87 protein-coding genes (2 of these 87 cut by a window edge) are annotated in these 115,343 nt (G+C 48.4%); 41 read left to right on the top strand and 46 right to left on the bottom strand.

All coding sequences use genetic code 11. From position 1 onward, the window contains the following. Positions 1 to 942 carry the 3' portion of an aspartate aminotransferase family protein gene (locus tag QL234_RS05105; protein ID WP_281556753.1) on the top strand. Its footprint begins 381 nt before the window's first position, so 942 of the gene's 1,323 nt are visible here — the last part of the coding sequence; the start codon falls outside the window, past its left edge; the stop codon is at positions 940 to 942. A 248-nt stretch (positions 943 to 1,190) separates the two neighbouring features. Here the strand turns inward: QL234_RS05105 and QL234_RS05110 are convergent, their stop codons facing one another. Beyond that, positions 1,191 to 2,054: a PEP-CTERM sorting domain-containing protein gene (locus QL234_RS05110; RefSeq protein WP_281556754.1), complete on the bottom strand. Its 864-nt coding sequence runs from the start codon at positions 2,052 to 2,054 to the stop codon at positions 1,191 to 1,193. 361 nt (positions 2,055 to 2,415) lie between these two features. Here QL234_RS05110 and prsT point away from each other — a divergent pair, with 361 nt between their 5' ends. The 3 genes from prsT (at position 2,416) to QL234_RS05125 (ending at position 8,274) form a co-directional block, all read left to right on the top strand. Further along, entirely contained in the window at positions 2,416 to 5,262 is a 2,847-nt protein-coding gene (prsT, locus tag QL234_RS05115) for an XrtA/PEP-CTERM system TPR-repeat protein PrsT (RefSeq protein ID WP_281556755.1), read from the top strand. Positions 5,263 to 5,451: 189 nt separating this feature from the next. After that, positions 5,452 to 5,616 carry a hypothetical protein gene (locus QL234_RS05120; RefSeq protein ID WP_160298215.1) on the top strand — a complete coding sequence of 55 codons (165 nt, stop codon included), beginning with the start codon at positions 5,452 to 5,454 and terminating at the stop codon, positions 5,614 to 5,616. Between the two features lie 219 nt (positions 5,617 to 5,835). Beyond that, positions 5,836 to 8,274, top strand: a complete 2,439-nt coding sequence (locus tag QL234_RS05125; protein ID WP_281556756.1) for a DUF748 domain-containing protein — start codon at positions 5,836 to 5,838, stop codon at positions 8,272 to 8,274. A gap of 67 nt (positions 8,275 to 8,341) precedes the next feature. Here QL234_RS05125 and QL234_RS05130 read toward each other — a convergent pair whose 3' ends face one another. Continuing rightward, a complete protein-coding gene (locus QL234_RS05130; RefSeq protein WP_281556757.1) occupies positions 8,342 to 8,965 on the bottom strand; it encodes a LysE/ArgO family amino acid transporter in 624 nt (207 codons plus the stop codon). A 194-nt stretch (positions 8,966 to 9,159) separates the two neighbouring features. Between QL234_RS05130 and QL234_RS05135 the strand changes: the two genes are divergently transcribed. The 7 genes from QL234_RS05135 to QL234_RS05165 all read left to right on the top strand — a co-directional run bounded on the left by QL234_RS05135 (position 9,160) and on the right by QL234_RS05165 (position 18,383). After that, positions 9,160 to 10,071 carry a LysR family transcriptional regulator ArgP gene (locus QL234_RS05135; RefSeq protein ID WP_281556758.1) on the top strand — a complete coding sequence of 304 codons (912 nt, stop codon included), beginning with the start codon at positions 9,160 to 9,162 and terminating at the stop codon, positions 10,069 to 10,071. 236 nt (positions 10,072 to 10,307) lie between these two features. Then, a complete protein-coding gene (betI, locus tag QL234_RS05140; RefSeq protein WP_281556956.1) occupies positions 10,308 to 10,889 on the top strand; it encodes a transcriptional regulator BetI in 582 nt (193 codons plus the stop codon). After that, entirely contained in the window at positions 10,889 to 12,352 is a 1,464-nt protein-coding gene (gene betB, locus QL234_RS05145) for a betaine-aldehyde dehydrogenase (RefSeq protein ID WP_281556759.1), read from the top strand. The genes betI and betB overlap by 1 nt, the downstream gene beginning before the upstream one ends. A 7-nt stretch (positions 12,353 to 12,359) precedes the next feature. Beyond that, the gene (betA, locus tag QL234_RS05150) at positions 12,360 to 14,057 is read left to right on the top strand and encodes a choline dehydrogenase (RefSeq protein ID WP_281556957.1); all 1,698 of its coding nucleotides are present in this window, start codon (positions 12,360 to 12,362) and stop codon (positions 14,055 to 14,057) included. Between the two features lie 268 nt (positions 14,058 to 14,325). Further along, a complete protein-coding gene (locus tag QL234_RS05155) occupies positions 14,326 to 15,543 on the top strand; it encodes a BCCT family transporter (protein WP_281556760.1) in 1,218 nt (405 codons plus the stop codon). 100 nt (positions 15,544 to 15,643) lie between these two features. Further along, positions 15,644 to 16,342, top strand: a complete 699-nt coding sequence (locus QL234_RS05160; RefSeq protein ID WP_281556761.1) for a TorF family putative porin — start codon at positions 15,644 to 15,646, stop codon at positions 16,340 to 16,342. Between the two features lie 385 nt (positions 16,343 to 16,727). Then, positions 16,728 to 18,383, top strand: coding sequence for a M28 family metallopeptidase (locus tag QL234_RS05165; protein WP_281556762.1), 1,656 nt, complete (start codon positions 16,728 to 16,730; stop codon positions 18,381 to 18,383). Positions 18,384 to 18,470: 87 nt separating this feature from the next. Here the strand turns inward: QL234_RS05165 and QL234_RS05170 are convergent, their stop codons facing one another. The 6 genes from QL234_RS05170 to QL234_RS05195 form a co-directional block, all read right to left on the bottom strand. Then, positions 18,471 to 21,011: a penicillin acylase family protein gene (locus QL234_RS05170; RefSeq protein ID WP_281556763.1), complete on the bottom strand. Its 2,541-nt coding sequence runs from the start codon at positions 21,009 to 21,011 to the stop codon at positions 18,471 to 18,473. Positions 21,012 to 21,188: 177 nt separating this feature from the next. Continuing rightward, positions 21,189 to 21,578: a DUF2750 domain-containing protein gene (locus QL234_RS05175; RefSeq protein WP_281556764.1), complete on the bottom strand. Its 390-nt coding sequence runs from the start codon at positions 21,576 to 21,578 to the stop codon at positions 21,189 to 21,191. A 180-nt stretch (positions 21,579 to 21,758) separates the two neighbouring features. Further along, on the bottom strand, positions 21,759 to 24,197 hold the full coding sequence (locus tag QL234_RS05180; RefSeq protein ID WP_281556765.1) for an ABC transporter permease: 2,439 nt from the start codon (positions 24,195 to 24,197) through the stop codon (positions 21,759 to 21,761). A gap of 101 nt (positions 24,198 to 24,298) precedes the next feature. Further along, positions 24,299 to 26,734, bottom strand: a complete 2,436-nt coding sequence (locus QL234_RS05185) for an ABC transporter permease (protein ID WP_281556766.1) — start codon at positions 26,732 to 26,734, stop codon at positions 24,299 to 24,301. 110 nt (positions 26,735 to 26,844) lie between these two features. Beyond that, positions 26,845 to 27,582, bottom strand: coding sequence for an ABC transporter ATP-binding protein (locus QL234_RS05190; RefSeq protein WP_281556767.1), 738 nt, complete (start codon positions 27,580 to 27,582; stop codon positions 26,845 to 26,847). Positions 27,583 to 27,663: 81 nt separating this feature from the next. Continuing rightward, positions 27,664 to 28,923: an HlyD family efflux transporter periplasmic adaptor subunit gene (locus tag QL234_RS05195; RefSeq protein WP_281556768.1), complete on the bottom strand. Its 1,260-nt coding sequence runs from the start codon at positions 28,921 to 28,923 to the stop codon at positions 27,664 to 27,666. A gap of 334 nt (positions 28,924 to 29,257) precedes the next feature. On the opposite strand from QL234_RS05195, the gene QL234_RS05200 reads away from it, so the two are divergent. After that, positions 29,258 to 30,121 carry a DMT family transporter gene (locus tag QL234_RS05200; protein ID WP_281556769.1) on the top strand — a complete coding sequence of 288 codons (864 nt, stop codon included), beginning with the start codon at positions 29,258 to 29,260 and terminating at the stop codon, positions 30,119 to 30,121. Positions 30,122 to 30,188: 67 nt separating this feature from the next. Here QL234_RS05200 and QL234_RS05205 read toward each other — a convergent pair whose 3' ends face one another. After that, positions 30,189 to 31,802 carry a diguanylate cyclase gene (locus tag QL234_RS05205; RefSeq protein ID WP_281556770.1) on the bottom strand — a complete coding sequence of 538 codons (1,614 nt, stop codon included), beginning with the start codon at positions 31,800 to 31,802 and terminating at the stop codon, positions 30,189 to 30,191. Positions 31,803 to 32,106: 304 nt separating this feature from the next. On the opposite strand from QL234_RS05205, the gene QL234_RS05210 reads away from it, so the two are divergent. Next, positions 32,107 to 34,776, top strand: a complete 2,670-nt coding sequence (locus tag QL234_RS05210) for an ATP-binding protein (protein WP_281556771.1) — start codon at positions 32,107 to 32,109, stop codon at positions 34,774 to 34,776. Here the strand turns inward: QL234_RS05210 and QL234_RS05215 are convergent. Both QL234_RS05215 and QL234_RS05220 read right to left on the bottom strand, forming a co-directional pair. Beyond that, positions 34,773 to 36,044 (bottom strand): HAMP domain-containing sensor histidine kinase, encoded by a 1,272-nt coding sequence (locus QL234_RS05215; RefSeq protein ID WP_281556772.1) that lies wholly within the window; start codon positions 36,042 to 36,044, stop codon positions 34,773 to 34,775. The two genes, QL234_RS05210 and QL234_RS05215, sit on opposite strands and share 4 nt — an antisense overlap. A gap of 56 nt (positions 36,045 to 36,100) precedes the next feature. Beyond that, positions 36,101 to 37,453, bottom strand: a complete 1,353-nt coding sequence (locus tag QL234_RS05220; RefSeq protein ID WP_281556773.1) for a sigma-54 dependent transcriptional regulator — start codon at positions 37,451 to 37,453, stop codon at positions 36,101 to 36,103. 535 nt (positions 37,454 to 37,988) lie between these two features. Between QL234_RS05220 and QL234_RS05225 the strand changes: the two genes are divergently transcribed. After that, a complete protein-coding gene (locus QL234_RS05225) occupies positions 37,989 to 38,273 on the top strand; it encodes a SymE family type I addiction module toxin (RefSeq protein ID WP_281556774.1) in 285 nt (94 codons plus the stop codon). A gap of 84 nt (positions 38,274 to 38,357) precedes the next feature. Here the strand turns inward: QL234_RS05225 and QL234_RS05230 are convergent, their stop codons facing one another. The 8 genes from QL234_RS05230 to QL234_RS05265 form a co-directional block, all read right to left on the bottom strand. Next, entirely contained in the window at positions 38,358 to 39,491 is a 1,134-nt protein-coding gene (locus QL234_RS05230; RefSeq protein WP_281556775.1) for a hypothetical protein, read from the bottom strand. Positions 39,492 to 39,618: 127 nt separating this feature from the next. Beyond that, entirely contained in the window at positions 39,619 to 41,133 is a 1,515-nt protein-coding gene (locus QL234_RS05235; protein WP_281556776.1) for a hypothetical protein, read from the bottom strand. 12 nt (positions 41,134 to 41,145) lie between these two features. Next, positions 41,146 to 41,985: a GEVED domain-containing protein gene (locus QL234_RS05240; RefSeq protein WP_281556777.1), complete on the bottom strand. Its 840-nt coding sequence runs from the start codon at positions 41,983 to 41,985 to the stop codon at positions 41,146 to 41,148. A gap of 12 nt (positions 41,986 to 41,997) precedes the next feature. Beyond that, positions 41,998 to 43,260: a hypothetical protein gene (locus tag QL234_RS05245; protein ID WP_044830856.1), complete on the bottom strand. Its 1,263-nt coding sequence runs from the start codon at positions 43,258 to 43,260 to the stop codon at positions 41,998 to 42,000. Positions 43,261 to 43,364: 104 nt separating this feature from the next. Further along, the gene (locus QL234_RS05250; RefSeq protein ID WP_281556778.1) at positions 43,365 to 45,311 is read right to left on the bottom strand and encodes a Hint domain-containing protein; all 1,947 of its coding nucleotides are present in this window, start codon (positions 45,309 to 45,311) and stop codon (positions 43,365 to 43,367) included. 35 nt (positions 45,312 to 45,346) lie between these two features. Further along, positions 45,347 to 49,084: a PKD domain-containing protein gene (locus tag QL234_RS05255; RefSeq protein ID WP_281556779.1), complete on the bottom strand. Its 3,738-nt coding sequence runs from the start codon at positions 49,082 to 49,084 to the stop codon at positions 45,347 to 45,349. Between the two features lie 853 nt (positions 49,085 to 49,937). Then, positions 49,938 to 50,867: an alpha/beta hydrolase gene (locus QL234_RS05260; protein WP_281556780.1), complete on the bottom strand. Its 930-nt coding sequence runs from the start codon at positions 50,865 to 50,867 to the stop codon at positions 49,938 to 49,940. A gap of 33 nt (positions 50,868 to 50,900) precedes the next feature. Next, positions 50,901 to 52,082: an MFS transporter gene (locus QL234_RS05265; RefSeq protein WP_281556781.1), complete on the bottom strand. Its 1,182-nt coding sequence runs from the start codon at positions 52,080 to 52,082 to the stop codon at positions 50,901 to 50,903. Between the two features lie 185 nt (positions 52,083 to 52,267). On the opposite strand from QL234_RS05265, the gene QL234_RS05270 reads away from it, so the two are divergent. Continuing rightward, positions 52,268 to 55,837, top strand: a complete 3,570-nt coding sequence (locus QL234_RS05270) for a PAS domain-containing hybrid sensor histidine kinase/response regulator (RefSeq protein WP_281556782.1) — start codon at positions 52,268 to 52,270, stop codon at positions 55,835 to 55,837. A 21-nt stretch (positions 55,838 to 55,858) separates the two neighbouring features. Here the strand turns inward: QL234_RS05270 and QL234_RS05275 are convergent, their stop codons facing one another. After that, entirely contained in the window at positions 55,859 to 56,557 is a 699-nt protein-coding gene (locus tag QL234_RS05275) for a response regulator transcription factor (RefSeq protein WP_281556958.1), read from the bottom strand. A 133-nt stretch (positions 56,558 to 56,690) separates the two neighbouring features. After that, positions 56,691 to 58,982, bottom strand: a complete 2,292-nt coding sequence (locus QL234_RS05280; RefSeq protein WP_281556783.1) for a TonB-dependent receptor — start codon at positions 58,980 to 58,982, stop codon at positions 56,691 to 56,693. Between the two features lie 442 nt (positions 58,983 to 59,424). On the opposite strand from QL234_RS05280, the gene QL234_RS05285 reads away from it, so the two are divergent. After that, positions 59,425 to 60,183, top strand: a complete 759-nt coding sequence (locus QL234_RS05285) for a 3-hydroxybutyrate dehydrogenase (protein WP_281556784.1) — start codon at positions 59,425 to 59,427, stop codon at positions 60,181 to 60,183. 314 nt (positions 60,184 to 60,497) lie between these two features. On the opposite strand, the gene QL234_RS05290 is transcribed toward QL234_RS05285, so the two are convergent. The 4 genes from QL234_RS05290 to QL234_RS05305 form a co-directional block, all read right to left on the bottom strand. After that, a complete protein-coding gene (locus QL234_RS05290) occupies positions 60,498 to 61,085 on the bottom strand; it encodes a PEP-CTERM sorting domain-containing protein (protein WP_281556785.1) in 588 nt (195 codons plus the stop codon). A gap of 443 nt (positions 61,086 to 61,528) precedes the next feature. Beyond that, entirely contained in the window at positions 61,529 to 62,137 is a 609-nt protein-coding gene (locus QL234_RS05295; RefSeq protein WP_281556786.1) for a PEP-CTERM sorting domain-containing protein, read from the bottom strand. A gap of 421 nt (positions 62,138 to 62,558) precedes the next feature. Continuing rightward, a complete protein-coding gene (locus QL234_RS05300; RefSeq protein WP_281556787.1) occupies positions 62,559 to 63,161 on the bottom strand; it encodes a PEP-CTERM sorting domain-containing protein in 603 nt (200 codons plus the stop codon). A 264-nt stretch (positions 63,162 to 63,425) separates the two neighbouring features. Continuing rightward, positions 63,426 to 64,403, bottom strand: a complete 978-nt coding sequence (locus QL234_RS05305) for a PHB depolymerase family esterase (RefSeq protein ID WP_281556788.1) — start codon at positions 64,401 to 64,403, stop codon at positions 63,426 to 63,428. A gap of 218 nt (positions 64,404 to 64,621) precedes the next feature. Here QL234_RS05305 and QL234_RS05310 point away from each other — a divergent pair, with 218 nt between their 5' ends. The 8 genes from QL234_RS05310 (at position 64,622) to QL234_RS05345 (ending at position 71,676) form a co-directional block, all read left to right on the top strand. Beyond that, positions 64,622 to 65,305 (top strand): alpha/beta fold hydrolase, encoded by a 684-nt coding sequence (locus QL234_RS05310; RefSeq protein WP_281556789.1) that lies wholly within the window; start codon positions 64,622 to 64,624, stop codon positions 65,303 to 65,305. A gap of 132 nt (positions 65,306 to 65,437) precedes the next feature. Further along, on the top strand, positions 65,438 to 66,052 hold the full coding sequence (locus tag QL234_RS05315; protein WP_281556790.1) for a 3'-5' exonuclease: 615 nt from the start codon (positions 65,438 to 65,440) through the stop codon (positions 66,050 to 66,052). A gap of 110 nt (positions 66,053 to 66,162) precedes the next feature. Then, a complete protein-coding gene (locus tag QL234_RS05320) occupies positions 66,163 to 66,822 on the top strand; it encodes a DUF480 domain-containing protein (protein ID WP_281556791.1) in 660 nt (219 codons plus the stop codon). A 182-nt stretch (positions 66,823 to 67,004) separates the two neighbouring features. After that, positions 67,005 to 68,534, top strand: a complete 1,530-nt coding sequence (locus tag QL234_RS05325) for an EAL domain-containing protein (protein ID WP_281556792.1) — start codon at positions 67,005 to 67,007, stop codon at positions 68,532 to 68,534. 255 nt (positions 68,535 to 68,789) lie between these two features. Further along, positions 68,790 to 69,413: a cytochrome c oxidase subunit 3 family protein gene (locus QL234_RS05330; protein WP_281556793.1), complete on the top strand. Its 624-nt coding sequence runs from the start codon at positions 68,790 to 68,792 to the stop codon at positions 69,411 to 69,413. A gap of 10 nt (positions 69,414 to 69,423) precedes the next feature. Next, entirely contained in the window at positions 69,424 to 69,771 is a 348-nt protein-coding gene (locus QL234_RS05335) for a cytochrome C oxidase subunit IV family protein (protein WP_281556794.1), read from the top strand. Positions 69,772 to 69,908: 137 nt separating this feature from the next. Continuing rightward, the gene (locus tag QL234_RS05340) at positions 69,909 to 70,526 is read left to right on the top strand and encodes a hypothetical protein (protein ID WP_281556795.1); all 618 of its coding nucleotides are present in this window, start codon (positions 69,909 to 69,911) and stop codon (positions 70,524 to 70,526) included. Between the two features lie 196 nt (positions 70,527 to 70,722). Further along, positions 70,723 to 71,676: a hypothetical protein gene (locus QL234_RS05345; RefSeq protein WP_281556796.1), complete on the top strand. Its 954-nt coding sequence runs from the start codon at positions 70,723 to 70,725 to the stop codon at positions 71,674 to 71,676. A gap of 100 nt (positions 71,677 to 71,776) precedes the next feature. Here the strand turns inward: QL234_RS05345 and QL234_RS05350 are convergent, their stop codons facing one another. The 7 genes from QL234_RS05350 to QL234_RS05380 all read right to left on the bottom strand — a co-directional run bounded on the left by QL234_RS05350 (position 71,777) and on the right by QL234_RS05380 (position 75,303). Continuing rightward, positions 71,777 to 72,226: a DUF3106 domain-containing protein gene (locus tag QL234_RS05350; protein WP_281556797.1), complete on the bottom strand. Its 450-nt coding sequence runs from the start codon at positions 72,224 to 72,226 to the stop codon at positions 71,777 to 71,779. Next, positions 72,219 to 72,476: a hypothetical protein gene (locus QL234_RS05355; protein ID WP_281556798.1), complete on the bottom strand. Its 258-nt coding sequence runs from the start codon at positions 72,474 to 72,476 to the stop codon at positions 72,219 to 72,221. Before QL234_RS05355 ends, QL234_RS05350 begins: the two co-directional genes overlap by 8 nt. Before the next feature lies 1 nt (position 72,477). Then, positions 72,478 to 72,897 (bottom strand): hypothetical protein, encoded by a 420-nt coding sequence (locus QL234_RS05360; RefSeq protein WP_281556799.1) that lies wholly within the window; start codon positions 72,895 to 72,897, stop codon positions 72,478 to 72,480. Further along, positions 72,881 to 73,480, bottom strand: coding sequence for an RNA polymerase sigma factor (locus QL234_RS05365; RefSeq protein ID WP_348650703.1), 600 nt, complete (start codon positions 73,478 to 73,480; stop codon positions 72,881 to 72,883). Before QL234_RS05365 ends, QL234_RS05360 begins: the two co-directional genes overlap by 17 nt. Positions 73,481 to 73,735: 255 nt before the next feature. Further along, entirely contained in the window at positions 73,736 to 74,461 is a 726-nt protein-coding gene (locus QL234_RS05370; RefSeq protein WP_281556800.1) for a hypothetical protein, read from the bottom strand. Positions 74,462 to 74,735: 274 nt separating this feature from the next. Then, positions 74,736 to 74,954, bottom strand: a complete 219-nt coding sequence (locus QL234_RS05375; protein ID WP_281556801.1) for a hypothetical protein — start codon at positions 74,952 to 74,954, stop codon at positions 74,736 to 74,738. Between the two features lie 223 nt (positions 74,955 to 75,177). Then, positions 75,178 to 75,303, bottom strand: a complete 126-nt coding sequence (locus QL234_RS05380) for a hypothetical protein (RefSeq protein WP_281556802.1) — start codon at positions 75,301 to 75,303, stop codon at positions 75,178 to 75,180. Between the two features lie 408 nt (positions 75,304 to 75,711). Here QL234_RS05380 and QL234_RS05385 point away from each other — a divergent pair, with 408 nt between their 5' ends. Both QL234_RS05385 and QL234_RS05390 read left to right on the top strand, forming a co-directional pair. Further along, positions 75,712 to 77,367, top strand: coding sequence for an ATP-binding cassette domain-containing protein (locus QL234_RS05385; protein ID WP_281556803.1), 1,656 nt, complete (start codon positions 75,712 to 75,714; stop codon positions 77,365 to 77,367). A 98-nt stretch (positions 77,368 to 77,465) separates the two neighbouring features. Next, positions 77,466 to 78,299: a transporter substrate-binding domain-containing protein gene (locus QL234_RS05390; protein ID WP_281556804.1), complete on the top strand. Its 834-nt coding sequence runs from the start codon at positions 77,466 to 77,468 to the stop codon at positions 78,297 to 78,299. Positions 78,300 to 78,368: 69 nt separating this feature from the next. Here the strand turns inward: QL234_RS05390 and QL234_RS05395 are convergent, their stop codons facing one another. The 3 genes from QL234_RS05395 to QL234_RS05405 form a co-directional block, all read right to left on the bottom strand. Beyond that, on the bottom strand, positions 78,369 to 80,123 hold the full coding sequence (locus tag QL234_RS05395) for a DUF885 domain-containing protein (RefSeq protein WP_281556805.1): 1,755 nt from the start codon (positions 80,121 to 80,123) through the stop codon (positions 78,369 to 78,371). Positions 80,124 to 80,227: 104 nt separating this feature from the next. Continuing rightward, positions 80,228 to 80,989, bottom strand: a complete 762-nt coding sequence (locus QL234_RS05400; RefSeq protein ID WP_281556806.1) for a transporter substrate-binding domain-containing protein — start codon at positions 80,987 to 80,989, stop codon at positions 80,228 to 80,230. A gap of 83 nt (positions 80,990 to 81,072) precedes the next feature. Further along, positions 81,073 to 82,770, bottom strand: coding sequence for an ABC transporter substrate-binding protein (locus QL234_RS05405; RefSeq protein ID WP_281556960.1), 1,698 nt, complete (start codon positions 82,768 to 82,770; stop codon positions 81,073 to 81,075). A gap of 176 nt (positions 82,771 to 82,946) precedes the next feature. Between QL234_RS05405 and QL234_RS05410 the strand changes: the two genes are divergently transcribed. The 5 genes from QL234_RS05410 to QL234_RS05430 all read left to right on the top strand — a co-directional run bounded on the left by QL234_RS05410 (position 82,947) and on the right by QL234_RS05430 (position 88,345). After that, positions 82,947 to 84,284, top strand: a complete 1,338-nt coding sequence (locus tag QL234_RS05410; RefSeq protein ID WP_281556807.1) for a sphingomyelin phosphodiesterase — start codon at positions 82,947 to 82,949, stop codon at positions 84,282 to 84,284. Continuing rightward, a complete protein-coding gene (locus QL234_RS05415) occupies positions 84,284 to 85,285 on the top strand; it encodes a chromosome segregation ATPase (RefSeq protein ID WP_281556808.1) in 1,002 nt (333 codons plus the stop codon). The genes QL234_RS05410 and QL234_RS05415 overlap by 1 nt, the downstream gene beginning before the upstream one ends. A gap of 98 nt (positions 85,286 to 85,383) precedes the next feature. Beyond that, complete coding sequence (locus QL234_RS05420) at positions 85,384 to 86,325, top strand: sensor domain-containing diguanylate cyclase (RefSeq protein WP_281556809.1); 942 nt, start codon at positions 85,384 to 85,386, stop codon at positions 86,323 to 86,325. Between the two features lie 222 nt (positions 86,326 to 86,547). Further along, entirely contained in the window at positions 86,548 to 87,432 is an 885-nt protein-coding gene (locus QL234_RS05425) for a trypsin-like serine protease (RefSeq protein WP_281556810.1), read from the top strand. A gap of 532 nt (positions 87,433 to 87,964) precedes the next feature. After that, complete coding sequence (locus QL234_RS05430; RefSeq protein ID WP_281556811.1) at positions 87,965 to 88,345, top strand: DUF3718 domain-containing protein; 381 nt, start codon at positions 87,965 to 87,967, stop codon at positions 88,343 to 88,345. 82 nt (positions 88,346 to 88,427) lie between these two features. On the opposite strand, the gene QL234_RS05435 is transcribed toward QL234_RS05430, so the two are convergent. The 6 genes from QL234_RS05435 to QL234_RS05460 form a co-directional block, all read right to left on the bottom strand. Next, entirely contained in the window at positions 88,428 to 90,182 is a 1,755-nt protein-coding gene (locus QL234_RS05435) for a hydrogenase maturation protein (RefSeq protein WP_281556812.1), read from the bottom strand. Positions 90,183 to 90,498: 316 nt separating this feature from the next. Beyond that, the gene (locus tag QL234_RS05440; protein WP_281556813.1) at positions 90,499 to 92,037 is read right to left on the bottom strand and encodes an alkaline phosphatase family protein; all 1,539 of its coding nucleotides are present in this window, start codon (positions 92,035 to 92,037) and stop codon (positions 90,499 to 90,501) included. Between the two features lie 23 nt (positions 92,038 to 92,060). Next, complete coding sequence (locus QL234_RS05445; RefSeq protein WP_281556814.1) at positions 92,061 to 94,154, bottom strand: alkaline phosphatase family protein; 2,094 nt, start codon at positions 94,152 to 94,154, stop codon at positions 92,061 to 92,063. An 84-nt stretch (positions 94,155 to 94,238) separates the two neighbouring features. Beyond that, positions 94,239 to 95,318, bottom strand: coding sequence for a ferritin-like protein (locus QL234_RS05450; RefSeq protein WP_281556815.1), 1,080 nt, complete (start codon positions 95,316 to 95,318; stop codon positions 94,239 to 94,241). A gap of 15 nt (positions 95,319 to 95,333) precedes the next feature. Beyond that, a complete protein-coding gene (locus tag QL234_RS05455) occupies positions 95,334 to 97,193 on the bottom strand; it encodes a GMC family oxidoreductase (protein ID WP_281556816.1) in 1,860 nt (619 codons plus the stop codon). Then, positions 97,190 to 97,726, bottom strand: coding sequence for a hypothetical protein (locus QL234_RS05460; protein WP_281556817.1), 537 nt, complete (start codon positions 97,724 to 97,726; stop codon positions 97,190 to 97,192). Before QL234_RS05460 ends, QL234_RS05455 begins: the two co-directional genes overlap by 4 nt. Before the next feature lie 710 nt (positions 97,727 to 98,436). Between QL234_RS05460 and QL234_RS05465 the strand changes: the two genes are divergently transcribed. Next, positions 98,437 to 99,369 carry a sensor domain-containing diguanylate cyclase gene (locus tag QL234_RS05465; RefSeq protein WP_281556818.1) on the top strand — a complete coding sequence of 311 codons (933 nt, stop codon included), beginning with the start codon at positions 98,437 to 98,439 and terminating at the stop codon, positions 99,367 to 99,369. Positions 99,370 to 99,687: 318 nt separating this feature from the next. After that, positions 99,688 to 101,469 carry a class I SAM-dependent methyltransferase gene (locus QL234_RS05470; protein ID WP_281556819.1) on the top strand — a complete coding sequence of 594 codons (1,782 nt, stop codon included), beginning with the start codon at positions 99,688 to 99,690 and terminating at the stop codon, positions 101,467 to 101,469. A 351-nt stretch (positions 101,470 to 101,820) separates the two neighbouring features. Here QL234_RS05470 and QL234_RS05475 read toward each other — a convergent pair whose 3' ends face one another. After that, a complete protein-coding gene (locus tag QL234_RS05475) occupies positions 101,821 to 105,027 on the bottom strand; it encodes a DEAD/DEAH box helicase (protein ID WP_281556820.1) in 3,207 nt (1,068 codons plus the stop codon). Between the two features lie 231 nt (positions 105,028 to 105,258). Here QL234_RS05475 and QL234_RS05480 point away from each other — a divergent pair, with 231 nt between their 5' ends. The 6 genes from QL234_RS05480 to QL234_RS05505 all read left to right on the top strand — a co-directional run bounded on the left by QL234_RS05480 (position 105,259) and on the right by QL234_RS05505 (position 108,449). Continuing rightward, positions 105,259 to 106,341: a hypothetical protein gene (locus tag QL234_RS05480; protein WP_281556821.1), complete on the top strand. Its 1,083-nt coding sequence runs from the start codon at positions 105,259 to 105,261 to the stop codon at positions 106,339 to 106,341. A 14-nt stretch (positions 106,342 to 106,355) separates the two neighbouring features. Then, positions 106,356 to 106,712, top strand: coding sequence for a hypothetical protein (locus QL234_RS05485; RefSeq protein WP_281556822.1), 357 nt, complete (start codon positions 106,356 to 106,358; stop codon positions 106,710 to 106,712). A 109-nt stretch (positions 106,713 to 106,821) separates the two neighbouring features. Continuing rightward, positions 106,822 to 107,169 (top strand): hypothetical protein, encoded by a 348-nt coding sequence (locus tag QL234_RS05490; RefSeq protein WP_281556823.1) that lies wholly within the window; start codon positions 106,822 to 106,824, stop codon positions 107,167 to 107,169. A 38-nt stretch (positions 107,170 to 107,207) separates the two neighbouring features. Further along, entirely contained in the window at positions 107,208 to 107,555 is a 348-nt protein-coding gene (locus tag QL234_RS05495) for a hypothetical protein (RefSeq protein ID WP_281556824.1), read from the top strand. Positions 107,556 to 107,666: 111 nt separating this feature from the next. Then, on the top strand, positions 107,667 to 108,044 hold the full coding sequence (locus QL234_RS05500) for a hypothetical protein (protein WP_281556825.1): 378 nt from the start codon (positions 107,667 to 107,669) through the stop codon (positions 108,042 to 108,044). 60 nt (positions 108,045 to 108,104) lie between these two features. After that, positions 108,105 to 108,449, top strand: coding sequence for a hypothetical protein (locus QL234_RS05505; RefSeq protein ID WP_281556826.1), 345 nt, complete (start codon positions 108,105 to 108,107; stop codon positions 108,447 to 108,449). Positions 108,450 to 108,527: 78 nt separating this feature from the next. Here the strand turns inward: QL234_RS05505 and QL234_RS05510 are convergent, their stop codons facing one another. Then, complete coding sequence (locus QL234_RS05510) at positions 108,528 to 108,812, bottom strand: SymE family type I addiction module toxin (RefSeq protein WP_281556827.1); 285 nt, start codon at positions 108,810 to 108,812, stop codon at positions 108,528 to 108,530. A 461-nt stretch (positions 108,813 to 109,273) separates the two neighbouring features. Here QL234_RS05510 and QL234_RS05515 point away from each other — a divergent pair, with 461 nt between their 5' ends. Both QL234_RS05515 and QL234_RS05520 read left to right on the top strand, forming a co-directional pair. Then, a complete protein-coding gene (locus QL234_RS05515) occupies positions 109,274 to 111,355 on the top strand; it encodes a TonB-dependent receptor (RefSeq protein ID WP_281556828.1) in 2,082 nt (693 codons plus the stop codon). A 10-nt stretch (positions 111,356 to 111,365) separates the two neighbouring features. Beyond that, entirely contained in the window at positions 111,366 to 111,821 is a 456-nt protein-coding gene (locus QL234_RS05520; RefSeq protein ID WP_281556829.1) for a hypothetical protein, read from the top strand. A gap of 164 nt (positions 111,822 to 111,985) precedes the next feature. Here QL234_RS05520 and QL234_RS05525 read toward each other — a convergent pair whose 3' ends face one another. From QL234_RS05525 to QL234_RS05535, 3 genes are all read right to left on the bottom strand, one after another. After that, on the bottom strand, positions 111,986 to 112,420 hold the full coding sequence (locus QL234_RS05525) for a hypothetical protein (protein ID WP_281556830.1): 435 nt from the start codon (positions 112,418 to 112,420) through the stop codon (positions 111,986 to 111,988). Between the two features lie 211 nt (positions 112,421 to 112,631). Continuing rightward, positions 112,632 to 113,480, bottom strand: coding sequence for a zinc-dependent peptidase (locus tag QL234_RS05530; RefSeq protein WP_281556831.1), 849 nt, complete (start codon positions 113,478 to 113,480; stop codon positions 112,632 to 112,634). A gap of 742 nt (positions 113,481 to 114,222) precedes the next feature. Next, on the bottom strand, positions 114,223 to 115,343 hold the end of the coding sequence (locus tag QL234_RS05535; protein ID WP_281556832.1) for an insulinase family protein. Its footprint extends 1,768 nt past the window's final position; the window shows 1,121 of its 2,889 coding nt (coding positions 1,769-2,889); the start codon falls outside the window, past its right edge — the gene reads right to left on this strand; the stop codon is at positions 114,223 to 114,225.

Here is a 115,343-nt window from a genome sequence, read left to right on the forward strand (position 1 = left end):
CGTACCGCCCGTGGTTTTACCGGCCGCAATAAAGTAGTAGTGGTTGAAGGTGGTTTCCACGGTTTATATGATGAAATGATGTGGAAATCCGATGTTGATAACTGGGACAGTGCCATTGAGGACAAGCCGGAGATCATTCCTTTTGGCGCCGGTATTCCCGAAAGTACCCGTGAGCACCAGGAAAGTGTGCCGCTAAACGACTTTGCTGCCATCGATGATGTGTTTGCCCGTCTTGGCGATGATATTGCCGCGATTGTTATTGAGCCTATCATGGGGAATTGCGGCAGCATCGCCGCGACCCAGGAATATATGCAAAAGCTGCGTGATATTTGTGACCAACACGGCGCCATGCTGATCATGGATGAAGTGAAAACCGGTTTCCGCGTTGCCAAAGGCGGGGTACAGGAGCTTTACGGCATCAAGGCCGACTTGACTACCTATGCCAAGGCCATGGGTAACGGTTACCCGGTAGCGGCTTTTGGCGGACGTAGCGATGTGATGGACAAGATCAGCTTTGATAAAGACGGCGTAACTCACGGCGGTACCTACACCGCCAATATGATCGCTTTAAGCGCCGCCAAGGCAACCTTAACGGTATTAAGTGAAACCGATGCCCTGGAAACCATCAATAAAGTCGGCGCCGATATCCAGCAGGTATTGTCCCGCGTATTTGACAAGTTTGGCATTGAACACAGGTTTGCCGGGCCGGATTCTATGTTTGGCGTACATTTTGGCAATGAAGTGCCGCAAAATTACCGTGACTGGAAAAAAACCGACAGTGAGCTTTACACCAAGTTTGCCTTTAACCTGATTGCCAACGGTGTGATGTTAGAGCCTGACTCACGTGAACCCTGGTTTATTTGTGAAGCCCACAAAGACATGGATTTAAACTGGTTGGAAGACGTGGCGAATAAGGCCATGGAAAAAGCCCTGAACGACTAATCCCCGTTAATTCACATCCGACGGTACGCAGTCTGCGTGCCGTCTTTTTTTCTGCGGTTATTGCCATTTTTTACCGGCTTGTTATTAGCCTTTTATTGTTCATGCTTAACAGCAAAGTTGCTGTGAGCAGGTTTGTGCTGCGGGCAGGTCTGAGTATTTATTGGTGCGGATAAAATTCAGGGAGATATCGTTAGATATCTCCCTGAAATAAAAGAAGGGCAGGTATTGGTCAGCTGTTTATCGGACGTTTATAAAGCAGCCGGCTGCAATTTTTTCGTTGTGACTTTGCGGCGGGCAAGAATACCGCCCAGGCCTAATAGCAGCAGTAACAGAGTTTCCGGCTCAGGTACATCAACCGGGGTATCGCCGTTGATGGATACTAAACCTTCAATAATATCGTTGGCGCATGACATGGCCCAGCGGAAGGCGATTTGATTGGCGGTGGCCAGTGCGGTGCCGGCAACATCAAATTCGAAACTGATCAGGTTATAGCTGATGCCGTTCATGCTGTAGACATTTTCTGTGGTATTCCAATAACTCCAGCCACTATGGATGTTATCGTAAGCATTACCGCCGGATCTGGTGGCGCTATTGAGGGAGACGGTTTGATCGTGTCTGGCACTGTTATGTTTTTCGCTGGAGGTGGTCAGATCATTTTGATCAAAACCTGATACTAACCGGCCATAACCTTGGGTCTCATCACGGTCTGTCCAGTGCTTATTCCTGTTCTTTTTGTAATCATAAATGGTATAGGCATAATTCCAGTCGGTGCCGGTATTGCTGGTGTTGCTGTCGGAGTACCTGTCGTTTGGCGCCGGGTTCCAGGGATTGGCATTGGGATCTGAAGGGTCTGCCGACATAAAAAGATCGCCCATCTGATAATTATCGTTGCCTGAAAAGGCGGTATAAATACCAACACTCATGGTGGTGCCGGTACGGCTGACGACCATTTGGTCAATATCAAACTGGGATTCTTCCCCATAGACGTCATTGCCGTAACCGGCGCCGACATAATTATCCATGATGCTGGTTGCCGGAATATCGGCGGCAACCGCGACAACACTGCTAAATGTAATGGATAATGCCGTTATCCACTTGGTTATTTTTTTCATTGTCCACCCCTACTAAACTGCTACGCCCTTCATTGACGTACTTATGGTCATCAATGCATGAAAATTTGCGCTTGAACTTGGGTTAAAATGAGCCGTTGTCAAAAAAGCATGCACTTAGGCTGAATTATACAAAAAATAGACCAAAATTGGAAACTTAAATCTTTACCGGGTTTTAGCCGGATTTTTGTATAAACTAAGTAAAAAGTATCATTGATTTGTAAAAGAAATAGACAGGTAAATAACGGTAAGATCACAAATTGGTTTCAACAGCCAGGTGTCAACCGGGATAAGTTATTTCACTTAACCGGTAAAATATTTTACCATAGTGCTAACTTGTCGCTTTTTCATGTTGTCTTTATTGATGCAAGAACTTTCACCTATGGCTAAACGCCAGTTAAAAAGAATTCATCCTATATTTCTAACACTTATCCTCGGCTGCTTTGCCAGTAGCAAAGTGTTGGCGTTTACTTTTCAGGAAGCGAATCAGGCCTATGAAGATGCCTTGCGCAGTTTTGCCCAATCGGACTTAAAGGCGGCAGTCCTTTTTTTAAAAAACTCGTTAAAAAACAATCCCACTCATCTGCCGTCGAAGATACTGATGGCAGAGGTATTAATTGCCCAGGGGGACGGTGCGGGGGCCGAAATCGAATTAACCTATGCCCTTAAAAATGGCGCTGATGAAAAGCGCATTTTACCTTTGCTGCTTGAAGCCCAGCTGCTGCAAAAAAAATATGAGCAGGTGGTGGCCAGCAATTTCCCCCCCGGCAGTAATGCCCGGTTAAAAAGCCAAATTACCATGCTTAAGGGGCGGGCGTTTGTTGCACAAAAAAAATATGTCAGGGCAGAGCAGATTTTCCGCCAGTCATTGACTTATAACGCGAATAATGTGCTGGCAATCTTAGGGCGGGCGCAGGTTGCCTTGTTACGTGAAAACCTTAAGCAGGCGCGCACTTATACCGAGCAGGCATTGGCAAAAGATCCCACCAATAGCAATGGCCTGCTAATGTTGGCGAATATTGAACAAATGCAGGGCAACAAAGAAGCTGCTCTGATAAAAGTGAATGAAATTATTGCCCTTAACCGGGAGAATTTTCCTGCGTTATTGATGCGTGCCGGTTTGTTTATTGATAAAGGCCAGTATCAGGCGGCGTTGCTTGATGTGACTGTGATACTCAACCAGATCCCTAACGAACCCCGGGCGAACTACCTTAAAGCCATCACCAATATTGCCTTAGGCAATGAGGCCGAATCCGAAGCCACCATCAAGCACCTTAAGACGGTATTAACCGGGGTGCCGGATGAAGTGATGCAGGAAAATCCGGTTTATTATTATCTGGCCGGGGTGATAAGCTTCGGGCAGGGGGAGTATTTGCAGGCCCAGGATGCCCTGCGTAAATATTTTGATATCAATAAAGAAGACACCCGGGCGTTAAAGCTGTTAGCCAAAACCGAGTTCAGGTTAAATGAACCTTTTGCCGCCAAAAGTTACCTGGTTAAGGCACGGTTAATTAACCCGGATGATATCGAAACCTGGAGTTTGCTTGGCCGCGCCTATATGGCAACTGAGGCACCGGAAAAAGCGGAGAAGTATTTTCTTGATGTTATTCGGGCCTTGCCTCGGGAAAGCGGTGTACGGCTAGATATCGCCAGATTATATCTGAGCACGGGACAGACAGATAAGGCGATTGCGTCTCTGCAACAGGCGGAAGAACTGGCAAACGAGCAAACCGACAAGGGCGATTTATATTTGTTATTCACCCGGGCCTACCAGGATAATAACCAGATAGACATGGCGCTCACCTCGGTGGAAAAGGTCATAGCCCTGCGCGGACAAGACAGCTTTTTATATCAGTTAAAAGGCAGCTTGCTCGGCCTCGGCGGCGAGCATGAAAAGGCCCGCTTAGCCTTTGAACAGGCGTTAACCTTTGACGCCGGTAATTACCAGGCGGTGCTGCACCTTGCCCGTATGGAGATGCTCTCGGGCAATATTAAGCAGTCAAATAAACGGCTTCAGCAGTACATAGAGCAAAATGCTCCCAACACCTCGCTAATGCTGGAGCTGGGGCAAAATTATTTACGCCTTAACGAGCCGGCAAATGCCTTAACCTGGTTTGAAAAGGCTTATGCCCAGGACAGGGGTAACAACAAAGCCTTGATCCAGTTGGTTAACTACCACAGCAAGCTTAATGATATCCCACAGGCCCTGACACTGGTGGAAGACTACCTGGACCGGTTCAATAAAGATGGCGAAATCCTGTTAATCGCCGCAGATCTTTATTTAAAAGACAAGCAAAACGATAAGGCACTGCAGGCCCACCAACTGGCGGTGAAACACAGTGAAGAAAAAGCCGGTGCCTTACTGGCCCTGGCGAAAACCCAACTGTTGTTTGGCGAGGATGATAATGCCATCACTTCATTGGAAAAAGCCCTTGTCAGGGACGAGCGCTTCAGCCAAGCCTATTTGCAACTGATTGATATCTATAATACCCGCCAAGACTTCGATAATGCCATGCGCACTATTGTCCAGTTGGAAAAAGTGCTGCCGGGACGCCAGTTGACCACAGTATTAAAAGGAGATACTTATCGTCTCAATAATCAATATGCCCGGGCGGTTTCAGCCTATCAGGCTGCATTGAAAATAAAACCGTCACAACAGGCGACCCTGGGATTGTACCGGGTATACCAGGCAAAAGAGCAGCACCAGCAAGCGGTCAATTTATTAGAAGCAAGGATCAACAGCTATCCGGACGACCTGCTCAGCGCTGTTGCCCTGGCGGACAGTTATAAGGCCCTGGGGGAGCTGGAAAAAGCCGCAGACTTTTATGAATCTTTGATCAAACGCTTCCCGAATGCACCGGTACTCTTTAATAATGCCGCCGCCATTTATTTGGTATTGGAGCGTTTTGATAAAGCAGCTGAATATGCCGAGGCTGCCTATGCCCGCTTGCCGGATAATGTTGCCATTATTGACACCAAGGCCTGGGTTGAAACCTTGCGGGGCAATTATCAACAGGCGCTGCCATTGTATCGCCAGGCGCTGGCGCTTGATGTTGATAATATGGAAGTGCTGTACCACCTGGCCTATACCTTGAGTAAAATGGGGCGCAGCGATGAAGCGGTCAAATATCTGCAAGATGTGCTTGCCAATGGACAAGCCTATGCCGGTAAAAAAGAGGCGGAAGCACTTTTGAAAAGCTTGCAGCCTTAATATTAACAGGTCACGGGGATAGTCCTGCGTGGCCTTTTCTTAGCAAAGAAGTTCCCGCCACTTGCTAAAATGAGGGGTTTTCTTGCGCCAGATCAACTTTTTCCCGGGCGATTTTCGCTATGATGCACTCAAGCGGTTATGATTTCATCGGTTATCGAATGAAATCTTCTTGATAAATAAGGCAGCACCATGAATACTGAGCAGCAGTTAACCCGTCAAAGTGAAAAAAACTTCACCGTACAATCCATGCCGTTACTTGATAGTGCTGATGACGGTAAGTTGCTGAACATCATGAAAAAAATTGTAGTAAAAGACTCTCTTCGCCAGGGTGAAACCCTGATCTATACTTCATAACCTTTTATCCTGCAGGTTTTATTGTTAATTTCCTCCGGCTCTTTTTCGGGAGCCTCCCGGGTAAAGCTTTTTATCCTCCCTGTGAATTAGAAATGCCGTTGATTTTCTAATTAATGTTAAATATTCCTTGAACACCGGTTAATTTTTGTATTTTTCTTAGTACAATATTCGGTTCATGCCGACTTTATTTATTTAGAAAAACGGATCAGGGTTTTCATCATGCGTGTGCTGGCAATAAAAATAACAAAAATTATTCTTTTACTCTTCTTGACGGTATATTGCCTGATTTGGTTGTTATCGCCGATGATCAGCCGGTATGTTATTGCCGATATACTGGCACCGCACAAGCTGGTGTTATCGGAGAAAAGCAGCATACGCTACAATCCGTTTCTGTCTAAGCTGAGCATTAATGCATTAAGCCTGTATCAGGAGGCTAACCGGGAGAAAGCGCTATTTCGCCTGGACAGTTTAGTGGTTCGCATTCGCCTGTATCAGCTCTTGTTTGACCGCATTCATATCAATGAATTTAACCTCGACGGCTTGTTTATCGATATCAAGCAAAGTGAAAATAAGCTTGAAGTAGCCGGATTTACCTTACCCCAGGCAAGTGAAAAGCCGGCCGAAAATGTTGAACAAGGGCAGGAACCAACACAGGATTTCCCTTATACCCTTGTACTGCCTGCACTTAAGCTTAATAACTCCTCCCTGGTATTTAATTTGCCCCAGGGACAGCATGAGTTTGCCATAGACAGTTTGGTTATCTCTGATGTTGAAGCCACAGCCAGTCGGCAGGACTTTTCTGCCTCCCTTACCAGTACGCTGGATCAGGCACCTTTTGCCCTGGCAGTGGATGCAAGCATTGCTAAGCAATCGGATGCCACCCGTGCAGAGACTCTTGCCAAAATAAGCGCAGATATCGGACTTGAAGGTTTTGATTTAACCCGGCTGGCGGCATTTATACCTGAGGAGTTTTCCCTGCATTCGGGCTTGTTGAGTTACCGCACAAAACTGCAATTGCTCAGCAATAAAGAAAACCGGCTGCAACTTGATTTTAAAGACATGGCCCTGGATATTGCCGAGCTGCATCTTGAGCAGGCACAAACCCATGCCACCTTGCTGGAAAAAACGCTGGAAACGAAAGCGCTGAGCCTGCAATTGGCTTTAGACGATAGTGAGAACCCGCTAACCTTGCTTAACGGCGATGCCGGGGTGATATTCACGGATGCCAAGCTTTATCACCAGCAAGAGCAGGCGCAGCTGATGGCCTTTGAAAGTCTGAAGCTGGCTAATATTTTACTCTCTATCACAGACAACAAGCCAGAAGTGAAACTTGATGAAGTCTTGTTGACCGGGGCAAGTTTTTCGGATGTTACCGACAATGAGCTGCCACCGATTGCCAGGATCAGTTCTTTTGCGGTGCAGGACATCAAGGCTTCAGCTCTTGGCGTCAGCATCAACAAGGTGAGTTTGGGCAATTTTGATTTGGATGTTTCCCTTGATAAAGACAAGCAAGTGGAAAACCTGGTGCAGCTTGGCAGCGAGCAGGCAAATCAGGATATCCCGGTGCAGGGCGGGCAAGTACAGGAAAATACTGAAACAAGCAAAGACACTACGGCGCCGGAACAACAGTTTTCCCTGGTGCTCAATGAATTTGCCCTGCAAGAAGACAGCCATATCCGTTTTAGCGACCACAGCGTCACCCCGGTATATAAACGGGATTTTATCATCAGTACCTTAAGTGCCGGCCCGGTGAATAATCAGCAGCCAGAAACAAAAACGGCCTTTGCCTTAAAGGGTAAAAGTAATGAATATGCCAAGTTTGATTTATCCGGTTATGCCAAGCCCTTTTTAGCCGAGCCGGTTTATGCCGTCAGCGGCGGTTTTAAAGAAATCAGCCTGCCGGGAATTTCTGCATATATTAAAGATGCCCTGCAGCATGAATTACAAAGCGGCCAACTGGACTTGGCGCTGGAGCTGAACTTAACCGGTGAGGAAATCGACGGCCATACCGATATCCTGCTACGCGGGGTAGAGCTGACCTCGGCCGACGATCACCAGGTAGACAGTTTAAAAGACCGAACCGCCATCCCATTTAATGTCGCTCTGGGTATGCTTAAAGACAGCGACGGCAATGTTGAGCTGGATATCCCCTTATCCGGCAATATCAGCGACCCATCTTTTGGTTTTTCCGGCTTTTTAACCCTATTGACCAAACAGGCGGTGATGTCGGCGACCAAAGAGTACCTGATGACCACTTTTGTGCCTTATGCCAATGTGGTGTCCATTACCCTGTCTGCCGGGGAGTATCTGTTAAAAGTCCGCTTTAACGACTTGCTGTTATCTCCCGGCGTCAGTGAGTTTGCCCAGGACAATATCGCCTTTTTAAATGAGTTTTCCGCCCTGATGAAGGACAAGCCTGATACCCAGGTCACATTGTGCGCCGTCGCCACCGCACAGGACATCGGCTTGCCCGTGGGCACACAAGAGCTGACCGAGGTTGAGATTAAATCGTTAAATGACCTGTCATTAAAACGCCTAAATCACTTTAAAAGTTATATGGTGGAGCAGGAGCAAATAGACTCCAGCCGCTTATTGTTGTGCAATCCGCAAGTGGATTTATCGGCAGAAGCACAGCCGAGGATCACCTTCGCCACCTGATTTCGGGACAGGGCTTTCACTGATGCTGGCTACCGGCAGTGAAAGCCTTAACGGGATAGCTCTCGCACTAGGCTGAGGCCAGCCAGTTGTTAAACAGTGACCAGGCAATCAGCCACATAATAATAGCAATGGCGATATCTATGCCTTGTTTGACTTTTTTCCTGCCCAATATCGGGGAAAACCTGGCGGCAAACACAGATAAGCCATAAAACCAGAAGATAGAGGCCAACATCAGCCCCAATAAATACCAGGGTTTCTCAGCCGCGGTGAACTGGCTGCCGACACTGCCCAGGATCACTACAGTATCAAGATACACATGGGGGTTGAGCAGGGTCACCGCCAGCGTGGTCAGGATCACTCCTTTAAACGACTGAATATCTGAGCCTGCCTGGTTTGTCGTGCTGCTGGCCTGGATTGCGGCTTTTAACGATAAAGCTCCGTAGCCGAGTAAAAACAAGATGCCGCCCCAGCTGATCAGGGTAAATAAAGTATCATTGGCGCCTATCAGCTCTGAGCCGCCAAAGACACCGAGCATAAACAAGCTGATATCGCAGATAATGCAGATGGTGGCGGCGACCAGGTGATGGTTACGTTTAATCCCCTGGTTGATAATAAAAGAATTTTGCGCGCCAATGGGAATTATCATGCTGGCACCCAGGCCAAGCCCCTGGATAAAAGGTAATATCGTCATCTTGATGTGTCCTGTTTATATGCTGGTGTTTTTCTTTGGGGATTAATCTCCCTTTTTATTTCCCCATCCTCCCTGTTTTTCAGTAGCGAGTGTAATAAACATTAAGGCATAAATAAAATTAATGATTTTAATGTATCATTAGTAAAACTTATGATGAGTTTGGTTAAGTTACCTGAAGTTATTAAGGGGAAAGTGTGGCGAGGTTTGATTATAAATTGCTTTATGCCCTGCATACCGTGATGCAGGAGCAAAGTTTTGAAGGGGCGGCACTCAAGCTGCATATTTCACAATCTGCGGTATCACAACGTATTAAAGCATTGGAAGAATATGTGGCCCAGCCGGTGATTATCCGCGGGCAACCTATTATTGCTACCGCCACCGGGCAGAAGCTATTGCGTCATTATCGCCAGGTACAGCAGTTGGAAAGCGTGCTTAATGATGACTTGCTGCTGGATGAAAGCGAGCAGCTGGTGAATATTTCGGTGGCGGTAAATGCCGACAGCCTGGCGACCTGGTTCATCAGTGCAATTGCTTCCTTGTTGCAATCGCGCTCGATTGCCCTGAACTTACTGATCCTGGATGAAACTCGGACCACGGAAAAACTGCAGTCGGGAGAGGCCTGTGCGGCTATCAGTTCGAATGCCCGGATATTACCCGGTTATCAGGCATTTGAATTGGGCAAGGTGAAATATCTGCTGGTGGCAAGTCCGGCATTTAAGCAAAGGTACTTTGCTGACGGTATCAATGCCGCTAGTTTGCAATTTGCCCCCGGGGTCTCATTTGATGCCAAAGACAATATGCATACCCGGTTTATTGAACAACACTTTGAGCTGAGTGCCAACAGCTATCCCCGCCATACCGTACCCTCTTCGGAGGCCTTTGTCGAACTGGCCCGCCAGGGCGCTGCTTATTGCCTGATCCCCGAATTGCAAATTAAACAGGAGTTGGCCAGTGGCGACCTGGTTAACCTGCTGCCGGATAAGGCTCATATTGAAACCCTTTACTGGCATACCTGGGGTTTGGCCGGCGGCATATACCGGCAACTGGCGGATGTGATCCAAACACGGGGTAGAGAAATGCTCAATGAAAAATCTGTTGAAGTCTAAATGATTAACACCGGACAGGGGCGAACTTAGTTTGTCTTGTAATTAATTTATTTTTCCTTTACCCGCTGAAAAAAACGGAAATAGCCGAGAGTTTGCCGCTTTATCTGGCATATTCTGCGGCTTTTTTTATCCCGGCTAAAAAAGGAGCCATTTTACGATGACTTGATAATTCGAACTCAAATGGTTATTATGGCGTTAATTGAACGTTCAATTAATAACTAAGGCCTGATATCGAAATTCAATCACAACGCAGACTCGAGCTGATAAATGCTACTTTAGAGTCCGTTGCCCTTCATGGTTTGCAAAACAGCACTATCATCACCATCAGTAAGTTAGCAGGTATGTCTTCCGGCATTATCAGCCACTATTTTGGCGGTAAGCAGGGCCTGATTGAAGCCACCATTAAACATTTGCTTGAGCAGTTAAAGCAGGCCCTGCTCGAAGGCACGCGCAATAAAAACTTAACCGCCACCGAGCGTTTATTTAAAATTGTTGAAGCCAACTTTACCCAACTGCAACGCACCGCATCTGTTTATCAAACCTGGCTTTGTTTTTGGGCCCGGGCGATGCACGATCCGGCATTGGCCCGGCTGCAGCACATCAACAGCGCCCGCTTGTACAGCAATCTACGTTATTCCTTTGCCCAGCTGCTGCCAAAAGAGCAAGCCACCATAGCCGCAAAACAGACGGCGGCGATGATCGATGGTTTTTGGTTGCGCAGCGCTTTGAGTCCAGAGCCGACCGAAGCATTCTCCCAGTCGGAGCATTTATGCAAATGTTTCATTGAAAACCTATTACAGCAGCACGGAGACAATTAATGTCGCTACCGACGTATCAAAATTTTATTCATGGCCAATATCAGGCCAATTCCAGCGGTGAAACCTTTGCTGTGACCAACCCCGCCACCGGGGAAGCGATTTATCATGTTGAAGTTGCCGATGAAAAAATACAGCAGGCGGCAATTAACAGTGCCCGCGAAGGTTTTGCGGTGTGGTCGGCGAAAACGCCGATGGAGCGCAGCCGGATTTTATTAAAAGCGGTGGCATTATTACGTGAGTCTAATGACGAACTGGCGGCGATTGAAGTAGGTGATACCGGTAAGCCCTGGCAGGAAGCAAGTGTTGTTGATGTACTCTCAGGTGCAGATTCGATTGAATTTTTTGCCGGGTTAGTGCCCGGGCTGGAAGGCAACCAGCAGCAGGTAGGCGATGATTTTTATTATACCCGTAAAGAGCCGTTAGGCATTTGTGCCGGTATCGGTGCCTGGAACTATCCGCTGCAAATCGCCTGCTGGAAATCGGCACCGGCACTTGCCTGCGGTAATGTGATGATTTTCAAACCTTCGGAAGAAACGCCGTTAGGGGCGCTGAAACTGGCGGAGATCTTTGCCGAGGCGGGTTTGCCCGACGGTGTGTTTAATGTTGTGCTTGGCGATGGCAAGGTAGGTGCATGGTTGTCCCATCACGAAGACATCGCCAAAGTTTCTTTCACCGGTGAAGTCGGTACCGGTAAAAAAGTGATGGCCGCTGCCGCCGGTAATTTAAAAGAAGTCACCATGGAATTAGGCGGTAAATCCCCTTTGGTGATTTTTGACGATGCCGATGTCGATAATGCCGTATCCGCGGCCATGCTGGGTAACTTTTATACCCAGGGGGAAATCTGCACCAACGGCACCCGGGTGTTTGTGCAAAAAGCCATATACCCGGCCTTTATGGAAAAATTACTCAAACGTACCCGGGAAAATATCATTGCCGGTGACCCTATGATGGCGGAAACCAACTTCGGCGCCTTGATCAATAAAGGGCATCAGCAAAAGGTACTCGATTATATCAATATCGGTATTAAGGAAGGGGCAACCTTAGCTTGTGGCGGTAAGGCGCTTAGCCCTGAAAATAGCCCGAACGGTTATTTTGTCGCCCCGACCATTTTTACCGATTGTCATGATGACATGACCATTTGCCGTGAAGAAATTTTCGGTCCTGTGATGTCGGTGCTGTGCTTTGACGATGAAGATGAAGTCATTAAGCGCGCCAATAACACCCAATTAGGCTTAGCAGCAGGTGTCTTTACCCGGGACATCAGCCGCGCGCACAGGGTGATCCATCAATTGCAGGCGGGGATCTGCTGGATCAACAACTATGGCGCATCACCTGCAGAAATGCCGGTGGGTGGTTACAAACAGTCGGGTTTAGGCCGGGAAAACGGCCTGGCAACCCTTGACCAATATACCCAGCTTAAAGCGGTATATGTCGGTTTAACGCCTTTAGAGAGTCCTTTTTAACGTGAATATCAGTAAGCAAGAAGATTTCGATTACATTATTGTCGGCGCAGGCTCGGCAGGTTGTGTGCTGGCAAACCGTCTCAGTGAAGACAGCAACAACAAGGTATTGTTGCTGGAAACCGGTGGCAGCGATAAAAGTATTTTTATCCAGATGCCAACGGCGTTATCGATTCCCATGAATACCAAAAAGTACGCCTGGCAGTTTGAAACCCAGCCTGAGCCTTATTTAAATAACCGTCGTATGCATTGCCCGCGCGGCAAGGTGTTGGGCGGCTCGTCTTCCATTAACGGCATGGTGTATGTGCGCGGCCACGCCCGTGATTTTGACGAGTGGCAACAGGCAGGCGCCACCGGCTGGGATTACCAGCATTGCCTGCCATATTTCAAAAAAGCAGAAAGCTGGGCCTTCGGCGGCGATGATTATCGCGGCGACAGCGGGCCGTTAGGGGTGAATAACGGCAATGAAATGGCCAACCCCCTGTACAAAGCCTTTATCAATGCCGGTGTTGATGCCGGTTATATGGATACCAAAGATTTTAACGGCGCCCAGCAGGAAGGTTTCGGCCCCATGCACATGACCATCAAAGATGGTGTGCGTCATTCCACCGCCAATGCTTACCTGCGCCCGGCCATGTCTCGCAGTAACTTAACCGTGGTCACCCATGCCTTGGTACATAAGGTCTTGCTTGAAGGCAAAACCGCAACCGGCATACGCTATGAGCGCAAAGGTCAGTTGATTGAAGTTAACGCCAGGAAAGAGGTGGTATTATCCGCCGGTCCTATCGGCTCACCCCATATCCTTCAGCTTTCCGGGATAGGGTCAAAAGAAGTGCTGGAAAAAGCTGGTATCGAAACCTTGCATGACCTGCCCGGTGTCGGTGAAAACCTGCAGGATCATTTAGAGTTCTATTTCCAGTTTAAGTGCAAGCAGCCGATTTCATTAAACGGTGAGCTCGACTGGTGGAGCAAACTTAAAATCGGCGTGCGCTGGATCTTGACCAAAAAAGGCCTGGGGGCGACCAACCATTTCGAGTCTTGCGGTTTTATCCGCTCCAAGGCGGGTGTCGAATGGCCGGATTTGCAATATCACTTCCTGCCGGCGGCGATGCGTTATGACGGCAAAGAAGCATTTGCCGGCCATGGTTTCCAGGTGCATATCGGTCATAACAAGCCGAAAAGCCGCGGCGCGGTTAAGGTGGTCTCCAGCGATGCTAAGGCGCATCCGGATATTCGTTTTAATTACCTGCAGCATGAAGATGACCGCGAAGGCTTCCGCGATTGCGTGAAACTGACCCGGGAGATCATCAACCAGCCGGCGCTGGATGCGTTCCGCGGTGAAGAAATCCAGCCGGGTGTGGCAGTGCAAAGCGACGAAGAAATCGATGAATTTGTGCGTAATTTCGTCGAAAGTGCCTATCATCCGTCGTGTTCGTGTAAAATGGGCACGGATGCGCTTGCCGTGGTGGACCCACAAACTAGGGTACATGGCATTAAGGGCTTAAGAGTAGTGGACTCGTCTATTTTCCCGACGATCCCTAACGGCAATTTAAATGCCCCGACCATTATGGTGGCAGAGCGCGCCGCCGATATGATTTTACAGCGTGATTTGCTGCCAGCGGCCAATGCCCAGGTGGTGATGGACACTAACTGGCAACAACAGCAGAGACAGGGTAAAGCGGCCAGAGTAATCAAAACGCAAGAGTAAAAAATTCACTTTGCCCCGGTGATGGTTTGACAAGATCGCCATCGGGGTATTTGATATAACCGGAGCTGTTTTCAGGGTTTACATATAGCATGAAGGGGAAACCCAAAGGTGAGTTTTATCATGCGATATATAAGGTCTGACATCGTTGAGGCGGGTAAACGCGTATTAACGGGCGTAAGAATAGTTCTACCAGTGATTTAATTTAATACGGAGTAGACATGAGTAACAAAGTTTTTATCTCAAGAGTAAGTAAACCGGGGAGTGGAAAATGACAGCCTGGTTATCCGCGGGGATATTATTTACCTTTGCCGCTATTGCAGTGATCTTAATGCGTTGGGGCAATTTACGCTGTATCGGCGTAACGCCTGTACGTACTTTTACCTTTATCGCCATTTTATTTACCTCAGGCTTGGATGTCGGGTTGATCATGTTCCCGCTCACCGAATTTGCCGGTTATGCCGATTTGGCTACCAGCCCTGAATACGGTTTTACCAACCCGCTGGCGATTGAATTCGGCTTCTGGGCCTTCCTGATCTGGGGTTTTTATTTCCTGACCTGTTTCTATTTTTGTGTCATTGAACCCCGGGTAAAATTCTTTGAGATTCCTGTGGTGAAGTTCATCAACAATATCGTCATTATCGGCACCTGTGCCTTTACCGCTTACCTGCTGCTGAGCAACTTACCCTGGTATATGCCGGAAGTCGGCGACGGTGAAACCATAGTCGGTACTTTCTACCTGATAGTGTTCCTGGCCATTGCCTTTGCGGTTTATTCCAGCACCAGCTTACGTTATGTCCGTATTCTCAGCCTGGCGACCACCTGGTTATTCCTGGGCCTGATTGCCCTGATGTGGGGCGGTGCGTTTTTATCGGAAACCTCTTCCGTCGGCGAGTTTGCCAATACCGTCGCCTTGTTGGGGGATTACTTTGGCAATATCCATCAGTTTGTCTTACCGCTGAACGACTACCATGAATTCTACCTTTACTGGTGGTTTGCATGGAGTATCATGATCGGCCAGTTTACCTCGCGTTTTGTTGGCGGCCTGCGTACCTACCAGGTACTGGTGGCTATGTTGGTATTTCCGTCTATTCCGATTGCCATCTGGTTTAGCGTGCTTTATTACTACAGTGCCAACGGTTTGGAAACCGCAGGTTTCTACAACCTGGCGATGGTGATTGTGGGGATCACTTTTGTGATCAACTCGCTTGATTCCCTGATCCGCCTGTATACCGATAACCTCAACCTGACAGTTGCCCGTTTCGGCAAAGTGAAATACTTTATCGGCAACTTTGCCGCCTTATGTGTGCTGACCCTGCTGTTTAAACTGGACTTCCTGCAAATCCAGTGGGTGGGCGCCGTGGTTATCGGCTTATTCTTTGCCTGTTTCGGTTATATCCTGTGGAAGAAGTTTTCCGTGGTCAGTGGTATCGCCGCTTCACCAAAAGAAAACAAGATAGACTTCAACAAGATCGAACTGGCAAATTAAGCCGGTCTTGGGCTAAACCTGATGACATCAGGTTTCGCCAATCAGAATAATAATAAAATTCACCAATAAAAATTAATCACTAAGAAATAACGAGAACACGATGAAAAAAAGTTTGTTAGCACTAACAACTGCCGGCTTGATGGCCGTATCCGGCGCAGCCAATGCTGATTGGTCTGCTACGGTAAACCTTGCTTCTGACTACACCTTTAACGGTGTTAGCCAGACAGACAATGATCCGGCATTACAAGCGAGTCTGGACTACAGCCGCGAAAATGGTTTTTATGCCGGTACCTGGGCGTCAAATGTTGATTTTGGTGAGGATACCGATACCGAATGGGATTTTTATGTCGGTAAATACTACCAGTTAGATGAAAAATTCTCTCTTGATGCTGGTATTGCCTATTACACTTACCACGGTGCTTCTCACTCGGATGACTACAACTATCCTGAAGCCTATGCCAAGTTCGGCTATGCCTCTGACTTAGGTCAAACAGAAATGAACTTCTGGTACAGCTGGGATTACTTCGGACTGGATGTAGATCACTATATCGCTATGGTTGGTCACACTTTCACTGTAGCCGAAGGTCATGATATCCGCATCAGCTTCGATCGCTCTTTATCTGATGATGACAACAAATGGTCCTGGGACGGCAAAAACGGCTACAACCACTACCGTCTGGAATACCTGACCAGCTATAAAGGTTTTGACTTTAACCTGGCGCTGGAAGACACCAATATGGATATCGACACAGCCGATAGCCGGGTAGTGTTTTCTGTATCACGTACCTTTGGTTTATAAATAGGTTTATAAATAGTTTTATAAATAACGCGATTAAGCGATAACGGGCCAAAGCGTAAAACAGCCCGTTATAAGATAAAAATCCAGCGATTATTCGCTGGATTTTTATTTACAGGATGTAATGTATGTCATGGCTTCATGGATGAAGAGGAATGACAATTTACAGGATGTAATGTATGTCATGGCTTCATGGACGAAGAGGAATGACAATTTACAGGATGTAATGTATGTCATGGCTTCACGGACGAAGAGGAATGACAATTTACCCTGATGATGAGCTCCTTCCATGTTACACCTGCCATTGTTTTTAGTTGATTAGTTACTGCATTTGCGTGCTTTTCTTGTAAGATAAGCCGGAAACTTTAATAAAAACAATGAATCCTTTATGAAGAAATATGCTTACCTGTTCACGGCATTTTCCGCATGCGCTCTGGCATTAGCGGGCTGCGGTGATAATTCTCGTACCGATACACCGGCTGCCACGGCCGCTGACACGGAAAATCCCTATCAAAGCGGTGATGCTGCCTTTAACCTGGGCAATGTCCACCGGGACATAAAAATATTGGCGTCTGATGAATTTGGCGGTCGCGGCCCGCTATCTGAGGGGGAAACCTTAACCACCAGTTATCTGGCAAAGGCTTATCAGCAGGCTGGCCTGGCACCGGGGGCAGGGGAGAGTTATTTGCAACAGGTGCCGATGGCAAAACTGACGCCGAGCCAGGATATGGTCTTGCAGCTGGGGGATTTGCAATTTTCCGCAGGTAAAGACTTTACTGCCCGCACCAAGCAGATCAAACCCCGGATAAATTTAAAGGACTCGGAGCTGGTGTTTGTCGGTTACGGCATCAATGCCCCCGAATACCAGTGGAATGACTATGCCGGTGTTGATGTCAAAGGCAAAACTGTGGTGATGTTGGTCAATGATCCCGGTTTTGCCACTCAGGATGACAGCCTCTTTACCGGCAATGCCATGACCTATTACGGCCGCTGGACCTATAAATATGAAGAAGCCGCCCGTCAGGGGGCCAGTGCCGTGTTTATCGTTCATGAAACCGATGCCGCCGGCTACCCCTGGGGGGTCGTGGAAAACTCGAATACAGGCAGTAAATTTACCCTGGTGGATGATAATAATAACAGCGAAATGTTACCTGTCATGGGCTGGCTGCAACTGGCGGCGACCGAGCAGTTATTTGCCGGGGCCGGCATGGATTACCGGGCCTTAAAAGCCAAAGCAAAAGTGCGCGGTTTCAAACCTGTCCCCTTAGCGCTAAAGGCCAATTTAACCTTAAACAGTAAAATCGAGCAGGCGGCCTCGGATAATGTCGTGGCGCTTTTACCCGGCACTGAGCTGGCGGATGAATATATAGTGATCAGCGCTCACTGGGATCACCTGGGTATCAAGCAAACACCAAATGGCCCTAAAATTCATAACGGTGCAGTGGATAATGCCTCCGGCACCGCGGCCACTTTGGAACTGGCGCGTACCTTAATGGCGCGTTCAAAAGTCTCTCCGTTTAAACGCTCCTTGCTGTTTGTTAATTTTACCGCCGAAGAAACCGGTTTGATCGGCTCTGAGTTATTTGCCGCAGGCGGCCTCTACCCGAGTGAACAACTGGTCGCTGTGCTCAATATTGATGGCATGAACCCGTCAGACAGTGTTGATTATATCCTGCAATACGGGCAAGGCATGTCTGAGATGGAGCACTATCTGAGCGAGGCGGCCAAGGCGCAGGGGCGCAAGGTGAAAATGGATCCCAGACCACAAAACGGTTTGTTTTTCCGCTCGGATCATTTCTCCCTGGCCAAAGAAGGAGTACCTGGTTTGCTCTTTATGAGTTTGGGGGATACCGACCCGGATTACATCAGTCATAAATACCATAAAGAAGCCGATGATTATTCACCTGATTGGTCCTTGGGCGGAGTGGAGCAGGATATGGCATTATTGCAAGCCATCGCCTTAAAACTGGCCAATAGCGATCACTGGCCGAAGTGGCTGGCGGACTCTGATTTTAAGAAGCGCCGGGCGCTTGATGGCCGTTAGTGCTTTGAGCCGTTGAAATAAAGTCTGGCTGCACCCGGTACGGATCTTTTCAGTATATGAATAACAGACGTACCGGGTTTTTTATAGCTAGTTTGAAGTTAACTCCCGTCTTTCTATGGTGTTATTGAGTACCTCCTGGCGGGTAAAGAGCAGCGGCCGCAGCGCGGTAAAGTCGGAATAATAACGGGTTTGATCGTCCATATGGAGCGACTCGCTGTCGGAGGATTGTGACAAGGTCAACAGGCCGCGGGCAGTAGGGCCCGAGTCGGTAAAACTGACCACAAACATCCAGCTGGAGCCGTAGTTGATATGATAGCCCTGTTCGCTTAATCCTGACTCCGCCGTTTGCCCGGTTTCTACATCCAGTACCCGGGGATATTGATGAACCGGGTAGAGGGTGTCATTACCCTCGAGCGGAGAAAATACATTAAAGCCCCCTTCAGAATGGGTACTGCCGGCCCAGGGGAAACGCAGGCCGCTGGCGTGAGCCCCTTCACTGTCAATGATGGTTTTTTCACTAAACTGTATACTGCCCAGGGTGGCATTATAGTCCAGGCCGGATTGGTTTATATTGGCCACTGCTGCGGCAAAAGCCTGTAATACACTGGGATCGCTTGCCAGGGTATTAGGGGTGTTTAAAGGGTCGCTGACATCAAATGGCTGGCTAAAATGCTGCTCCTGGTCAAATTTAAAGGCAAACTCTTTAAAAATATGACCGGACTGGCTGTCCTGCGCCATCACGCCACTGAAGTTCGATAAGGCATTACAGGCCGCTTCGATATTAACTTCCAGGCCATTGTCCAGGGTGACAGGTTCGCTGCCTTGGGCCTGACACTGGTTTCTTAAATCACTTAATACCTGCTCTGCCAAATAGCCCCGGTTGCTGAGCAGGGCGCTTTCGACTTCGTCGGCGCTAAACAAACCGTCTTCTCCGGCGCTGTCGCTTAATAAGGTTAAGCCCATGCGGGTTCTTAACGACAGCGGTACAAGATCATCGCCGTAAAGAATGGAATATCCGGACATGGGCTCGTTTAAGTTGCTGGCCCAGTAACTGTCGTTGGAGTTTTGCACATAATCGGCGCGTAATAATTTCGGCGCCTGTTGGTAGCTGTTTAACCCCTCGGGTTCAAACAGGCTGGTATTGCCGGGTAAAATATCAAAATCGAGGGCATCCCGGGTGGCGACCAGTTGCGGATCGGTGCGCATCAGGGCCAGGGCGTCATCGCCTAAATTCAATACCCGGGTTTTGTCGATATAAAAGGCGTTGCCGGTATCGTCGGCGTACATGGTATTGACCCAGGGAATACCGTCATAGTCTTGGTAGGCCTGTTGAAACTGGGCTAAATTGCCGGCTAAATTGATGGCCAGCCAGTGATCGATTAAATCGGTATTTTCTTCGGCGGCATCTCTTAAGGTGAAGGCGCTGGACTCGGACCAGGGCAATAAATTCATTTCCGGCGGGGTCTCGACCATTAAACCGTGGTGACTATAGTAATAGTCCTTGGCCAGGGTGATGGTCTCTTCGCCGCTTTTTACTTCTATCTGGAAAGTTTGTTTGCTGATCTCCCGGTTTTCTTCATCAAACTGGTATTGCAGCGGGTTGTCCCCGCTCAGGCTTAACTGGTACAGGACAAATCGCCTCGATTTAGAGACGGTGTGAGTCCAGGCGATATGCTGGTTAAAGCCGATATTGATGACCCCCGGCAGCCCCTGCAGACTAGCGCCCATCACATCCAGTACCCCGGGGATGGTGAGATGCGATTGCCAGAACCTTAAATGACCGGTATAGGGAAAATGCGGATTAGCCAGTACTAAGCCCCGGCCGTTTTCGGTGTAATCTTTGCCCAGGCCCCAGCCGTTGGAGCCGAGATTGTTATGCTGCTGGTTTGGCGGGGTAAAGTTGTTGGCCTGATGACGGATGTTTTGCCGCAAAGCAGTAATGAAGCTGGTGCTATTTTTAGTCCTGTGCTGTGCTTTGGCGAGGTTTTTATTATCAGCGATATAGGGCTGGAAACTATCGCCGTCATTTGGACTGGCAAAAAAAGCCAGCTCCATAAATTCCTCGCCGCTGGCCAGTTGTGAAGTAGCAAAAATATAGGCGGTTAATTCTTGTGGGGTAATAGGCTTAACCCAGCTTTGCCGGGCGCAGGCGGGATCCAGGTTATCTACGCCGGTTTCTTCCAGGTAGCGGTTATAACCTGAGGTATAACCTTCAAGCAGGGCCCGGGAATTTTCACTTAAAGCGGGGTAATGTTCGTTTGCCGAGGCCATTACTTTCAGTGCCAGGTAGCTAAAGTCTGAAATCAGGTGGGCGGAGTCGCCGGAATTTTCAACCTCGTCCGGACCAAAGTATTTGGCCCTTTCGCTGCGTACTTTGATGATCTGATCGGCTAAAATGCAGATATTGTCCCGGGCATAGGCAAACCCCGAGCCATAGCCCAAGCTTTGCAGGTTATCGGCACTAATATGGGGCACACCATAATCTGTCCAGCGGATTTCGGCGCTGAGTTCTCCGTCAGGGGCAAAGGCGATTAAGGGTTTTTCTGAATCGGTATTATCATCACCGCCACAGCCGCCGAGCAGCAGGGCAAATGACATTGCCAATAGGGCTTTATTGGTAGTATCCACAACATATCCTTGTTTTTTATTTTAAAAGAAAAAGTTAACTTTATAGACTAGGACTATACCTTCACTTTGAAAGTGATGTAATAGAAAACTGTGTAGGAGAAGGTAAGACAAGGTTAAAAAATGTTTAACCTTGTCAGATACTGTTTATTAAGGTGAGACAAGGGAGAGCCGGGGGAGTTACTTTTTCTTGAGCCTGTGTTTTAATTCCGATTCCAGTTCATAGGGATAAATCACCAGGCCTTCTTCTGCTTGGTTGGGAAACACCACTATCGCCAGTTCATCTTCTTCCAGTCCCGGACTCCAGTGGCTGAGCCATTTGTCCAGGGTGATGGCTTGTGCCTGACAATCTTGCCATTCATTGGTAGCCCAGCTTTGGGCAAATTCCTGATTGGGCCAGACGGGAACACAGTCTTCCTCTTCAGAGTTTAACATTACACAGCCATGTTCATCGGTGAGGATCCAAAGTTCCCGGTTGGCGATTGCCTGCTTGAGTAAATAGTTAAAGCGCTGCTGCTCATCATATTGCTCTATGGCGTTCATTTCTTGCTCGGTTAAGGGGGTAGACATGGTGATTCTCCGAAATAGGGATGGCTTGGCATAAAGCAAAGGGGCATTTTAGCCTTAAGCCGTTACTTTGTCATGGTTTTGTCATGTCCGGATTTACCCCGGATGTTTGTACTGTGAGTTTGCAGCTGTCCCCGGCCTTTAAGCAATGCTAAAAGGCCGGTTATTTTATTTGCTCAAGGTTTACGGGCTTGTTTTTAAAGACAGAGCCACGGCCTGGTTGAGATAGCGGCGCAAGGGTAAATAACAGGCGCAGCAGGAAATCACAGTAATTAACCCGAAAGTTGCTACCAATAATGGTAATAACTGCCAATTGATATAAGGGGTTAAAGACTCGCTAAAAGCGAGCACTAAGAGCAATAAGCCGATGAGACCGGTTAGTATCCCCAATATGACTGAAACAGCATTGTCTTTGAAGATCAGCCAAATAATATTTCTTCGTTTAGCACCTACGGCTAAGCGGGTGCCGATTTCAAGGCGGCGCATTTGTGTGCCGAAACTGATAATGCCATAGAGTCCTATAGCGGCTAACAGCAAGGTGAGCAGGGATAATGCCCCCGAGGTGACGGCCGTGGTGTATTGGCTAAAGAGCCGGGACTGGCGCCGTTCATTTAAGGTGCTCAGGCTAAAGAGTTTAAATCGGCTATTGACCTGGCCGAGTACCGACACCAGTTGTTCCCGTGTTAACGCCTGGCCCGGCAGGTGTTTTATCAGCATCATATTTCTCCCTTGCGACGTTGGATAATAAAAGCGCGGCGGGATGTTGTTTTTCCCCGGTAGTCTGATGCCCTTGACGACCCCGATGATGGCGTTGCCGTTTAAGGTTAATCCCAGGGCACTGGCTCCCGGGGCTAATTGTCTGGCGAAGACATCATTAACTATGATGACGTCATTGTCGTCTTTAATGTCGGCGGGGCTGAAATCATTGCCTTCGATCAAGGGCTGATTGATCAGGCTAAAGTATTTATGGTCTATGTCTTTTGCCTTGACGGAATAGCGTTCATTGCTGATGTTGGCGGTTAATGCCCGGGTGGTAAAGGCCATGGGGGCAAGGGCCTGGCTGACGGCCTCGACCTGGGGTAAGGCCAGGAGCTGGCGGCGTACTGCCTGTAGTTGGTTTGCCCGCTCTGCTTCTTTATCGGTGGAGGGCAGTGCCAGTACCATAAAGGTGATATTGTCGGTGTCAAAGCCGCCGTCCTGGTTAATGGTATCCAGAGATTTTTTAAATAATACCAGGCATGCCAGCACTAGGCTGGTCACTATAGTGATCTGGATAATAATCAAGGCGTTGCGTATTTTTCCGGGTACCTGTACGCCGTTGCCTTTGCCGCTGGTGTGCAAACAGGTATTTAATTGCCGGTAATTGAGCATGTGCGCACTGACCCGGGCAAAGAACAAGGCCAGGCCGATACTCAGCAGCAGGGCCGAGCCCAGGGTGAAGGCATTGATTGCCAGTTCATCTACCCGGGGGAAAACGTGATTAAGCGTCTGCTGTAAAAGGGCGAAGCCGAATGTCGCGACCACAAGGGCGAGCACCATGGCCATCAGCATTAACAGACCGGTTTGTATCAATAAAACGGCAAATAGCTGGCTTTTTGAAGCGCCGATGGCGGCGTGAATGGCCAGGTTATGCTGCTGCTCGGCGGTGCGGGAAATGAATAAATTGGTGATGTTAGTGATGGCGATAAGGACCAGCGCGATAAGCCCCGCCAGCAATAAATAAATGCTTTGCTCGCTGCCGCCCAGGATCACAGTTTTCAGTGAGTGCAGTTTGATCTTGATGCCCCAGCCGTTAAAAAAGGCATATCCGGCGACATTTTCCTGCCAGTTATTATTAATCAGGCCGGTCAGGGCCTGACCTACCTGTTCGGGATTTTTGCCGGCGGGTAATTTCGCCAGCACGTTTAGCAGGTCGTCGTCATTGCCCCATTTCTTTCGTTCGGCTTCACTGATGGAATTAAAATCCCAGGGAAGAAAGACCTGGCTTTTCATGCCGGTATCTAGCAATTCCGGCTCCTGAAAATCTTGGCTTAATACCCCGATAATGCGGTAGCTGGTGCCGGAAAAAGTCACTTTTTGCTCGAGAATATCGGGAGATAGAGAAAACTCCTTTTGCCAGGTGTCATAGCTCAGCACGGCTACCGGGTGGTATTGATTCACGGCTTCTGTTTGTTCAAAGCCCCGGCCAAGTGCCATCCTGGCATCGAGCAAGTTGAACCATTCGGGTGTGACATAGGCTTGTGACAGGGTCGGGTGCTTTGGGCTGGAGATCAGCACATCGGCATCATAATAAATAAGCGCCGCCAGGCTAAAGGCCTGCTGCGTGCGGTAAAAATGCATCAGGTTAGGGTAGGTAAAGGCCCGGCCGTCAACCTTACCGTCTTTATCGATAAGCTGATGCTCCAGGGTATAGAGCTGTTCCTGCTGCGGGTAGGGCAGGGGTTTGAGGAGCATGACATAAGCCAGGGTTAAGACCGTTAACAGTGCGCCTAAGGTGAGCCCTAAGGTAGTGATAATACCCGATACAAAGGCGGGCTTGCTTTGTAAACTGCCCCAGGCCTGTTTTACCAGGTAGGGAAATTGATGTATCAGTAGCTGGCTTGCCTGACGGAAGTTATTCAATAGCTTTTCCTCTGAAAGACTTGTTTGCTTTATTTTTTGCTGTTTTTGATAGTAAATCCGGCAGCAGCCCCCGGATATTAGGGGGCTGCTATTTGCCGGTATTAATCACTGCCCCTGAGGGAATGTATTGCCGGACGGTTGATAAGCTGACGCAGCGGCCAATAGCAGGCAAACCAGCTAATGGTGGCGATTAAACTTAAGGTCAGGGCAAAAACCGGGATTAACTGTACCTGGAGGTAAGTTTCGAGTTCCTCGGGAAAGCCAAGGTATAAAAGCACTAATAAAATCATGCCTGTGATAATGCCGGTGACTAACGCCAGGGAGTTGTCCTTGATTATCATGGCGATCAGGGTTTTACGTTTGGCGCCTATGGCTAAGCGGGTGCCTATTTCAAAGCGGCGCATTTGCGTGCCGTAACTTAAAATGCCGTACAGTCCGATGGCTGCCAGGAAAAAGGTCAGCAGGGCCAATATGGCACTGGTGATTGCTGTGGTGTACTGGGTGAACAGCAAATTATCCCGGCGATCATCAAGGGAGGAAAGCTCAAACAGGCTATATTGGCTGGTGACCCCGGCGATGATTTCCGCTGCCTGCTGGCGTGAAAGCGTCTGCCCCGGTTTAAGTTTCAGCATTAAGCGCGTACCACCTAGGTGTGCGGCGGGGTAGGCACGCATTGGCATTTCGCTTCTGCCGGGTATAGTCATGCCTTTTACGACCCCGATAATAGTCGCTGCCGGATCGTCAGGACTGCCAAACGTGATTTGCATACCTATCGGGCTTTCATCTCCGGCCAGGTGTCTGGCATAGACATCATTGACCAGCATCACATCAACTTCATCGCTAATTTCTGTGTCGGTAAAAATACGCCCTTCAATCAGGGGCTGGTTAATAAGGTTGAAGTAGTTGTCGTCTACCGGCTTTGTTTCTACCACCAGGCGTTCATTGGTTGAGACTACTATCTGGGCCCAAATGCCAAAGCCACTGAGGGGAGAACCTGACTGGCTGATGGCTTCAACCTGCGGCAGTTGTGATAATTTTGTTTTCAGCTCCTGCATGATCACCTTGCGCTCTTCCCTTGACGGCGGTGTGGTTGTCGCCCCTGCCAGCACTAAGGTGGTGATGTTATTTGTCTCAAAACCTATCGGTTTTTCTATGGTATCAACGGCATCTTTAAACAGGCTGATATTGACAAAAACCAATGCGGTGACAATCGCCACCTGGCTGATAATCAGTAACTGGCGGACCTTGTGTGATACCTGGATACCGCTGCCTTTACCGCTTGATTGCAAGGTGGAATTTAGTGCCCGGTAATTGATCATATTGGCGCTTAATTTGGCAAAGAACAATGCCAGGACCAAAGTGATGGCAAGGGCGCAAAGCAGGGTAAAGCCGTTGAGGCTGAGTTCGTCAACTCTTGGCAGGCGTTGTGCCAGGAAATGTTGCATGATCTCAAAGCCGCCAAGGGCAATGACCAGGGCGATGATGATCGACAGTGCCATCAATAAACCCGACTCGGCAAATAAACCCTTAAATAACTGCTTTTTGCTTGCCCCTATCGCGGCATGAATCGCCAGTTGTCTTTGTTGCTCGGCGGTGCGGGACATGAATAAATTGGCAATATTGGCACAGGCGATAAGTACTAAACCGATAACCCCTGCCAATAACATATACACGGTATCCCGGTTATCCCCCAGGATCACCGACTGTAAGCTGGTGACTTTGCTGGTCAGGCTCCAGCCCTTGAAAAAATCCATGCCGGCGACATTTTCCTGCCAGACATCATTCATTAACGGCGTGAGTATCTGTTCTGCCTGGCTCAAGCTATGTTTGTCATTGAGTTTGCCGATAAACAACTGGGTATCGTTGATATTACTCCAGGATTTGCGCAGGTTTTCCGGAGCTTCGTTGAAATCCCAGGGCATAAATACCTGGCTGTTGAGGCCGGTAGTAAAGATTTGCGGTTCGATAAAGTCTTCGCTTAAGACTCCGATAATGCTGAAGCTGGTGCCGGAAAAACTGACTTTTTGCGATAAAATATCGGCATCGCCGGCAAATTCCTCTTGCCAGGTGCGGTAGCTCAGTATGGCCACCGGGTTGTTGGTGTTCAGGGCTTCGCTGTCTTCAAACTTGCGTCCAAGTGCCATATCAACCCCGAGCAGGTTAAACCACTCCGGGGTGATAAAGGCGGTTTTCATGGTCGGTTGTGCAGGGGAGCTGGTGAGGACATCTTCACCAAAATAGAGCAGGGCGCTTTCATCAAAGATGGCTTGCTTTTGATATAAATGCATTAAACTCGGGTAGGTAAACGCCTTGCCGACGCCTTCTTTATTGGCATCGATAAACTCTGAATCGACCCGGTATAAGCGCTCCTGATCCGGGTAGGGCAGGGGTTTGGCTATCAGCACATAAGCCAGGGTTAAGACACATAACAGCGCCCCCAGGGTGATGCCCATGGTGGTGATAACCGTGCCGACAAAGCCGGGCTTTTTGCGCAAACTGGCCCAGGCCTGTTTTTGCCGATAATACAATAAACTCATGCAGTCTCCTTATTGTTAAGCGCAGGCACTGGCCGTGATTAACATACAGCTGTCGGGTGATTTCCGTTGAGTGTCAATGGATGCCATCATATTGGCGTATAAGGCTAGTCTCATACCGCCTCCTTGATGTTAGCTCCCGGTGCAGGCGTGGTTAAAATACTGCCGTCGAGTAACTTCAGTTGAATGTTGGCCATGTTGGCGTAACGGGGATCATGGGTCACCATGCAGATGGTGGTACCGCTTTTATTTAACTGCTCCAAGGTATCCATGACCTGGTCGCCGCTTTTAGAGTCCAGGTTACCTGTGGGTTCATCCACCAGTAAAATTGCCGGTTTGGCCACTAATGCTCTGGCGATGGCGATACGTTGTTGCTGTCCCCCGGATAACTGGTTGGGTTTATGGCCGGTTCTGTGGGTCATATCTACCGCTTGCAGACATTCAGTTACCCGCTCAGTGATCGCCTGTTCAGACATTTTTTCACTGCTGTATCTTAGCGGCAGGGCGACATTATCAAAAACAGACAATTCATCAATTAAGTTAAACGACTGGAAAATAAAGCCTATTTTGGCATTTCTTATTTCTGCCGCCTGATCCAGGGACAAATCGGTCACATTAACACCTTCTATGGTATATTCGCCGCCGCTTGGCATGTCCAGCAAACCCAGGATGGAGAGCAGGGTTGACTTGCCGCAACCGGACGGACCGGAAATCGAGACATAGTCACCGGCGTAAATGGTCAGGTCGATGTTTTTCAGGGCATGGGTTTCCAGCTCTTCGGTTTCAAAAACCTTGGCTATGCCGCGCATTTGTATCTTTATCTCTTTATTGTTTTCTAAAGTACTGGTCATCACAAATGTCTTCCTCTGCTCATTCTGCTTGTTATTATGCCGGCAAAAATGCCGGCGTTATCTTGTTAGGGTATGTAAGGGTTACGATTTAATGCTTAAGGCATCGGTGCTCTTGGATAAGTTGGATAAATCCGAGACGATAAACTGTTCACCGGCTTTGGCACCTGAAAGAATCTGAATAAAACGTCCTGCCTGGTGGCCAAAGGTTACCGCCTGTAACTGGGCATTTTCCTGCTGCTGGTCTAAGCGGTATAACTTGCCGATATTGTTGGCTTTAACATTGGCCGGTCTTTTAATATAGGTGGCGTTTTTCAGGGTATCGGCAACGATTACGCCGTCAACTTTCAGTTGCGGGCGGGCACTGGCAGGCAGGTCTGCCGGCAGGGCAATTTCGATATTCACGGTATTGTTTTCCACTATCGGGTCGATGCGGGCGACTGTGCCGGTGATCTTGTCTCTACGGGTATCTATGATGGCGCTCTGGCCGACAACAATTTGCTGTGCCTGGCTTTGCGGCACCCGGATTAAGGCTATTAAGTCTGTTACTGAACCGATCAGGGCGATTTCCTGGCCTGCATCCAGGCTTTGTCCCAACTCTACCGATAAACGTTGTAATACCCCGTCAAAACCGGCTTTAACTTCAAGACGTGCCAGGCGGTCGCGGGCGATGTTAAGTTGTCCCTGTTGCTGTTTAACTCGCTCCTGCTCGATGTTGATGGCTTCCTGGTGTACCAGGCGTAATTGTTCGTTACGCTCGGTGGCAATGGCCATACGTTTTTTTAACTGCTGCTCGTTCAGTTGTGATTCCTGGAAGGTCAGTTGCGAAACTATCCCTTGTTTTACCAGTTTTTCTTCTGCCTGACGCTTTAAGGTCGCGGCTTCATAAAGGGCGGTGATCTCTGCCAGCGAGGCTGCTTCATTCAGGCGTTCACGCTGATTGGTCAGTTTGAGCTGTCTCAGGTTGGCCTGGATTTGGTTCAGCTCCTGTTCGGCATTTTCAACTTCCTGGATCAATTCCGGATTTTCCAGGCGTACGATGACGCTGTCGGCGGAAACGCGGGCACCGGGTTTTAATACGATTTCTTTTACCGTCGCCCGGGTTAAGGTGGTGATCAATTGCTGCTTATCCGAGGTTAAGTTACCATATCCTTCGATCAGTACTTCCAGATCTCCTTGCTGAACCTGCTCAACCAAAATGTCGTTGCGCAGTACCGAGACCGAACTTCTTGCTTGTTTGGCCCAAACAGCCAACAGTACCAGCAGTCCAAAAAGGGCGGCGGCCAAGATGTATTTGTTTTTATAAAAAGGAGTTGTCTTTTTCTTTATTTTTATAGTGTCCATAGTAACGTATGCTTATCCTGTTTTTGATAACCATAGATTAGCTAATTCCGTGCCAAGTTTTATTTCTCTTTAATATCAGTGTCTTGTGTGTTTTGCTTCACTTTGAGGCCGGAGTTTAGTCCGATATCGGACCGCTGCGGGTCCGGTATCGAAAATGAAGGCGACAAAGCAAAAACTTGGCGCAGAGGCAAGCGTCCTGTCAGCCGCCAACACGGTGGCAGAAGAATATCTCCGGTTAATTCTCCTTTAAGAGAATAAGTGGTGGTAACTTACTTAAAAATAATGTTATTAATAGCGGCCTTTTTGTTTTCTGCTTAGGTGAAATGTAGTTGCTATGAAGTCATCGATAACAGGTAAGCTGGTGCTGTTGGCGTTTATTGCCGTTTCTTTGATGGGTATGGTGCCGGTATTGGTTAAATTGACGGCGGCCAACGAGGTGGTGATCGGCATTATGCGCCTGTTTATTGCCGGTAGCGGTATTTTATTTTTGATGCTGCTCAATAGAAGTGCCGGTCATTTGAAGCGGCTAACCCGCCAGGATTTGTTGTACCTAGTGTTGCTCGGCCTGGTATTTGCCCTGCACTGGTATAGTTATTTTTATGCCATCAAAAGCGCCAGTCCAAGCTTGGCCGCCATAGGGGTTTCTACCTTTGGAATTCAATTATTATTTTTAAATGCATTGATATTTAAAGAGAAGATAAAAAAATTAGATCTTATTGCCATCTTTATCGCCTTTACCGGTGTACTGCTGGCAACAAGCGGGATCGCCAGCCAGGGCAGCATGGGGTTAGGCTTTATCGCCAGTATTTTCAGCGGGCTGCTTTATGCCCTGCTTGCGGTGATCAACCGAAAGTCCAATCATTTATCTACCCAGCAAAAAGCCCTGGGACAGTTTGGTTTTGCCCTGTTATGTTTTAGTTTTTTTATTCCTCAGGGCAATTTTCAGCTGGAAACTGGTGACTGGGGAATTTTGCTGGTATTAGGCATTGTTTGTACGCTGGCTGCCCATACCTTATGGATCAAGGCTTCCGCCGAGCTGCCGGGCAATTTAACCGCGATTATTTATTATTTCTATTTGCCGGTGGCGATTGGTTTGAGTGCCGTATTTACCCATGATGTCCTGAGCTGGCAAAAGCTGACCGGCGCAGGATTGATTATTTTCGCCAACATTATGGTGTTGTTGGTGCATAAAAAATAACATCCCCGACTGCGGCTGTGAGCGGATGACTATGCATAGGCTCACAGCCGGGAGCAATCTTCCGGGTTTATGTCATTTTTTGTTTATTGCTGTGCCTGGTTTGTTCAAGGACAGCAGAGGTAAGTGTCAGTGCAGAGCAGAAAATTACCCTGCCTCTGCCCGCTGATTTTGCCTCATATAAGGCCTGGTCTGCCTGTTTGAGCAAGTAGCGATAATCCAGAGCTAAGGGCAGCTGAGAGAAGTCTTCCCATAGGGCAGCCCCGATACTGACGCTGACAATTTTTCCTGTGTTCATTGGGTGGGGAATTGCCAGTTTGGCTACAGCGGCCAGCATTTTTTTACAGATATGCTCAGCACCAGATCTGTTGGTATGGCTGAGCACGATAACAAATTCTTCTCCGCCATAGCGGGCAACCATATCATGGCTGCGGTGAATGCAGCTGTCAATTGCCAGGGCGATGCGGGTTAAGGCCAGATCTCCCTCCTGATGTCCTGACAAGTCATTATATTGTTTAAAGTGGTCAATATCACACATGATCAATGCCAGCGGCGAGCGGGTGCGCTGCATTTGCTGCCATTGCTTTTGAACATGATCTTCAAAGGCTCTTCTGTTGGCGATGCCGGTCAGCGAGTCTACCAGGGACAATTCGATCAGTAATTGCTGCTGGTTATTGGCCAGTTCAACCAGGCGGTTAAATTGCTCGGTGGCGGTATTAAACTCGTCAATATTAAAATGGCTCAGTATCGGGGACAGCTCATTGCGCCGGGCCATTTTCTTCATATGTTTGATGGTATTTTCCAGGTGACGGACAAAATAGCGGTTGATGATGAAAAATCCGGATAAGGCAAAAGTTATCAATAACGCCAAGACAAAGAAAAATTGCCTGTCTATCAGGGGCATTTGGCTGCTGCTTTCATGGGTAATGGTCAGCAGGGCCACCGGATGGTTATGGTCGTCGCTTAAGATGCGCTGGTGGCGGTTACTGTGGCCGTAGCCGTTAATGTCTTGTGCCAGATCGCTAATGCCGGTGGCGGGATGATCATAGGGTAGTATTTGGGTTTCAACCTGCAGGTTTATAAATTTAGCAATATCATCAAAATGCTGTTTCCGCAATTTGTGGATGATAAGCATAATGCCTATGTTTTCCCCGCTGAGATCTGAATTGCGCAACTGGGTGGATGAAAATGCGATAGGACCGTGTTTGCTGGCTAGCAGGCCGCTGAGGTGGGGAACCCCGTGGTATTGCTCTTTCGGGTAAATATATTTGTTTTTCGGCCATTTTTTTAAATTAAAAATATCTAATTTAAAGGGCTGTCCGCTGATATGATCTAAGGTTTTTTCATAGATAATGTTGAACTGGTTATCAAGATAAAAAATACCGTCATATTTAAGGGTGGTAAAGGAAATATCTTGGTAATTTTCCTCTAAAAAGGCTGCATTGGGGGAGCGCATAAAGTGATAATTGCTGTCCCAGACGGCATAATCAAAATTGAGCAGGTTAAAATATGATATCTCCCTTTGTATCGCCTGGCGTAAGGTTTCCAGCTCCCGCTGATGCAGCAGGGATGTGGCATGATGAAAGCGCGGTATTTCAACGAAGTAGCGATAGGCAAGTAAGGCTAAGGTCAGTACAGTAATTAATATTATCAGGTAAGAAGATAATATTGTTTTTAGTTTCATTGACGGTGGCCACCTCGATAAAGGGTTATCTTAAGTTGTTCCATCAATTAAGCCGTTATCAGGCAAAGATACTTGCCATGATCTTGTTGCTAAACTCTCGTTGCTAAAGAATAGCGCATAATAACCGGACGGGAGTTCCTTACCGTTACTTTTCTGATGAGTCAACGGCCTTTTGCTTGCGCCGGTCCAGCCAAACGTTACCGGGTAAGTACCATAGCCGGGGATGCAAGCTTAGCCTACAATTTAACAGGGCGGGTATTTGCCTTAATTGTTTCTACCTGCCGATAAATGCCCTGCAACAGTATTGGCGTATATTAATTATGACCATGGCCTGAACCAGATGTTAGCTAAGCTAAGTCAGAACCCTAAAATTAAACGCGCGAGAAAGCGTTTAATTTATTATGCCTGGACCGGATTTATCGCGAACCTTATCGGCGGCATTTTAATTTATCTGAGCACTTTTTTTGGTTTGGTGGCGCAGTCGATACACCTGATTAATGCCCTGACGCTTTATGCCATTTTTTTCTATACCTGGGTGATTTTAACCATAGCCACCAGGGAGACGATAACCCGGCGGTTTTCACAAAAAATATTAATGGTGCAAATTGCCAACAGCGGTGTGCTGTTGTTTGTTGTCCTGGTTTTTTATCCGGAAATAAAAACCACGATTTTAGTGCTGTGGATCATGGCATTTGCCTTCACCTTTTCTTTTGGCACCCTGAAGCAGTCGGTGATGTTGAGTGTTTTAATTTTTGTTTTTTATGTTATCTCCTTAGCGGTTTCCGGTTTTTTTAATAAAAATGCCCAGGAAGTCATATCGGAGCTGATTTTTTTATGTGCCTTTATTCCCACCTGTGCCTTTATTTCTTATGTCGGGGCCAAACTAAAGAAACAGCGGGACAATACCCAAAAAGCCAAGTTGCAACTTGAAGAGGCCTTAAAGGTTGCGGCGGCAGCCAATGAATCAAAAAGTGCCTTTTTGGCCAATATGAGCCATGAAATTCGCACCCCGATGAATGCCATTATCAATTTGTCCTATTTATGCCTGCAAAGTGACCTCGGCGCCCGGCAGCGTAACTATGTTGAGAAGGTAAATAAGTCGGCCAAGTCCTTATTGCAGATCATCAATGACATCCTGGACTTTTCCAAGGTTGAAGCGGGTAAATTACACATAGAACAAGCGGACTTTTCCCTTGATGAAATGCTGGCGCATCTGGCGGTGATTGAAGTGCCGAAAAACAAAAGAAAAAGACTGCAGCTGATTTTTGATGTCCAGCCGGGTACACCGATTTTGCTCAGCGGTGACTTGGTGCGTATTAATCAGGTGTTGTTTAATCTGCTCAGTAATGCCATCAAGTTTACTAAAAGCGGCCGAATCGTATTGTCTATCCGGGTACTTCAATGGCAGAAAGAGCAGGTGGTGATTAAGTTTATGGTCCAGGATTCGGGCATAGGCATGGCTCAGGAGGTGGCGGATAAGATGTTTGAACCCTTTAGCCAGGCAGATACTTCCACCACCCGGGTTTTTGGCGGCACAGGTTTGGGTTTAGTGATCTGCAAGCAATTGACCGAACTGATGGGAGGGCGGTTTGAACTGTTAAGTGAGCCGGGCAGGGGCACGCGGGCCAGTGCCACTTTGCCGGTAGGCTTGGCTGCCAGGCCGATGCCGCAGCAATCAACGCCGGCCACCAATAAGCAGGTATTAGTGTCGGCCGAGGATGATATCGCCTTAAGTGCGATTGAACATACCTTAGCCGCTTTTGCCGTCTCTGTGACCGGGCGTTCATCGCTGGACTTTGACCTTGATATGATGGCCGAGGTGAATGTGATCATGATAGATGAGTCATGTCCGCAAACAGCAATTGCGGTATTTTTTAACCGCTGGGTGCAATTACATCAAAAAAGCATGACAGTTATTTATGTTTCCGATCAGGAGGGATTACCGCCTGAGCTGTTGAAATATCCGCTGCGCCATCTGCAAAAACCTGTCTACTTTAGCAATTTTTGTGATGTGTTATCCGGGGCGGATAAAGCCAGGGGAGGACAGGGTAATGAACATCAGCAGCAGTTTATCTTGTCGGCGAACCTATATCAGCAAGTGGGTAAACAACGTATTTTACTGGCGGAAGATAATGAGTTGAATCAGGAGATCATTAGCGATTTATTGGCGGACAGCGGTTGTGAGCTGCATATGGTTGAAAATGGCCGGCAGGTGCTTGATTTGCTTGAGCACCAGGAAATAGATGTGATCCTCATGGATATCCAGATGCCGGTACTGGATGGCATCGAAGCCACCCGGCTTATCCGGGCAGCGCCAAAATGGCGGCATATTCCTATTATCGCCCTCACCGCCAGCGCTATTAAAAATGACATGGAGCAGGGCCTGGCCATAGGTATGAATGAGTATTTAACCAAACCTGTTATTCCGAAAAAACTGTTTGCGGCTTTAATGCGTTGTTGTACCCCAAAGACAGAAACTCATGACCTGGAGCATTTTGATTTTTTTCCTAAAGGTGCAGGAGACAGGCAAAGCACGATATCTATGGCGCAAGGGGATGAAGCGGAGGTAAGGGCAATGCCCGGGGGCAATGACGAACAAGTAGTGGCAGAAAATAGCTCCCGGACCGTTGACTTTCCAGGCCTGAATATCAAGGCGGCACTGAGAACCTGTAACGGCAAAGAAGCGTTATTTAAAAAACTGATTGCCGGCTTTGCAGATAAATTTTCCGGTATTGATGATGATATCAAACAGGCGCTGGCGCAGGGAGACAGCGAGCAGGCCAAACATTTAGTCCATAATCTCAGCGGCATATCCGCCAATATCGGTGCTCTGGCCCTTGCTAAAGTTGCCGCCGGCATAGAAAAAGACCTGGCGCTCACAGGGGGCGTTAGCGGGCCCTTTCCTGAAAGCCTTAGCGGAGAATTACAGCAGGTACTGCACTCAATAAGGCGCTATTTAGATAACGGGGTTTAGTGAGCGCTTTGTGTTTGAGGCAGCTCGATAGTCACCTTGACCCCCCGGTCGCTATTGTTTTCCAGTTTAATACTGCCCTGATGCTGCTCGATAATGTTGCGGCAAAAGGTTAAGCCAATTCCCTGGCCATTTTGCTTGGTGGTAAATAAAGGCACAAACAGGTTATCCAGGTTGGCAAAACCGTGACCGTTATCGATAAGCTGTATCTGGTTTTTGCCGTTGATGGCTTTAAAACTTAACTTGATGCTGTCGCTGCCGGCTTCAATGGAGTTTTTGATCAGGTTAATTAATACCTGCTCCAAAAAGGCCTGATCTGCCGCCAGCCATTGCAGCTTGCTGTCAAACTCCAGGCCATTCCCGGCATACAAGCCGCTGAGGCGTTCGGTTAACTCAAGGACACTGATTTGCCTGATATCCAGGTTCATTTTCTGCGACAGGGAGGAATAACGGCTGATAAAGTCCTGTAAGTGATGACAACGCTCCGAGATCAGGGCAAGGGCTTTTTGATCCCGCTCGGATGTGGTCCGCCCCGCCAGGCTTTCTGCCAGTGAAGATACCGGGGTTAATGAATTGCGGATTTCATGCCCCATGACCCGGATAATTTGCTGCCACGCCGTTAACTGGCTGGCCCGCAGCGCCGAGGTGATGTTGGTAAAGACCAGCAACTGGTGGGCTTCGCCGGCATCGATAAACTCACTGTGGCTGATTTGCCACTGCTGGTTTTCCCCTTCAAGTTGCCAGCCCTGGTCGTTTTTGCTCAGTCCCAACATCTTGGCGGATGCCAGGCGGTACATCTGCCAGGGCTGATCATAGAGCAGGGTGAAGGCGCCGTTGGCATAGGTAAGCTTGTTTCTTTCATTAAACACCAGGATAGGGGTGTCGAGCTGGTCGATAAGCTGATAAATCAAAAAAGCATGCTGGTCGTAACGTAGTTTTTTCGTCGACAGGTATTCGCTTAATGCGGTCAATTCCCGGTGAAAGGCGCCGACGTTGCCGGCAGGAAAGTCGCACTTGGCGTACTGGTTATAGTCTTCCATACGCACCGCTTCGATATGCAGCAGTGCCCGGTCAAAGGTGGCCATTAAACGCTTGCGAAAATGTAAAATCGCCAGCATCAGGCCAAAAGCCGCTAACCCCGTGGTGAGGCTAAGATGCCAGGTAGACCAGTCGAACTGAGCCAGTAACAGGTACAACAGCAGGATAAACAAACCGGCAAAAATGCTGAGTCTGCGCAAGATATAGGCTTCCAGGGTTTTGCTTTTGAACATTCTTTTACTGGCTCTTTGTGCTCTTTCTTTGTTATTGGGACCGGCGTGCCTTGCCCTTAGCTTTGCAGATCGGGATATTTCTCCAGCCTACGGTACATGGACGACTTGGTTAATCCCAATAAGGCCGCGGCCTTGGCGATATGGTTGTCGTTTGCTGCCAGCGCCTGTTTGATCAGCTTTCGCTCTGCCTGCTCTAAGGTCATCATCGGCAAGGCTCCGGCGGCGGTTTGCGTGTTTAAATGCAAATCGCTGAGTTGGAGTTCATCGTGCCGGGTTAATAATACCGCCCGCTCCATTAAATGACTCAATTCCCGGATATTGCCGGGCCAGTGATATTCTAGCAATGCCTGCTGGGCATCTGTACTGATATTAATAGCAGGTTTTTGATATTTGCCCGCCGCAGTTTTAACAAAGTGCTGTGCCAGCGGAATAATGTCCTGCTCACGTTCGCGCAGCGACGGCACGCGAAATTCCAGGGTATTGAGGCGGTAAAACAAATCTTCCCTGAATTCTTCGTTGGCGATAAGTTTACTAAAATCGCCGTTGGATGCGCTCACCAGGCGGATATTGGTTTGCTGGGTCTGACTGGAACCTAATACTTCATATTCGCCGGATTCCAGTACCCGCAGTAATTTCGCCTGCTGGGAAAGGGGGATATTGGCGATTTCATCAAGGAACAAAGTACCGTCTTTGGCCAGCTCAAAGCGGCCGATACGGTTTGACTTGGCATCGGTAAAAGCGCCTTTGGTATGGCCGAACATCTCACTTTCAAACAGATTTTCGGAAATCGCCCCCATGTTGACGCTGATAAAAGGGCCCGACTGCACATTGGATAGTTGGTGGATATATTTGGCCAGCTGGCTCTTACCGGTGCCGTTATCGCCGGTGAGTAAAATAGTGACATCGGTTTGAGCAACGCTTTCTATCTGGCGCATCAGTTCCTGCATGCAGGGGGAGCGCCAGACGTAGTCGTCGCTTTTTTCCGGTTCCAGTCTTTGCTGTAATTTCTGGTTTTGTACTTTGAGCCCGGTCAGGGTCAGCTGGTGTTCGATAACCTGCAATAAGCGCTGGTTTTTCCAGGGTTTCTCAAGGAAGTCACCGGCGCCGAGCTGCATTGCTTTTACCGCCAGTTCAACATTGGACCAGGCGGTCATGGCCACCGCCGGAATATTGCCCGCTGCTTTGGCCAGCCAGGATAAGAAGTCCAGGCCTTCATCTCCCGAGGTGGTATCGAGGGAATAGTTCATATCCAGCAGGATCAAATCCACTTTGGAGTCTTGAATGATTTCTTTCGCTTGATAAGGGCTTTCCGCTTCCAGCACCTGATAACCATTGTCTTCGAGTACGAAACTGGCGCTTAACCGGATATCGGGCCTGTCGTCTACCACTAAAATACAAGCTTTGCTCATTTTTACTCCGTTAATATTAAATTTACGCAAATACCGCGGCGATAGTAAGGGGTACAGTCAAGGAAAACAAGTGAAAACTAAGTCTGTTGGGCTCAAGTCGTTTTATTGCCAATGCTCGTTATTAACGCAATTTAGTGGGCCAGTATCCTTTCCCGAGAAAGTGCTTAGCTATTTGGAAGTTTAACGGTATGAGCGCTGAAAAGATTACGTTTCCGTGTTAGGGGGGGAGTGAATTTAATAACAGTTATGTACTGATATTTAAGAGGTTTTTAGTGACGAAATAACTCCTGAAATTCATCTTGATATAATGACGTTTTGCTGTTGATTTAACCAGTGAAATAGTCTTTTATTAATAGTGTTACCCACCCAAAAAAGGAGCTCACATTTCACTGTCTTTGATTGAATAGGTGTTGCCGCAACAGCCGTCACTACTGCTGTTAGCGCGCAGCAATAAAAGCCGTAACTAAGTCGCAACCCCTGAGTGCAACGAACACTCAGAGGTCGCTAACCACAACGAACTTCACAGGAGTACGCCATGGCTGAATATCATCATACGCCAGAGCCAGTCTCGGCAAAAGTAAAATATCCCATTTATCGGCAACTTACCGTACAGGAAACGGTTTGCAACACAGCGTCGAAAACCCGTGGCATAGGCATTAATTATGTACCCGTCAAGCTTGAACCCTGCATGGTGCTCAGGGGCAAGTGGCTGCGGCGGGCGGGTTTTGCTGTCGGGCAAAAGGTCAGTATTGAGGTAAATCAGGGAGAAATTCACATCATACCTAAACAAACTGGTACCGTTCTCAATAAAACCAGTTAACTGAGGAGTAAACCCCAGGCTTTTTTAGCCATAAGACGTTAAGCTGCTGCGCTTAAAACAGGCGCAGCAGTGATACAGGCAAGGCTAATTTACCGTGGCAATTGCTGCTTCGATGCGTTGCTCGCATAAAGTCGTGCCGGGCAGGGTATAACAGTAATCCCCTGCATCGCTTAAGCTGGTCTTTTGCTGCTGTCGCTCCGCCAATCGGGCGATCAGCGGATCTTTTTGCGCATCTGTCTCCGCCACCGCCAAAAAGGCATTGATATTTTCAATTTCGTCATCGACAAAATCCTGATACACCCTTAGCCGTTCGGACAACTCCCGGTAGCGCTGGCTGAAAGTTGGCACGCCGGCGTAAGCGAGATCGTAATGGCCGGATTTTTCATAACTGGCGGTATCAAACTTGATGGGATTTAAATAATCATCGGTGAGGTCGTTGGCATAGTCGCCGCCGTCGAGCAGGTAGTTGAAAATACTTTCGGCGTAGTCAATGCAGGCGTCCATATTGTCTGTTTTACAATATTTGGTGCTGCCTCCCTGGGTCAGTTGTGCCAGTTTCGGGGTCATGCCGCCGTCGGTGTTGACCTGTATGCTGTAGACGGCGTTTTTTGTCGCCTCATAAAACTCTTTGGTTTTGGTGAAGGTTTTGCTGAAAAACAGGAACTTGACCTTGATTTTGGTTTGGTACCATTCGTATTCGCTGCGGCTGTTAAAGTGTATTTTGGCGGTAACATACAAATTGGAGCCGAGCTGGACATTATGAATAAAGCTGTCGCCGCATTTGTTCCTGACCGCTACCGGATCGCTTGCCAGCTGGTTCGTGATGTCGTCTTTGGTACGGCGGTTTTCAAAGTTATAACTGCCTTTGTTGTAGTTTAATTCGATCACCGAGGCGGCGCTGGTACTGTTTTTGGTGACTTTACGGCGCATGGAAAACTTTGCCGAACCGCCGAAAATCACCAGGTTGATGCCGCCTTTGACGCTGCCGGCGATGGTATTGATCATAGTATCTGACTGATAACCCCCCTGATAGCTGAGCTGGCCCTGGGTGCCGCCCTGGTAAACCCAGTCGCCGTCGAGGCAGCTGTCCAGGGGCATAGTCAGGGATTCTTCAAAGCCTGCGCCGAGCACTTCCTTGTCTGTGCCCAGGGAGTAGTAGGTATTGGCATAGCTGTGAAATGAAAATAGTAAGAAGATGAAAATCAGTGATTTTTTCATTTTATCTGTCCTTTTTAAGCATTTTTCTGCGCCGCGCTTTTAAAGTCAAAAGCAGAATTTTGCGCTAGAAATAAAAAAGGGCGCCAGGCGCCCTAAAAATATTGCATTAACTTCAACAAGTTAACTTTTACTCGGCAAAAGCAGTGCCGTAGCTTGACAGTACCTGGCCGCAAGGCAGCCAGGCCATCACGCCGGTAACCGGATCTTCGGCATCAACAAAGGCCGGGGCCCAGCCGAGGTTGCGGTAGCCTAAAGACACGGTATTGTCTTCGACGCCGAAGTTGGCGGTGGCTTCCCGGGCGCCTTCACACTGGAAGTACTTGGTGAGGTTGCCGGCTTCGACATTGAGGTCGCTTAAGCTGTAGTCCTGGATACAGGAGACGCCGCTGGCACCGCAGGTATTGAGATAATTATCCCAGTTGTCGGCACAGGCGGTACCGTAAGGGTTATCCCGACACATCAGGGCATATTCGTTATAAACCCAGGCGTTATCATAGGCCGCCTGTTTCACCGCTTCTGCCTTGGCTTTTTGTTCGTCCGTCATCCAGCTGGAGTACTTGGCCAGCACAGAGCGGGCCCTGTGCTCGTTGCTGACAGATTTCTTGAACTGATCTTCAAGCCAGATGGTGCGGTAGGTGGTTTCAAAGCGGATTTCCTGATCTTCCGAGTCGAGTTTGCGCACGTCAATCGAGCTTACCCCGTAAGGCACGGCTTTATAACGCACGACATTGTAGTCGGACAGGGCATTGAACTGGTTGCCAAAATCGTCTTTGGCATAATTGACCGCCTGCTCGAACATGGTAAAACAGGGCTCATAGTTATCCAGAGAACAGGAAATGATGTTGTTGGGGATCACGCTCAGCAGCTGCTTGGGATCGCCGCCTTTTTGCAATGCCCGTACCGTGATACGCACGCTTTTTTTCAGGTCTTCGTCGATATAGTTCAGCTTGCCGTCGACACTGATACCGATATTGCCGGCACCGTAACTTACCCCGAGATAGCCGCCGATATCACTTTTATGCTGCTCGCTCAGGTATTCGATTTTCATGTTTACCAGCAGCTGGGCACCGTATTCGATTTCGGTAATAAAGGAATCACCGGCAAGGTTCATCAACTGTCCCTGGTACTGGTTGGCTAACGTATCGCCCACCGGAGTCAGGGTAAAACCGACATTTTCATCTAAAGGTTTTAATACCCGCTTTTTCGGCGTTAACGCTGCCTGGAAAGTATAGGTATTGGAAAACTCGGTGGATGACATTTCTTTGGCGATATGTCCGCCGGCATTGACCCGTACTACAGGGAAGGACACGCCAACATCGACATTACCGTTGAGCTGGCGCAACACTTCGTCATAGGAAGCGTTGTTGATCAGCTCAAACTGCACCTGGGTATTACCTAAGGTTTCCACCACCTGGCCTGCGACTGGCTGGACATTTAAAATTTCCATCTTGTCGCTGTTATAGGCGGTGCCGAGAATAACGTGGTCATTCATCAAACCGGTAATTTCACTTTGAAAGGCGGCACTGGCGGCAACGGTTTGCGCCTTGGCCATCACTTTCAGATCAGATTTTTCTGCTGCCTGTCCGGAAAAGCAAATGCCGGCGGCCATTAATGCACTTATGGGTAATAAATTTGATTTCATGGTTGCACCTGCTTATTTAATGTAGATTAGGTAATCTTCAACTTCACCGGAATCTATCTCTTTACACGCGTCAGAGTTTCCGCCCAAATAATCCATGGTCACCCGCATCTTGGTCAGACCGGAAACCGTGCCCGCAGGCGGCGTCACAGTTAGCGTCTTCGCCTGGTTGGATACCCCGGGGTTATAGGTTTCGCTGGCATCAAGGAAGTCGCCGTCCTGGTTCCAGTCGATAAATACATGCCAGGTTTCCGGGTAGGTGTCTGCGCCGGTAAAGCCCGGGGTCAGGGTCAGCTGGTAATCGCGGTCTTTGTAGATGCGCGCTGCCTGGCCGACAAAGTTACTGTAAAAGTCCGCTCCTGAACTGTTGGTTAAGTCGGAGAAGCTGACTTCTTTAATAAACTCATAGTCCTTGGTTCTGGCCTGGGTGGTGCAGTATTGGTTGATGGACGGCGTAACCAGCAAAGCGCTGACGGAGTAATCCGACGGGATCTGGTTACAGCTGTCGTTTAAACTGGTGCCAGCGTACCAGCGTTTCGGGTTGGCGCTATCTTCATCGCCAAAGGTCAGGTATTTGGCATCGGACCTTAATGCGCCGTCCTTATAGAGAAAGACGTTTTTTAAATCCGCGAGTTTTTGCTCGTTGGAAACCGGCGTGGTCGGGTCGAAAATATTGTCCGCGACTTCCAGCAACAAGCCGGAATAACATTTTTCCAGCCACTGGTAGCGGCCAAGCGCTTCGGCGGGGGTTAATACGTCTTTAGACTCAAAAACCGTCGATTCGGCCATCGCCGCCGGGGTGTAAAGCCCGGAGAGTACTGCCAGGGCAGCACCGGTAAATAGTGTTTTAATCATTGTCTTATATCCTTATAATTCAAGCCATTTACGATCATAAACTGTGACTCTTCCCTGGGTTTCCAGCTCGCGGTCGCGGCAGTAATCGCCGATAGGATTGCGGTTACAGTAAGATACCGAATCTGCCAGGATGAAGGAGTTGAACAGGGCGTTTTGACGGATTTCTTCCAGCGTGGTTTTATGGGCACTGGAAAGTTCAGTGGCATAATAATTGAGCAGGTTGTCCGCACGGCGGTGGTCCATGATGGCAGTTACCCAGTCTTCACCCATGTTTTTCGTCGCCAGCTTGGTGAGAATGGTTTTTGACGGGTACAAATCGTCCGGTACCAAAGTATTCAGGCCCGGGCCGGATTTGCGGTAGCCCTGGGTGAAAATCTTGGAGACATTGTATTTATCCAAAGTGTCGAACTGGTTGACATAGTCGGTTTTGATATAGTTGATGGCGTTTTCGAAAATATCAAAACACGGCGTCGGATTTTCCATGGTACAGCTGACCAGCTGATCCGGAATAACCGTCAGCAGGCGGTTGGGATCGCCACCCATTTGCGTGGCGGATACCGTCACCTTGATGTTGCGTTTCACGTCATTGTCGACTTTTTCCAGCTGACCGCTGACACTGACTTTGCCGACCCAGTCAACATCAAGCTGGCCGCCCCATTTGACTTTGTCCTCGTCGTTTTTATATTCGAACTTGAGGTTGATCATTACCTGCGAGCCGTATTCGATGGCGGACACAAACTCATTGCCCACTCCTTCAAACTTATCGCCGGGATTGGCGGTAGTAATGTCGACCGCGGCCTGGGTTGGCTGGTAGCCGGTATCGTCATCGGGGATCAGCATTTTTTTCTTGGGCTTGACCGATAAAAACAGGGTATAGGTACCTGTGTAGTTATCGGCGGCATTTTGCTTGGCATAGCTGGCGCCGACGCCAACTTTGACCGCAGGTACGTCCAGCTGGGCGCCAAGGTTGCCGTCAAGCATATTGGCCAGCTGGTTGTAGCTCATGTCAACGCCGACGACAAAGTCGAGCTCGGTATTGCCATAGGTTTCATCAACGGTGCCGGTGACACTTTGCAGGGCATAAAAGCCGTTTTTTTCACTGTGATAGGCGGTGCCTAAGGTGATGGTGTCGTTTTCCGGTCCGGGGATTTCAGAAAAGGGTGAGATGGCCTGGCTTTCCTTGGTCGTCTCTTGTGCGGCTAATGCCTGGCTTGAAAGTACCGATAAGCCTATTGCACAAAATGCTTTAGCCAGGGGCTTCATTTTTAATATCATAATAGGATCCTTTTTTATGATGACGCATCAATTTCAGGGTGAAAAAAGGTAGCGCTGCAAGCAACGCTACTCTTTGACAAGTCTGTAATTATGCGGGTGGGCTGTTATTTCAGGCTGTTGATGTAGTCAGTTTTCCATTTCTCATCAAGACGCTCGAGGATCTCTTCAGAGCTTTCACGGATATACTGATCTTTGTAGTTGTGCTCGTCCTGAGTGCTCAGGTCGCCCAGTAAGGTATGGCCGGCGAACATGCCCAGGTAGCTGCCTTCGGCAATATTGGCGCCTTCCATTGGCTCAAGTTTAAGGTTGTAAACCTTATCGTTATACTTCTCTCTTTCTACCATAGTGATCAACGCCGAGCCGGTTTCGGTCAACACGCGGTCGCCTTCTTCAAGCTCTTTCGCCCAGACGATACCTTTGTTGGAGGTAGATACCGGGTGAGTTTCCGTGACCAGCAGCTCCTGGCCGTTGGCCTGGGTGATGCGGATCATTTGCAGCGCTTCGATACCGATAGAAACATCAACCACTTTCATTGGCTGGGCCGTGGCCGGGTTGTTCGCTACCGCACCTTTAACCATGTCGCCGGCTAAAATCTTCTCGATAGGACGTTGCTTGCCGTCGGCCATAGTGATCATAGTGCCTTTGGCCAAACAGCTGTAACCTAACTTGATTTTAGGCAGTACCGGGCTGTAGTAGTTGCCGAAACGGGTCGCCGCTTCCGAGGTGATGGACACCTGGAACGGCTGGGCGGCACCGCCGCGGCCATGGTTGAAATAAGGCCAGCCGCTGGCAGCAAAGGTGATGTACCAGTTGGCTTCGGCGATGTTGGAGAATAACTTGGCATTACCGAAACGGCCTTCGTCACGTGGAATGTTCCAGCGTAAGATGGTTTCTTTAGAGCCGTCCGGGTTGGTGACCACTTCCGGGGCCGAAATATAGTCCGAGAAGTTTTTGATGCTATTGTCCAGGCCCAGGTAGCTTTGCTTGGTCGCGCCGCCGTAGTTACCTTCCTGCAGGTAGATGTTGGTGAGTTCATCTACGCCGTTGGGGCGGTTTTCCGGTGCCAGATCCGTCGGGTAAATTTCGGCAATTTCATGCGGAATACGGATTTCGCCGTCAAACGGAATGTTAACATCTGTGATCTCGTTGGGATCTAAGTATTGATCCGCGGCATAGTCACAATCGGCATGGTTACGGTTCAGACAGACCTTGATCACGCCGTCGGTGTTAACATCCACCGGGGCTTTTGGCGTATAGGTAGGCTTGCCGTCGCTTAACACTGTGACCGAAGACAGGGTTTTACCGCCGTCCTTAGCTGAAGCTGCCTGGGGATAAAGGCTGTCGATATGATCCCAGGAGAAAGGATATTCGGTATATTTAAGCGCCGAAGTGATGGTGCCGTCGGCGGCTTCCGTTTCCACATAAGAGCTGGCATAGATGGTTTCCAGGTTAGGGAACTGCTGTTTCAGCGTGCTCAAACGCACCTGGGAAGTGGCCAGGGTATTTTTACCGTCTAAGACGTTAAAGGTAGAGCCCATAGGCGCCAGGGTGTTGCCGTTGCCGTCTTCAAGCAATAAGTCAATATAGGTTTGCTTGGTGCCGCCGTATACCGAGCTTTTTGCCCGGATCAGCAGGTAAGGTTCATTATTGTCTTCAGAAACACCGACATTGTATTCCAGGAATAAATGGGCATTTTTGATCAGGTCCAGTTGTGTTTCATCAATGGCGGTATTGATCTCGTAGGTTTTGCCGCTAAGGGCTTTTTGTTTCAACTGCTGCGTTTTCTGGACATCCAGGGTTTTGTGCAGCTGTGGAAACAGGGCTGAGTCTTTACCCGCCTGCGCCAGTCTTTGCTTGACCAGCTTATAGTGGCTCGGGTTGGTCATGTCCAGGCGGCGCACACCGTCTTCATTACGCTCGACCTGGATTTTCTGTGCCGGGTCGGCGATGGTGATCGGCGACAAGGTCGCCCCCGTGCTTGCTTGCAGGTTGTGACTGACCGCCAAAGCCAGCGCCATAGGCATTAACACTTTCAAATACGTTTTTTTCATCTCTTTTTCCTTCCTTGATTGCTATTAATTGCGAGTTAGTTTTTTATTATTTCGACTAGGTAGTCTTCAATTTCCCCGCTACCACTGGTAACTGAGCTGGTGTAATCCGAGCAGGGGTTGATTGAACCTGTTCTGCTCGAAGCGTAATATTGCAATATCCGCATACGGGTATGGGTAGTACCGGTTCGGATTTTTTCTCCGGGCAGACGGAAAGTGCCGCTGACCGAGCCGTTGCCGTTAAGTCCCGAGGTTTGATCAAATTCCTCAATCAGCAATTCACTCTTGTCATTGACCCAGTCGCCATCGCCGAATTGGCCGTCGCCGTTCAGATCTATCCAGACATGGTAGTTTTCGGCATATTTGTCTGCGGTCGGGTAACCGGCTTCTATGGTAAAGGCGATATCCTGGCCCACCGTCAAACTGATGGCCTGATCCGGGTTGTGTACCTCAGCACTCTGGCTGCTGCCGGTGGTAAAGCTGGTACCGCCGAAGGTTACCTTGTTGATGTACTCATAGTCGGTGACACCGGTTGCCTGGCAATATTCCACCGGGGCGCTGGGTTGTAATTTCACCGATACCGAAGTTTCAACCGTTTTTAATACCCAGTCGTTCTCTTCCCGGTAGGTGATTTTTAGCGTTGCGGTATAGGTACCTGCGCTGGCATAGGTATGGCTGGTGTCTGTACCATAAGGGACCCAATTTTGCCTTTTCGTTGCGCCGTCGCCGAACACCCAGGCCAGATCTGCTTTACTCCAGTAGGCATCATCCGGGCGTGTGCTGGTATTGTTGAAACTGACGTCATAGCTGCCGTCGGCATTTTCCGTGACGCTGTAATCAAAGCTTGGACGGTATTCGTTGCTGCCGATCACCACATCCTGCTCGACGGATTTGCCGCCGGGGTTGTCATCGTTGGTGATGGTCAGACGTACCTTATAGGTGCCGTCAGCCGCATAGGTATGGGTCCAGTCTTTTAATGCCGTGGTGGTGGAATCGCCAAACTCCCACAATACCGTGGAGCCTTCGGGCATCAAGCTCTGGTCGGTTGTGACCGTGACTTGTTTGCCGTTGATGATCGGCGTAAACAGCGGCGTGGTAGTGGTGGTAAAGTTGATGGTTTGCGCCCAGCTGGCGATTTGCTGGTTATTGCTGTCATAAGCCTTGAGGCTGACATCATAACTGCCGGATTTCTCATACTTGTGTACCGGAGACTTGTCGTGGCCGGTTAACGAGCCGTCGCCGAAATCCCAGTCCCAGCTGTGGATGCGGGCATCATTGGTGCTGTTGCTAAACGTCACCTGGTTGGCGATGTTTTGCTGCGGCTGTACGGTAATGCTCGGCGGGTTGGGGTTGTCGGAAATAACCAGGTCGTAGTCTTCCGCTTCTCCCAAGGAGAACTGGCCGCAGGCGGTTTTTAAGATATCAAAGGACACCGCGACCCGGGCCCTGAAGACATCGCCGACATTGCCCGAGACCGAAATGCTGCGGGTGACACTGTTGGTGTCGGTGGCATTGATCACCAGTTCGTCGGTTTTGTGGAACAGGCCGTCGTTGTTTTTATCCACCCACATTTTAAAGTCTTTGGAGACATTATTGGTGGACTCGACATTACCGGCATTGATGGTGACATTAAAGCTGCTGCCGTCCTGGATGCTGACCGGGTTGGCGGTGTAGTCGCTGTAGCCGCTGGCGCCGCTGGCCTGGGTTACGCCGTTGATGGTGACTGAGCCGACATAATAGCGGTCGAAACTGCCGCCGGAAGCCGAGCAATAATCATCGGCCACCGTGATTGGCAAGGTAAAGGTGTCTTTCTCCCCCGAGGATAACCGGGTAGCGGTTAAGCTGACATCATAGGTGCCGGCCGCGGGAAAGCTGTGGCTCGGGGTTTTCTGGGTTGAGGTTTGGTTGTTATGGCCAAAATTCCATAACCAGGAATAACCCGAGTTGTTGCTGACGTTGTTGCCGTTAAAGCGTGAGCTGTTGGTGAAGTTATAATCGAGAAACTTCATGCTGTGGCCAAAATCACTTTCCAGGCCGCTGTTAACCTTTAAGGTGATACCGACCAGGGCAAAAGCTTTACGGATATGGTTTTTCAGCTCAGTTGTGCTCCAGTAGGTTTTATCCGCCTTGGTGATGTCCTCATTGCTCATCAAATTGGCCAGGGTGGATGCCTGCTGCATGACACAGTCGGCGGCATGCTCATAGCTGGAGTTGGCCAACCAGCATTTTTTATTGGCGTTGGCAAAGGCGATAAAGGCAAACTTGGTATTCCAGGGACTGGTTTCTCCCTGCTCGGCATCAAACTGCATGGTTGCCAGGCGGTGGAAAGCCTTGTTGAAAACCCCGGCGCCGTAATGGGCTTCGGTGGAGGTTTCATAATCATAGACATGGGCGATGGACTTGCCGTCTTGTGTCGGCTCGTCCATATAGCGTAATGCCTGGCCGTCCGGCTGATAGGACTCGAAATTGCTGAGCCAGTCGTTTTGCCCGTACAAATAAAACTCTGCCGCGGCGCCGGACATATCGGAAAAGGCTTCGTTAATGGCACGGGCCTGGCCGGTGATCATCTGCTTTTCTGAGCCTGTGCCGTATTCGGCGGTGAAGCCGTGGGCGATTTCATGGGCGACCACATCCAGGGCCACCATAGGGTAAAACAGGTAGTCGCCGTCGCCGTAATAGATTTCACCGTTTTCATAAAAGGCTTGATCCATATTCTGGCCATAGTGGACATTTTGGATCACCGGCTGATTGATAAAAGGTTTTTGTTCCAGGTAGGCCTGGTACATCAAGCTGGTGATCTGGCCGTGGTGATGGGCATCATTAAGCGGCGATTTCGCGGTGTTGATGGTTTTATGATCATTACGGTTGGAATTGGTGCAGTCATAACTGAAGGGGTTATTGACGGCATTCACCGCCCCCTGGTAATCCCGGGTTTCAACATTGTACAGATCCTGGCTGTCGGCATTGCTGGTGACAAAGTAACAGGTATCTGAGTTGCCGTTATTTTCCTTGCGGACAACAAAAGTGCTTGGCGGATAGCTGGCGTAGCCGGACTCGCGATAATCGTCTTTAACATTTTTTAAATTACCGGAAGGGCCGCTGCCGCCCTCTATGGTTGCCCGGTGCAGGACATCAAATTTATCCAGCAAGTCACCTTTGGCGACATCGACAAATGCCAGCACTTTTTCCGGGCGGCTGTCGTTATTGACGACATCGGTGAAGAAGCTGAATTTATAGGCCAGTTTGGCGGTATTGTTTTTATCCAGGTAAATCACGACTTCGGCGGACTGGTTCCTGAATACCCGGGCTTCATCGCTATAGTGTTTGGCGATAAACTGCTCCAGCTGTATTTGGTTGTTTTCCTGTGACACGGCGGGCAGCTTAGGCAGATCTTTTTCGATGCCCTTAAGCAGGCTGCCATAGCTTTGGCTGACTTTACCCTGTTCATCGAGCAGCATCACCACTTGCTGGTTCCAGACTTCAAACCCCAGGTAGCTTTGCTGGTAGGTTAAAAACTGTTGCTGTTCATCGGCTGTTTCAGCGATTAAAGTCAGCTTGCTTTGGCCGCTGGTGTCCAGGATATTATTAAGGCGTGTGGTTAATGCCTTGGCCTGTTGCTGCGGCGTTGCTTTTTGCAACAGGTTTTTGTCGGATGATTTGTTAATCCCGGCGAGAGCCGCGGGGTTGTTGAAATAGGATACAGGTTCAGCGGCCATCGATAAGCTACTGGTTAAACCGAGAGATACAGCGAGCATGACTTTACTGTAACTGTTCATAATACCTCCAATGTTTGACTTGAGCATGATTTAATCCGGTGTGACCTGCTTGCCCTCAAAAAAGCCTTACGGCACTTTGATGGTGTACATACCCGCCGGGTAAATATCCTCAAAATATAATTAACATGCACAGAAGATTAAGGCGGGTATAACGAGTCCCTTGCCTTCACATTCAACCAAGAATGTTCCGGCTCTTCCTGCACGACTTCCTGTCGATTAGCGTCAGATACAATAAATGTGCTTAGTTACAAAGCGTTTACAATACTATGACGTGTCGGACTATACGATTCGATCAAAAAAAATACAATACGCGAAAATCAACATGGCTTGAATTTGACCTTTTAGTCAGGTTTTATTTGTGACAGTTAGCCCAGTAGTGGGACGGGATGGGCTCAAGACCAATATAATTAGGCGTTTTCACTCGATTGGCTGAAAAAGTGTGACTGATACGGCTAGATGTTATCGTTAAAAATTAGCCTGCATAGCTAATATTAAGCCAGTTATTTGTCCAGAGCTCTCATGTAACAAAATATTTCCACTGAAACATTTTTTTGACGGAGAAATTGCTAATATTTTGATAGGAAAAAGGACTCTTACCTGGAGGAGTTTGGCTATAGCGGGCAAGATCGCACTTTGCTTTATCTTGATAGTAAAGCGCCGGTGCCATCAGGGGGAGCTTCCGCAAGGTGTTCTACGCTGAGGAATAACCCGGTTTTAGAGTTTCAAGCTGAGATCTTGAGACAGCAGATATCAGCCTGAGATAAAGGCAGGGGGAAAACTATCAAGGTGATGACAGATCTTGGCTCTGCTGACTGGCGGCTAGCAGAGCCAAGATCTGTAAGATGAGTTTGTTTTATCTGCGGATAAACTCACCGGCTTTTTCGTACAGTAACTGACACTCTTCCGGCACCAGGTCTTCGATGTTGATAAAAGCATGTATCATGTCTTCAAAATGGTGATGAGAGATGTCAGCCCCTGCCTGCTCTAGCGCCTCGGCATAGGCCTGGCCTTCGTCCCGTAAAGGATCGAATTCAGCGGTAAATATCAGGGTTTTAGGCAAATCAGCGGTGATTAAACCGTGTAAGGGGGAATAATGTTTCCGGTTTTCTCCCTGCTGAAAATAATGATCAAAATACCAGGCGATTTTTTCTCTTTCCAGCAGGTAACCCCGGCCATTGCTGGTGATGGAAGGCATGGCCATGGTGTAATCCACGCAGGGATAGATCAGGATTTGTTTATCGATCCTGACCCTTTTTTCAACCTGGTTTTGCATTGCCAGTACCGTGCAGATACTGCCGCCGGCGCTGTCCCCGGCAATGATCAGCTCAGAAGTATAAGCAACCTCGGTTAATACCTCCCGAAAATGGCTTAATACCGACCAGCAGGCATAAATGCCTTCGGGAAAGGGATGCTCTGGCGCCAACGGATATTCTACCGAAATGACAATGCTATGGCCGGCTAGCGCCAGCTTACGGCACATGGCATCGTAGAGTTCGACACTGCCGCACATATGACCGCCGCCGTGAAAGTAGATCACCACAGGTAAGCTTTCATCCGGTGCCGGGCTGTAAACCCTGACAGCTGTTTCTCCCTGCTCTGATCGGATTATTTTGTCCCGGCTATAACCTATGTCGGGAATACGGGTATTAAATTGTGCCAGGTTATTTAAGTTGGTACGCACCAGCTCCGGGGTGGGGATAATATTATCGGCTTTGGCCTGGGCGATCAGGCGGTTAACTTCCGTTAAAAAAGGCTGGAGTTTTTGTGATACCTGTTTATCCATCTTGCTCTATCCTTGTTTGATCTTTGCTCTATGCTAACTAGTGTGTTGTTTTGCTTTGGCGGGCTCCGGCAGGAAAAAGCTGCCGATAAAAAAGCTTGAGCTTACCAGGGTGATTAAAATAAAGGCCTGGGAAAAATCCCCCTGGTTGACATCCACCAGCTTGCCGAATAACCATAATACCAAGGTAGTCATCAGATAGCTGATTGACCAGAATAAACTGAACACTATGGTAATTTTTTCACTGGTCATTTGCGGCAACTCCTGGGGCAGGGATACCAGGGCGGTAATAGGGAAAAAAATCACAAAGCCAAGCACCATAGCGCAAATGGTTTTCACTGTGATGGAAGGGCTGAAGGTCAAGCCGATGATGGTGACGATCATTACCAGTCCCGACCAGCGTATCACCGGCAGGCGGCGGGGAAATTTTAAACTGTAGATGATGCCTGCCAGGGTGCCTAAAATGCCGAAGGTGATCACCAGCGCGCTCTGGCTGATCCCGGCCCTGGGATAAAAAGTGAACAGGCAAATATAAAAGGAGAGGAGTCCGGCATAAGTAAGGGAGTAGACCCAGTTGAATTTGTCTTTTAAGGCGTGGCGGTAGCTGTAATCGGCTTGTGGACTTGTCTGGCTATGATTGTCGGGGGTACTTTGCTCCTGCTCGAATTTCACCAGCATCCATATTACGCCAAGCAGCAGGCTGGCCAGGGAAAACAGCATTAAACTGCTGCGCCAGCCGCCGGTGAAGGCATTGATATCTGCCATCAAATATAAAATGATGGCGGTACCTATATTAAAGGCCACGGCATTTAAGCCGTTCACCACAGGACGTTCTTTGGCGCTAAAGCAGCGCATCACCACAGGGTTGAAATACACTATCATCAGTGCGCCCCCCAGCCCCATAATAAAACGGCTCAGCAACAACAAATAATAATTCGGCGATAACGGCGTCAGCACGCCGACGGCAATCAGTACCATGGACAGCAACAGGGCGTTTTTCAGGCCGAGTTTCAGCGCCAGCAAGGCGGCAATAAAAGTGCCGAGGATTTTCGCTAAGGTGACCGCACCGCTGATAAAGCTGGCATCGGCCAGGGAGTCCACCGACATCGCCGACATGATATTGCCCATGCTGGCAGTACCGCCGACCCAGGCCATAGCGAATAAGATATAGCTAACAAAAACAATACCTTCTATTAAATATTTGTTGCTGATATGCATATATGTTACCTTCAAACAGATGCAGCGATTGTGATTTCAGCTTACCTTAGTCGGGTGAAAAAAAATCTACTACCTTAGTGCTATAGGGGATAGGGAAACCACTTGCTAAACTGCTGATTTCAAGGGCAAACTCATGGAGGAGATATTATGGTCCGCTCTGGTTGGTCAGGTTTAAGGAGTCAGCTATGCAGGCCTGGCTAGCTATGGATACCTGGCTGGTTTCCCTGCTTTCCCTCGGTTATCTGGCCTTGTTGTTTGTAGTCGCCTATCTCGGGGAAAAACAACCGGTTTCACAGTGGCGCAGCCGGCCTTTCATTTATAGCTTGTCCCTCGGGGTGAGTTGTACCAGCTGGGCGTTTTACGGCACCGTCGGGCAGGCGGCAACAACGGGTTATGCGATTGCCCCTGTTTATATCGGCACTATTTTTACTTTGGTGCTGGCCTGGCCGCTGCTGTTGAAAATCCTGAAAATAAGCAAGCAACAGAATATTACCTCCATCGCCGATTTTATTGCCTGTCGCTATGGCCGCTCGGCCCGGATCGCCCGTCTGGTAACCCTGGTGGCTTTAGTGGGCACTATTCCCTATATTGCCCAGCAGCTGCGGGCGGTGAGTGCGAGTTTTAATTTACTTACCGGCACCCATCAAAGCGGCAGCCAGACGATAGTAGCGGTCACTTTAGTGCTTACGGTTTTCAGTATCCTGTTCGGCACCCGGCAGCTGGCGGCGAGCAAGCAAAACCAGGGGTTGGTGCTGGCCATTGCCTTCAGCTCCGTGGTTAAGTTGCTGGCGTTTCTTTGTGTCGGGATTTTTGTCACCTATGTGATGTTTGACGGTTTTTTCAGTTTATCTGCTTTGGCCCCGGAAAACTTGCCTGATACCGGCGCCGGTGGCGGTGAATATGGTTTGTATCCGGCCCTTTCCCAGGCGGTATTGGGGGCGATCACTATATTAGTGCTGCCGCGGCAGTTTCATATGATGATGATTGAAAACCATCACAGCGATGAACTTAAATCTGCCCGCTACTATTTCCCCCTGTACCTGCTATTGATCAACCTGTTTGTGCTGCCCATTGCCATTGCCGGGCAGTTAACCTTTAGCCAGGGAGAAGTCAGTGCCGACAGTTATGTGCTCACCCTGCCGTTGATTGCCGGGCAGGCCTGGCTGGGCGTGGTGGCCTATCTAGGCGGCTTGGCGGCAGCGGCCAGTATGGTGATAGTGGCGACCATAGTGCTCAGTACTATGGTCGCCAATGAAATTGTGAATCCCCTATTGCTTAAGTTAGAAGGAGTTAACTCAGCGTTTTCCCGGTTAGATCACTTGATGGTGCGGATAAAGCCGCATTCCGGCGGCTCTCTGCTTTTTATTCGCCGCTTGGCGATTGTGGCCATTTTGTGCCTGGGCTTATTTTTTGAACGCCTGATCAGCCAGCAGGATACCCTGGCGAGTCTGGGCTTATTGTCTTTTGTGCTGATGGCCCAGTTGGCCCCCTTGATCCTCGGCGCCCTGTACTGGCGAAAAGCCACTAAAAATGCAGCGTTGACGGCACTTGCCGTCGGCAGCCTGCTGTGGGGTTATACCTTATTGTTACCGGGCCTGTTTGGCGACAGTCCGTTTATGGCTCACTGGCTCGAACACGGCCCCTGGGGGATAAATTGGTTGGCCCCCCAGTCATTATTTTCTCTGGAACTTGATGCCATCAGCCATGGCTTATTGGTCAGCTTGCTTGCCAACGGCGTTATTTTTATTTTGATGTCTCTTTATGGACGGCGCAGTGTCGGTGAAAAACTGCAGGCGGACATTTTTTTGGATAAATCGCCTGCGATGCCGCAAATGAAGCTGACCATAGCGGATCTGGCGAATCTGTTGCGGCGCTTTGTCGGCAAGGGGGCCAGCGATGACTTTCTCTCGTCAATCGATAAAAAGCACGCAATGGCCAAACCTGCGTCCGACTTTTTAGTGGCCCGGGTCAGGGTACAGCTGGCGGGGGTGTTAGGCTCGGCCTCCACCCGTCTGGTGATGAAAGCCGCGGTGCAAAGCCAGGAGATGCCGCTGGAAGCGGTGGCCGATATCGTCGATGAAGCCAATGAAGCCTTGCGCTTTAACCGCGAGCTGTTGCAGGCGGGGATTGAAAGCATCAACCAGGGGATCAGTGTGATTGATGCCGATATGCGCCTGGTGGCCTGGAACCAACGTTATCTGGAGTTGATGGACTATCCGCCGGGATTACTTTGTGTCGGTAAACCCGTGGCTGAGCTGTTGCGTTTTAATGCCGAGCGCGGGGTGATCCCAACCGGGGATATCGACGGCATGATAGCGCGGCGTCTGGATTATATGCGCCGGGGCTGCCGCCATTATCACCAGCGTATCTGGTCCAAGGGCATTGTCTTGGAAATCCAGGGGCAGGCGATGCCGGGCAAGGGATTTGTCACCACTTTTTCTGATATTACCGAGCATGTTAATGCCAAAAAGGCATTAAAAGAAAGCAATGAGTTGCTGGAAAAGCGGGTGGAAAAAAGAACCGAACAACTGGCGCTGGCCAAGCTTGAAGCGGAAAGGGCCAACCAGAGTAAAACCCGTTTCCTGGCTGCCGCCAGCCATGATTTGATGCAGCCGTTTAATGCCCTGAGTTTATATACTTCTATGCTCAAGCAAAAGGCCCGGGGCTCGGATTTTGCTGCCATTGCCGAGAATATCAGCGACTCCCTGGTCTCGGCAGAAATGCTGCTCTCGGATTTGGTGGAAATCTCGAAACTCGATGGCGGGGCGTACAAAACCCGGTATTCGGTGTTTCCCCTGGACGAGGTGCTGGCGCCGCTGGCAAAAGAATTTATCCTGTTGTCACAGGACAGGGGAGTGCGCTTTCATTACCAGCCGTCTAGCTGTTATGTTTACAGCGATAAAAAACTGCTCAGGCGTATTGTGCAGAACTTCCTGACCAATGCCGTGAATTATTGTTGCCAGGGGCGGGTAGTGCTTGGGGTTCGCCGTCAGGGGCAATTTATTTCCCTGCAGGTATGGGATAACGGCCCGGGCATAGCAAGTGACAAGCAAGAGGTGATTTTTAAAGAGTTCGAACGCATCAATGACAGCCAGGATACCCCCGGGTTGGGACTGGGCCTGGCCATTTGCGACCGTATCGCCCGGTTATTGGCTTTGCCGATAGGTTTGCATTCACTGGTTGGTCGCGGCACCGGCTTCACCTTGCGCCTGCCCAAAGGAAATGCGCCTGAGTTGGCTGCGGCCGTACGGGCAGAAGAAAAAGTTGCTCACTTAACCCGGGCACTGCCGGCGACCCGGAGCCAAAACCGGGAGGATAATATCGTACCTTTACACGGCGGACAAAAGGCGGAGCAGATCCTGATCATCGACAATGATCTCCGGGTATTGCAGGCGATGCAGTCGCTGCTGGAAAGCTGGGATTATCAGGTGATTGCCGTTGAAGATAAGCATCAGCTGGAAGCGGTATTAGCAAATGTCCCGGGCAGCACGCTTGCACCTATCTTGGTGATTGCCGATTATCATTTAAGCGAAGGGTGTAACGGGGTGGATGTAACCCGGGAATTGCTGGCGACCCGGCAATGGCCCATCTCCTGTATCATTAATTCTGCCGACCCCGGGGAAGCGGTGCGGGCGCATGTCATCGAGGCGGGGTACCGCTTTATCCGCAAACCGATCAAAGCCATGGCACTGAAAAGGTTGATCAGGGAATTAAAGGGCACACCGGACGAAACCAAGAGCCGGGCAATGGATTAAGGTGTCCGGGCTTCCCGCTACTTAATGGTGGTGGGCGGCATTCAGCTGCTGAAAGGCAATGCCCGCCTGGGTGCGGTTATTGATCTCAAACTTGGCTAAAATCGCCGAAACATGTTTTTTAACTGTGGTTTCACGAATATTTAGCCGATAGGCAATTTGTTTATTGAGCTGGCCGTCGGCAATCAGCTCCAATACCGTATATTGCTGCGGGGTTAACTGTGCCAGTTTTTCCGCCAGTTTTTTATCCGGACTTTGCTCTGATCGGGGATCTAGCTGCCCGCTTTGCTCCGCCAATAAGTTCTCCGGCAGCCAGGTATTGCCTTCGGTGACGGTATTGACGGCCCGGGCAATCGTGGTGAAATCGGCGGATTTAGGGATAAAAGCACAGGCGCCAAGGTCTATGGCTTTACGCATAATATCCGGGTTGTCTTCGGATGAGATCATCACCACCGCCACGTCAGGGTAATGGTTGAGCAGCCGGGTGAGTCCGCTAAATCCTGTGCTGCCCGGCATATGCAAATCAAGGAAAACCAGCTCTATGGCAGACTGCGCTTCTATTAGCGTGATCAAACCGTCGAAATTATCGGTTTCCAGGATGGCTTCATCTTGCGCAGAGCCGTTTTCTATGCTCTCGCCTGCGATACACTGGGAAAGGGCCTGTTTCAGCGCCGCCCTGAACAAGGGGTGATCATCGGCAATTATGACTTGGCTTAGGCTCATGGTAAACATTATCATCCGTAATAAAGGGGTTAGTGATACGTTATAGTAATTTGATTGATATGACTATTATTATTCCGGGGGACTTGCCCGCAACTTGGTTAGTTTTGCGGGCAAGCGGTTGGGAAATTCAGGATTAAAAGCTGTAACTGAGTGACAAGGCGACGGTTTCCGGGTCGCCGTAATAACCAATCAAGGTAGTGTCTCCCCCGAGTCCCGGGAGATAGCCGCCGTCATCATTCGGGGTGACAAAGGCATAGTTGCCCACCAGGTATTCTTTGTCTGTGATATTCTTCCATTGTAAACTGGCCTGCCAGTGATCGTTATTGCTGTACCAGGTCAGTCCCAGGTTGGCTAAGCCGTAACCTTCCTGGGTTAACAGGTTGTCGGTGACGGTCAAGTCATAACTGCTGCGGTAATAATAATTGCCGTTGAAGACAAAGCTGCCGTACTGGCTGTCAAAATCATAGCTAAAGCCGAGGTTCATGGTGGTATTGGGGGTATTGCTGACGGTGAAGCTGTCGCTGATATCAATTTTATTGCCCTCTTCGTCATAGGACTTTACCTTGTCAAAGGAAGAGTCTATGGTGCCGATAGTGGCGAACAGGCTCAGGCTGTCGGTGGCGGCATACTGGAGTTCTATTTCCGCGCCGCTGGCATCGGATGTGCCGATATTGCCCAGGCGCTGGTTTAAGTCGGCAGCACTTTCTCCCGGCAGCACAGTGACAAATTGTCTGTCTTTGTGGTCCAGATAGAAGAGGGTAGCGTTGACCCGCAGGCTGTTAAACCACTCGCTTTTGATGCCGATTTCAAAGGAGTCTACCAGTTCCGGATCTGCGGCAGGCTCGGCCATTTCAGCCCTGGGGTTGAAGGTGCCCGATTTAAAGCCCTGGGCATAACTGGCAAAAAGCATCATATCCCTGTGGTATTGGTACTCAAGGCCAAGTCGTGGGGTAAATCTGGACCAGGTTTCGGAGTCATCCAGTACGGTAGGTATAAAAGCATTGATGGTTGCCTCGTTGCGAATATATCCCGGCACCCAGCCGGAGTCCGGGTAGATGGTTTGGGTAATAACGCCATTTTTGACCAGGGCGTCTTTTTCTTCGCGGGTATACCTTGCCCCTAAGGTCATGGATAACTTATCGGTTAAATCATAACTGCCCTGGGCATAAATAGCGTAACTTTCGCTGTTATTACAGCCGCTTACTTCCCGGGTAAGTCCTTGCTCGCCGATAGCATTGCCCAGTACTTCCAATATGGCGTCAAAGGTGCCGCAGGACTCGCCGTCATAATAATAAAGACCGGATACCAGAGTGAGTTTGTCCGAGTTATAGTTAAGCTGGAATTCCTGGCTAAACTGTTCGTCGTCATAAATCGCCGGTACATCAAAGATACGCAAACTGGTATTGTCAAAGTCTATATTGGTGCGGGAGTCGCTTTCCCTGCGGGCAGTGGTGGACTTAAACGACCAGCTATCATTAATGTCATAAGTGACGGTCAGGCTCAGGCCCTCGGTTTCCACTTCGTTCCAGGTAGGTAAACTGGTATAAGAGTCGTAAACACTGTCGGGCACGGGGGCTTGAGTTAACAGGCTGGGTATCAGGCGGTAACCCCCTTTGGCATTGGAGTCGTCGTCGGTTTTATCATAGTTGAGGCGGATAAAAAGCGCATCGCTTGGGCTGTATTCCAGTGTTAGCCTGCCGGCAAAGACATCTTTGTTGTAATTTTCCCTGTCCTGATTATCGAGATCTGAGGTGATAAACTCGCCAAAACCGTCGCGGGTGAGGCGGGCACCGGCAAACCCCAGGTAAAGCTCGTCATCTATTAAGGGCACTTGTCCGGAAATTTGCACGTCCCGGCGGGAGTAGTCTCCCACCGTAGTATTGATGCTAAACTCGCTCTCGCCGGTCATGGCCCGGGTTACATATTTAATGGCGCCCCCTATGGTATTTTTACCGTATAAAGAGCCCTGGGGACCGCGCAGGATTTCTACCCGCTCGACATCCAAAATATCCAGCACCGCTCCCTGGGGACGGGCGATATAAACATCATCGATATAGATACCGACTCCGGGCTCATAACCCCAGAGGGGATCTTCCTGGCCAACCCCGCGGATAAAGGCGGTTAAGGTGGAATTGGTGCCCCGGCTGCGCTGTAAAGTGGTATTTGGGGTGAATTGCTGGACCTCGGTCAGGATGCTGATCCCGTTTTGTGCCAACTGCTCGGCCCCGACAGAGGTGATGGAAACGGGCACTTGCTGCAGGTTTTCTACGGTTCTGCGTGCGGTAACTTCAATATGCTCCAGCGAGCCTGTGGTGTCGTTATCGGCTGCACCGGATGCGGTTGGGGCGGCGGTTGCGAGGTTGCCGTTTAATGCGCCGGCAATTGCCAGGGCAAGATAACACCGGGTTGATTTTAGCTGCTTCATTGCGATCCCTTTCCTTAGTGTTGGTGCCGATTTTTTCTATCGAAAAAAGCACCGGGTTATCAACATATTCCAGCATGTTTTTTGTAAAACTCTTATGACCACTTTTCCCAGATGTTTAATGGCTGCAGATATGTCTTTGTTAACTAACGACTCTAACGTAAAAAAGCGTAAAAACAATGTGTACTATAGTAGTATTTGGTCTCTCAGCCCTTTGCTTTACCATTTTTCCTGAATCAATACTGTTAATTAACTAAATACGGCTCTGTTTGCTTCGATATTGCCTTTCCTGCAAAAAATAGCATTAAATATCAGATTTTACTTGAAATTATATCAATGTCCGCTTAACTGATTTTTGATCCGTTAAGGAAAAGAGCTGAGAAAACGGGATAAATAGCAGGGAGTGTCACCTGGTGACATCATTAATTAACACAGGAGTGTGGATATGAACAATAAAATAGCTGTTGTCACCGGCGGCGCCAGTGGTATTGGTTTTGCCGCCGCCAAAGCCTTATCAGAAGCCAACCATACCGTCGTGATTGCAGATTTATCCAAAGAGCTGGGGTTAGCTGCCGCGGAAGAGCTCGATTGTGATTTCGTTCAGGCAGACTTATCTTCAGCCAAGGATAATTTCAGGTTAATTGAATCTACGGCGGAATCGCATGGCAGTGTCGATGTGCTGGTCAATAATGCCGGTTTTCAGCATGTCTGTCAGCTGGCTAACTTTCCCGAAGATACCTGGGAAAAGATGCTGGCTGTGATGCTCACTTCCCCCTTCCTGCTGACTAAGTATGCCTGGCCTTATATGAAGAAAAAGGGCTGGGGCCGGGTGATTAATATTGCCTCGGTACACGGCATGATAGCCTCCCCCTATAAATCAGCCTATATCAGCGCCAAACATGGCTTGTTGGGACTCACGAAAACCGCGGCGCTGGAGGGAGGAGAGCATGGCATTACCGTCAATGCCATTTGTCCTGCTTACGTAAAAACCCCTCTCGTGGATAAGCAGATATTGGCACAGGCACTGAACAATAATATGTCACCGGATGATGTGATTTCTGAGGTGATGCTGAAAAATGCCGCCATCAAGAAATTAATCGAACCGGAGGAGGTCGGGGCATTTGTCGCCTATCTTGCCAGCGATATTGCCCGCTCATTTACCGGAGCAAGCCTGGCACTGGATTTAGGCTGGACTGCCCAATAGCATTTGTCGGTTATCTCTAAGCCAGGCAAGCAACATTGCCCGTTCATTTACCGGGGCAAGCCTGGCACTGGATTTAGGCTGGACTGCCCAATAGCATTTGTCGGTTATCTTTGAGCCAGGCAAGCAACATCGCCTGTTTGTTTATCGGGACAAATCTGGCATTGGATTTGGGCCGGATTGCCCAATAGCTTTAGCGGCGCTAACGGTTTATTAGACAGCAAGAAAGTAAAAAGCCCGCGAGGCGGGCTATTTTACGTGTGTTATTAGTTTTATTATTTACTTGGAGTTATTAGCGTCTTTGAGGATAACAGCATTTAAGATTGAATTTTCCTGCGTCGGAAAATACCTAAGCCGGTCAGGGCTAAAGCAAAAATTGCCAGAGTTTCCGGCTCAGGCACATCGCCGTGGCGGGTGATCAGATCAATGTGTAAATGCATATCATTGGTGACTTGGGTTTCCGGTAAGGAGAAGTGTACGCTGTGTGCCCCCCAATCCGTGAGCACTCCGCTCATATTGGTGATGACATCAATACCGACAATCTCCCCGTCCATCAAACTGCCATCTGCATGACGCCAGTCGAGGTCGGTTAACCAAAAGTCCAGGTAACCCTGGCCGTCACAAGTGAACCAGCCGCAATAGGGACCATTATCGAAGGTCACCCAAATAGACTCGGCACTTATGTCTATGCTGATGGAATTTTGGAAATTAAAGTAATCGGGATATTCTACATCGGCGCCGACTATGGCAGGCATCTCGCCATTGCCTTCACATGCCGGCTCAGGAGAGCCGCCGCTTTGCATACAGGATAAGAGAACTTCGTCACCCATTAACGATGCTGAGGCGGTTGCTCCCCAGCATAAAACCGTTGCGGTGAATAGATAAGCTAATAGTTTTTTCATCATTATTTCCTCGATATAAATCTTCAGTAAATAAGACAGCTCTGTACGAGCAAACAGGTAGCAGCAGGTATTAAGCCAAGATAATATTTATCAGCTAAATCTGTATCTTATAGACGGCAAATTTAAGGTGTTTAGAAAATCGACAGTGAAGTGTATAAAAAATGGACAGTTTGAGACATTTCTTCGATATAAATCTTCAGTAAATAAGATAGCTCTGTACGAGCACACAGGTAATAGCAGGTATTCAGTCAAGATAATGTTTATCAGTTAAACCTGTATATTATAGACGGCAAATTTAAGGTGTTTAGAAAATTGACATTGAGCTGTGTGAAAAATATACAGTTTAGGGCGGGAGTTGAGGGAAATTCGACCTTTTGTCGAGGGGGGTTTTTAAGAGAAAAGCCCGCAATGGCGGGCTGTATATTTTCTGTAGTCTTCTTTGACTATTAAAGTAAGGAATGAACTTTTCTGCGGCGGTAATAAAGTAAACCAGCCAGCGCTAAAGTTAATAAAACCAAGCTGCCCGGCTCAGGAACGCCGGTGTCGTCATTTCTTCTTAATTGCCCGGTATCATTACTGGTGACTAAACCTATATGGAGGAACATATCGCTGGTGACTCTTGTTTCCGGCAGGGCAATATGGACACTGTGATCGGTGAATCCCGTTTTTACTCCTGTCATATTGGTGGTGATATCTAAACTTACCAGTTTGTTATCTATGATATCCAGCCAGTCGAGATCGTATAACCAAAACTCTAAAAAGTCACCGTCATCGCAAGTAAACCAGCCACAATACGGACCACCATCAAAAGCCAACCAGATTGAATCAGCGTTTATATCAATACTGAGGGAGTTTTTGAAATTAAAGTAATCGGGATACTCAATATCTTCACCCACTATGGCCGGAATGTCGCTGTTGCCTTCACACAATGGATGGTCACTGCCGCCAGCTTGCATACAGGATAAAAATATTTCATCTCCTATTAAAGAGGCTGAGGTATGAGCCCCAAAAAAATATAGACCCAGGGTTAAAACAAGAGATATTAACTTCTTCATAATAACTTCCTCTTAACTTGCTGTTGTAATGATATGGGGCAAAGCTAGAACAACCTGCAGAAATTAAGCCAAAAAAGATTGTCGGGAAAAACAGGCAAGGCTATTGTTATTTAATGTCATTCGGGCTAATGAAAATTATCACTTTCAGCCTTGTTATATATGGCTTTTAAGAAAAACTATTCACAATAGGTGATTTGAAATAACAGTCTTTCTACCTGCTTTGTTAAAGTGAATATTTTTATAGTGCAGCAGGTTACTGGTTATTGGTTTGCACATTAAAAAAAAGTTTTTGCTCGTTTAAGGTGCAACTTCTTGATGAAAGCTTATCGTAACACGGGAGTCAGTTAATTGGAGTCAGGTGTGTAGATATAAAAAAGCTCGCCAGGGCGAGCTTAGTTGTCAGGTGGTTGTCTGGACTTTATTACTTGGTTACGACAGATTTTTTTCGTCTGTTATAAGCTAATCCTGACAGAGTTAAAGCAAATAAAACCAAGGTGCCTGGCTCAGGAACGTCGACATCAGGGTCGGCTATCAGGTTATCATGGTCGGTTATCAGGTTAATATGGAGAAACATACTGCTGTCTACGTCGGTTTCCGGTAAGGCAAAGTGTACGCTGTGATCGCCGTATCCGGTTTGTACGCCTGTCATATTGGTGATGACGTCTATACCGGTAATAATAGCATCGGGCATATCAACCCAGTGAAGATCTGTTAACCAGAATTCTAATAAGCCCTGGCCGTCGCAGGTGAACCAGCCGCAGAAAGGACCGTTATCAAAGGTTACCCAGATAGAATTAGCGTTGACGTCGATACTGAGGGAATTTTCGAAATTAAAATAGTCGGGGTATTCGACATCGGCACCGACTGTGGCCGGCAGGGCACCGTTACCTTCACAGAGTTCATGATCTGAACCACTTGATTGCATACAAGTTAAAAAGACTTCATCGCCCATTAAAGATGCAGAAGCGCTTGCTCCCCAAAGTAAAACAGTGACGGTTAAAACAAGAGATATTAACTTCTTCATAATAACTTCCTCAGGTATAACTTTAGTAAATGAGTGCCGGTTGGCGTATAGGGAGGAAATTGCAGATATTAAGCCAACAATGATTTTTACATAAAAATCTATGACTTATGAGTGATGTGTAAAGTTTGATGATTATGGTTGTATAAAAAACAGACAGGGAAATGTCGTCTGATCTGGGAGCCGGTGAATGTTTTTACAAGAGTCCAGCCCATAAAAACTGGCTATGGGCTGATGTGTTACTTGTTCTTGCCGGAAAAATCAGGATTATAATTGCCAAAATTTTGCAATTTCGGTGACGGCTGATAAAGGGGCCGCCAACATGTAGTCTGCCGGGGGAGTCTGTTTAGGGGTTACCGGTAATCCGTGTTTAAGGTTGAGCATTTCAACCTGTTTTACCAATATTTCATTTTTGTTATTACGCCATTCTCTGATCAGGTATTCATCATGTTCTATGGTGTTATTGGCCTGTGTTATACCGTTTAATCCTGCCCATTGTTGTGCCAGTACCGTGGCGTTTTTCGGATTTACTACGGTATCTTTTGTCCCGGACCAGATGGTGAGCCTGGGCCACTTGCTTCGCTTGGGATGCTGCTGTAATACGATATCGATAAATTCCTGGGTACTTTTACCTGGGCCGCTTTTCATACAGGCGATGGCTTTGATTAAATTGCTGGCACATTGATAGGGTAAACCGCCTATGATGGCGCCCGCGGTAAACAAGTCAGGATAATTAGCCAATAAAGCCGCTGTCATGGCGCCCCCGGCGGATAAACCGGCAATGAAAACTTCGCTGGCTTGGTACTTTTTTTGGCTGTAGGTGATCATATTAAACAGGGATAACATTTCTCCGGAATGTTTGCTGATATCATTTTGGGAAAACCAGTTGAAGCAGTTGGCGACATTATTGGTTTTTTGTTGTTCAGGTAACAACAAAATGGCATTTTTTTCCCGGGCCAGTGTTCCCATACCGCTGTCACCGGCAAAGATTTTCGCTTCCTGGACACAGCCATGCAGCAACACCACCAGCTTGGCCCCCTTCGGCTGGCTGGGGAGCTGGATATAGGCCTTTAACTCCCCGGGGTTATCGCCAAAGTTTTCCAGTGCAGTTATTCCCTGGTGCCCTGAGGCAGCTGAGGGTAAATAAAAAGCTAAAACCGGCTTTGGCCAAATAGTGCAGGCCGCGACATACAGGGTGCAGAGAAAAAGAAGATTTAATATTTGCCCGTGGGAGATTTTGTTCATGGCATATTCCTTTAAAACCTGAGGTAGCTTTTATCATGACGGCTAACACGGTTTTTAGGCAATGCTACTTTAGTTCCTTTTGGCTATTTTTTGTCTCGCCCGGGCGCCTGCCGTGTTTTTTGGGGATGCACAAGGGCTTGCGGGACAAAAGTAGCATGTCGTTTTTTGGCATCAGGGATTAGAGTCAATGGGATGATTTATTTTAAAGGAAGAAAATAATGAAACTTAATCTTTTGATATACTTAACTTTAGTGATCTCGGGACATGTTTTTGCCTGTAAAGACAGTGTTGTCCTGGTGCATGGTAACAGTGCCAGTATCGATAGCTGGGATAATACCTATCAGTTATTACTTGAAAACAATTACAGTAGCGATGATATTTATCGCCCTGACTGGGGCTCAAAAACCTGCGCCGCTTGCAATGATCACAGCGGCAGTGAAGAAGTGCCGGTAAAAGAAGCCATCACCGCGGCGATTGCCAACTCCTGCAGCGGCAAAATTGATGTTATCACCCACTCTATGGGCGGGACTTTGGCGGCGCAGCAAATTGTCCAGCTGAACGTCGCGGCATCAATAGATACTTTTGTCGGGATTGCCGGCGCCTTCCGGGGCTTGTGGAGCTGCGGGGTTTATCCTTTTAATGTCTGGTCTTCTACCTGCGGCGCATCCGGACTGTCGGTGCAAAGTCCTTTTCTTCAGGCATTAGATGGCCAGGTACTGGCGGATAAAGTGTATTCCATTAAAAGCAATATTGACCAGGTGGTTTGTGCCACCGGTGTTTGCAGTGTTTCCGGCTTGCACACTAGCCGTATCTGGTCGGAAGATAACAGCTTTACCTATGTCCTGGGACACTTTGGTTTACAGTCTGATACCGCCGCGTTGCAGCTCAGTTTAATTCAATAGCCCGGCAAATGTTGGCGGAGATATTTTCGCCGCTTAGGCGATTTTGTGCAATTGATTTTACTTGCCGTCTTTTTTCAAGCCCTAGTCATTGTTACTATGGCCGGGCTTAGATTATTTAGACAGGAGTATGCTGTGCAATCAGGTGCAGAATCTGTGGTGGTACTGGATTTTGAAACCACCGGGCTTTCCCCCGATAACGGTGACCGGGCCATTGAAATTGGTGCGGTACGTTTGCAAAACGGTGTCATCACCGAGCGCTTTCAGCAGCTTATGGATCCGGGACGCCGCATCAGTCCCTTTATTGAAGATTATACCGGTATTACCAATGCCATGTTAGCCGATGCCGCACCTGTCTCGACTGTGATGGCGGACTTTGCCGACTTTATCGGTGACGATAACCTGGTCGCCCATAATGCCTCATTCGATAAGCGTTTTCTAGATGCCGAATTGGCCAGGATTTCCAGATCATACCCGGGAGCATTTGCCTGTTCTTTACTGGTTTCCCGCAGGCTCTATCAGGATTGCCCGGATCATAAGCTTGGCACTTTGGTGCGCTGGAAAAATATTGCCGGTGAGGGAAGCTTTCACCGTGCCCTCTATGATGCTGAAATGACAGCTTATTTATGGCTAGCCATGCTGGAGGATATCCGGGAGCAGAGCCGGTTATCCGATGTGCCTTTTGACCTGGTCACCCAGTTATCAAAAACGGCGAAAAAATCCGTCAACAGCTTTTTCAGCCGCTGGTAGGCAAGTTTTGCTTTTATGGGCAAAGGAAATAAAAACCTGGCTAAGCTTTTGAAATCAAGTTTATTATAAACATAACTATCACCTAACTATATCACTTTGGAATAAAACCGATGATGACATTAACTGCCCGCCAGTGCCGTGTGCTCGGGGTCATGCTGGAAAAAGAAATCACCACGCCGGATCAATATCCCTTGTCTTTAAACGCCCTTACCACAGGCTGCAATCAAAAAAGTAATCGGGAACCTGTAATGTCGTTAACCGAGGCTGAGGTGCAGGATATTGTCGATGAGCTGATGCAAATGAAGCTTGTCAGTGATCAGGGGGCGTTTAGCTCCCGGGTGGTGAAATATCAGCACAGATTTTGTAATACCGAATTTGGCAGCTTGCAGCTGAGTAAACAGCAGTTGGCCATTATCTGTTTGTTGTTTTTGCGGGGACATCAAACCCCGGGGGAACTCAGAACCCGCAGCAGCCGTTTGGCCGATTTTGCCAATGTTGGTGAAGTCGAGCAGGTGCTAAATCAGTTAAAGGACCTTAATGGCGAAAAACTGGTGGTGAAACTGGAGCGGGAGCCGGGAAAACGCGATTCTCGCTATGCCCAGCTGTTTAGTGAATTAACCGAGCAAACGACCGCACCAGGCGCAAGCAGTAATGACGGAGTCAGTGACGGCGATGCACTCACACGTATTGATGTTTTGGAGCAAGAAGTTGCTACTTTAAAGCAAGAGCTGGCCCGGTTGCATCAGTTGGTAGCGCAATTGAGCAGTTAACAGCTCTGAGCTGCATCGGTGAAAAGAAAGCGGGAATGGCTTTAATAAATGCCCGGATTGCACCGGGCAGGATTTTTTTGTTAACCTGAGTGTCCCTGCATGAGGCAGCACAGGTGTTGACAGTCGCGCTGCCCACCCGGGCGCCTCGGGCAATAAATATAATAAGCACAGGACAAAAAATCGTGAAAATTACTAAAATCACTACCAGTATTTTTGTCATTACTTTTGCGGCGGGTCTGGCGACCGTCAATTTCTTTAATCACTTCTATGCAGAAAAAGCACTGCAAAACGATGCGGAGCAACTGCTTTACCAGTTTCATGACGCCATCCTCGAAGCGGATAAAATTCTCGCCGGTTTGCCTGATCCTGAATTATTTCAATGTACTAAAGAAGATATTGAACAACTGGCAATGCTGGCGTTCGAACATCCGGCGGTACGGTTGATAGGGGTGTTACATGGCGATCAGCAGGCCTGTGCCAGTGAAGAAGTGCATATCGACTTGTCCGATTACCATGAGCGGGTACTTGGCCCGATCAAGCATCAGTTAACCGACACCCATGCGCTGGCAACGGTTTCCCACGGTGATGAACACCTGGATTTGCTGATGGTGCGCTCACACGACAACAGCCGCTATTTTGCCAGTATCAACCCTTTTATGGTCAATTACCTGACCGAGTTTGTCTGCATCGACTGCCTCGAATATGAGTTTGTGATCGGTAGCCTGCCTGAGCTGGAATTTAGCGGCCGCTCAATGGCGGGAGAAGCTTATATCGAATATAACGCCTCCAGGATGGAAGAGTCGGTTAAGGTAGAGCTCAATGTCAGGGGCACCCAAGCCTTTTACAATTATTATAAGGAATTAAGCTGGCTCAGTACCTTATTGTTTTCGGCCTTGTTTGCTTCAATTATCGCTTTGCTTTCTTATCGTTTACTGAGCATTCGCCAGTCGCTGGAGCGTATCATTAAAGATGCGCTTAAATATAAGGAATTCACCCCCTTTTACCAACCCATAGTTAACAGCCTCACCGGTGAACTGGTGGGGGTGGAAATGCTGGCCCGCTGGCGTCATAAAGACGGCACTGTGGTGCCGCCTTACCAGTTTATTCCTTTTGCCGAGGACAGCGGTTTGATCATAGAGATCACCGAGCAGTTGATCCGAAAATCCGTTAAGGATGCCAAAGCCCTGGGCTGGGATAAAAGTGGCAAGTTTATCAGTATCAATATTGTGCCGGATCATTTAACCAGCAAACGGCTTTATCATGTGATGGAGCGGCTGTGCAAAGAGTTTGATTTGCCGCCCCAGGTATTATCGCTGGAAGTGACCGAAAGAATGAAAATTGAAGATCTTGAACTGGCCAGACAGCATCTTGAAGACTTCTACAACCTGGGCATCAACTTAAAACTCGATGATGCCGGTACCGGTTACGGCGGTTTTTCTTATATCCAGGAGCTGGGTATAGATACCTTGAAAATTGATAAAATGTTTGTCGACACCATAGCCCGCGATGATATTAAGGGCTCGGTGCTGGAGTCGATCATCTCGTTTGCCAAATCTTCAAATTTAAAACTTATCGCCGAAGGGGTCGAAGCCCCTTATCAGGTGGAATATTTGCAGCAGCGGGATGTGGTGATGATCCAGGGTTATGTCTATGGCAAACCCATGGCCATTGCCGAGCTTAAAGACTGGATAAGGGAGCAGGAGCAAAGCTGACGGCTTAACCTCTATGCCCGCAAAATTCAAACCCGGGAATCGTTAACCGGGTTTTTATTTAGCCAAGCGCTTTTTTGAAAAGCATACTGACTTTCTCAGTCACTCTCATAAGATCGCACAAGCAATGTACTCCGATTGAGGAAAACCTTTTATTTATTAACTTTGGTTAATACAGATCAAGGCGAAAATACCTGCCTGCGCTAAGCTGACATTAGCTATGGGGTGAGTTTTTCACCCGTGATTTAAGAGGTTCATATGTCAGCGATCACCACGGATGTCTTTTACCTGAATGGCCGGGGAAGTGTGGCGCAGGAGCCGGAATCATTACGCCGTATTCCGGGCAACAGGGCGGTTTGGGTCGGTATCTTTGCCGAACTCACCGAATTTGCCATGTTCTTTATCATTTATTTTATTGCCAAGGCCCATTACCCGCAGGAGTTTGAACAGGGGCCGCTTAAGCTCAACACCCTGGCCGGAACCTTAAATACCGTGGCACTTATTTCCAGCAGTTATTTTGTCGCCAAGGCGATGTTCGCCATCCGCCAAAACAGGCCCCGGGACTCGGTGCGCTGGCTCTGGGGAGCCTTGCTGGCGGGCCTGGCGTATTTGGCCATTAAAACCTGGGAATATCAATGGAATGTTTCGATGGGCATACACAGCGATACCAACTCTTTTTATACCCTGTATTACTATATGACTTTTAATCATCTGCTGCATGTCGGCTGGGCCAGCGGTACTTTACTGTGGGCCATTTTCCGGGTTAAACAAGGGGTGTATAACGCCGAGAATCATTCGGGCATGATGGCGATTGCCTGTTACTGGCACATGGTCGACCTGGCCTGGATTATCATCTTTCCATTGTTATATGTGTTACGTTAAGGGGGAAAATATGTCTGCTGCTGAATCAAAGACAATCGCTGGCCAAGGGGGTGAGAGCCTGCCACCGGCGAAAAAACGCTGGAACAAACTCGATATTACCTGGGCAGTGTTAATGGTGGTAACCTTGCTTAACGCCTTTGTGGCGGAAACCGCCGATCCCCATTTGCTGATCACTTTTGTGATCTGTTTATCCATCGCCTATAAAGGGCGTCTGGTAATAGATAACTTTATGGAACTTTATAATGCCAATAAAACCATCCGTAGTTTTATGCGCAGTTATTTTTATGTTTTCCCAGTATTAATTTTTCTGGCAGATGTTTTTTCTGCGCAGATCGCCTGGTTTACCACAATTAATTGATTTATTTTTATTTTGTAAAACAGGTTGTTATAAAGTTTTGCCAGAAAAATTTAAAAAAAGTCGTATCGGCTGTCAACCAAAGTCAACTTAAGGCGTTTTTATCTATGTAATCACCAATAATTTATTAGGAGTTCTACATGTCAATGATAAAAAAATCAGTTAACTTTGTTGTTATCGCCGGATTCATCACGACTGCAACCGCCTTATCTATTTCTCAAAGCATCGCGTTCGAACGCGGCCACCACAGAGGCAATGGCGGCTTTGACCGTTTAGACACCAATGCCGACACTGTGCTGTCGCTGGATGAAATGACGGCTGCTGCCGAAAGCAAAGCCGCGAAAATGTTAACCAGAAAAGACAGTGACGAAGACGGTCTCCTGAGCCTGGAAGAGTTTCAGCAGGGACGCAATGGTGTGATTGCTGACTACTCAGATCTGGCGGACGATATTGTCGAGTGTGTTGCCGGTTTACAGGAAGAAAATGCCGATATCGTGGTGCCGGATGCCGATAACTTCCTTTCGCCGGAAGATAAGTTTGACGCTCTGGACACTTCAGACGATGGTTTTGTTGACGGTGACGAACTGGCGGTCGCAAAAGTGGCTAAGGCCACTGAGCGCTTCACCAGTTTAGACACGGATGAAGACGGCAGTGTGACCGAAGCTGAATATGAAGCGGCGAAAGTATCACGCTCCGCTACCAGACAAGCAGTACGCGAGTGTATTGCTGACCTGAGCGCCGAAGACGAAGCAGTTTAAACTCAGAGTATTACCTCAATCATCAACTAGCATCTAACCTTTGAGTTGATAGCGGTTTAGCCACCAGGGATCTTTGTTGGTTAATCCGCTATTTTTCCTGATTTTTCTTAGTTATTTAGCCCTCGCCGCTATTAAAATTCCCCATGATGGTTTACCCTAGTTTTCTTGATTTTCAGGAAAAACTTGTTGGTATTGAGTGAAAAAAATTGAAAAAAACAGCCATAAGCGGCTGTTGTCCTTAACTTTGCTGCTTGGCGCCTCCCTGACGTCTGTAAATAGTTTTGCCGATAGTCTGGATCTCGCCTATGGTGAGTTGGAGCAGCATGTTGAATTGCAAAATGAAACCTTGCTGTTAAAGCCCTCCGGCCTGTCGCTATTTTTCTCCCACGACCTTAATCCCGACTGGAATATTTCCGCGTTTTATCAGTCGATGAGTGATGATAAAAGTACCGGGGCGCTGTTGGATGTTGGCGTGGATGTTGACCTCAACACCTACGGCGGCAATGTCAATTATTATCAGGATAACTGGTTTTTTTCTGCCGGCATCAGCATGTCCGACGACGAGCAGCAGATCACGGCCGGTGGCACTAGGCCCGGCAGGCGCGACGAAGATACCAGTGCCCTCAGTTTAAGCACCAGCGTCGGTTATGGCGACAGCCAGGGCAACTGGCTCTATGATATCTCCCTCGGCTTGCAGTATAGCGACTGGGAAGTGGATACCGACTTTGATGCGCCGCCGGGGGAAAATCAGCCGCAGGGTTCCACCACCAGCGATAACAGCTTAGGTGTTAATACCAGTGTTTCCCTGGGACATTACTGGAGCCTGGCGGACAACCGTGGCGTGCTGGCGGGGGCCATGCTGTCCTGGAGTTATATTTTATCGGGCGATACGGTTTCCGACAGCCAGAATACCGGCGGCGCCCGCCTTGGCGGCGAAGGCCCGCGTAGTCCGGGAGGGCGGACTGGCGGCAGTCGCGGGGGAACAAGCTCGCTGTCGGCAACTTCCGGGGATGACAACTACGGCCAGTTTTTAATGTATATTTCTTATGATCTCAACAGCAGCTGGTCGTTGTCTTTTGATACCGCCACGGAAATTGCCAGTGATTATTCCGAGCAAAGCTGGTCGCTGAACCTGGGTTATACTTTTTAATCTAGCCCGATTTATCGCGCTAAAATAAACACCGGATATAAAAAAGACGTCAGGCACATGCTTAACGTCTTTTTTAATTTATAGCGCAGGTTAATTTACCCTAGCGGTTTCTTCTGCGGCTTTGGTTACGGTTTTGTTTCTGCTGTCTTTGCTGTTTGCTTTTCTTGAATTTATCCATCAGTTTGCGCTGTTTATCCCGGGACAACTGCTTAAAGCGCTGATGGGTGCTGCGCAGCTGCTGCTGTTGCTTGGCCGGTAATTTCTTGAACTGCTCGAATTTTTTATTCAATTGTGCCTGTTGCTGCGGCGGCAGTTGTTGCCACTGATCAAACTTATTGACCAGCGACTCCCTTTGCTCGCTGTTCATGCTAATCCAGCGGTTGGCCCCCAGTTGCAGTTTCTCCTGCTGCTCGCTGGATAACTGCGACCATTGCCCGGAAAACTGTTTCAGTACCGCCTGCTCTTCTTTGGCCAGCTCACTCCAGGGCAATGCCGAGGCCAGGGAAATATTGGCGAATGCTAAGATGGCACACAGGATAAATTTAATCATAAGTTTTATCCTCCCCGCCGGTTGCAGATTTTACTGCATTTTTATCCGCTGAAGGTTGCTGTGCTTTCTCCGCCACCTGGCTGTTTTCCTGTGCCGGCGCTAAGGTTTCACTGGCAATATCCATGGGACCCACCAGTTCTCCTTCGACTTCCACTAACCCTGCCAGATACTCGAGCAGGGCCATGTCCGGCGTATCGCTTGCCGTGTCGGTCGCCATTGCGGGCATGAAAGTGCTGGTTAACAAAGTCATGCTAAAGAGATATTTCCTGTTCATTTTCTGCCAGCCAGGTAACAAATTCCAGATCCTGTAATAGCGCTAAATCTTCTGCCGGCATTTGCGATGTCGTCATCGCCAGGGGCAGGGCAGGGATAGCTTTGTCTGAAGATGGCTGTAATGATACAACGACCAGGGCCACGGCAGCAACCGGCATGGCCAGTTGAAAAAACGGCTTAAACCAGGAGCTGTCAAACAGCGCGGGTTTTGCCCTTGTTGTTTCCCGGTTAAGATGTTTTAGCGCCTGCTGGCGAATATGCGCCAGCTCTGCCGAGGTTTTTGCCGACATGTTCGCCGCCGAGCTGTCCAACGCCCGGTTTATTTCCTGGCTGACGGCCTGGCTTGCTTCGCTGTTAACCTGATTGTTTGATGATTGTTGATCAGAAGGAGATGTCATGATCCGCCTCCATTAAGCTTTTCAATTTATTAACCGCCCGAAAATAGTGAGTTTTGATGCTGCCCTCGGAGCAACCCATGATGTCAGCGGTTTGAGCCACCGATAACCCCTCCCAACTGCGTAACATAAAGCATTGCTGCTGCTTATCCGACAGCTGCTTTAAATGGCGCAGGGCATCCGCCTGCTGTTGGCTTTTGCTGATATTATCGTCCGGTTTATCATTTCCTGCGCTTTCCAGGGTATCCGGCCAGTCCTGATTGTCATCGCTCGTGTTGGTGTTTTTCCAAAAGAAAATCACATTTTTCACTTTTTGATGGCGATGCCAGTCCCGGATACGATTTTGCAGTATCTTATAAAAGAGTGGTTTCCATTCCTGGCTGGGGCGCTGCTGATAGTTAGTCACCAGCTTTATCATGCTGTCCTGCAGAAGATCTAAAGCATCGGCGTGGGAGCCGGTTGCAAATGCTGCCATGTGATACGCCTTTTTTTCAATATCAGCCAGAAACACCTCCATGGTTACTGGCGGTGTATCCTTGTCAGCTTCTTCTGCCTGCTCTGTGATAATTCTTGTTCCGTATTCAATATCATTTTCTAGAGATTCTGACCGATTATGGGTTGAGTTACAACGTTATCTGTTTAATGAACCTACTGTTTTTAACCATAGGCAGGTTTTTCCGCCGGTGCCGGGAAAAGATGCGTTAAGTAAAATATTCCCGACTTACCCTAAACAACGCAGCACACGGCTTTTGGTTGACAGCAATAGTAAAAAAAATCCCCTTTTTTGATGAAAAATTGTTGCTGTTAAGGCTTTCCCGCCCCTTGGCTTAGGGAGTTGGGGTTAAAGTCGCTGCCAGGCCGGGTTTGTTGGCAGCTGCCGGCGTAATCTGGCGCTTTCGCTGACCCTTACCCAGCGAAACAAATATAAGATGATGATTTTGGTGATGCCGGAAACACTGGCCAGCAACAACAAGGGCCAGCCGTTGGCAAGCCCCATGCTCAGGGCGAAGGCTATGGTGGAAATATCCATCAATAAAATCATCTGGCTCATTTTTAATTCCACCGCGCCGGTGGCGCCGTTTAACACGATCAGTCTGATCTGGGCGTAATAGCCGTATGCCAGAAATAGTGTGATCAGCAAAATCAAAATGCTGGAGATGTTTTTGCTGTGATCATAGAAGTGCCAGCTGTCAAAGAGCAGGGATGCCGCGAAGCCCGCCATAGCCAACAAATAAAAAATCATGGCTGTGATTAATCCGGCACGGGCAGGGCGGTTTCTGCGGTCATGCCAGATATGATAAAGCACCGCCAGCAACAGGCTTGCGGCAATCAGCCTGGGCCAGACAATAAAATGGTTAAAGGGCTCGATACTGTAGCCATAAATATAAAAGGACAGGTAGGCTAAGAAACTGACCACAAATTGCCTGATGGACAGTACCCGGGTTACTGATCCCGGGGCATGGGGAAGGGCTTTTCTTTGGCGTATTTTTTTAAGCTGTAAATAAACACCGTACAGGCTGAGTAAAATAAACAGGCTATTGACAAACCCCCAAAAAGTATAAGACATAGTTTTCTCTTTTCATTGTTGTATTGTCGACAATTTTACGGTTTTAAATAGGGGTTATCCATTTGTGACGTATTTATACTTTTTATTGTCGACATTTTTGAGGTGGATAATGACAAGTGATACAGAAGTCGGTGTGGGGGACGGTATAGGGGACAGACAGGTTATCAGGGAAAGCGGCAACAGCTAAAATGCCGGCTAGACGAACAGGTGCGGGCTTAGCCCGCTGGCTGTATCAACAAGGCATGCTTAATATCTTGATAGTTTTTATTGGTGTTTAGTGCTGATCTTGTTCTTGCTCTGACTGATATAGCTTGTGCTTAAATTCATCGGCAAACTTTTTTGCGGTTTCCTGGGTACGTTTTTGCAACTCCCGGTAGCTGACGGAAAAGTTGCAGCGCGGACAGGTTATCAGGGAAAATGGCCCGATGTTTTTTGCTATTTTGATGTCTTTTTTACATTGGATACAGGTGGTAGAGGTATTACGCAGTGGCATTATTATCCTTTCCTTGCTAAAAAATTACTTCCTTGTGTTTAATTAATGTAGCAGCCAAATAGCAGGGGATCAACCGGGGCAGGGCATGTCGGGATTTTAGTTTTTCAGGATAAAAAAAAATCGCTTAACCGCACCTTCAATTGCCGGGTTAAACGATTTTTGTCCGGCCTTTTTGTCCTGAAGTACCGGGAGAAAGGGGAGCAGGTTAAGGAGACTTTCGTCGTTAAAACTGCATGGCAATGCCAAAGGCTACCAACACGAATAAGAAGACTGCGGTAATATCGTTAAGTCCCCATTTCGATTTCTTCCCTTTTTGCTGTTCATTAGCGCTATTTTCTGACTTCTTCATTGTTGCCTGGCTTATTGTCTGTCTTATTGATCGTTATCTGAGAAATTTTTTCGGCAACTTTAGCAGCCCTGTAGCCCCGGTTCAATCGCTTTGCAGCTCAATTGTTTGATCTAGCTACAGGCTTGACAAAAAATCACCTTTTTGTTTGTTTTATATGCAGAAAAACTTGCTTTGTACTCGGTAGCGCCATATTATGCCAGTACTTTCCTTAAGGAGTTTTGCGCGAAAATGAACAACTAAGTCCCGACCTGAACAAACACCTTTTTGTTTTATTGGCGGGATTAGTCGGCGTAAAATTCAGCTTTCTTTTTTTGTGCTCCACCGAGTTCAAAGCCTGATTAAAGATAACTTCGACAGTTCATTACTTATTTCACCGGGCAAAGATATTGTGCCTGCCTGAACTCTCGATTGTTATTGGTAACAGCTACCGGCAACGCCGCCCGCCTGCAGATCTTTAGCGGAGGGCGTATGGCCTGCATACAAATCAATAAACTCAATTATTCACTGCCTTGCGGCAAGGCATTAATTAATGATGTTAACTTAAGCCTGGAGCACAGTTTTTACAGCCTGCTCGGCGATAACGGCTCGGGAAAATCGACACTGGCCAAGCTGCTTTATGGGGAAATTTCACCCGTCTCCGGCAGTATTGTCTGTGAGCAGAAATTAGCTTATTTACCGCAATTGGCCCGGACAACAGATGCTGCCTGCGGGCAAACGGTGGCGCAATTTCTGGCAATCGATAAGCAGCTCTCAGCCCTGGCGCGTATCAACGCCGGCGGCAGTGCCGTTGAAGATTTTGAACTGGTTAATGATAACTGGCTGTTGGCGCAGCAAACACAGCAACAACTGAAACAGGCGGGGCTGGATATTGCCCTGGAGCAAACCTGCGCTCAGCTTAGCGGCGGCGAATTTACCCGCTTGCAGCTGCTGAAACTGCTGGCGGTGAAGCCGGATTTCCTGGTGCTGGATGAACCCTCGAATCATCTGGACAGTGCAGGTAAATCCTGGTTAAAACAAGTGCTGCTACAGTTTTGCGGCGGTATTTTGCTGATCAGCCACGACCGGGAGCTGTTGATGCTTGCCCGGCAAACCTTAACCCTGCACCAAGGGAAAATTTCACTTTACGGCGGTAACTACCTGGAGTATTGCCGTCAGCACCAGGCGTTGCAGCAGAGCGTTGAGCGCCGCCTTAAAAATAAAAATGCCCAGTTAAAGGCCTTGAAAAAACGCCAGCAGGCAAGCGCCGAGAAAGCGCAAAAGCGCCGGCAAAGCGGACAAAAAAGCCGTCAAAACGGTAGTCAGGCAAAACTCCTGCTCGATTTTAAAAAGAATAAGGCTCAGGCGGGCACATCCGGGCGTGTTAAGCAAAATGCCCGGCAACAATCGGCCTTATCCGAGGAGATAAGTGCGGCCAAAGCCGGGCAGGAGCAAAGCCAACGCCTTAATATCAAGCTGGCACAGACTCAGGGACAGAGACAAAGTTTATTAACCGTGGAAAACCTTAAGCTGCCTTTTACCTGTCATAAAGCGCTGAGCTTTACCCTGGCCCCCGGCGAAAAACTGCACCTTTGCGGGGCAAACGGTAGTGGAAAGTCCACTTTGCTGACATTACTTTGTCAGCAGTTTACTTGTCCGGAAGAGAAACGGGCTGGCATAAGCATGCGTGCCCGGCCTGTTTATTTTGATCAGTTTTTTAGCCAGTTGGCACTTGAGCAAAAACACATAGTCAACATGTTGGGGGCGCTGAACTATTTCTGTCCGCACCTTAGTCAGAGCCAAAGTCGGGCTGCGCTGGCAGGTGTGGGATTTCGCGGAGAGTTGGCAGAAAAAACACTTGCCAGCTTAAGCGGCGGTGAAATGGCAAAGCTGAGCATTGCCATTATCAGCCTGCTAAGCGACAGCGATTTAATTTTACTTGATGAACCGGATAACCATTTAGATATCCGCAGCAAAGATTTATTTGCCCGGGCACTGGCGGACTTTAACGGCAGTTTTATCCTGGTCAGCCATGATACGGTTTTTGCCCGGCAGTCGGGCATAACCCGGGAGATGTCTTTGCCTTAAATTGGTTTTAGCTCACTCAAGCAGGGCAAGTTAGTATAAAATAGTGCTAAACAGTGCCTGTTTTCCGGCGGGTACTTAGTAAAAGCGAGTCATGTTAAATGTGGGGATCTTTGCCCGGTAAGGATTTAGTTTTACAACTACTGGTGCTGTTGGTGATGATGGCAGGGCCTTGTTATGGCCAGGCGAAAACATCGGATAGTGAGTTTTCATTAAATATTTATACCGAACTGATGCCCCCGTACCAGTTTATTGATGAGAAAGATAAAATTACCGGCATAAATATCGAATTGCTGCGCTTGATACTCAAGCAAGAAGGCATAGATTACCAGCTGCAGCTGACCCCCTGGACCCGGGCCTATACCGCAGCCCTGAGCAACCAGTCCGGTGGTGTGATCTCTACTGCCTTAACCCAATCCCGTTTGGATAAATTTAAATGGGTCGGTCCTTTTCCTTCAAGCTCAGACGGCGTTTATCTGTTTCGTCTGGCGGCCAATAAACACATAGTGATTAATGGTTTTGAAGACATCAAAAATTATTCCCTTGGCTATGTGCGCCGGGGGATTTATGAAGAGATTTTTCGTAGCAAAGGTTTAACCGACCAGCAGTTGCTGGGGTTTGCCAGCAGCAATGAAAGTTATAAAATGTTATTTAACGGCAAGATTGATCTGGCGTTAGGCTCAGATATCACGGTTTCGGATTCTTTGGCCATGTACGGTTTTGCACCGGATCATGCGGTTAAAGCGTTTCGTATTAAAGATCTCGGCGGAAATTACCTGGCGCTGAACCTTCAGGTGCCGGATGCCATAGTCAAACGTTTAAATCTCAGGTTAAAAAAAATACGGCAAAGCCATCAGGCAACAGAGATCATTAATAAGTACAGTTCAATGGAAAAAATCACCTGGCTGCAGTCAAACTTATTGACACAAAAATAGCTGCCGGTTAGTTGCCAATAAAGGCTTGTAAATCCCCCGGCAAGTCAAGCTTGGCGGGGGAAGCTCTTGCTAGTGACTGTTGACAAAAGTGGTCATTACGGCTTTTTTCAGCAGGGCTGGGGGCAACAGGCCCTGTGCCAGGATAAAGTCGTGATATTTTTGCCGGTTAAATTTATCCGCCATTAGCAGCTCGGTTTCTGCCCGCAGCGACATCAAACGGCTGTAGCCGACAAAATAAGAAGTTGCCTGCCCCTGGCCGCGGAAGGTATAACGTTCAAGTTCAGAGGTGGCCAGGGCATCGGATAATACCAGATCATCTTTGAGCACCTTAAGCGCCTGCTCTTTGGTGATTTGGCCGGTATTTAATCCCGGGTCGAGGAAAGCGCGGGCGGCGCGGATCAAGCGGCTCCAGTTGGTGGCAAACTGGCCTTCGAGGGTCAGGTAAGGTTTGATCTCTTCTTCCATATACAAGGCCCAGCCTTCGGCATTCACCGAGTTAAAGGCAAAAATCATCCGCGCAGTCGAGACGCCTTTTTCCACCATGGAAGCAAACTGCAACTCATGTCCGGGACGGGCTTCATGGGCGCTTAACGGCCAGGCCGCCGCTTCATAGGTAAAATCGTCGATATGCAGCGCCTGACCGTCTTTGGCGCCGGGGTATTTCAGCGGCAGCACAAATTCACCCACTTCTCCGGTATTGCCTATCATACGCGGCGGCTTCATAAAGGGGGCCGGGCTTTGCGCGCTTTCGGCGGGGGATGCCAGGCGGATCACCAGATCCCGCTCAGGCAAGGTGATGATTTGCTCCCGTTTGATGATCTCTTCCAGGGCGTCATTTTTCGCATGATAGAAGGGAAGTATGGCTTCGCCGGTGATCTGCTGTTTTTTCAGGGATTTAAGCACGGCCCTGTAGTCGTGATCCTGATAGCCGCGTTTTTTGGCAATGGCCATCGCCTGGGCCTGCATGGTATTTTGCAGTTGCTTAAATTCCACTTTGGCCCGGCGCTGCAGTTCGTCCAGCGGCATATCCACGCCGTATTCTTTTAAGGCGAAGGCATACATTTCTTTGGGTAACTTAAAATCGTCGCGGCCGCGCGGCAGTACCTGGCTGCGGATAAAATCATTATATTGTGTGATTTGGGCTTTGAGCTCACTATAGGGTTTTTCAAAGCCGGTGATGCCATGATCGGTAAATAATGTCCCGATTTCTTTAAGTAAGGTTTCACTGTTTTGCAGATCTTTTTCGATGCTTTCCTTTAACGGACCTGACTTGCCCAGCTGCTTCAAGCCCCTGAGCACTTCCGCCCGGGCAAGTTCGGTTAACGGCTGGTAACCTATTTCCATGCCGGTATAACGCTGTAATCTCACCAGTGCCGCCTGGTGCTGCTGTGGCGTTTTTTGATGGTCGAGCAAGCTGCGCAGGCCGTTATAAATCAGCTCGCTGGCATTAAAATAGGGAAAATAATATTGCTGCTCCAGCGTAATTTGCTGAAGTGAGTCGTCGATGGCGGTTAATAAAATTTCCAGATCTTGCCTGACCGCCGGATGTTTTTCTTTTGCCTGAATTTTTAACAGTTTTTCTTTGGCTGCCTTAAAGCTTTTAATGGCCCGGTCGTTGATGCCGGGTTTTAAGTCGATAATGCTGTTGTCAAAGCCACTGACGCCGACCTCGGCTGCCGACTCCGGCGATAATTGTGCGATAACCTCAAGCAAAATCTGGCTGTACTGGTTACTGCGTTTTACCCAGTCGGCTTCCGCTTTAACAAGCCCGGAGAAACACAGGCTTAAGCTCAGGCAGGCGCCGAATATCCATTTTTTATTCATTATTATTTTTCCTTTGCTGAATTAACTCGCAACCAGGCGAGCGTGCCAGGGTAATTTAGGCCGATAGCAGGCTTTTTGGCCAGCAGAAAATTGTTTAAATATGTTTAAGGCCTTGTTGCGGCGATTTGATATAAGGCTTTATATCTGGACAGGATTTCATCGATGACACCGGTTGTATACAGGGTTTTTAATGCCTGTTGCAAACGGTTGACGGCTGCTTTTCCCACCGAAGCATGGCAGGCCAGGGCCCGTAAACTGGTGAAATAGACCAGCAAGGGTTTAACGGTATCAACCTTGGCCTGTTGCAGCAGATACGGGGCGGTTAAGGTGTCTGCCGCCCATAAGGCAATGCGTCCGGAGAGCAGTTTGTTGATATTGGCCCTGTCCCGCGATACCGAGTCGACGTTAAAGCCCATGGTGAGTAAATATTCCTCGATGGCGCTGCCGCGATAGGTGCCTATGCTAAAGGCCATGGCATCCTGTAAACTGTGCAGCGGTGTTTTTTCTGCCCCGACAGCATAAAACGCCGTTTGGCTGATCAACACCGGGCTGATCCACTCAAATTCGGCTTCACGTTGCTGCGAACGCTGCACCGGGAAAATACAGGTGGGGGTATTTTTTGCGGTTTCATAGGCCCGTTTCCACGGCAGTATTTTGATCTGATAAGGCAGCTTTGCCTGCTGAAAAAGCGCCCGGATGATGTCGACACTGGCGCCGGTAATTTCCCCCTGCTGTTTAATCACATAAGGGGGCATTTCCTGGGTCATCAGCACCAGCGGGGAGGCAGCAAACAGAGACGGGCTAACCGTAAGCAAGAGCAAGCTCTGCAGCAATACTTTCTTAATCAGGCGAGTCAGAGTGGTCATATTTCTTTTGTTTTTGCCTCTGCGCTTGTTATGCGCTTTTTTGCCGTATCCTGTGTTTTTGTCGCGGCAGCGGTTTTGGCTGCTTAACGCCAGTGTTTGAGTGAGTCCTGATAACTGAGGGTTTCTCCTTTGGGTTTTTCATTGGTTAACTTTGCTTTCGGTGCCCCGGGCCGGGCTAACCAGTATAATTCACTTTTCGGGATATTGAGTTTGGGCTGGCATTTTTTCTGCCCTTTCACGGCAATGGCTTGCAGCCGGTTATCCATGGCGAGCGCCAGTTGATCCATGGCCTGTTTGGCACTGATTTTGTGATGTACCGCCAAACCGGCATGTTTCCACCATAAGTCTGCCAGGCCCGGATAATCGGGGACATTCATGCCGGTAGGGGTCCAGGCTTTACGGGCATTGCTGCGGTAAAAATCCACCAGGCCGGCATATTTTCCCGCCACTTTACTCATATGCTTGGATGCAATATCCGAATGGCGCACCGGGGTCAGCCCCACCAGGAATTTTTTCAGGGAGACGGTTTTTGACACCACAAACTGGGCGTATAGCCAGGCGGCCTGGCGCCGCTTCAGTGGCGTGCCGACCAACATGGTCCAGCCGCCGACATCCTGATACCCCAGTTTCATGCCCGGTTGCCAGTAGGGTCCCCTGGGGCTGGGGGCCATGCGCCATTTCGGATGGCCGTCATCGTCTGTGACCGGCAAGCGGGGATCGAGCAGGGCGGCGGTAAAGGCGCTATACCAGAAAATCTGCTGGGCAATTTGCCCTTGGCCGGCCCAGGCGCCGGCGCCGGTAAAGTCGAGGTGTTTGGCAGCCGGCGGTGCATATTGCTCTAACCAGTGGATAAATTTTGTTAGTGCGTACACCGCGGCCGGACTGTTTAAAGCACCGCCGCGGGTAACACTGGCCCCGACCGGGTGACAGTTTTCAAGCCGTATGCCCCATTCATCTACCGGCAAACCGTTGGGCAGGCCCGGATCCCCGACTCCCGCCATTGACAGCCAGGCATCGGAAAAACGCCAGCCCAGGGAAGGGTCCATTTTGCCGTAATCCATATGCCCGTAGACCCGGACACCGTCTATCTGTTGAACATGCACCGTGAAAAACTCGGCAATATCTTCATAGGCGGACCAGTTTACCGGCACGTTTAACTCGTAACCGTAACGCTGCTTAAATTGTTTTTTTAATGCCGGGCGGGAAAACCAGTCGTGGCGGTACCAGTAGAGGTTGGCAAACTGCTGATCCGGTAATTGGTATAACTTGCCGTCGGGACCTGTGGTGAAGGGTAAGCCGATAAAGTCCGCCAAGTCCAGGGTCGGCAGGGTTACGGTTTTCCCCGCGCCGGCGATAAAGTCGCTCAGCGGTATTACCGCTCCGGAGCGGTAGTGGCTGCCGATAAAATCGCTGTCGTTGATGTACATATCATATAAGGGGATCCCCAGTTCAATCTGGGTCTGTATCTTTTTGATGACATCGTCTTCACCGGTGATTTCATGGATGACCCGGATGCCGGTGATGTCAAAAAAGGCCCGGGCCAGAACATTGGCTTCGTATAAATGGGTGGCGATGCGCTCCGAGACCACCCGCACCTCGATATCCCTGAAGGGCTTGGCGGCCTCGATAAACCAGCGCATTTCATCGAGTTGTTGCTCCCGGCTCAGGCCGGAGACAGTAAATTCTTTTTCTATCCAGGTGTGAGCTGATTTTATCCCGTGACTGATTTGTGTGGCGGCGAAGGTGTGCACGGACAAGGAGTTAACGATAAGCAAGGTCATCAACAGCGCTTTAATCACCCTAAGCCTCCCGTACGTCATAGCCTCAGCTATAACTTTAGCTGAGATAGCAAGGATTTTTAATTTCAGCGCTCTTTTTCATTTAGGTGCAATGATGTTGTCATCTTGCTATGGTGAAATCCGCAATGGAATCTATGATAAAAATCGAAGGAAACGATATGATATTTAGTGTAAAAACCCTTACCGCCTTGTGCCTTGGTGCTTCACTTGCCTTGCCTGCGCTGGCAGACAGTGATGTTTATGTGACCAATAACTCGGCACAAAACCTGTCGGTATCGGTCAACCACACCGGGGATGCCTTACTTATCGAGGGCAGCGAATGGCAACAGCATGTCCAGACCCTGGGGCCGTGGGAAACCCGTATGGTGCTCAGTTTTAACCGCTGGGAAAATGTAAAATCCGGCAAGACCTATCATTTTGAAACTGTGCTCACCAATGACCACGGCGACAGTGTTGCCCTGCACCAGCAGGTAAAAGGCCACTGGTATAACTCCAGTTTAAAACATGGCGCAAGCTCAGATGAGTTTGCCCTGCGCTGGTATGACGACAGGGATATTCATCGCGAACAGCTGCAGATGAATCAGGAAGGCAGCGCTACCGAGCTTGCTTTTAAGGCGGCGGCAACTGCCCGCTACGACGATCTCTATTATGCTATCACCCCGGAAAAAGTCGACGAGCAGCTAACCCCGGATCCCGATACCCTTAAAGTGATGACCTATAATATCTGGGCCCTGCCGGCGATTGCTTCCCATATCGGTGACCGCTACGATATCCTGCCTGAGTATATGAAAGGTTATGACGTGTTGATGCTGCAAGAGGTTTTTGCCTCCGGGCGTGATGCTTTCCTGCGTACCCTGGCTGCGGAATATCCCTACCAGACCAGGATGCTTGATAAAGACGGCATCAATATCTATGACGGCGGCGTGATCATTGTCAGCCGTTACCCGATAGTGAACCAGGGACAGTATGTTTACCCTGATTGCAGCGGCAGCGACTGTTTTGCCGATAAGGGCCTGAACTACGCCGAAGTGATCAAGGGGGGTAAGGCCTATCACCTGCTGGCCACCCATACCGCTTCGTTTGATACCGACACTGCCCGCGAGTACCGCCAGCGTCAGTTCCAACAGATGCGCACTTTTGCCGAGAACCTCAATATTCCCGCCGATGAAACCGTGATTTACGGCGGAGATTTTAACGTCAATAAGCGCAAGTTTGCCGATGATTACGCCGATATGCTGAGCAACCTCAATGCACAGGAGCCGGAGTACGGCGGTTATACCGAGTCGACCTTTGATCCGCGTATCAATGATTTTGCCGGCAAGGCCTTGTCCGGCGGCGAAAACATCGAATACCTGGATTATATCGTGGTCAGCAAGGCGCATCAGGCGCGGCAGCAAAATACCAATGTGGTGAAAATTCCGAGAAGCTCTGATCAGCGGCTGTTTAAACACTGGAACCTGTCGGATCACTTCCCTGTGGTGACGGAACTGCGTTAATGGCCTCAAGATTCGCTTTAAGCACCGCCCTTTGGGGCGGTGCGGTAATTTTTGTGCTGGTTTGCTTTTATGGGTTTTATGAATTTTTTCAACAGGATAAGCCAGATGTGAAAATGTCGGCTGTTTTTACCGGGCAAAAAAGTCACGGTTTAAGTCAGGGCTTAAGACGTATCCAGCCGAAGCATATTGTCGAGTCGGGGTTTGCTGAAAAGTCACCGCCGGCAGGGCAGCAGGCAGCACTAAGCTGGGCGCAAAATACCAGCCGTGAGATAGAGCAGGCTTCGGGCAAAACCTTGCAGGCATTGCTGCGCCGCTTCTGGCGGTTGTGCACGGCACAAGATAATTGCCCGGTTCAGCTGGCCCGGCTGCACTCGGTGCTGGCGCCCGGTTATTATCAGTTGCTGGAGAATTTTGCCGAGTTGGAGCAGGTACGCGAGCAGCTGCTCGGGGCCGAACTTAGCGCCCACGACAGCCCCCTTGAAGATAAAATAGCCCGGGTTAAAGCCATCAATGAGCAGGTATGGGGGCAAGACGCCGAGTTGTTATACCGGGATGAATATGCCCTGTATGACTTTTCCCTTCAGGGGCGGGAGTTGGCGCAATTATCCGGGGTCGGGGAGTTTATTGACGGCTACCGGCAGCTGACCTCACGCTGGCAGGACAAGCTGGCAAGTTTTGACCTGCAAACAGCGCAGGCCAAATATGAACAAGCGTTGTCACTGTTACCGCTATCTTTTAGTGAAAGCCAGCGGGCAACGGCCCGGGCCGAGCTGGCGCATTTGTATTTAACTCCGGAGCAGGCGGCCTCGGTACAGCAACGGGCAGGGCAAGTGGCGCAGCAGGCGGATACTGTGGCCAGCTATCAACAAGGCCTGGCGGCGCTGAACCGGGAATTGGCGCAGTTAAGGAAAACGACCCTGGCGCATTTATCCTTAGCCGAGTGGCAAAGTTACCAGAGCCAGCAAAAATACCGCTACCGGCTGGATTTTTTTGCGAATTAATCTTCGGGCGGTTGTTGGCAGCCAGCCCGGATCATGAGTTGGCAGCTAATAGGCTATGGTCTAAGCTTTTAATTGTCTTAGCTAAAGAGGCTGGCATTATGGCCATAGACCGTGAGCAACTGGCTAATAAGCTGTTCGAATTTGTACAAGGCAATGAAGAAGGTTATGCCATTTTTGACGCCAATGACCACCTGCTTTACTGCAACCAATCTTACGGGAAAATTTTAGGTTTTGATGCCAAGGTGCTGATTGGCCGCACTTTCCTCGATATTATTTCCCTGTGTTTTAACTCGGATAAAGGCTTTAAAACCGACACCGATGATCTCGATGTCTTGCTGGCCCGGATCAGCACCCAGTGGCGCTCGAATAACTACCGGTTATTTGAAATGCAAAGCCATGATAACCGCTGGTTTTTGTTTTCTGAAATTAAAAATGACCGCGGTGAAATCCTGATCCAGACCAAACAGGTCACCGAGCAAAAAGTGCTGGAGCAGAAACTGCTGGAATCAAGGGATAACCTCAGGCAGCTGGCCCTGACCGACGAGCTGACCGGGGTGGCCAACCGCCGCTGTTTTGTCGACTCGGTCGAAGCCGAACTGCACAGGTGCCGCCGCCATAACTATCAGGTCGCCTATATGATTTTAGATCTGGATTTTTTTAAAAACGTCAACGACAGCTACGGTCACCAGGCGGGGGATCTGGTACTGCAATCGGTGGCAAAACGGGTGAAAAAACAGCTGCGGGATTATGATATTTTCGGGCGTATCGGCGGTGAAGAGTTTGCCGTGTTTCTCGGTCGCACTCAGGTAGAAGAAGTGCTGGTGGTCGCCGAGCGCATCCGCGAAGCCATTGCCGATAATCCGCTGTTATACCAGGGTAACAGCATATCCGTGACCACTTCCATCGGCATCAGTTTGTGCAGTTCAGTGGCCCATACCTACCAGGATTTATACAACCGGGCGGATCAGGCTTTGTACCAGGCAAAAGCCAACGGCCGTAATATGTGTCAGTTTTACCGGGAGGAGCATGCAGCAAAATAATGCCTGAGATCCCATCCCCTTGAAAAACGCCGCTTATTTCACCTTTTCTCCCCTGCCCGATAAAGCAAACGGTTAACTTTGAATTAAAACAAACTTTTGTTTTATAACGATAAAAAACCTAACAAAACAGTAGGTTGTTAAAGTCCTTTCAGTATAATGCCAAACTGCAAAGTTCAGATCTGAATTTTGCCGTTCACGTTAAACACATTTAAAGGAATGAATATGTTCAAGAAAATATTATTACCTGTGGCCATTGCTCTGTCATTAAGCCCCGTTGCCGGCGCCGTTTCTCTGGATAAGGCGGGAAAAGCAACAGGCCCCTCTATCCAACTGATAGGCGGCAGCACAACCAGTGACTGGCCCTCTACGGTGCAATTTTTTGTTTCCGGCGGCAGTGCCTGTACCGCCGTGAAAATTGCCAGCCACAGATATTTAACCGCGGCGCATTGTCTTATCGACAAAACCACCGGGGAAGTTGAAAGCAGTGCCTTCTTTGGCGCCAGAATTTATTTGAGCAATGTGCAACAGCCGACGACGTCATCGGGTTGGACCTTCAATACCCTTGGCCAGGTGATGTTGCATTCATCCTACGTGTCCGAGGTGCTCAGCCGCATCAACAGCAATGAAAGCACCAACGGGGCAGGTATGCACAGTTTTGATGTGGCGACTTTTACCCTGCAAAATACCACGCCTTACCCCGTGAGTGAAGTGGACTTTACCGAGGTAAGCCCGGGAGACAATATTACCCTGGTCGGTTATGGCTGCGAGGAAAAAGTTGGTGAAAGCCGCAGCGGTTATGGCCGTAAAAAGGCCGGTGATACTTATGCCCTGGCTATCGATGCCTATGATAATCATCCCGGATATGGCGCTTATTATGCCGGCAAGGCTGCGGAGGTTTTCTATCATAATGTTGTCGTTGCCGCACCTAAACTCGACAGCAGCGCACCTGGCTTATGTCCGGGCGATTCCGGCGGCCCTGCCTTTAAAAATAACAAAGTGGTCGGTGTCGGCGCCTATTACAGCTTTATGGACAGTTCCGGCATTGCCTATACCAATATGGAAACCAAGCTCTCTGCGTTAGCGGGCTGGGCGGGCTGGACGCTGTAACGGCAAAGGCCAATATAGCCATTCTCCTGTGGGAGCTCAGCGAGACAACCTGTGTAACCCCCGACAATGGCGGCTCCATTGTCGGGTGCTGCGTTTTGCTGGACGCTGAGCCTGAACTTAAAGTGGACTGGCTATATAGTGGCTTGGCATCTGTGTGGTTGAACCGTCCGTTAAGCTGATGCCGATGAATTTTTTACGCGAAACATGTTTCGAAAAACCTGCGGCTGTAACAACCCGTGTCTGGCCGGCAAGGCCGATATCAATGACTTAGTAAGCGGTAAAAATCAGCTTTAATTTTAATTGGCTGTAACATCAAGCTGATAACGTTTTTTCGCCATTTTTCATTGGCAAAAAGTCCTTTTTTCTGCGTCATAAAATCTAACATCTTGACATATAAAACCCCCGGAATAAACGGGCGTTCCTGGCGATTTATATTAAGATTAAAGCGTGTTTAACAGTTGAGGTTTAACTTGACGGCCAATGCTTACTTTTACTTGTAAAAGTGTTTTATTTGCGCCTTGAGGAGAATAACATGAAATCTGTAATAACAGTTCTACTTACCGCAGCGACGGCTTTTGCTTTTTCGGCTAATGCCGCCACTTATAAATTTGTTGCCGCCAATAATCTGCCCGGTACTCAGATATGTGTTTCTGCGGCTAAAAACGATTTGATCGGCTACAAGGATATGGCAAAACGTTACGGGGTAAGGCACAAGTATATTGCCAATAACCTGACCTGTAACGGTGAGGAAATTGCCAGGTTTGCCGCCGCCTATGGAGCAACGAGAACCGCGGATTATATTAACCGCTTCCACAAGGGAAAAGTCAGTATTATCGATATTGCTAAAGCGGCGCAAGAAAAACAGCAGGCAGCAGGCGATGATCAGGAGGTTATTCTGGTGATGGTGCATTAGCAGCACAACACCTTTTCAGGGGCAGTTTCTGATGGAGCTGCCCCCGATTTTATTCTGTTTTTATTCCCTATTTATTCCGCTTTTATTCCGTTAGCGGAGTTAAATCGGCAATGCCGCTGCTGTCGGCAGCTGTGCTGACCAGGGGATACTGGGTCAGGCGCGCCGGTGTTGTACCCGGGCAAACCTTATAGACAAACTGCTTTCTCAGCGTGTGGTACTGGCTGTCGGCGGCGGTGAAACAGTGTTTCATTTGCAGCAGCTCTTCTTCCCGGTACTGGGCCAGGGGTTTTTCCAGCTCGTCTTTATCTCTTTGGGCAAGTTTAGTGCTTAACAGCGCCACATACTGGTCATCTTCAAGCAAAATTCTACAATATTCTTTTAAATCAAACGCATAAGCGGTCGGGTCTGACGGGAATACCGCATCCACTAAACCTATGTTGGCACCAGCCTGGGCGCCGAGCGGCATACAGCTTTGGGTCAGGTCGATTGCCTGGCGGTAGCCGATGCGGCGCGGCAGGGTATAGGTCCAGTATTCTGAGCCGTACAGCCCCATGGTTTTATAATGGGGGTTAAGCACCACGCCGTCACGGGCGACCACCTGATCACAGGCCAGTGCCAGCATTACGCCACCGGCGCCGGCATTGTTGCCCAGGGAGGCCAGGGTGATCTTGTTGCGGGTTTCCAGTATCGCCTGCACCAGGTCGTCTATGGCATTGATATTGCGCCATGACTCCTCGGCCGGGTTATTACTTGCCTCAATATGGTTGAGGTGGATGCCGTTTGAGAAGAAATCGTCTCCCCCCATCAGCACCAAAATCCGGGTATTGCGGCACTGGGCGGCTTTATAGGCGGTCAGCAGGCGCTGGCACTGATCTGTACCCATGGCGCCGTTATGAAAATTAAAATAAAGATAACCGACGCCGTCGGCTTCGCGGTAGCTGATTTCTTTGTAGGTTTTGATTTTATGGGCGGCCAGCGGCGGCAGCTTAAGCTCGGGAGTGTCTGTCAGGTGCTCTGCCAGCACCCAGGCGGCGGGCAATTTAAAATAGCTGTTGTCGGCGTCTTTTTGCTGTTTTAAATGGCTGATCCAGATGGCGCCGTCTAAGGTGGAGATGCAGATGGCGCCGTCACGCTGGGCGATGATTTTTTTCGGGGCATCGGCTTTTAACACCAGCTCCTGATGGGCGCCGAAAAGGTAAACGCCGATCCCGAAAAAATCGTCCAGCACGCCGGGGAAACTGTCGGCGGCGTGAATTTTTCTTAATACTTCGCAGGTATTGTCCCTGTGCCAGTTAATACTGCGCTGTGCCTGGCGGATCAAAGGTTTGAGACTGCCTTTGACTTTTTTATCGCTGTAATCGAGGGGCAGCGGCTTAAAGTCTGCCATTTGGTGCCATTCCAGGATGTCGTCCACCAGTGCCGACGCCATGCGCGTGACTTCCTGGCGGTATAAGCTGGCTTTTGACGCCGGGCGCATCTTAAAATTTTTCGATGACCAGATATCGCCGGCATCCATTTCGCTGTCCGCCTGCAGGGCGGTGACGCCCCACTGGCTTTGCTGATCTAAAATCGCCCAGTCCAGGGAAGACGGGCCGCGGTCACCGATAATGCCCGGGTGAATGATAATGCACAGGTGTTTTTGCCAGATATCGTCCGGGATGCGTTGTTTTAAAAACGGGCACAGAATCAGCTCAGGTTCAAAGGTGTCGATAGCATAGCGGACTTCGCTTTCCTGTCCGGCAAAAACTACGCTGACCGCGTGTCCCTGAAGTTTAAGTTGTTCGTAAATGCGTTGGCTGAGGCCGTTAAAGGCGGTGACGAGTAATAAAATACGCACGGGTTCTTCCTTGTTGCTGCGGGTGAATAGCCTGTCAAAGGGCTTGAACGCCCCTGATGGGCGGCATTTGACCAGCAAGTACTTTTATTGTCAAGAATCCTGACACTTATAATGAAGTATTTAGTCTAATTTTTTATAATTCGTTTGATTTAGCGCAAATTTTGAGCGCTTTTGTCGGGTGAAAAGCAGGGTGGAAGTCAGGGGAAGAGCAATTGCAGCACCGCAGAGACCGTGCCGGGGAAAGCTGCCCCGACACGGATGACTTAGCTATAGCCAATCATGCTTTAACTGTTCATAAATTATGACTTATTTATAATCAGCTGCTTTTTTCTTTATACTGGCCGTAGTAATAATGATGATAGCGGTAGCGGCTGTAACGTTTGATCTCATTTTCATCGTCCTGCCAGTTTGCCTGCCCATTGTCCTGGTAATGGGAATGATAATCTCCTTCCAGCGGCAGCTGTGACGCCAGGCTGGCTTCTGCCTGTTGCAGGTGGTCTGCCTTGCCCCAGTCGCTATTGCCTTCAAGCACAGGTAAAGCCTCACTTTTTGGCACCACCACATTTTCCAGGGGATCATCCTGGCGCGGCGTGGTTAAGGTTAATACCGGGGCAATATCGGGGGCGGCACCGTCCCTTGTGGTGAGCGGCGAGAGCTTAAAGCGTCTCTCTACCGTGGCCAGTATCGAGGTATGGTCAAAGGCGGTGGGGGCGGTTTTGTTGCCATACAAGTCGGTATCCGGCTCCGGCAGTCGCAATACTGTACCCGCTTCTATCAGCGGCGATACCAATACCGTGGGTACCCGTACGCCAAAGCGTTGGAAGTTAAAGCCCATATTATCCGGGCAATCTTGTGGCTGTTTGGCATTTTCCGGCGGCGGCACATGATCGAAGTTGCCGCCGTGCTCGTCATAGGTGATGATCAGCAAGGTTTTCTGCCATTGGGGGGAGCTTTTAAGCGCCTGGTATATCTCATACAGATACTGCTCGCCTTTGGCGACATCATAGTTGGGGTGCTGGCTGTTGCCTTTGCTGCCCCATTCCGGCGCTAAAAAGCTGTAATGGGACAAGGTACCGTCGGCGGCGGCCTGCTTAAAGGCGGCAAAATTCCCGAAGCTGCCGTATTCTGGTTTTTCCGGCAGCGCCTGTAACGACTGGCGGGTGAGGATAGGCTCGTCTTCATACCCGTAAATGCTCCAGCTCAGCCGTGCCTGCTCCAGCAGGTTATAGATGCTGGGGGCATTATATTGTTTATCATGATCGCTCAGGCGTCCCAACGAGGTGGCCATCTGCACAAAGGCGCGGTTGGGCAGGGTTTCGGTGGGCACCGAGCAAAACCAGTGATCGCACACCGCATAACCTTTGGCCAGTCCCGAGAGTACAGGTAAAAGTTCCGGGGTGTACATGCCCATGATGCTTTCTTCCGTGGTGCCTTCAACAATGGGCCAGCTGCCGGGTTTTTTCTCGTTATCCTGGCGCTGCCAGTTTAAGGTATAGGCAAAGTCGCTGATAAAACCGCTGTTGCTGGCCTTGCTGCCTTTGGCCGGGGTGCGGTAATTGCCGAACAGCTGGCTGTTGGTATTGTTATAACCTTCGCCGGGATCGCTGCCGGGCCAGAAATACGGGTGTTTATCGGCGGGGATTTTAAACACGGTCACTGCTTCGCCGCGGGAGTTAAGGTTGCTTTCTTTGCCGGTCAAACCTTCAAAGGCATGGCCCAGCGGTGAGACATTGTTTTGCTCTGTATATAAAAAACCTAACATGTGATCAAAAGAGCGGTTCTCCAGCATGATCACGACAAAATGATCTATCTGATCTAATAAGCCTAAATTCAGGCCGTTGGTGTTATGGCTCATCGTCACTCTCCTTAGCTGTTTATTCAGGCATCTGTTTGTGTGGCCTCGTGCGCTGACTCTTTATGGCGGTATGCGCCACGGCAAATGTTAATGCTTTCCTGCCCTTGTCCCTGATAAAACAGCCACAGCTGATCGTTAAAATTCGCCATGGCAATGGGACTGTCCTGTTCCCTGATAATATGCCTCACCGGTTCAACCTGGCTCCAGCCCGCTTCAAACAAGGTGCCGTAGCCGTCGCTAGTGTTTTCTTTTCCCGGCGCATCCGGTTGGTAAGATACCGGTAAGCCGGGGGTGAGGGTGCCGCCGATAGAAAAGGTGCTGCTGAGCAGCTGGGGATTATCACCGGCGTTGTGCAGCAAATGTATCACCCCGTCCAGGGTTTGCAGGGCAAACTGGCCGTTGGCCACCAGTCCCTGTTCGGTGGGCTCGGGCTCCTGCTCGGGGCTTGTCACCAGAGATGTTGCAGGCACAGTTTCGCCAAAGACATTTAAATTAAAGCTGCTGGCAGACCAGGCATTCACCGTGTAGTCATCGTAGGGGCCGGAATAGGCGCTGCTTTTTACCTTGACCTTGTTAAATTCGGCAGTGTTATAACTTAAGCAGCTTAAGTGATTGCTGTGAGGCAGGGAATAAACCAGCAGCACACTGGCCCCCAGGCGCGCCAGCTTAAACGGCGCGCTGATATTGGAGTTGACCGTTACCGGGACTGGCACTGAGCCCTGGGCGATTGGGGTGTTGATGAGGTGGCATAGTTTTTCCGGCACCTGCCAGGGATTATCCGGGGTATTGGTAAAGCGGCTGCTGAATAAACTGCCCGCCCGGGTTTGATACACCAGCAGGAAGCCTGCATTGTCCGGCAGTGCCACCAAGTCTAACTGGCGTATCTGCGTTTGTTTATTTTCACCTTCGGGAGCCGGTGTTGCTACAGATAGCCAGCCGGTGGCGAGGTTATAACTGAGCACCTTTAACAAGCCGTCGGTATCGCCATAAACCAGCAGCGCCTGCTGGTTGTTGGCGGCCAGGGCAAAAGCCTGACTGACATTTTCTGCCAGCGGCAGTGCCTGTACCCGGGCAAGGTTGGTTTCATCGCCACACATGGGGCGGTACGTTAACTGGTTGTTGTGCTCTAGCGCCACGAACAGCAGCTGTTTGTCAAAACTGCAGGCATCGAATTGTTTTACTTTGCTTAAACCGCTTTCCCTCGGGTGTTGCCAGGCAAAGGACTTGTGCCATAAAAACTGGAAGTAGTTGGCATCACGGTCGTTTTTATTGAGGCTGCCGAGGTTAAAGTTCTCTTCTATGGTTTTTAACAAGCTGTAATGGTTATAACCCTGGTGCTCTTTGCCGGGGCGGATGTTATCGCCGAGCAGCACGGTATAAATCTGGTTCGGCCCGTCGTAGGTGTATTTTTTGCCTTTATCGAAAAAAGCTTCAAAGTCGGCCTCGTCATAGGTTACCACCACCAGGGTATTCGGCGGCAGTTTCGAATTCGGGCCGGGGAAATTTAATCCGGCGAAAAAGGATTTCAGCCATTTGGCCTGCTGGTCCACCAATACCGGCGCCCGCTCGCCGTTACAGGTATCGTCTGTAGTGCCCGCCAGGTAATGGCCGTCGTTCCACATATTGGGGGTAAACCAGGCATATTCAGGCAGGTTGTCATTGAGCAGGTCGCGCCAGAAACCGGCTTCGTTATCGATTTGTTGCCAGCGCTGTTTATTGGTGACGATATTTTCAAACGAGGAAAACGGGTTATGTTTGATCACATAAGGGTAGTGATCTGTCGGGGTAAAGTTCTCTGGCTGCCACGGGTTATTATCGGCAATATAGCTGTCCATATAAGCCTTCCACCTGAGCTGGTGAGGAGAGGCTTCTATTAAGTCCACTATGGTCTGCTGTTTCAGCAAGGGGCTGGGGGCATCGTCGTCGCTGACATCGCACAATTCTCCGGCGATAGAGCTGATATAGTTGGTTTGCGACGGGTGCATCACGCCAAAGCTGTTGGTGAGCTCTATGCCTTGCTCTGCCAGGTTGGCCATATAGGGGTTTTGCAGCACGTACCCCCGGTACTGGTTTTCAAACATGATAATCAGTACATGATCAAATGCTCTTTTATCCATCCCTGATCTCCTTTTAATAATGTTTTTATCAGTATTATGCTGTGATGCAACGGGCACTTTTTTAAGTGCCCGTTGCATGGCTTATTAACTTTTAAGGTATTGCCAGGTCGGCCCGGCGTTATATTGCTCCGGGCTGTCGGGAATAGGATTGCGCATCAGCTCCTGTGCCAGCTCTTTAAGCTTAAACATAGTACCCACGGCCGGCACCAGCAGCTCGGGGTCACCGTTAAAGGCGTTATGCAGCTGGTCCAGTAGCAAAGTAAAAATGCGGTTAAATTCATAATCTAATGCCGCCAGCTCGGGGGCAAAGGCATAATCCCCCGAATTTGGGTTGGGTTTCATATTATAAACCTGGGCATAATCTATCGGGATTTTCGGGCCTGTAGGGCCGCTGTTATGGCTGTCGCCGCATACATAACGTCGACCGCACGCCAGCTCGTTAAAGCGGTAATAATGGGCCAGTTCCCTGGGCTGCATAAACAGCTGATGATCGCCGCTGGCGATGCCTGTGCCTTCTTCCAGGGGAAATGGTTTATCCGGATCCCAGCAGCGATCCGGTATGCCTTCCCCCTGGGCGATAATGGCATTGATGGCAAACATGGCACTGTCGAGATCGGTAACCGGAGTGATCTCTCCGCCGCCGCCGTAATAATATTTATGGGCGATTTGCGGCCCGGTGTTGGCGGGGAAAAGTTCATCCGGGGGCAGGGTTTCGCTTAAGTAAGTCAGGCCTTTTTCGACGTTGGCGTAAAAGTCGCCGATGGTGATTTTGCCCGGCACGTTCTCGCTCGGCTCTTCGATATATTTAAAGGTTTGCAGCGCCTCCGGGCTGAATTTTAATAAACTGACTTCGAACCATTGTTCGCCGTCCGGCAACCTGGTGGGGAAGCTTGGAATAAAATCCGTGTTATTGAGCGCCGGGCTGCCGCCGGTGGCAATCAGCACATTGGCAGCATTGGTTAAGTGGAACATTTCTTCCATGACCACGCTTTGGATCACCTGATAAGCACAGTTATTGGTATTTTCCTTAATGGAATATAAAGCGCTTAAATAGGGGGGCAGGGTAGAAAATTCCAGCTCAATGGCCAGCTGTAACTGCTGGTGCAATTCACTGATGCTGGTGATGGGGGTAAACCTTTTTTGTTTGTCTGCTGACAGGTACATGTTGTTGCTCCTTGCTTAGCACGGGTTAAGTGCTTCAAGCACATTTTGCGCTGCCCAATAGGTTAAGGCCGCCATGGTTAAGGTGGGGTTGGAGGTGGAAATGGTGGGCATATTGCCGCATCCCACAAGGTAGAGGTTGGGGTGGTCCCAGCTTTGCTGGTATTTGTTGACCACAGAGGTGTTCGGATTGTCCCCCATAATATGGGTGCCCACCAGGTGGCCGGCACCGTTATAGCTGTAGCCCTCACCCCGGTAGGTGAGATAACCGGCGTCGGAGGGTTTGTATTCGGTGAAACCTTCTATGCCCAGGCGCTGGAATATTTGGTCCGAGACTTCCTTGGCCGCCGCCATACCGGCGCGGGTATAATCGGTGACATTGTAGCTGATCACCGGGCGGTAATTGCCGAGCTGATCCCGGTAGTTGTCGTCTAATGTGACCCGGTTGTTGGCATCGGGCAACTGCTCCACCAGGAAGCCGAAGCGGAACATGCGTGGATAGACCGAAGCGATATAATTTTTGAGCTGCTCGCCGAACATGTTTTTTTCATCGATAAGGTCGGGCACTGTGCCCACCGGTGCCCCTTCCGGCCAGGACCAGCCCCAGTTGCCGATTTCGATGCGAAACGCGGCGCGGCTTTTACGGAATTCGCCGCCGCGCAGTGAAGGGATACCGGAGGTGGAGCCGGGGCCGCGAAACGCGCCGATATCTGTCGGCATTAATCCCCAGGTGAGCATGGTGGGGTGATCCATCAGGTTACGGCCCACTTGATCGCTGGAGTTGGCGACATTGGAAGCGAGCAGCAATTTGGCATTTTCCACCGCATGGCTGGCCAGCACCACTATAGTGCCGGAAACCGCATGGCATTGATGATCCGGATTGTCGCTCGACTGGTATTTCTTATAATGCACCCGGGCGATGTTTTTCCCCTGCTCGTCGGTTTCCAGCTGATAGGCCACGCACTGGGTGCGTATTTCCACCTTGCCGGTTTTTTTCGCTTGCTCCAGGGTTTTTAAGGCATTGTATTTCGCCTGAATGGGACAGATCGGCACGCAGTTGGAATTACCGGCGCAGCGCTGACCGGCAGTTTCATGGCCCACGGCGCCGACAGGGCGGTAGTCGCCGCGCGGCATACCGTTTCTGGCCTGCGGGGTGCTGACCACATCTATCGGGTAATTTTTGCCTTCAAAGCTGACCTGCATTTGTGCCAGGCCCTTGCTGAAATATTGGTCCAGGTAACTTTGCGGAATTTTCTCCATCTTGTACTCGTAGCTGGCGGCAAACGGAATATGCACCGCCGGGTTGTCGATTTGCTGGTAATTTTGTTCGTTGGCATTGGCGGAAACCCCGAGGTTTTGCTCGGCAATTTCATACCAGGGGCGCAGCTCGTCATAACTGATGGGCCAGTCGAGGCCGCGGCCAAAGCGGGTTTTTAATTCAAAGTCTTCCGGCAGCATACGCAAACAGGTGCCGAGCCAGTGCAAGGTGGTGCCGCCTTCGGCCCGGGTATAGGTGCTGGCAAAAGGCAGCGGCCCGGTTTGTACGAAATAGCCGTTATCTGAAATCTGGCCCTGAGGGATGGGGGCGAGATCTGTGACCAGCGGCTGCGGGGCATTGGCATTGTTGGGGTAGGGGGCATTGGGGATTTTTGCCAGGGCGGTAAAAAAGGTGCTCATATAAGTTTGGTAGCTGCTGAGCGGCTGGCTGTTTTCCTGAGAAGGAGCATCGCAGTCAGATGAAAAAAAGCGCCCGCCTGTGCCCGTACCGGCTTCCAATATCAATACACTTTTACCGTTTTTACCCAGCTCCTGCGCCATAATGGCGCCGCTGATGCCGGCGCCGACGATCACCACGTCAAAGTGTTCATTGTTGTTCATGACAGGTTTCCTTCTTCAATGTCGCTGACGGGGTGGTCGGTGCCAAGATTAATGCGGGTGAGCTCTTCTCCCGGCTTAAAGGCCCAGGTGCCGTAACCCGGCTGTTTCGCTCCCATGGGATGTGAGCCCAGCGCCGGCCACACCAGGCCCTGGATATAGGCATTTTCGGAAATGACAAAATCGATATCCTGGTATTTACCCGGTGTCTGGCTGGGCACGCCATAGGTTTCTCGCCAGCTTTGCGGCAGCTGGTACCACAAAGACAAATACCACATCTTCAGGATATTGCGGGCGACGGGGCCGAGGCGGTCGTTGGATAAGATCTGCTCGCGGAACTTTTCGTTCAGGGCCTCGCCCTTATATTCATGGGCCAGGGCCCTGGAGCAGATAAATAATTCATCGATAATCTTCCCGGGTACCAGGCTGGTCAGCACCTCAAAATATTCTTCACCGATACCCGTTGCCATCAAGCGGCTGCGGTTATAGCCGGTAAGCACCACTGAGACCTGGTAAAAATCAGCAAGTTTGTCCATAAGGAGATCCTCATTTTTATTGGTTACCGCATCAGTTATTGTTTGCTTGTTGCATCACTTTGGTTATCAAAAGTTGCATCAAGGGTTGCATTCGCTATTGCGTGTTTTATCCGGGCTGGGCTTCGATAAGTTGGGCCAGTGGCTCTAAGTCTTCAGTTATCTGGGGATTGGTGCCACTTTGACGGGGAGTAAGCTTGGTTGCATTGATATCAGCAGACATGGTTTTTTCCTTTTGGTTAATTGCCTCGTGCAAGCACCTGCCATAACTGAAAATTTATTGTCCGGATGCCTTGGTTTGGCACCGGCGCTTTATAGGTATTCGGCCACCTTATAAACAGGAGGATAAGGCGGTTTCAGTAAGGTAAGTGCAATAACCATCATGTATTATGAAATTGCGTATTATTGCGCTAAGGGTGAGCCAAGGGGACAACCGTGACCGCTCCCCTGTTTCAGTCCGGCTTGAGCCGGATGGGCAATACTAAGCAAACAGGACGTTCATAGACTGACTAAATGATGTGCCTAAAGAATAGTTGATAAAGCCGTAAATTCAACAAGGGGACTTGCCCGGGAATTTGCAAAAGGGAAACAGCGGATATCAGCGCAAGAAAAGTGCTTTTTGGCCGCGGGAAAATCGCCGATGACATGGGGGTCGTCCGCTAAGTGTTACTGTACTACTATTGTAGATAGCATTTTTCAGCCTGAGGCAAACCATGAACCTGGAAGTAGATAATTTACTTTTGGAGTCCCTCAAAGAAGTCATGGACTTAACCCCCAATGCCCTGGGTTTTTTCGACCGGGACTACAGATTATTGTATTGCAACGACGTAATGGCCTCTGTGCTGGGCAAGCCCAAAGAACAAGCCGTAGGCCAGCTGCAAAAAGACCTGTTGCGCGAGGCCTATAACCATTCCATCGGCATAAAAATAGATGCCGACAATTTCGATACCTGGTTTGACGAAGTCGAAAAAACGCAGCGCAGCGTGGAATACAACCAGTACGAAACCGACACCAACGAAGGGCAATATTACAATGTGACCCGCATGACCTTAAGCAACGGCATGAATGTGATAGTGGGGGCCAACATTACCGAGTTGAAAAAAATTCAGATGACCCTGACCCAGGCCATTACCGACATAGAACAACTGGCCAATACCGACGAACTGACCGGTATTTACAACCGGCGTTATTTTATTGAACTGTCGGAAAAAGAAATCGGCCGGGCTAAACGATATGACCACCCTTTGTCGTTGATTGTGATAGATATCGATTTTTTCAAAGCCGTGAATGACGGCTACGGTCACCATGTTGGCGATACGGTACTGAGTTTTTTTTGCAAACAGTGTAACGAGCAGTTGCGTGACAGCGATACATTATGTCGGGTAGGCGGTGAAGAGTTTGCCATTTTGCTGCCTCATACCCAGGTTAATCATGCCGGTGATATTGCCGAGCGTATTCGTTTGTGTATTAAAGCGAGTGAGATCCCTTATGATGACAGCGGCTCGACTTTGAACATCACTCTTTCTTTGGGAGTTACCCAGTTTAAGGAAGGGGATATTAATATTTCTGATTTGTTGATCCGGGGGGATAAAGCGTTATATCAGGCTAAAGACTCGGGGCGGGATCAGTATGTGGTTCAGTTGTGATAGGGCATCTTCCAAAAGTGGTTATTGTTAAAAGGGCAGAAGTTTAGCCGCTGTCAAAGTTAATAATGCCCTAATTGATCAGTTGTGTGCAGACGCACCATAAACTTGCTGCCTGGTGAATATCCTTTTCAATAGTTTGATTTACCTCACTTCAAACAAATAACCCTTGCGAATTAAATTGACAACTTGTTGAAGCTGTAGCATCTTGGGCGCAGATAATGGATTAACCCGCATTTTAGCGCTTGCCATAAGAGCAAAATAACATGATGTATTACCCCTTAGTTGCATGTAAAGCCACCGGTTTAAACGGATAATAATGTGACCGGAAATATACAGTTTTACAATGATAACGCCCGTCATGTTGCCCAGCAGTACTTATCAAAATCCTTTGAAGAAATACACGCCGGTGTATTGTCTTATGTCACCCCGGTATTGAATAAAGCGGACGCCCGTATTTTAGATATTGGCGCCGGAGCAGGGCGTGATGCCAAATACCTGGCAGAGCAGGGACAACACCAGAATGTTAGTGTCACAGCCGTTGAACCGGCAAAGCTTTTAGCCGACATAGGAAAACAGCATACTCAAGAACTCAATGTAACTTGGCTGGAAGATTCACTGCCAGCCCTGGCACAAGTCACCCGGCAGGAAGTTAGTTTTGACCTGATTTTACTCAGCGCGGTTTGGATGCATATTCCTGAAAGTGACCGTGCCCGCTCAATACGTAAACTGGCTAATCTGTTAAAACCGGGTGGCAAATTGGTAATAAGCCTGAGGCATAGCCGAACCGAGCACACGGCAGATTCTCGAAAAATGTACGCCGTGTGTGCGGATGAATTAAAGAAGCTTGCTAAAAAAGTGGGCTTGTTTACGGTAAGTGAAAGCCAACGAGAAGATGACAAGCTGGGACGGGAAGAAGTCAGCTGGCAGACGGTGGTGTTGCAGTTACCTGATGACGGTAGCGGTGCTTTTCCGTTTATAAGGCATGTAGCAACCAACGACGGAAAGTCAGCCACACATAAATTAGCCTTGTTGCGGGTATTACTGCGAATTGCCGATGGTCACCCGGGAGCTGTATTAAGACGAGAAAGCAGTCTACATGGCGACAGGGTTATTTTACCCGCAGGGTTAGTAGCACTTTACTGGTGCCACCAATACAAAGATCTAATAGACAAACACCAATTATTTCAGACACCAAACAAAAGCCCTAACATGGGATTTATGAAGCCTAATGGCTGGCATAAATTAACACATCGCACCGCAGCCGATTACCGTATCGGCCATATGTTTACCGGCGATGACGCCATAGCTTTGCATAAAACTTTGTCTGATGCGCTTAGCAATATTAAAGGCATGCCATGTAAGTACATAACTTTGCCTAACAGTGAACAAGGTGTGTTTGAAGTTGCCAGCAAGCCGGTGCGAGCCAAAGAAAGCATTTTCTTAGATTTAGCCACACTCACCCAGTGGGGAGAGTTTTCACTGCCCGAGCATATATGGCTGGCATTTAACCGTTATGCTTGCTGGATAGAGCCGGTATTGGTAAGTGAATGGGTAAATACAATGCTCAGCTACAAGGGGAATGCCAGGTACCAGGCGGTAGAAAAACATTATGTTCTACAACAGGCATTAAACTGGTTGGAACCTAAAAGAAGCACGACTGAAATTCGCCAGCGCTTCGAGCAGTTGCAGCAACAACAAACACAACATTGTGTATGGACCTCTAAAACTCTTAAGCAGAAATACAACATAGATCATTGCATGCCGTTTTCTCGTTGGCCTAATAATGATTTATGGAATTTGTTGCCTTCGGATACGCAGGTCAATAATCAGAAAAGTGATCGCCTGCCAAGTGAGAAAAAACTAAAAGAAGCAAAAGATCGTATGTTGCGCTGGTGGCAAAGTGCTTGGCTAGAGGATGAAATACTAGTTGAAGAGCCCCCAGGAATTTTTAACGTAGCTCAGAGGCAGCGTTTTTTTGCTGAGGCTAATATTGCCCTACCTGGTTTAGCTGTAAATAATTCTTCAGTTGATGACTTGTTTGAAGCGCTAGTGATGCAGCGAGGTCGTTTAAAAGAGATGCAACAATTAAGGGAGTGGTAAGCATTAAAGTTACATATTAATTTTTTGCAGTGAATGAAAGTTAAGTTTTATAAACAAGGAAATAATTATGTTATGTAAAGTTTGCGATAGAGCATTAAATAGAACGCAATGGAGTAAAGATGAGACTTTAAAATCTTGTCCTAGCTGCTCACAAGAGAATGGGGCAGAGCATGTTTTTTTTAATTACCCTGTTAGATTTGGAACGACTCCATTTCGAGCTTCACCTAATCATCCAGAAGGACCTCAAAGTCACTGTATAGAATGCAGAGCAGATAACCTTGTAGATATGAGTCAAGCTGTTTATTGCTCTGCTATTGAGATAAAGTGACTATCATTTCTTTTAATTTAACATTACCCAACTGCTAGCTTAGCCGTATCATGCCATAAATAAGCTGGCATAGTGTGTGCCAATTTCCATGTAATATTCATAGGCTGGCTGCCTTCATATTTCACAAAATTCACCGGACCAAAGTTCACAAACCCCATGGTCCGGCCATTTTCATCTTTAGCCTGTTCCCGTACAAATAAAATAACTGTTTTGCCGCATTTTTGCTGGTTTATATAGCTAAGCCCCTTACCTGAGTTTGGACGTGCGCTATTTTGCGTTTGCCAGTGAAACAGTTCTGGGCTGATGGCATAGTCGTGATACATGGTTGTGGCAGAAAACTGTTTTTCGCACTTGTTAAGGGTGACAAAAAGCAGCTCGGTATTAATGTCAGAAATATTTAATACACCTTCACGGCTGGATGATTTTTTCTCAAAAGTGCTATCGCCAAAAGCCACCAAGATATGTTCTTTGGGGTAGCGCACATGCATTTTTAATGGTGATGCATCGACAGCCTTATTAGCTACTTTTGGCATGGGGAATTCATTGATATCCAAACGTTCCATCAATATCGTTAATATGTCATTGAGTTCATTTTGCAGCATAGGGTTATGTAATGCCCGTAAACTTTGTTTTAATGATTTAAAGCCAAGTTGTGAGCCGGGTTTATCCCAGAAGTCGTAATGGCACATAAGGGCGAAATGCTGTGCTTGCGTGTTGTTGATATCGTCGTCATGCCCTTGTTTAAGTGCAAAGTCGTTGTTACATAAAGTTTGTAAAAAGCGTAGATAAGAGATTGAGGTGCAATTTAATAAACGATTATTGATGGCTCGATAATAAGCGCTTGCCAAATCACTCGCTAGGCCAGTTATCTTGTCATTATTGCTGGCTGCTACTAATGCTGACCAACCTCCAAAGCTGTATGGTTTCCCTAGTTTGATTTTATAGATATCTTCCAGGGTTATATTGGGCTGGAGTTGTAGAAAATTAGCCAGTGTTAAAGGTAAATGGGTATGGTGAGTAAAATTGTTAACCAGGCTAAATAGTTTCTTTTTATTCAGTAGCGCGCTGCGTATATTCTTTAAAATCATTTCTTGAGTTTTTTCTTGTAACTCAATACGACAGCCTAAAGGTAAATGTGGGAATCCTTGTTTTATTTCTTTATCGATTGACTGACTCGTTTTCCCCACTAAAGCACGGAATTTATGGGAAAAGTCGTATTCAGGTCGTGAATTACCGACAAAATCAAGCACGGTGCAACATTCTTTGTTATCGGTGAGGCGTAAGCCGCGACCCAGTTGCTGTAAGAAAATGGTTAAGCTTTCTGTTGGTCGCAGGAACAATAAGGTGTCTAATTCGGGTATATCTACCCCTTCATTAAAGATATCGACAACGAATAAGACATTAATCTGTTTTGATCTTAACAGTTTCTGTTGTTGCTCACGTTCTGCGCTGTTATCACTGGTAAGCACACCGCAGGATATTCCTTTAAGGGTAAATTTGTTCGCCATAAATTGTGCGTGATCTTTACTGACACAAAATGCCAAGGCGCGCATTTCGGATATATCGGTAATGATTTCGCTTAAGCTTTGCAGGATACGTTGTACCCTTTGATCGTTAAAGGTATATAAATGGGTTAACTCCGCCACGTCATAACGGCCCCTAGACCAGGGGATACTTGTTAGGTCAGTATCGTCATTAATCGCAAAATATTGGAAAGGGGTCAGATGGCGTTGGTTAATTGCTTCTGGTAAACGGATTTCAGCGGCAATAACATGGCAAAAGTCAGCTAGAATGTCGATGCCATCATGGCGCTCAGGTGTTGCTGTTAACCCTAACAAAATTTGTGGCTGAAACTGGGCTAATACTGTTCGATAACTATTGGCAGCGATATGATGTACTTCATCAATAACCACATAATCAAAATAATCTGGTGTAAGCGCTAAGTTTTCAATTTGATTATTCAGGCTTTGAATTGAAACGAATAATTGTTGGTAATTACTCGGTTTATTATTGCCCACCCATAATTCGCCAAAGGTACTGTTTTTGAGTACGCCGCGATAAGCCGCTAATGCCTGCTTTAAAATTTCTTCACGGTGGGCGATAAACAAGAATTTTGCATTCGGATTAGCTTGATAAAAGCGAGCAAAATCAAAGGCTGAAATAATGGTTTTACCGGTACCTGTTGCTGCAACCACTAAGTTTTTATAGCGCTGGTGCAGTTCTCGTTCAACCTGTAATTTATTTAAAATAGCCAGTTGGTGTGGGTGCGGAGTGATATCGAAATAATAGTTAGTGCCAGTAGCATTATAACTTCCTTTCGCTTCTTTAAGCGCCCGGGTTAATTTATCGCGGCTTTCGACGTTGCCGGTAAAAGTTTCAAAATCAGGTGATTCCCAATAAGTTTCAAAAGTGCTTAATGACTTTTCAATGATATGGGGAATTTCTTGTGAGGTTATTTTAAGGTTCCATTCAAGGCCGTTTGTTAATGCTGAATGGGATAGGTTAGATGAGCCTATATAGCCAGTATGAAAGCCGGTATCACGTAGAAACAAGTATGATTTAGCATGCAGGCGTTCACGGTTGGTATTGTAACTAAGCTTAATTTCAGTATTGGGCAATGAAGCTAAAAATTCTACGGCTTTTGCGTCTGTTGCCCCCATGTAAGAGGTGGTGATCACCTTTAATTGTTTGCCGCTACGGGTAAAGGCTTCTAACTCATTCTTAAATATGCGGATACCGGCCCATTTGATAAAAGAGACTAACCAGTAAATTTTATCTGCAGATTGGATTTCGCGTTTTAGTTCTGTTTCAAGGGATATACCGACATTGCTGCCACAAAATAGCTCACTTTGCGTGAGCCCGGTAAGTGGCATAATAGAGTCAACATAACTGGGTAAATCAGCTGAAATAGGATTGGTTTTATCAAATAAGGCCGTTAGGATTTTACCTTGACTATCGAGTAAATTTTCACTGATGAGCTCTGCATCATGAATGTGTTCACTTAACCAATGGATGAGGGTATTGGCTAAGTTTATTTGTTCTGAAATACGGGTATTGCTTTGAGGAACAGACTCCATCGCCAACTCAATAATACGAGTTAGAAAGCGAGATAACCAAGTTGCTGCTTCTGCTGTTTCTAACAGGCGCTCACCTACATGAAATGAATCTCGGTTAAGGTTTTGTTCAACCAGTTGGGTGATAAGTTGTTCGTAAATACCGGTTTGATTCATGAAACGTCCATGTAATGCTATTGCAGATAGTAAATTGTTCTTATTTCCTCATGATATCAGATGCTAAGAACAAACAGAATAAGTGTGTAGGTGTTGTTTCATGGGCCTAAAGTGCAATAGCTTTGGCTGATTCTAACTTTCCCTCTCAATAATGAACTGCTAGTATTTTAGGCTAACTAACGGATTAGCTTGCTTCAAAGCTGTAGCTCGCCTGCACTAAAAGGATTTAGTATGCCCAGCGAAATTGATATTTGTATCAGCAGTAAAACCTGTTCATCCCTGCCTTGCTCGCCTGACCCACAAGCTGTGGAGGCTTTTTTACAAGATAACCCGCATATTAGCGGGAATTTTATTCCTCAAGGCACGCCTTATATTTTACGGCAGGGACAGATAGATAAAACACGCCCCTGGCAGGAGTTAAGGCCTGATTTGGCCAGTAACTTTAACCAGCTGAAAGCTTTACCGGCACAATCCCGGCGTAATATTGCCGAACTTAATGAAACGTATGGTATGCAATTTTTAGCTGCATTATCAGAATTTCATCAGGCAGAGATCGCACCTATGATTGCTGAGGTGAAAAAATACCAGCAAGATACTGTTATTCCTTTTTTAAAATCAGATAGTCATGGTCTGGCCGGTGCCGGAGCTACGGCATTGGAGACTCGTTTAACTGGTTTTGCCAGGGCCGCTATTAAATACCAACAGGCATTGAAAAATTTACATAAAGCATATAAAGCCAAAGTGAGGGGAATTGAGCTGGTGAAGTTGGAACAAACTGTCACGAGCTTGAATAGGGAGTTGAATACTAAATTTGGTGCAGAGCTAAATAAATATATGGGTAATGCTACAGCCAGCAGGCGGGGCACAGTATGGTCAAATCCTCAACGGGGAATTAATATTGCCAAAAGTGCTAGAAACGCTAAATCTATTGAGCTGTCAACAACCCGGTCATTTGAAATTATTAAACGTTTTGAGAAGGCGGCTAATATCGGGGGAAAAGGGATAATCTTATTAGATGCTGGGTTTCGTGGTGAAGATGTTTATCTGGATTATAAAGCTGGTAAAGACTGGCAGCGCAGAGCTGTGGTTGAAACGACTGGTTTTGGTTTCAGCACCGCAGCCGGGGCTTGGGTGGGAAGTACTGTAACTACGGCGGCTGTTAGTCTTCTTATGGTAAGTACTCCTTTGGGCTGGGCTTTTGTAATAGGGGCTGGTTTGACCGCTGGTTATGCAGCCGCTAAAACAGGAGATTGGATTGGTAAGGGGTTAGCAGGCAATATTTATGATGCCAGTAGTAGTTTTGATTGGTTTTAATTTAGGTTATCAATATGTTTGAGTTTCTTACTGAGGATTGGTTTATTTATGGTGCAGGAGTATTGTTTTTTGTCTGTGCATTTTTTTCTGTGTGTTTTGGCAGAATATCGGTAAAGCATATAGAGCAAGAAATGGCTAAAGAGGGAAAATCACCTCCTGGTTGGGATAAGGGAATAGGTGCAAGAGTTGGTGCCTATGCTGTTGCTCTTGTCATAAAAAGAATTCCTCCTCATTCCATTATTGATACTAAGGCTGCAAAGCGTCATGCCCGCAAAAAAGACATTTACCTGGCCGGACTTTTTCTTAGTTCGCTTGTGTTATTTATAACGGTTGCCGGAACGGGTTACCTTCTTTACGGTTCAAATGGTTAATTGTCTTTCTTGGATAGGAGCCTTAGATAAAAGTGGTAACACCATTGAATAGTGAGGAGTTGGTCAGGTTTATGATACCAGTTACCTATATGCTCCTGAGTAAGGAAAAGTGAATTTTTACGATGCTTTAATGTTGAGCCTTATCATCTCCATTTTTATATTAGCTATTGCGCTGTTCTGCTTTAGTCGCATAACCGTTAAACATATAGAAAATGAAATGGCTAAAGCTGGGAAGTTACCTCCGGAGTGGGACAAAGGGATTGGCGCGAGATTACCTGCGTATGCTTTGATTATTTTATTTCCCAACATTAACCGGCATGCTTCTTTAGTTGATGTAGAGTCAACCAAGCGTTATGCCCGCAAAATAGATTGGTATTTAGCACTTTTTTTCGAACTCAGTTTTGTTACGTTAATTGTAATTATGGCTTTAGCATATTTTTTGTATGGGCCTGAATAGTGCCAGTTCTTTTGATTTAAAGTGGAGTAACTTTTTTTATGGGGCTTACGACTCAGCATTGGATTGGCTTCATTGGCTTATTTCTGCTGTTTGTTTGGGGAATTTCAATATTTTGCTTTAGCAAGATAACGGTTAAACACATAGAGCGAGAAATGGCTAAGGAAGGTAAGTCACCTCCAGAGTGGGATAAGGGAATTGGTGGGCGATTTAGCCTTTATGCCATGGCTATAGTGATTAATAAAATGGCCCGAAAGACACTTGTTGATGGTGAAGCTATCAGGCGTCATGCCCGTAAAAAAGATTGGTATTTGGCGGTGTTTTTTCTTAGTTCTTTCATCGCGGCTATGAGCATGGTTGGCGTTTTTTATTATCTGTATGGTCCGTGATCATTACCTCTAAGATAGGTGTGGTAAAGACTGGCAATTTAGTGATGTTTCCGGAGTTACCGGGTTTGGTGCATCTTCAACTGTGAGTGATCAATAAACCGAAGGTTAAGCATGGAAATAACTGCTGAACATTGGCTCGTTTTAGCTATAGTCATACTCTTTACATTATGGGGAGTAGCAATATTTTGTTTCGGACGGATATCCGTTAAGCATATTGAGAATGAAATGGCTAAGGAAGGCAAATTACCGCCTGAATGGGATAAAGGGATAGGTGCCAGGTTGGCGGCATATTCGAGTGTGAACTTATTTCCTAATATAAACAGGCATGCTTCTTTGATTGATGTTGAATCAACAAAACGTTACGGACGTAAAATTGATTGGTATCTGGCTTTTTTTGTTAAGGCAACATTTTATGTTTTAGTTTTAATGGCAGTGTTAGCTTTAATGAGATGGTCCGCCTCGTTATTCCAAATAATTGTCTTGCAATAACGAGGCGGACCATACATTTATATATTTGATATAGATTACTCCTGACTTTAAGAGGGCACTGTGAATTTATATGACTGTTTGATGCTGTCTATTTTATTGCTGATTTTTCTAATAGCTATTGCTACTTTCTGCTTTAGCAGGATCTCTGTTAAATATATAGAAAATAAAATGGCCAAAGAAGGTGAGTTACCGCCTGAGTGGGATAAAGGTATTGGTGCTCGCATTACTATGTATGCCATGGTTATTGTCGCGAAAAAGGCAGCTGATGTGTCGCCGGTAAATGATCAGTTGATTCTTCGCTATGCCCGTAAAAAAGATTGGTATTTAGCGCTTTTCTTCCTTGGTTCATTTGTTGCCTTCATTTGTGTGAGCGCTATAGCTTACTACCTATACGGCTCTGAGTAAGGATAAGTGAACTCCCCGGTGTAGTCTGACAGCACCAACTACTGCGCCCCGAAGCAGCGCAGCAGTTGGTTCTATGAGTTAAGGTTTAGTTGCCAGCTTAGAGGAAGCCAGACTTGGTGTTATCCTTAATTCATCTTGATTGACCACTATCGTGACCTTCTGCCCTACGGTAAAACCGGCCTGGCCGAGCCACTTGCCTCTTAACACGATATAAGGCTCAAGCACCACCGGCACATAATTAAGGCCAACCCCGCGGGTTTTGGCGGCGTTCTCACATATGGTTTCTAAAACAGTAAGTTGGCGTGAGGCGGGATATTTTGCTTTTGCCGAGCTGGGCTCTGACGTATGATTAGAATCAGCCATTACGGACTCCTCTTTAGTTCGTTGTGGTTAGCAATCTCTGGGTGTGCTCGCACTCAGGGGTTGCGGTTGTTGTTGCGGCGCTTTATACGCGCTAATGGGTAGAAATACTGGTGAGGTTGTCCTCCTTTGTTGCTGAGAGGCACTTATAATAAAAGACCAGAATGCTGTATAAAGCAACAGTGAAGTGGTTGTTTATTAGATTAATATCTGCAATAAACGGGGCTGGTTATGCCCTTTGTTTAAAGTGACAGAATCTGATTTTAGCGGCTTTACTGAAGGTGTTGTATAAGGTCAGAATGAGACTCCCATGGCCTCTTGAAAACAAAGTTGTTCTCCGGCAAGTATCCTATAACCGCATTAAAACACCAAAGCATGATATAGAACAATAAACGCAATTGATAACTATTATCACCTACTGTAGTGTGACAGTTTCTACTCCCTAGCAATAGCAAACTTGTCTCATGTTTAAGTTATCCGCAATCTCTATCGTTATCGGCAGTGCTTTAATGGCCTCTGCCAATTATGCTTTCGCCGAGGCTAATACCCTTTCTTCAGTCCCGGATGAACATTTCACCATTACCGCCACCCGCACCGAGCGCTACTTCATGGAAAGCCCTGTGTCTATTTCAACGGTTGATGCGCAGGATATTGAGCGTGCCTCGGCCGATTCCATCGCCGATACCTTAAGGGATATTCCCGGTATCCAGGTGGCAGATGCGGCAACGGCGGGCATGAAACGGATCACGTTACGCGGCGAAAGTTCGCTCAGAGTGGCCATTTTGGTTGACGGCCAGGAGATTACCGACCATTCCACCTATGGCGCGCCGTTATTACTTGATACCTCAATGGTGGAACGTGTTGAAGTGATCCGCGGCACCAGTTCGGTGTTATACGGGGGCAAGGCGCTGGGCGGGGTGATTAATATCATCACCAAAAAAGGCGGCAGCGAACCATTGCAGGTCAGTTTGTCGTCAAGTTATAACTCGGCGACTCATGGTCAGCAGTATGCGGCGAGTCTATACGGTTATGTTGACGGTTTTGACTATCGCATTTCTGTGTCGGATAACGATCATAAAGACCGCAATACCCCTGACGGCGACCTGGAGCACTCAAGTTTTAACAATAACAGCCATTCGCTTTATCTGGCCAAAGAGCTTGATGAACATCGCTTTGGCATCACCTACGAGCAATTTAACTTAGCCAGTGAAATTGCCACCGGCATAGAAAATTTCACCCTGGATATGCCGCAAAGGGATCGCAGCAAGTTGGCGGCTTTTTATAGCTATGAGCCTGACGGCGAGCTGTTGAAAAAAATTCACTTTGATGCTTATAAGCAGCAAATAGATCGCAACTTTGTCCAGCATATCGAAATGTCGGTGCCTGCAGGGCCGGCGATGTCTATTGATAATATTGTCGATACCGACATTGAGGAAACGTTGAAAACCTCAGGCATTAACAGCCAGTTTGATTTTCAGTTAAATGAACAGCATTATGCCATTGTCGGCTTTCAGCTGGTTAAAGATGATTTAGACAAAGCCACTACCAATATCACGCAAACCACCCGCAATATCCCCGGGGTTCCGGCAGTGCCCACTGTGGTTGAAAGCCTGAGCATTGAAGAGGCAAGTTTAACCACCAAGGCATTATATTTTCAGGATGAATGGCAGCTGTCAGATAAGCTGATAGTAACGGCAGGCGCGCGCCAATATTGGGTGGATGCCGAGCTTAATGAAACCAGCAAACCGGGACTTTCGCCGGGTAAAAATGATGACAGCGAGTTTATCGGCTCAATTGCCGCCAATTACGGTTTTGATGAGCACAATAATATGCGCTTTGTCTTTAGCCAGGGTTATCATTATCCGACCTTGCTGCAAATTGCCACGGGGGCAACGGCTGCCGGGCGCTTTATCAATCCGAATGCCAATCTCAAGGCGGAAAGCTCAGACAATGTTGAGTTGGGTTACCGGTTATTTACCGATAACTGGTTAATCGATACCAGCTTATTTTACACCGATGCCGATAACTATATCACCAAGCAGGACTGCGCCGATGGTATTGGTGTTTGTATTAATCCGGAAAACGATCAGATTTATGTCAATGCCGACAAGGCGAAAACAACAGGTGTTGAACTTAGCGTCAATTATCATGTCAGCGAGCACATTACTCCTTATGCCAATATTACCTGGTTATCGCGCAAGGAAACCTATGGCAGTTTTACTACCAGAGACACAGGCACGCCGTCCCTTTACGGTAAGTTAGGGCTGAAATATGAAAATGAAGGGGCGCTGCTGGGCGCTTATTATTTTGACGCTTATCTCAGGGCGGCAAGCAATGCCAGGCTGGCGGAAGCAGACGGCAGCAGTGAACATTATGACAGCTGGAAAACCGTGAATCTTGCCCTGGGCACAAGGTTTGGTGAGCAACAAAATTATCTGGTGAATATGGAAATCAGCAATATCTTTGATTCAGAATATACTCCGGCCAAAGAGACATTGCTTGCCCCCGGACGTTCCTTTATGCTCAGGTTCAGCACTGATTTTTAAGGGTTGTTCCATGAAAAAACTATTAGCCGTTGCTTGTCTTTTATTGCCTCTTTTCGCTTGTTCGGGCCAGCAGGGAAAATCAGATAAGGTCCAGGCAGAAAAGGGCAGCAGAACCATAACGGTACAAGTGAACATAGCGCAAAATTTACTGCCGGATGATGCAGAAAACTGGACCCTTTATGTGTATGCTGCCAAGCCCAATACCCGGCTGCCGCTGGCCAATTTCAAAGGTAAGTTATCGCAGCTGCCGGGGGAAGTGCTTTTGGATGAAAGCATGTATTTATTGCCCCACTTAACCTTAAGGCAAGCGGAGGAAGTGGTGATTGTTGCCAAGGCAAGTAAAAGTAAAAATCCACACAAGAAAAGTGCGGAAGACATAATCGGTTATTCCGGTGCGCTCAGTTTTTCATTGGCTGACAAGCTGGAGGCGAATGTGATCATTGACCGGCACGATGCGGCGCAATAATCAGGGGAAGTCTTTTTTGATAAATCAGCGTGAGGGCTGCTTTAAAAGGTCTTTTTGATGAAACTCTCCCATCAGGCCCGAGTTAAAGGGTCTGATGGGGGAGTTTTCTTTATAAGGCTTATTTCAGCGCTTTTAACGCTTTGCGCCTGGGTGGCTAAAGGTGTTTAGCTCTGCGCCTGGCAGGCATTGCTCAGGCGGGCGATTAACTCACCAATTTCAGCCTTTAATTCATCGTCATTGCCAAGCTGGGCCGCATCATTGGCCTGGGTGGCAAATTCCAGTGCTTTGGCGGGCTCGCCAAATTCATCATATCTTTCTGCCATCGACAAATAGATAGTGGCGCGATGCTTATCCAGGGAATATTTTTCTGCCTTGTCCAGCGCAATTTGGTAGATGTCCAGCGCCAGATCGCCGTCATCGGTGAAGTCGGCCAGCATTTCCCACTGCAGCGGGTGGTCATTGGCGGTTCCCTGGCTTTTCTGGCAAAGCTCCTGCAGTTTGGCCACTTTATCGGCTCTTAAGGTTTCGTTTTCCTCGGCTGAGGCCTGGGCGATGTCCTGGGCGAGTTTCAGTATTTTATCGAATAACGGGGCTTTCATACTAGGTACCTGTGTGGGCAAATGGCTGTTTTTCTGTGCCGCTTTTCTTAGCTGCCTTATGGCGGCTTTTGCACAAAAACGGTTAACACCGGCTTGGTGTTTGCACCTTTATCTATAGTAAAGCGCTTGCCATTTGCGGGATAAATAAAATTGCGCGCATGATAGCATGCTGGCTTACTTACGCAAGGATTACGCAACAGCTAGGCAAGCGCTAGCTAACTTCAATGCAGCAATGCTTATAGCGCTTGCCGCTGCCACAGGGGCAGGGATCTTTTTTTCTTACCTTGATGTCCTCTTTAATTTCCCGCACATCCTGCTGGTAAATTTCGCTCAGGGAAGCGAACAATACCGGGTGTTTTTGTTGCAGCATTTGCGGGCGTTCAAAAAAGTATTCGCTGGTCACGGAAAGAAATTCTGCCGGGTTGGTGGCGCCGTATTGCCGGATGTTGCTTTTACGGCGGGTAATTTCCTGAATTTTTTTCTCCATCAGCTCAAACCAGGGGATGGAGTACTGATGATCCAGCAGCCGCTCAGGGTAGCCGTCGCACTTGCCGTCCATCATATCGATCAGATGGACAAATTCATGGATACCGACATTTTGTTTATCCCTGTCGTTGCTAAAGCCTAAGTGCAGGGCCGGCTGGCTAAGGATCATTTTTCCCGCCATCGGGCCGGTGCCGACCATGCCGGTGATGCAGGAGTCCGGCTGGCCGATTTCAAAGTTTTCGTTAAAGGCATGGGGCAGGAGATAGACGGTTTTCAGGTTCAGGTAATGCCAGTCGGGAAAGGCCCATACCGGGATAATGGCGCTGGCGGCCACAAGGAGTTTGTCCTGGTCGCTGACGTTTATCTGGCCCGATTCTACCGTGGTGGTTTCTAAAAACAGTAATGCCCTTTGCTCGAATATCACCTTGTCCTGGTCGTTTAAGCTGCGGTAAAAGCTGACTTCTTGCTCCAGAAACAGCGACCACTGGTTACAGAAGTAGGGATTTTTCGGTGCTTTCGGTGTTTTGGGTTTAGCTAAACCGGCAAAGAAGTTTTTTATTGCGTTTAGTATCATCAGTTTATTCCGTATTAAGGGGCTTAGCTATTCTAGCAAAATCGCCGGGGCAGATCAGGAATGAATCAGAGAAGGATATTGGTGCAGGGCTGTTGGTTTGCACTGTTACCGGGAATGTAAGCGGGTAAGTAAACCGGGGGAAAGGTTTAAGAGGGGAAAGACTCCCCTCTTGTTTTATCTACGTCTAGATAAATTGCTGCTACATACAGGTATGGGAATTGCTGCATTTGCCGTCTGATGAACTACAACTGTGAGTACCTGTTGTTTTGCTCTTATTAGAGAGGCCGAAGGCTCCTGTTAGGGAGGCTGATGTCTCCTTTAAGACAATCTTATGTCTCTTTCAGTATCACCGGGGCTGGTAGCGTTTTGTTGCTTTTAGTTTAATGGTTAAGATCTCCTTATTATTGTTAGGGTTCACAAATAAGCGTTTTTCCGTTTCATGAATTTTAGGAGGCTCAGGATGCTCTAAAACCTGAACAACTTTAAGCTAGCATTTTAATTTGTAGAGTGTCAACTCTTAAAATAAACACTTTAAGTACTAGTTGTTAACAAATATTGCAGCCGATTAACCGGAACTCTGCGCTGGGACTGGTCACTGTGGGCGGACAAAGGATGGAAAAGCTTTGTTGGTATTATTCCGGCCAGTAGAAAAATAGTGGTAAATAAAATGCCGCCTATTCCTTAGGGAATGGCGGCATTGTCTCAGCGTTTATTGCTGTTATTTAGATGTATTGTTTCATGTTTATTGAAACGAAATACCTTTGTAGAACTGTTCAACATTGCTTACTTCCGTCTGGCCTTTTAAGTCGGCGAACGGGGTGTCTTTAAACTTGCTGCCCCGTAACTGGATGTTCAGGCGGGCGGCGTCGCTGTTGCCAATTGACTCACGGTAGAAGTTTTTCACGTCTGCCAGGGTGACTTTTTCCACTTCGGCAATCAGCTTGGCTTTGCTGTCAAAGTTGAAGTTTTCGCGGTACCAGTCGCGGATCATCGGGGAAACTTCTGCCTGCAGGTTCTTCGGCTTTTCTTTTAAGCCTACCAGGGTGGCGTTTTTCAGCTGGGTGAAGGTTTCTTCGGTGACTTTATCGAGCTCGGCGGCATATTCCACTTTAAAGCTGTCAAAGCGGCTCTGGATGTCTTTCGGGCCTTTTACCGGGCTTTGAATGTACAAACCTATCCCGGCATAGTCTTCAATGCTGCGTGCGGTTACACCAACGGCATAGGCCAGTTGCTCTTCGGTTCTGAGCTTATCAAAAGCTATGGTTCTGAAATGGCTTCTCAGCACTTCTGCACGGGCTTTTTGCTTATAACCCGGCTCAGGATGCACATATAAGTCGATAATGGCGACATCGGCAACCTCAAGGTCTTTCTTCAGCACCATGACTTCACCCGGCTCCGGCTTCCAGAACTTATCGCGGCTGTAGCTGGTTTCATGATGCATTTCAGGCAGGGCATCTGATAACTGTTTGGCGACGCTGTCAATATCCGCCTGGTCGTAGTTACCAAAGGCAAAGGCGCGTAGCTGGTTGTTTTTCAGTACCTGGTCCATGATGCGCTCAAAGTCGCCCAGGGTTAATACCTTGGCGGTTTTGATCAGCTGTTCGTTGCTGTAGTTACCGCTGCGTGTGAGTTTGTTTAACTCATCAAAGGCCTGGTAGAACGGGAACTGCTTACCGGCATTGTTTAAGTTGCGGATATAGCGGTCGACGGCCTGGTTAAAGCCCTGCTCGTCGGTTTTTACCCGTAGCTGGCCGATGGCCTGCTGCAATAAGCTATTTTGTTTATCGGTAAAACCGTTCAGGGTTAAGATCAACCCGTTACCCGGCGATACGTTTAAGCCCATACCGGCAATGGCGGCTTCGG

It is taken from the genome of Thalassomonas sp. RHCl1 (assembly GCF_947387555.1).
GTDB lineage: Bacteria > Pseudomonadota > Gammaproteobacteria > Enterobacterales > Alteromonadaceae > Thalassomonas.

What these genes read in the sequence shown, in the direction of transcription:
- QL234_RS05110 (WP_281556754.1), bottom strand. Translation starts at nt 2,054, where the DNA reads ATGAAAAAAATAACCAAGTGGATAACGGCATTATCCATTACATTTAGC.
- prsT (WP_281556755.1), top strand. Translation starts at nt 2,416, where the DNA reads ATGCAAGAACTTTCACCTATGGCTAAACGCCAGTTAAAAAGAATTCAT.
- QL234_RS05120 (WP_160298215.1), top strand. Translation starts at nt 5,452, where the DNA reads ATGAATACTGAGCAGCAGTTAACCCGTCAAAGTGAAAAAAACTTCACC.
- QL234_RS05125 (WP_281556756.1), top strand. Translation starts at nt 5,836, where the DNA reads ATGCGTGTGCTGGCAATAAAAATAACAAAAATTATTCTTTTACTCTTC.
- QL234_RS05130 (WP_281556757.1), bottom strand. Translation starts at nt 8,965, where the DNA reads ATGACGATATTACCTTTTATCCAGGGGCTTGGCCTGGGTGCCAGCATG.
- betB (WP_281556759.1), top strand. Translation starts at nt 10,889, where the DNA reads ATGTCGCTACCGACGTATCAAAATTTTATTCATGGCCAATATCAGGCC.
- QL234_RS05155 (WP_281556760.1), top strand. Translation starts at nt 14,326, where the DNA reads ATGACAGCCTGGTTATCCGCGGGGATATTATTTACCTTTGCCGCTATT.
- QL234_RS05160 (WP_281556761.1), top strand. Translation starts at nt 15,644, where the DNA reads ATGAAAAAAAGTTTGTTAGCACTAACAACTGCCGGCTTGATGGCCGTA.
- QL234_RS05165 (WP_281556762.1), top strand. Translation starts at nt 16,728, where the DNA reads ATGAAGAAATATGCTTACCTGTTCACGGCATTTTCCGCATGCGCTCTG.
- QL234_RS05175 (WP_281556764.1), bottom strand. Translation starts at nt 21,578, where the DNA reads ATGTCTACCCCCTTAACCGAGCAAGAAATGAACGCCATAGAGCAATAT.
- QL234_RS05185 (WP_281556766.1), bottom strand. Translation starts at nt 26,734, where the DNA reads ATGAGTTTATTGTATTATCGGCAAAAACAGGCCTGGGCCAGTTTGCGC.
- QL234_RS05190 (WP_281556767.1), bottom strand. Translation starts at nt 27,582, where the DNA reads ATGACCAGTACTTTAGAAAACAATAAAGAGATAAAGATACAAATGCGC.
- QL234_RS05195 (WP_281556768.1), bottom strand. Translation starts at nt 28,923, where the DNA reads ATGGACACTATAAAAATAAAGAAAAAGACAACTCCTTTTTATAAAAAC.
- QL234_RS05200 (WP_281556769.1), top strand. Translation starts at nt 29,258, where the DNA reads ATGAAGTCATCGATAACAGGTAAGCTGGTGCTGTTGGCGTTTATTGCC.
- QL234_RS05205 (WP_281556770.1), bottom strand. Translation starts at nt 31,802, where the DNA reads ATGAAACTAAAAACAATATTATCTTCTTACCTGATAATATTAATTACT.
- QL234_RS05215 (WP_281556772.1), bottom strand. Translation starts at nt 36,044, where the DNA reads ATGTTCAAAAGCAAAACCCTGGAAGCCTATATCTTGCGCAGACTCAGC.
- QL234_RS05220 (WP_281556773.1), bottom strand. Translation starts at nt 37,453, where the DNA reads ATGAGCAAAGCTTGTATTTTAGTGGTAGACGACAGGCCCGATATCCGG.
- QL234_RS05225 (WP_281556774.1), top strand. Translation starts at nt 37,989, where the DNA reads ATGGCTGAATATCATCATACGCCAGAGCCAGTCTCGGCAAAAGTAAAA.
- QL234_RS05230 (WP_281556775.1), bottom strand. Translation starts at nt 39,491, where the DNA reads ATGAAAAAATCACTGATTTTCATCTTCTTACTATTTTCATTTCACAGC.
- QL234_RS05235 (WP_281556776.1), bottom strand. Translation starts at nt 41,133, where the DNA reads ATGAAATCAAATTTATTACCCATAAGTGCATTAATGGCCGCCGGCATT.
- QL234_RS05240 (WP_281556777.1), bottom strand. Translation starts at nt 41,985, where the DNA reads ATGATTAAAACACTATTTACCGGTGCTGCCCTGGCAGTACTCTCCGGG.
- QL234_RS05245 (WP_044830856.1), bottom strand. Translation starts at nt 43,260, where the DNA reads ATGATATTAAAAATGAAGCCCCTGGCTAAAGCATTTTGTGCAATAGGC.
- QL234_RS05250 (WP_281556778.1), bottom strand. Translation starts at nt 45,311, where the DNA reads ATGAAAAAAACGTATTTGAAAGTGTTAATGCCTATGGCGCTGGCTTTG.
- QL234_RS05255 (WP_281556779.1), bottom strand. Translation starts at nt 49,084, where the DNA reads ATGAACAGTTACAGTAAAGTCATGCTCGCTGTATCTCTCGGTTTAACC.
- QL234_RS05260 (WP_281556780.1), bottom strand. Translation starts at nt 50,867, where the DNA reads ATGGATAAACAGGTATCACAAAAACTCCAGCCTTTTTTAACGGAAGTT.
- QL234_RS05265 (WP_281556781.1), bottom strand. Translation starts at nt 52,082, where the DNA reads ATGCATATCAGCAACAAATATTTAATAGAAGGTATTGTTTTTGTTAGC.
- QL234_RS05270 (WP_281556782.1), top strand. Translation starts at nt 52,268, where the DNA reads ATGCAGGCCTGGCTAGCTATGGATACCTGGCTGGTTTCCCTGCTTTCC.
- QL234_RS05275 (WP_281556958.1), bottom strand. Translation starts at nt 56,557, where the DNA reads ATGAGCCTAAGCCAAGTCATAATTGCCGATGATCACCCCTTGTTCAGG.
- QL234_RS05280 (WP_281556783.1), bottom strand. Translation starts at nt 58,982, where the DNA reads ATGAAGCAGCTAAAATCAACCCGGTGTTATCTTGCCCTGGCAATTGCC.
- QL234_RS05285 (WP_281556784.1), top strand. Translation starts at nt 59,425, where the DNA reads ATGAACAATAAAATAGCTGTTGTCACCGGCGGCGCCAGTGGTATTGGT.
- QL234_RS05290 (WP_281556785.1), bottom strand. Translation starts at nt 61,085, where the DNA reads ATGATGAAAAAACTATTAGCTTATCTATTCACCGCAACGGTTTTATGC.
- QL234_RS05295 (WP_281556786.1), bottom strand. Translation starts at nt 62,137, where the DNA reads ATGAAGAAGTTAATATCTCTTGTTTTAACCCTGGGTCTATATTTTTTT.
- QL234_RS05300 (WP_281556787.1), bottom strand. Translation starts at nt 63,161, where the DNA reads ATGAAGAAGTTAATATCTCTTGTTTTAACCGTCACTGTTTTACTTTGG.
- QL234_RS05305 (WP_281556788.1), bottom strand. Translation starts at nt 64,403, where the DNA reads ATGAACAAAATCTCCCACGGGCAAATATTAAATCTTCTTTTTCTCTGC.
- QL234_RS05310 (WP_281556789.1), top strand. Translation starts at nt 64,622, where the DNA reads ATGAAACTTAATCTTTTGATATACTTAACTTTAGTGATCTCGGGACAT.
- QL234_RS05320 (WP_281556791.1), top strand. Translation starts at nt 66,163, where the DNA reads ATGATGACATTAACTGCCCGCCAGTGCCGTGTGCTCGGGGTCATGCTG.
- QL234_RS05330 (WP_281556793.1), top strand. Translation starts at nt 68,790, where the DNA reads ATGTCAGCGATCACCACGGATGTCTTTTACCTGAATGGCCGGGGAAGT.
- QL234_RS05335 (WP_281556794.1), top strand. Translation starts at nt 69,424, where the DNA reads ATGTCTGCTGCTGAATCAAAGACAATCGCTGGCCAAGGGGGTGAGAGC.
- QL234_RS05340 (WP_281556795.1), top strand. Translation starts at nt 69,909, where the DNA reads ATGTCAATGATAAAAAAATCAGTTAACTTTGTTGTTATCGCCGGATTC.
- QL234_RS05350 (WP_281556797.1), bottom strand. Translation starts at nt 72,226, where the DNA reads ATGATTAAATTTATCCTGTGTGCCATCTTAGCATTCGCCAATATTTCC.
- QL234_RS05355 (WP_281556798.1), bottom strand. Translation starts at nt 72,476, where the DNA reads ATGACTTTGTTAACCAGCACTTTCATGCCCGCAATGGCGACCGACACG.
- QL234_RS05360 (WP_281556799.1), bottom strand. Translation starts at nt 72,897, where the DNA reads ATGACATCTCCTTCTGATCAACAATCATCAAACAATCAGGTTAACAGC.
- QL234_RS05370 (WP_281556800.1), bottom strand. Translation starts at nt 74,461, where the DNA reads ATGTCTTATACTTTTTGGGGGTTTGTCAATAGCCTGTTTATTTTACTC.
- QL234_RS05375 (WP_281556801.1), bottom strand. Translation starts at nt 74,954, where the DNA reads ATGCCACTGCGTAATACCTCTACCACCTGTATCCAATGTAAAAAAGAC.
- QL234_RS05380 (WP_281556802.1), bottom strand. Translation starts at nt 75,303, where the DNA reads ATGAAGAAGTCAGAAAATAGCGCTAATGAACAGCAAAAAGGGAAGAAA.
- QL234_RS05390 (WP_281556804.1), top strand. Translation starts at nt 77,466, where the DNA reads ATGTGGGGATCTTTGCCCGGTAAGGATTTAGTTTTACAACTACTGGTG.
- QL234_RS05395 (WP_281556805.1), bottom strand. Translation starts at nt 80,123, where the DNA reads ATGAATAAAAAATGGATATTCGGCGCCTGCCTGAGCTTAAGCCTGTGT.
- QL234_RS05400 (WP_281556806.1), bottom strand. Translation starts at nt 80,989, where the DNA reads ATGACCACTCTGACTCGCCTGATTAAGAAAGTATTGCTGCAGAGCTTG.
- QL234_RS05405 (WP_281556960.1), bottom strand. Translation starts at nt 82,770, where the DNA reads ATGACCTTGCTTATCGTTAACTCCTTGTCCGTGCACACCTTCGCCGCC.
- QL234_RS05410 (WP_281556807.1), top strand. Translation starts at nt 82,947, where the DNA reads ATGATATTTAGTGTAAAAACCCTTACCGCCTTGTGCCTTGGTGCTTCA.
- QL234_RS05415 (WP_281556808.1), top strand. Translation starts at nt 84,284, where the DNA reads ATGGCCTCAAGATTCGCTTTAAGCACCGCCCTTTGGGGCGGTGCGGTA.
- QL234_RS05420 (WP_281556809.1), top strand. Translation starts at nt 85,384, where the DNA reads ATGGCCATAGACCGTGAGCAACTGGCTAATAAGCTGTTCGAATTTGTA.
- QL234_RS05425 (WP_281556810.1), top strand. Translation starts at nt 86,548, where the DNA reads ATGTTCAAGAAAATATTATTACCTGTGGCCATTGCTCTGTCATTAAGC.
- QL234_RS05430 (WP_281556811.1), top strand. Translation starts at nt 87,965, where the DNA reads ATGAAATCTGTAATAACAGTTCTACTTACCGCAGCGACGGCTTTTGCT.
- QL234_RS05440 (WP_281556813.1), bottom strand. Translation starts at nt 92,037, where the DNA reads ATGAGCCATAACACCAACGGCCTGAATTTAGGCTTATTAGATCAGATA.
- QL234_RS05445 (WP_281556814.1), bottom strand. Translation starts at nt 94,154, where the DNA reads ATGGATAAAAGAGCATTTGATCATGTACTGATTATCATGTTTGAAAAC.
- QL234_RS05450 (WP_281556815.1), bottom strand. Translation starts at nt 95,318, where the DNA reads ATGTACCTGTCAGCAGACAAACAAAAAAGGTTTACCCCCATCACCAGC.
- QL234_RS05455 (WP_281556816.1), bottom strand. Translation starts at nt 97,193, where the DNA reads ATGAACAACAATGAACACTTTGACGTGGTGATCGTCGGCGCCGGCATC.
- QL234_RS05460 (WP_281556817.1), bottom strand. Translation starts at nt 97,726, where the DNA reads ATGGACAAACTTGCTGATTTTTACCAGGTCTCAGTGGTGCTTACCGGC.
- QL234_RS05465 (WP_281556818.1), top strand. Translation starts at nt 98,437, where the DNA reads ATGAACCTGGAAGTAGATAATTTACTTTTGGAGTCCCTCAAAGAAGTC.
- QL234_RS05475 (WP_281556820.1), bottom strand. Translation starts at nt 105,027, where the DNA reads ATGAATCAAACCGGTATTTACGAACAACTTATCACCCAACTGGTTGAA.
- QL234_RS05480 (WP_281556821.1), top strand. Translation starts at nt 105,259, where the DNA reads ATGCCCAGCGAAATTGATATTTGTATCAGCAGTAAAACCTGTTCATCC.
- QL234_RS05485 (WP_281556822.1), top strand. Translation starts at nt 106,356, where the DNA reads ATGTTTGAGTTTCTTACTGAGGATTGGTTTATTTATGGTGCAGGAGTA.
- QL234_RS05495 (WP_281556824.1), top strand. Translation starts at nt 107,208, where the DNA reads ATGGGGCTTACGACTCAGCATTGGATTGGCTTCATTGGCTTATTTCTG.
- QL234_RS05500 (WP_281556825.1), top strand. Translation starts at nt 107,667, where the DNA reads ATGGAAATAACTGCTGAACATTGGCTCGTTTTAGCTATAGTCATACTC.
- QL234_RS05510 (WP_281556827.1), bottom strand. Translation starts at nt 108,812, where the DNA reads ATGGCTGATTCTAATCATACGTCAGAGCCCAGCTCGGCAAAAGCAAAA.
- QL234_RS05515 (WP_281556828.1), top strand. Translation starts at nt 109,274, where the DNA reads ATGTTTAAGTTATCCGCAATCTCTATCGTTATCGGCAGTGCTTTAATG.
- QL234_RS05520 (WP_281556829.1), top strand. Translation starts at nt 111,366, where the DNA reads ATGAAAAAACTATTAGCCGTTGCTTGTCTTTTATTGCCTCTTTTCGCT.
- QL234_RS05525 (WP_281556830.1), bottom strand. Translation starts at nt 112,420, where the DNA reads ATGAAAGCCCCGTTATTCGATAAAATACTGAAACTCGCCCAGGACATC.
- QL234_RS05530 (WP_281556831.1), bottom strand. Translation starts at nt 113,480, where the DNA reads ATGATACTAAACGCAATAAAAAACTTCTTTGCCGGTTTAGCTAAACCC.